101 protein-coding genes (2 of these 101 running past the window's edge) are annotated in these 115,343 nt (G+C 49.9%); 51 read left to right on the forward strand and 50 right to left on the reverse strand.

Features of this window, described 5'->3' with window-relative positions:
- From L1278_RS13460 to hsdR, 8 genes are all read right to left on the reverse strand, one after another.
- On the reverse strand, positions 1–908 hold the 5' portion of the coding sequence (locus L1278_RS13460) for a PD-(D/E)XK nuclease family protein (RefSeq protein WP_253405273.1). Its footprint begins 265 nt before the window's first position; only the first 908 of its 1,173 coding nucleotides appear in the window; the start codon lies at positions 906–908; its stop codon lies beyond the left edge, outside the window.
- Positions 909–950: 42 nt separating this feature from the next.
- Complete coding sequence (locus tag L1278_RS13465; protein ID WP_253405275.1) at positions 951–1,910, reverse strand: hypothetical protein; 960 nt, start codon at positions 1,908–1,910, stop codon at positions 951–953.
- Positions 1,911–1,922: 12 nt separating this feature from the next.
- Positions 1,923–2,867 carry an HNH endonuclease gene (locus L1278_RS13470; protein WP_253405277.1) on the reverse strand — a complete coding sequence of 315 codons (945 nt, stop codon included), beginning with the start codon at positions 2,865–2,867 and terminating at the stop codon, positions 1,923–1,925.
- A 5-nt stretch (positions 2,868–2,872) separates the two neighbouring features.
- Complete coding sequence (locus L1278_RS13475; protein ID WP_253405280.1) at positions 2,873–4,774, reverse strand: AAA family ATPase; 1,902 nt, start codon at positions 4,772–4,774, stop codon at positions 2,873–2,875.
- 36 nt (positions 4,775–4,810) lie between these two features.
- The gene (locus tag L1278_RS13480; protein WP_253405285.1) at positions 4,811–6,529 is read right to left on the reverse strand and encodes a restriction endonuclease subunit S; all 1,719 of its coding nucleotides are present in this window, start codon (positions 6,527–6,529) and stop codon (positions 4,811–4,813) included.
- A gap of 7 nt (positions 6,530–6,536) precedes the next feature.
- Positions 6,537–7,976: a class I SAM-dependent DNA methyltransferase gene (locus L1278_RS13485; RefSeq protein ID WP_253405287.1), complete on the reverse strand. Its 1,440-nt coding sequence runs from the start codon at positions 7,974–7,976 to the stop codon at positions 6,537–6,539.
- A gap of 130 nt (positions 7,977–8,106) precedes the next feature.
- On the reverse strand, positions 8,107–9,243 hold the full coding sequence (locus L1278_RS13490) for a PD-(D/E)XK nuclease family protein (RefSeq protein ID WP_253405289.1): 1,137 nt from the start codon (positions 9,241–9,243) through the stop codon (positions 8,107–8,109).
- A gap of 65 nt (positions 9,244–9,308) precedes the next feature.
- Positions 9,309–11,645 (reverse strand): EcoAI/FtnUII family type I restriction enzme subunit R, encoded by a 2,337-nt coding sequence (hsdR, locus tag L1278_RS13495; RefSeq protein ID WP_253405291.1) that lies wholly within the window; start codon positions 11,643–11,645, stop codon positions 9,309–9,311.
- 312 nt (positions 11,646–11,957) lie between these two features.
- Here hsdR and L1278_RS13500 point away from each other — a divergent pair, with 312 nt between their 5' ends.
- Positions 11,958–12,485, forward strand: a complete 528-nt coding sequence (locus tag L1278_RS13500; protein WP_253405293.1) for a hypothetical protein — start codon at positions 11,958–11,960, stop codon at positions 12,483–12,485.
- 322 nt (positions 12,486–12,807) lie between these two features.
- Here L1278_RS13500 and L1278_RS13505 read toward each other — a convergent pair whose 3' ends face one another.
- The gene (locus L1278_RS13505) at positions 12,808–13,074 is read right to left on the reverse strand and encodes a hypothetical protein (RefSeq protein WP_253405294.1); all 267 of its coding nucleotides are present in this window, start codon (positions 13,072–13,074) and stop codon (positions 12,808–12,810) included.
- Between the two features lie 348 nt (positions 13,075–13,422).
- On the opposite strand from L1278_RS13505, the gene L1278_RS13510 reads away from it, so the two are divergent.
- Complete coding sequence (locus L1278_RS13510; RefSeq protein ID WP_253405295.1) at positions 13,423–13,761, forward strand: hypothetical protein; 339 nt, start codon at positions 13,423–13,425, stop codon at positions 13,759–13,761.
- Positions 13,762–14,542: 781 nt separating this feature from the next.
- Here L1278_RS13510 and L1278_RS13515 read toward each other — a convergent pair.
- The 9 genes from L1278_RS13515 to L1278_RS13555 all read right to left on the reverse strand — a co-directional run bounded on the left by L1278_RS13515 (position 14,543) and on the right by L1278_RS13555 (position 28,184).
- Entirely contained in the window at positions 14,543–15,922 is a 1,380-nt protein-coding gene (locus tag L1278_RS13515) for a DUF3987 domain-containing protein (protein ID WP_253405296.1), read from the reverse strand.
- Positions 15,922–16,230, reverse strand: coding sequence for a helix-turn-helix domain-containing protein (locus tag L1278_RS13520; protein WP_253405297.1), 309 nt, complete (start codon positions 16,228–16,230; stop codon positions 15,922–15,924). Before L1278_RS13520 ends, L1278_RS13515 begins: the two co-directional genes overlap by 1 nt.
- A 288-nt stretch (positions 16,231–16,518) precedes the next feature.
- Positions 16,519–17,817 (reverse strand): site-specific integrase, encoded by a 1,299-nt coding sequence (locus L1278_RS13525; protein ID WP_253405298.1) that lies wholly within the window; start codon positions 17,815–17,817, stop codon positions 16,519–16,521.
- Positions 17,818–18,323: 506 nt separating this feature from the next.
- Positions 18,324–19,721 (reverse strand): SusD/RagB family nutrient-binding outer membrane lipoprotein, encoded by a 1,398-nt coding sequence (locus L1278_RS13530; RefSeq protein ID WP_253405299.1) that lies wholly within the window; start codon positions 19,719–19,721, stop codon positions 18,324–18,326.
- Positions 19,722–19,732: 11 nt separating this feature from the next.
- Positions 19,733–22,957 carry a SusC/RagA family TonB-linked outer membrane protein gene (locus L1278_RS13535; protein WP_253405300.1) on the reverse strand — a complete coding sequence of 1,075 codons (3,225 nt, stop codon included), beginning with the start codon at positions 22,955–22,957 and terminating at the stop codon, positions 19,733–19,735.
- A gap of 178 nt (positions 22,958–23,135) precedes the next feature.
- Positions 23,136–23,327 (reverse strand): CsbD family protein, encoded by a 192-nt coding sequence (locus L1278_RS13540; protein ID WP_253405301.1) that lies wholly within the window; start codon positions 23,325–23,327, stop codon positions 23,136–23,138.
- A 222-nt stretch (positions 23,328–23,549) separates the two neighbouring features.
- Positions 23,550–26,045, reverse strand: a complete 2,496-nt coding sequence (locus L1278_RS13545; protein WP_253405302.1) for a TonB-dependent receptor domain-containing protein — start codon at positions 26,043–26,045, stop codon at positions 23,550–23,552.
- 948 nt (positions 26,046–26,993) lie between these two features.
- On the reverse strand, positions 26,994–27,407 hold the full coding sequence (locus L1278_RS13550) for an OsmC family protein (RefSeq protein ID WP_253405303.1): 414 nt from the start codon (positions 27,405–27,407) through the stop codon (positions 26,994–26,996).
- A 57-nt stretch (positions 27,408–27,464) separates the two neighbouring features.
- Entirely contained in the window at positions 27,465–28,184 is a 720-nt protein-coding gene (locus L1278_RS13555) for a hypothetical protein (protein WP_253405304.1), read from the reverse strand.
- A 170-nt stretch (positions 28,185–28,354) separates the two neighbouring features.
- On the opposite strand from L1278_RS13555, the gene hpf reads away from it, so the two are divergent.
- The 4 genes from hpf (at position 28,355) to L1278_RS13575 (ending at position 30,785) form a co-directional block, all read left to right on the forward strand.
- Complete coding sequence (hpf, locus tag L1278_RS13560) at positions 28,355–28,660, forward strand: ribosome hibernation-promoting factor, HPF/YfiA family (RefSeq protein WP_253405306.1); 306 nt, start codon at positions 28,355–28,357, stop codon at positions 28,658–28,660.
- Positions 28,661–28,765: 105 nt separating this feature from the next.
- Positions 28,766–29,548 carry an SDR family NAD(P)-dependent oxidoreductase gene (locus tag L1278_RS13565; RefSeq protein ID WP_253405312.1) on the forward strand — a complete coding sequence of 261 codons (783 nt, stop codon included), beginning with the start codon at positions 28,766–28,768 and terminating at the stop codon, positions 29,546–29,548.
- A 52-nt stretch (positions 29,549–29,600) separates the two neighbouring features.
- The gene (locus tag L1278_RS13570; RefSeq protein ID WP_253405314.1) at positions 29,601–30,239 is read left to right on the forward strand and encodes a DsbA family protein; all 639 of its coding nucleotides are present in this window, start codon (positions 29,601–29,603) and stop codon (positions 30,237–30,239) included.
- Positions 30,240–30,425: 186 nt separating this feature from the next.
- Positions 30,426–30,785 carry a DUF1801 domain-containing protein gene (locus L1278_RS13575; RefSeq protein ID WP_253405315.1) on the forward strand — a complete coding sequence of 120 codons (360 nt, stop codon included), beginning with the start codon at positions 30,426–30,428 and terminating at the stop codon, positions 30,783–30,785.
- Here L1278_RS13575 and L1278_RS13580 read toward each other — a convergent pair.
- Positions 30,772–31,695 (reverse strand): cation diffusion facilitator family transporter, encoded by a 924-nt coding sequence (locus L1278_RS13580; protein ID WP_253405316.1) that lies wholly within the window; start codon positions 31,693–31,695, stop codon positions 30,772–30,774. The two genes, L1278_RS13575 and L1278_RS13580, sit on opposite strands and share 14 nt — an antisense overlap.
- Before the next feature lie 117 nt (positions 31,696–31,812).
- Between L1278_RS13580 and L1278_RS13585 the strand changes: the two genes are divergently transcribed.
- The 4 genes from L1278_RS13585 (at position 31,813) to L1278_RS13600 (ending at position 36,249) form a co-directional block, all read left to right on the forward strand.
- Positions 31,813–32,493, forward strand: coding sequence for a response regulator transcription factor (locus L1278_RS13585; RefSeq protein ID WP_253405317.1), 681 nt, complete (start codon positions 31,813–31,815; stop codon positions 32,491–32,493).
- Positions 32,490–33,887 carry an ATP-binding protein gene (locus L1278_RS13590; RefSeq protein WP_253405318.1) on the forward strand — a complete coding sequence of 466 codons (1,398 nt, stop codon included), beginning with the start codon at positions 32,490–32,492 and terminating at the stop codon, positions 33,885–33,887. Before L1278_RS13585 ends, L1278_RS13590 begins: the two co-directional genes overlap by 4 nt.
- 149 nt (positions 33,888–34,036) lie before the next feature.
- Positions 34,037–35,608, forward strand: a complete 1,572-nt coding sequence (locus L1278_RS13595; protein ID WP_253405319.1) for a SulP family inorganic anion transporter — start codon at positions 34,037–34,039, stop codon at positions 35,606–35,608.
- Positions 35,609–35,622: 14 nt separating this feature from the next.
- Positions 35,623–36,249: a carbonic anhydrase gene (locus L1278_RS13600; RefSeq protein WP_253405320.1), complete on the forward strand. Its 627-nt coding sequence runs from the start codon at positions 35,623–35,625 to the stop codon at positions 36,247–36,249.
- A 610-nt stretch (positions 36,250–36,859) separates the two neighbouring features.
- Here the strand turns inward: L1278_RS13600 and L1278_RS13605 are convergent.
- Together L1278_RS13605 and L1278_RS13610 are read right to left on the reverse strand one after the other, a co-directional pair.
- The gene (locus tag L1278_RS13605) at positions 36,860–37,483 is read right to left on the reverse strand and encodes a porin family protein (protein ID WP_253405322.1); all 624 of its coding nucleotides are present in this window, start codon (positions 37,481–37,483) and stop codon (positions 36,860–36,862) included.
- A gap of 192 nt (positions 37,484–37,675) precedes the next feature.
- Positions 37,676–38,662, reverse strand: a complete 987-nt coding sequence (locus tag L1278_RS13610; RefSeq protein WP_253405324.1) for an SWFGD domain-containing protein — start codon at positions 38,660–38,662, stop codon at positions 37,676–37,678.
- Positions 38,663–39,094: 432 nt separating this feature from the next.
- Between L1278_RS13610 and L1278_RS13615 the strand changes: the two genes are divergently transcribed.
- Positions 39,095–39,496 (forward strand): hypothetical protein, encoded by a 402-nt coding sequence (locus tag L1278_RS13615; RefSeq protein ID WP_253405325.1) that lies wholly within the window; start codon positions 39,095–39,097, stop codon positions 39,494–39,496.
- A 41-nt stretch (positions 39,497–39,537) separates the two neighbouring features.
- On the opposite strand, the gene L1278_RS13620 is transcribed toward L1278_RS13615, so the two are convergent.
- The gene (locus L1278_RS13620; RefSeq protein WP_253405326.1) at positions 39,538–41,994 is read right to left on the reverse strand and encodes a type IA DNA topoisomerase; all 2,457 of its coding nucleotides are present in this window, start codon (positions 41,992–41,994) and stop codon (positions 39,538–39,540) included.
- Between the two features lie 112 nt (positions 41,995–42,106).
- On the opposite strand from L1278_RS13620, the gene L1278_RS13625 reads away from it, so the two are divergent.
- The gene (locus tag L1278_RS13625; protein ID WP_253405328.1) at positions 42,107–42,328 is read left to right on the forward strand and encodes a DUF2905 domain-containing protein; all 222 of its coding nucleotides are present in this window, start codon (positions 42,107–42,109) and stop codon (positions 42,326–42,328) included.
- Between the two features lie 66 nt (positions 42,329–42,394).
- The gene (locus L1278_RS13630) at positions 42,395–43,159 is read left to right on the forward strand and encodes a YdcF family protein (protein ID WP_253405329.1); all 765 of its coding nucleotides are present in this window, start codon (positions 42,395–42,397) and stop codon (positions 43,157–43,159) included.
- Between the two features lie 367 nt (positions 43,160–43,526).
- On the opposite strand, the gene L1278_RS13635 is transcribed toward L1278_RS13630, so the two are convergent.
- The gene (locus L1278_RS13635) at positions 43,527–44,891 is read right to left on the reverse strand and encodes an NAD-dependent succinate-semialdehyde dehydrogenase (RefSeq protein WP_253405330.1); all 1,365 of its coding nucleotides are present in this window, start codon (positions 44,889–44,891) and stop codon (positions 43,527–43,529) included.
- 250 nt (positions 44,892–45,141) lie between these two features.
- Here L1278_RS13635 and L1278_RS13640 point away from each other — a divergent pair, with 250 nt between their 5' ends.
- Genes L1278_RS13640 through L1278_RS13660 form a run of 5 tightly spaced genes read left to right on the forward strand, consistent with a single transcriptional unit; the run spans position 45,142 to position 48,348 of the window.
- Positions 45,142–45,762, forward strand: coding sequence for a DUF2064 domain-containing protein (locus L1278_RS13640; RefSeq protein WP_253405331.1), 621 nt, complete (start codon positions 45,142–45,144; stop codon positions 45,760–45,762).
- A 59-nt stretch (positions 45,763–45,821) separates the two neighbouring features.
- The gene (locus L1278_RS13645) at positions 45,822–46,157 is read left to right on the forward strand and encodes an arsenosugar biosynthesis-associated peroxidase-like protein (RefSeq protein WP_188500166.1); all 336 of its coding nucleotides are present in this window, start codon (positions 45,822–45,824) and stop codon (positions 46,155–46,157) included.
- 2 nt (positions 46,158–46,159) lie between these two features.
- Positions 46,160–47,224 carry an arsenosugar biosynthesis radical SAM (seleno)protein ArsS gene (gene arsS, locus L1278_RS13650; protein WP_253405332.1) on the forward strand — a complete coding sequence of 355 codons (1,065 nt, stop codon included), beginning with the start codon at positions 46,160–46,162 and terminating at the stop codon, positions 47,222–47,224.
- Between the two features lie 7 nt (positions 47,225–47,231).
- On the forward strand, positions 47,232–47,750 hold the full coding sequence (locus tag L1278_RS13655; protein ID WP_253405333.1) for a rhodanese-like domain-containing protein: 519 nt from the start codon (positions 47,232–47,234) through the stop codon (positions 47,748–47,750).
- Positions 47,743–48,348 carry a TIGR04282 family arsenosugar biosynthesis glycosyltransferase gene (locus L1278_RS13660; protein WP_253405337.1) on the forward strand — a complete coding sequence of 202 codons (606 nt, stop codon included), beginning with the start codon at positions 47,743–47,745 and terminating at the stop codon, positions 48,346–48,348. The genes L1278_RS13655 and L1278_RS13660 overlap by 8 nt, the downstream gene beginning before the upstream one ends.
- A 3-nt stretch (positions 48,349–48,351) precedes the next feature.
- Here the strand turns inward: L1278_RS13660 and L1278_RS13665 are convergent, their stop codons facing one another.
- Complete coding sequence (locus L1278_RS13665; RefSeq protein WP_253405338.1) at positions 48,352–49,518, reverse strand: murein L,D-transpeptidase; 1,167 nt, start codon at positions 49,516–49,518, stop codon at positions 48,352–48,354.
- A gap of 202 nt (positions 49,519–49,720) precedes the next feature.
- Here L1278_RS13665 and L1278_RS13670 point away from each other — a divergent pair, with 202 nt between their 5' ends.
- Positions 49,721–50,404, forward strand: coding sequence for a DUF2461 domain-containing protein (locus L1278_RS13670; RefSeq protein WP_253405340.1), 684 nt, complete (start codon positions 49,721–49,723; stop codon positions 50,402–50,404).
- A gap of 83 nt (positions 50,405–50,487) precedes the next feature.
- Here the strand turns inward: L1278_RS13670 and L1278_RS13675 are convergent, their stop codons facing one another.
- The 5 genes from L1278_RS13675 to L1278_RS13695 all read right to left on the reverse strand — a co-directional run bounded on the left by L1278_RS13675 (position 50,488) and on the right by L1278_RS13695 (position 55,305).
- Positions 50,488–50,904 (reverse strand): hypothetical protein, encoded by a 417-nt coding sequence (locus L1278_RS13675; RefSeq protein ID WP_253405341.1) that lies wholly within the window; start codon positions 50,902–50,904, stop codon positions 50,488–50,490.
- Between the two features lie 118 nt (positions 50,905–51,022).
- A complete protein-coding gene (locus L1278_RS13680; RefSeq protein ID WP_253405342.1) occupies positions 51,023–51,574 on the reverse strand; it encodes a hypothetical protein in 552 nt (183 codons plus the stop codon).
- A gap of 182 nt (positions 51,575–51,756) precedes the next feature.
- Positions 51,757–53,115: a hypothetical protein gene (locus L1278_RS13685; protein ID WP_253405343.1), complete on the reverse strand. Its 1,359-nt coding sequence runs from the start codon at positions 53,113–53,115 to the stop codon at positions 51,757–51,759.
- Positions 53,112–54,593 (reverse strand): cellulose synthase family protein, encoded by a 1,482-nt coding sequence (locus L1278_RS13690; protein WP_253405345.1) that lies wholly within the window; start codon positions 54,591–54,593, stop codon positions 53,112–53,114. Before L1278_RS13690 ends, L1278_RS13685 begins: the two co-directional genes overlap by 4 nt.
- Before the next feature lie 19 nt (positions 54,594–54,612).
- The gene (locus L1278_RS13695; protein ID WP_253405346.1) at positions 54,613–55,305 is read right to left on the reverse strand and encodes a glycosyltransferase family 2 protein; all 693 of its coding nucleotides are present in this window, start codon (positions 55,303–55,305) and stop codon (positions 54,613–54,615) included.
- A gap of 137 nt (positions 55,306–55,442) precedes the next feature.
- Here L1278_RS13695 and L1278_RS13700 point away from each other — a divergent pair, with 137 nt between their 5' ends.
- Positions 55,443–55,931 (forward strand): peroxiredoxin, encoded by a 489-nt coding sequence (locus L1278_RS13700; RefSeq protein ID WP_253405347.1) that lies wholly within the window; start codon positions 55,443–55,445, stop codon positions 55,929–55,931.
- 89 nt (positions 55,932–56,020) lie between these two features.
- Here the strand turns inward: L1278_RS13700 and L1278_RS13705 are convergent, their stop codons facing one another.
- The 4 genes from L1278_RS13705 to L1278_RS13720 all read right to left on the reverse strand — a co-directional run bounded on the left by L1278_RS13705 (position 56,021) and on the right by L1278_RS13720 (position 59,269).
- Positions 56,021–56,605 (reverse strand): hypothetical protein, encoded by a 585-nt coding sequence (locus L1278_RS13705; RefSeq protein WP_253405349.1) that lies wholly within the window; start codon positions 56,603–56,605, stop codon positions 56,021–56,023.
- 133 nt (positions 56,606–56,738) lie between these two features.
- On the reverse strand, positions 56,739–57,320 hold the full coding sequence (locus L1278_RS13710) for a hypothetical protein (protein ID WP_253405351.1): 582 nt from the start codon (positions 57,318–57,320) through the stop codon (positions 56,739–56,741).
- 145 nt (positions 57,321–57,465) lie between these two features.
- Positions 57,466–57,705 (reverse strand): hypothetical protein, encoded by a 240-nt coding sequence (locus L1278_RS13715; protein ID WP_253405353.1) that lies wholly within the window; start codon positions 57,703–57,705, stop codon positions 57,466–57,468.
- Positions 57,706–57,916: 211 nt separating this feature from the next.
- On the reverse strand, positions 57,917–59,269 hold the full coding sequence (locus tag L1278_RS13720; protein WP_253405355.1) for a neutral/alkaline non-lysosomal ceramidase N-terminal domain-containing protein: 1,353 nt from the start codon (positions 59,267–59,269) through the stop codon (positions 57,917–57,919).
- 237 nt (positions 59,270–59,506) lie between these two features.
- Here L1278_RS13720 and L1278_RS13725 point away from each other — a divergent pair, with 237 nt between their 5' ends.
- The 11 genes from L1278_RS13725 (at position 59,507) to L1278_RS13775 (ending at position 70,017) form a co-directional block, all read left to right on the forward strand.
- The gene (locus tag L1278_RS13725; RefSeq protein WP_253405357.1) at positions 59,507–61,759 is read left to right on the forward strand and encodes a Tex family protein; all 2,253 of its coding nucleotides are present in this window, start codon (positions 59,507–59,509) and stop codon (positions 61,757–61,759) included.
- Between the two features lie 163 nt (positions 61,760–61,922).
- Positions 61,923–62,672 carry a YgaP-like transmembrane domain gene (locus L1278_RS13730; RefSeq protein ID WP_253405359.1) on the forward strand — a complete coding sequence of 250 codons (750 nt, stop codon included), beginning with the start codon at positions 61,923–61,925 and terminating at the stop codon, positions 62,670–62,672.
- 147 nt (positions 62,673–62,819) lie between these two features.
- On the forward strand, positions 62,820–63,431 hold the full coding sequence (locus tag L1278_RS13735) for a hypothetical protein (RefSeq protein WP_253405361.1): 612 nt from the start codon (positions 62,820–62,822) through the stop codon (positions 63,429–63,431).
- Positions 63,432–63,563: 132 nt separating this feature from the next.
- Positions 63,564–64,472, forward strand: a complete 909-nt coding sequence (locus L1278_RS13740; protein ID WP_253405363.1) for a membrane-binding protein — start codon at positions 63,564–63,566, stop codon at positions 64,470–64,472.
- A 103-nt stretch (positions 64,473–64,575) separates the two neighbouring features.
- Entirely contained in the window at positions 64,576–65,295 is a 720-nt protein-coding gene (locus L1278_RS13745; protein WP_253405364.1) for a head GIN domain-containing protein, read from the forward strand.
- 14 nt (positions 65,296–65,309) lie between these two features.
- The gene (locus L1278_RS13750; RefSeq protein WP_253405365.1) at positions 65,310–65,903 is read left to right on the forward strand and encodes a hypothetical protein; all 594 of its coding nucleotides are present in this window, start codon (positions 65,310–65,312) and stop codon (positions 65,901–65,903) included.
- 221 nt (positions 65,904–66,124) lie between these two features.
- Positions 66,125–66,334, forward strand: a complete 210-nt coding sequence (locus L1278_RS13755) for a hypothetical protein (protein ID WP_253405366.1) — start codon at positions 66,125–66,127, stop codon at positions 66,332–66,334.
- A 55-nt stretch (positions 66,335–66,389) separates the two neighbouring features.
- Positions 66,390–67,325, forward strand: a complete 936-nt coding sequence (locus L1278_RS13760; protein WP_253405367.1) for a M28 family peptidase — start codon at positions 66,390–66,392, stop codon at positions 67,323–67,325.
- Between the two features lie 203 nt (positions 67,326–67,528).
- On the forward strand, positions 67,529–68,302 hold the full coding sequence (locus L1278_RS13765) for a porin family protein (protein WP_253405368.1): 774 nt from the start codon (positions 67,529–67,531) through the stop codon (positions 68,300–68,302).
- A gap of 121 nt (positions 68,303–68,423) precedes the next feature.
- A complete protein-coding gene (locus tag L1278_RS13770; protein ID WP_253405370.1) occupies positions 68,424–69,443 on the forward strand; it encodes an SDR family oxidoreductase in 1,020 nt (339 codons plus the stop codon).
- 22 nt (positions 69,444–69,465) lie between these two features.
- A complete protein-coding gene (locus tag L1278_RS13775; RefSeq protein ID WP_253405372.1) occupies positions 69,466–70,017 on the forward strand; it encodes an NUDIX domain-containing protein in 552 nt (183 codons plus the stop codon).
- A gap of 72 nt (positions 70,018–70,089) precedes the next feature.
- Here L1278_RS13775 and msrA read toward each other — a convergent pair whose 3' ends face one another.
- From msrA to L1278_RS13790, 3 genes are all read right to left on the reverse strand, one after another.
- Positions 70,090–70,632, reverse strand: a complete 543-nt coding sequence (gene msrA / locus L1278_RS13780; RefSeq protein WP_253405377.1) for a peptide-methionine (S)-S-oxide reductase MsrA — start codon at positions 70,630–70,632, stop codon at positions 70,090–70,092.
- A gap of 97 nt (positions 70,633–70,729) precedes the next feature.
- On the reverse strand, positions 70,730–71,428 hold the full coding sequence (locus L1278_RS13785) for a hypothetical protein (RefSeq protein ID WP_253405378.1): 699 nt from the start codon (positions 71,426–71,428) through the stop codon (positions 70,730–70,732).
- An 85-nt stretch (positions 71,429–71,513) separates the two neighbouring features.
- Entirely contained in the window at positions 71,514–73,403 is a 1,890-nt protein-coding gene (locus L1278_RS13790) for a glycoside hydrolase family 3 protein (RefSeq protein ID WP_253405379.1), read from the reverse strand.
- Positions 73,404–73,650: 247 nt separating this feature from the next.
- Between L1278_RS13790 and L1278_RS13795 the strand changes: the two genes are divergently transcribed.
- The 4 genes from L1278_RS13795 to L1278_RS13810 all read left to right on the forward strand — a co-directional run bounded on the left by L1278_RS13795 (position 73,651) and on the right by L1278_RS13810 (position 76,726).
- Positions 73,651–74,418, forward strand: coding sequence for a rhomboid family intramembrane serine protease (locus L1278_RS13795; RefSeq protein ID WP_253405381.1), 768 nt, complete (start codon positions 73,651–73,653; stop codon positions 74,416–74,418).
- Positions 74,419–74,461: 43 nt separating this feature from the next.
- The gene (locus L1278_RS13800) at positions 74,462–75,184 is read left to right on the forward strand and encodes a TVP38/TMEM64 family protein (RefSeq protein ID WP_253405383.1); all 723 of its coding nucleotides are present in this window, start codon (positions 74,462–74,464) and stop codon (positions 75,182–75,184) included.
- 398 nt (positions 75,185–75,582) lie between these two features.
- Positions 75,583–76,095: a hypothetical protein gene (locus tag L1278_RS13805; RefSeq protein ID WP_253405385.1), complete on the forward strand. Its 513-nt coding sequence runs from the start codon at positions 75,583–75,585 to the stop codon at positions 76,093–76,095.
- Positions 76,096–76,162: 67 nt separating this feature from the next.
- Positions 76,163–76,726 (forward strand): HD domain-containing protein, encoded by a 564-nt coding sequence (locus L1278_RS13810; protein ID WP_253405386.1) that lies wholly within the window; start codon positions 76,163–76,165, stop codon positions 76,724–76,726.
- A gap of 61 nt (positions 76,727–76,787) precedes the next feature.
- Here the strand turns inward: L1278_RS13810 and L1278_RS13815 are convergent, their stop codons facing one another.
- Positions 76,788–76,979 (reverse strand): hypothetical protein, encoded by a 192-nt coding sequence (locus L1278_RS13815; RefSeq protein ID WP_253405388.1) that lies wholly within the window; start codon positions 76,977–76,979, stop codon positions 76,788–76,790.
- Positions 76,980–77,177: 198 nt separating this feature from the next.
- Between L1278_RS13815 and L1278_RS13820 the strand changes: the two genes are divergently transcribed.
- On the forward strand, positions 77,178–78,161 hold the full coding sequence (locus L1278_RS13820) for a sterol desaturase family protein (RefSeq protein ID WP_253405390.1): 984 nt from the start codon (positions 77,178–77,180) through the stop codon (positions 78,159–78,161).
- Positions 78,162–78,215: 54 nt separating this feature from the next.
- Here the strand turns inward: L1278_RS13820 and L1278_RS13825 are convergent, their stop codons facing one another.
- Entirely contained in the window at positions 78,216–78,650 is a 435-nt protein-coding gene (locus L1278_RS13825; protein WP_253405392.1) for a hypothetical protein, read from the reverse strand.
- A gap of 130 nt (positions 78,651–78,780) precedes the next feature.
- Positions 78,781–79,830, reverse strand: coding sequence for a nucleoid-associated protein (locus L1278_RS13830; RefSeq protein ID WP_253405394.1), 1,050 nt, complete (start codon positions 79,828–79,830; stop codon positions 78,781–78,783).
- Positions 79,831–80,117: 287 nt separating this feature from the next.
- Between L1278_RS13830 and L1278_RS13835 the strand changes: the two genes are divergently transcribed.
- Positions 80,118–80,798 carry a porin family protein gene (locus L1278_RS13835; protein ID WP_253405395.1) on the forward strand — a complete coding sequence of 227 codons (681 nt, stop codon included), beginning with the start codon at positions 80,118–80,120 and terminating at the stop codon, positions 80,796–80,798.
- A gap of 243 nt (positions 80,799–81,041) precedes the next feature.
- Here the strand turns inward: L1278_RS13835 and L1278_RS13840 are convergent, their stop codons facing one another.
- Together L1278_RS13840 and L1278_RS13845 are read right to left on the reverse strand one after the other, a co-directional pair.
- The gene (locus L1278_RS13840; protein WP_253405397.1) at positions 81,042–81,758 is read right to left on the reverse strand and encodes a response regulator transcription factor; all 717 of its coding nucleotides are present in this window, start codon (positions 81,756–81,758) and stop codon (positions 81,042–81,044) included.
- Positions 81,759–81,833: 75 nt separating this feature from the next.
- Positions 81,834–84,020, reverse strand: a complete 2,187-nt coding sequence (locus L1278_RS13845; RefSeq protein ID WP_253405399.1) for an ATP-binding protein — start codon at positions 84,018–84,020, stop codon at positions 81,834–81,836.
- A gap of 142 nt (positions 84,021–84,162) precedes the next feature.
- Here L1278_RS13845 and L1278_RS13850 point away from each other — a divergent pair, with 142 nt between their 5' ends.
- The gene (locus L1278_RS13850; RefSeq protein ID WP_253405401.1) at positions 84,163–85,257 is read left to right on the forward strand and encodes a T9SS type A sorting domain-containing protein; all 1,095 of its coding nucleotides are present in this window, start codon (positions 84,163–84,165) and stop codon (positions 85,255–85,257) included.
- A gap of 117 nt (positions 85,258–85,374) precedes the next feature.
- Positions 85,375–86,370 (forward strand): alpha/beta fold hydrolase, encoded by a 996-nt coding sequence (locus L1278_RS13855; protein ID WP_253405405.1) that lies wholly within the window; start codon positions 85,375–85,377, stop codon positions 86,368–86,370.
- A gap of 84 nt (positions 86,371–86,454) precedes the next feature.
- Here L1278_RS13855 and L1278_RS13860 read toward each other — a convergent pair whose 3' ends face one another.
- Positions 86,455–86,760: a hypothetical protein gene (locus L1278_RS13860; RefSeq protein WP_253405407.1), complete on the reverse strand. Its 306-nt coding sequence runs from the start codon at positions 86,758–86,760 to the stop codon at positions 86,455–86,457.
- A 125-nt stretch (positions 86,761–86,885) separates the two neighbouring features.
- Here L1278_RS13860 and L1278_RS13865 point away from each other — a divergent pair, with 125 nt between their 5' ends.
- Positions 86,886–87,257: a hypothetical protein gene (locus tag L1278_RS13865; protein ID WP_253405409.1), complete on the forward strand. Its 372-nt coding sequence runs from the start codon at positions 86,886–86,888 to the stop codon at positions 87,255–87,257.
- A gap of 77 nt (positions 87,258–87,334) precedes the next feature.
- On the opposite strand, the gene L1278_RS13870 is transcribed toward L1278_RS13865, so the two are convergent.
- The gene (locus L1278_RS13870; protein WP_253405410.1) at positions 87,335–88,747 is read right to left on the reverse strand and encodes a DEAD/DEAH box helicase; all 1,413 of its coding nucleotides are present in this window, start codon (positions 88,745–88,747) and stop codon (positions 87,335–87,337) included.
- 299 nt (positions 88,748–89,046) lie between these two features.
- On the opposite strand from L1278_RS13870, the gene L1278_RS13875 reads away from it, so the two are divergent.
- Together L1278_RS13875 and L1278_RS13880 are read left to right on the forward strand one after the other, a co-directional pair.
- Positions 89,047–89,625, forward strand: a complete 579-nt coding sequence (locus L1278_RS13875; RefSeq protein WP_253405411.1) for an AraC family transcriptional regulator — start codon at positions 89,047–89,049, stop codon at positions 89,623–89,625.
- Between the two features lie 11 nt (positions 89,626–89,636).
- Positions 89,637–90,086 (forward strand): DUF305 domain-containing protein, encoded by a 450-nt coding sequence (locus L1278_RS13880; protein WP_253405412.1) that lies wholly within the window; start codon positions 89,637–89,639, stop codon positions 90,084–90,086.
- A gap of 85 nt (positions 90,087–90,171) precedes the next feature.
- Here L1278_RS13880 and L1278_RS13885 read toward each other — a convergent pair whose 3' ends face one another.
- Positions 90,172–90,588 carry a two-component system response regulator gene (locus L1278_RS13885; protein ID WP_253405413.1) on the reverse strand — a complete coding sequence of 139 codons (417 nt, stop codon included), beginning with the start codon at positions 90,586–90,588 and terminating at the stop codon, positions 90,172–90,174.
- 2 nt (positions 90,589–90,590) lie between these two features.
- A complete protein-coding gene (locus L1278_RS13890) occupies positions 90,591–93,938 on the reverse strand; it encodes a PAS domain S-box protein (RefSeq protein ID WP_253405414.1) in 3,348 nt (1,115 codons plus the stop codon).
- Positions 93,939–94,234: 296 nt separating this feature from the next.
- Between L1278_RS13890 and L1278_RS13895 the strand changes: the two genes are divergently transcribed.
- A complete protein-coding gene (locus tag L1278_RS13895; protein WP_253405415.1) occupies positions 94,235–96,469 on the forward strand; it encodes a cation-translocating P-type ATPase in 2,235 nt (744 codons plus the stop codon).
- A 36-nt stretch (positions 96,470–96,505) separates the two neighbouring features.
- Positions 96,506–96,715 (forward strand): heavy-metal-associated domain-containing protein, encoded by a 210-nt coding sequence (locus L1278_RS13900; protein WP_253405418.1) that lies wholly within the window; start codon positions 96,506–96,508, stop codon positions 96,713–96,715.
- A 67-nt stretch (positions 96,716–96,782) separates the two neighbouring features.
- Here L1278_RS13900 and L1278_RS13905 read toward each other — a convergent pair whose 3' ends face one another.
- The 3 genes from L1278_RS13905 to L1278_RS13915 all read right to left on the reverse strand — a co-directional run bounded on the left by L1278_RS13905 (position 96,783) and on the right by L1278_RS13915 (position 104,865).
- On the reverse strand, positions 96,783–97,175 hold the full coding sequence (locus L1278_RS13905; RefSeq protein ID WP_253405426.1) for a transmembrane 220 family protein: 393 nt from the start codon (positions 97,173–97,175) through the stop codon (positions 96,783–96,785).
- Positions 97,176–97,305: 130 nt separating this feature from the next.
- The gene (locus L1278_RS13910; protein WP_253405427.1) at positions 97,306–98,322 is read right to left on the reverse strand and encodes a type IX secretion system membrane protein PorP/SprF; all 1,017 of its coding nucleotides are present in this window, start codon (positions 98,320–98,322) and stop codon (positions 97,306–97,308) included.
- A 6-nt stretch (positions 98,323–98,328) separates the two neighbouring features.
- Entirely contained in the window at positions 98,329–104,865 is a 6,537-nt protein-coding gene (locus L1278_RS13915) for a gliding motility-associated C-terminal domain-containing protein (protein ID WP_253405429.1), read from the reverse strand.
- 985 nt (positions 104,866–105,850) lie between these two features.
- On the opposite strand from L1278_RS13915, the gene L1278_RS13920 reads away from it, so the two are divergent.
- The 7 genes from L1278_RS13920 (at position 105,851) to L1278_RS13950 (ending at position 113,764) form a co-directional block, all read left to right on the forward strand.
- A complete protein-coding gene (locus L1278_RS13920; protein ID WP_253405430.1) occupies positions 105,851–107,245 on the forward strand; it encodes an undecaprenyl-phosphate glucose phosphotransferase in 1,395 nt (464 codons plus the stop codon).
- 7 nt (positions 107,246–107,252) lie between these two features.
- Entirely contained in the window at positions 107,253–108,071 is an 819-nt protein-coding gene (locus tag L1278_RS13925; protein ID WP_253405431.1) for a WecB/TagA/CpsF family glycosyltransferase, read from the forward strand.
- Positions 108,072–108,370: 299 nt separating this feature from the next.
- The gene (rfbF, locus tag L1278_RS13930) at positions 108,371–109,171 is read left to right on the forward strand and encodes a glucose-1-phosphate cytidylyltransferase (RefSeq protein WP_253405432.1); all 801 of its coding nucleotides are present in this window, start codon (positions 108,371–108,373) and stop codon (positions 109,169–109,171) included.
- A gap of 77 nt (positions 109,172–109,248) precedes the next feature.
- Positions 109,249–110,355 carry a CDP-glucose 4,6-dehydratase gene (rfbG, locus tag L1278_RS13935; RefSeq protein WP_253405433.1) on the forward strand — a complete coding sequence of 369 codons (1,107 nt, stop codon included), beginning with the start codon at positions 109,249–109,251 and terminating at the stop codon, positions 110,353–110,355.
- A gap of 61 nt (positions 110,356–110,416) precedes the next feature.
- On the forward strand, positions 110,417–110,968 hold the full coding sequence (gene rfbC, locus L1278_RS13940) for a dTDP-4-dehydrorhamnose 3,5-epimerase (protein WP_253405436.1): 552 nt from the start codon (positions 110,417–110,419) through the stop codon (positions 110,966–110,968).
- A gap of 31 nt (positions 110,969–110,999) precedes the next feature.
- Positions 111,000–112,346: an NAD(P)H-dependent oxidoreductase gene (locus L1278_RS13945; RefSeq protein WP_253405438.1), complete on the forward strand. Its 1,347-nt coding sequence runs from the start codon at positions 111,000–111,002 to the stop codon at positions 112,344–112,346.
- A gap of 203 nt (positions 112,347–112,549) precedes the next feature.
- Entirely contained in the window at positions 112,550–113,764 is a 1,215-nt protein-coding gene (locus tag L1278_RS13950) for a glycosyltransferase family 4 protein (protein ID WP_253405440.1), read from the forward strand.
- A gap of 9 nt (positions 113,765–113,773) precedes the next feature.
- On the opposite strand, the gene L1278_RS13955 is transcribed toward L1278_RS13950, so the two are convergent.
- The gene (locus L1278_RS13955) at positions 113,774–115,015 is read right to left on the reverse strand and encodes a DUF563 domain-containing protein (protein ID WP_253405442.1); all 1,242 of its coding nucleotides are present in this window, start codon (positions 115,013–115,015) and stop codon (positions 113,774–113,776) included.
- Between the two features lie 61 nt (positions 115,016–115,076).
- A protein-coding gene (locus L1278_RS13960) for a hypothetical protein (RefSeq protein WP_253405443.1) crosses the window boundary here: on the reverse strand, positions 115,077–115,343 show its 3' end. It continues 858 nt past the right edge of the window; 267 of the gene's 1,125 nt are visible here — the last part of the coding sequence; its start codon lies beyond the right edge, outside the window — the gene reads right to left on this strand; its stop codon occupies positions 115,077–115,079.

A 115,343-nucleotide genomic window follows, 5' to 3' on the forward strand; every position in this document is an offset into this window, starting at 1 on the left:
TCTGGGTTGCCTGTACTTTTACCAATTTCTTGATACCTATAGCCAAAATGAACTCCGTCACTATCTTCACCCCACATAACCTGAATGCATGAATCCTCCTGAAGAGATATATCAACAGATGAAAACTTACGATTAAACGTCTCGACAAACTTCTTTTTTGCGTCGCTTAGGAGCTCATTCACAGCCTGCTCACATGTGGTGTAGGCATCTACGTAATCCGGATTCTGTGACAGGAGTGCTTTTATTTCTTCCTTCATTTTTTCTGTGGAGGTTTGGTCAGTGAGTGAGCGTAGAAGATTGATGTATTGTACTATGCTCTCGCGTACAGTAGGCAGTAATGCTGCTTCTTTTTTGCACTTCTCCAGCCAATCAAGAATATCATTACTGTAAGAAATAAGCTTATACTTGTCAACAGAGAGCTGACCATCTGTACTTGTTAATGCAGGACTATTGCCGAATAGCGTCAGGTAATAGAGTTGGCCTCTTGGATCAAAGTTGTAGTACCTAAGCAGCTGATTTTTCTGATCTTGAGCATTAATTTTGTTTTCAATAATGATGTGTTTGCCTGTACCATCAGTTATAAGTATATCTATTTTCCCGCCCTTAGTATAATCAGCGTTAATGATACCTGTATACTTTTCCACCTCGGCAAAGGCAGTTCGCGTATCAAAGCCTTGAACTCCCAACTGCTCGACAAATAGACTGAGAAATAAATCTCCTTGTCCATGAGCACCACAAGGATTGAGCAACTCAGCCAAGAAAGCGGAATGTGCTCTTACTTCTGCCGTCTGAAGGCTCAGTATTTTAAAGATGTTAAAGTTTTCACCTGTCAGTTGAGCCAAATCGCTATATCGTTTAGAAATATGGCTGACTTCTGTTAAGAGGCTCTTGAGTTCGTATATATCCACCTTTTATTTTATGTGTTCGGTTCCGGAGATAGGGTAGGGGCTTCAGCTAAACAAGTCCAGCTGCTTTTTTCGAAGCTGGATATCCACTTTATACTTTTTGCCTTGCGGGGTCTCAACAGTGGCCTTATCATCACGAACAGTCAGGACGGTAGATACAGCGTACGAAGAGTTAATTATCTCACCTGTTTCCGTTATTTTTCGGGCGATTTCAAGGACACAGTCAATGCGGGTGCCGCTCCTGAAGGCTATACCTTTGCTCAGAATGTCGGACTTGAATTCACTATCCTTCATATAGAAGTCAATTGTCTCACCCAATGCTGTGTAATACCCTTTCCACTTGTAGGGGCCGGGTTTAAGAACAGGCGAAATAATCTCTATCTCAGCCTGATTATCTAAGACGGAAGGCAACTCGTCTGTATCCAAGATGAACTGGTCAAAGTCCTGCCTCGATACTACTCTGGGTTCGGTGACTTCTTCATTACTCGAATTCAACCTGCTGAAAGAGATTTGTGTAATTTTAGGGTAACTAGCTAGAGCCTTATAAAAGTTTGACTTATGCTTTGCGATTTTATAGCTGTTGTTGCTGATTACTTCTGCAGCCTTAGTGGTGTCAAGGGTTATAGCAGAGCGGCTGGATTCGTTTAATTCCTTTTCTAGCTTCTTGATTTCTAACCTAAGCTTTTGCTTTTGCAAATCTTCGAATTCTGAGTCAGAATTTAGTCTGTGTACAACAAAACCGGTGACCACACCACTTATGATACTGGTTATGATTGGTAGCAGAAACTGATTTTTTGTTATCAGCTCAAATATCTCTCTTAGTCCGCCTTCTTTATAAGGCTCGGTTTCGACTTTTAGCTGTATACCTGCAAGCGTGGCTATCTCTCTAACTATGGCTAATAGTTCTGCTTCACACTTATTCCTTACATAGGCATCCATGGAGTGGGACCCATTATTAAAGAAGTAATGAAGCTCGATTTTATTAATCACTGTTATGTTAGACATAGAATTGCTTGTTTAGTAATCTTCAGTTTTTGTGAGAGATTCTAGCATTTTCTCCTTATCTAGAATGTCATAAACGAGCTTTGAAAAAGGTCTTTTATAAAAGTCCTTCTCATCTTGATAAGTACCGAATGCGAAATAGTAGAGGCGTTCCTTTGATGTTTTAAGATTCTTATATGTATGATTTGCCAAAATTTCTAGGTAATCACCATTTGCCTCATCTTTCTTATCTAGAAGGTCTTTGACAATATATTTATGCCCGTTGTAGACCTTTTCAATTTTAAACAACTCAAGGCTTTTAGCAATCCTAATTTTATCTTTACAATCCTTTATAGGCTTTATAATAATCTCAATATCTTTTTCCCCGGCAGCGTTTACAGTTTCCTTATAGTCGAACTTCACGTGGCTCAGGATACTATCTACATAAGGGTGTAAATGTGTCTTTAGTTTGACATTCTTCTTCCCTTTAAAAGTACTGTTACATATTTTGCAGCTCGGAATTAGGTTGTAAAAAGAAAGAGCGAATAATGGGTATTGAGATTTTGGCAAATAGTGGTCAAAATCTGGCCTAGTTAGTTGTCCTTTTACTTCTTTGTTGTTGATAGTTATTGTATGTTCCCTATTACAGTAAGGACAAACATTCATTCCTAAGTTCTCAGCAAGGTTATATGCGTTATATCCTACCTTTTTCTCTATAAATAAATCATATTTAAAAATCGCTTTAATACCTTTGACAACTCTTTTCTTGTCTCTTCTATCTATTAAAGCTTTAAACTCTTCATGAACTTCTACCAGCCTTGTTGGAGTGCCTGTTAAAACATCTTCAAGGTTGTCGTCTAAATATATTTTAACATCCTTCGTTAAAGAGCTACTTTTAATTCTTTCCTTTAGAGTAGGAGTAAGTTGATGACTATGAATTTGAGCTGCGCTTTTTGTATTTGTTGTTATAATATGAATCATGTGAATTATAGATTTCTTAATCTCTCTTGAATTCGAGCAAGCTCCATTTCCAAAAACTCCTTCTCAGTCTTTCCTTCTTTTTGAGCTAATTGAAGTTCCAGTTGCTTTCTCAATAGTGGTTCATCAATAATAGAGATTACTTTTGATGCATATTCAAGCTCTTCTGCCATCGAATTGTTATCATTCAAAATGGCAATCACCCCATTGATTTTATTTACAGCTAGTTTACCTACTAGTCCGTCATTCAGAAAGAATGAATGTGCCATCAAGGTATGCACATTAGCTCCAAACGATTTTGTAGGACGTTCTGGACCTTCTAGAACAGCTGTAGTTTTATTGCTGTAGTTCTTCTTTAAATATATAATGTGTGAATTGGGTACATCTGACAAACTAATGGGTGAGTGTGTAGCAAAAATCAGCTGGATTTTAGGTTTATATACTTCTGCCCCATCCTTGAAGGAAAGTAGCTCTGGTAACCAAGTAATCAATTCTTTAATGTAGTCTTTTTGCCACTGTAAGTGGAAGCCTAATTCTCCTTCATCTATAAGTATATATATAATGTTGGGCAAAGGCTTTATACCTTTCTTATATCTTTCTTTTCGTCTTACTGAAATTTGATTCTTAGCATAATAAAATCTAGAGTAAAGATTAAATAAAGCTCTTTCACCTGTACTCAACCCAACCCAATCAAAATCAAGCAGCCCATTTGGTCCTCCATAATCAGAAAAATTTACTAATGATAGCAGGTACAACTCGTAAGAATTAATTACTGCTTCAGTTTCTGTAGGCAGCACGGTCCAACTGCAGTAATCATTACTTTCTTCCCTTGGATATCCTCCGAATATACTTTTCTTAGTTTCTTCTATGAAACTACCCGTTGCGCTGAAATCAATTAGGTCTTGATTTCTTAAAAAAGCAATTGTAGCATCCTCTTGATTTAGCTTTTCTAAATCCTCAGGAGAAATACCTACTTCTCCTTGATCTAGCCAATGATTTGTTTTCTCTAGATTATAGTAAATATTGGTTATTAGGTGGTAAAGAAAAAAAGCAAAACATTTTTGTTTTCGTATGTAAAGGTATTCTTCTGAATTGTCGCCATACAAACGCCTGGCATCATCTTCCTCATGTGCTAGATCATTTACTACATTGCTCTTCTCTACCAAAAGGTTATAGTATTTTCTAAATGTATGAGGTACATTTCTCACCCTTGAAAGATCAGTAGCATCATGAGGAAAGTCAGTTCTCACGGTGTTAATTACAACCCTCTTAGGTATATCAATCTTATTTTTGATTTCATTAGTTAAGATATTCTTATTGACTAATTTGATTTGCCTAAGACTGTCTTGAGCTTTGTGATATTCTACAATATGTAGATTCTCTCGAGCAGAGGTTTCATTATGTGAGTCTGCAAAAAGCAGCCAATTAGAAGAGACGTCTATTCCTATCGGGGTTTCATTACGAATAGGGTAAATAGATAAATCTAATGTAGGAGAATAAAAAATTACTTCATTATGTGGAATTACGTGTTCGTGAATATCCAGCATTTGAATTTGGGATTGATATTCTACGGTACTTCGAACATGAAAATTTATATCATTTTTTACTTTGCGCTTATAAATGATGATATAATCAAAATGACTACGTTCATCTGTTATAGCTCTTCTAAAAGCTTCTAAGAAATTAGTTTTACCGCTTCCATTATCACCTACTATTGCCGATAAGTTTATAATATCACTCTGACCTTCTTCGAAGCTGAAAAAGTCTCTTATGTAACTCTTGTTTTCTTCACCAGTAATTACATACTTATCACCTTCTTCTTTGATATTGAAGATGTACTCAGAGCCAAAATTGACTCCTAACTTTTTAATATTCCTGAATTCTCCAATCCAGAAGTAAACTATCTCCATTGGCTATTGCTAAGATTCTAATATTTGTAAGGGATTTTAACTAAACACTTCCTCATTAACTTGCAAAGCCACCTGCACTACTGCCTGCATCAGCGCTTCCGTCTCTTGCTTCGACTGCTGAATCTGGTGTTCTAATTCATCGCATAACTGCATAAGTTGGTCTACTTTGGCAACAATGGCTTCTTGTTCTGCAAGGGGAGGAATGGGTATAGGTAGTGTAATTAATCGAGCGCTTTTTATACCTGTTGCTGTCATTCCAGAAGATTTTTCTTGTAGCTGTCCCTGAAAAGGAGCAGAAAGGAAGGTGTGAAGTAAGTATTTAGAATTTATAACTATAGGTTGTATGGTAATGATTCTTTGAGCTAAAGCAAATGGTGGATCTACTTCTAATAAGCAAGCGCTACCCATAGGTGCTTCCGTAGTGAACAAAATATCACCTTTATTTGGTATACCTCTAGTCATATGTGACTTGTAACTTTCCTCTGATATGAATTCTTCTGGTGTAGGTGAGAAAAAGCCTTTTTTTACATTCTTTGCAGTAATCAGCTTTATGCCAGATTCAATTTTTAGAGGGGTTTTGCCTCTGTAATCTATGAAATTGGTTGCAAAGCCTAACCTACACCAAACCCAACCCTCCGGCAAAGTATAAGGCACTTCATCCTCTGAAATAGGCTCCAGCGGTTTTTCCTTTTTAATCTTTTTCTCCTTTACCAGTTGCGACTTTTCTGCCTGAATGCGTTTAAGAAGATCGGAGGCTGGCTCGGTGGTGGGGTTTTGGGTGCGCCAGGTGGCGGTGAGTCTGCCTTGCACAGCCAACTGAAGGATGGTTTCGCGGAGCTTTTTTACGTTCGCGGCTTCATCAAACATCGTCTGGAAGTGCTGCTTCAGGAAAAGCCAGTTTTGCTCCAGTTCCTCGTCGGTGGCGGCTGTTAATTGCTGTAAGGCGGCGGCTCCCAGGTGCTGCTTCAGCTGTATGCGTTCTGCCGTTTGCTTCTCCAGTTCCTCAATTTTCTGCATTAACTCTTCCACCTGCGCCACAATGGCTTCCTGCTCGGCAAGGGGAGGGAGTGGGAGAAGAGTATTCTTTAAATTACCTTGAGTTATTTGGTTTATAGTTGTAGTTGATACTCCTTCTAAGCTTTCACGATATGTTGGTGACTCAATAAAATACTTAATGTAAGAGTTATACTCACAGCGGAAAATAGCCATAAAAGCACCAAAAGCCATTTCTTCTTTTAAGTCGTTTATGATGGCACATTTTCCTACAAGCTTCTTACTTCCGTTTCTCGCACATATTAACAGATCTCCATTTTTAACAATGGCCTTCTCGTCAACAGCTCTGTCTACACGAACTAAATCATTTAAGCAAATTTTGCCGTTTTGAACATTCGAAGACCGCAATACTGGTATGCCTTTGTCAGAAATATCTTTAGGTGAATAAGTTAAGCCAATGTTAGTATATCCAATATCCCCCATTCTACACCAAACCCAACCCTCTGGCAAAGTATAAGGTATTTCATCCTCTGAAATTGGATCCAGCGGTTTCTCCTTTTTGATTTTCTTCTCCTTCACCAACTGCGCCTTCTCCGCTTCAATGCGCTTCAGCAGTACAGCGGCAGGCTCCACTTCAGGGTTTTGTCTGCGCCAGTTCTCGGTTAGCTTTCCCTGCACGGCCAGCTGTAGGACGAGTTCTTTTAGCCTGGCTGCGTTTTTGGGATGCAGGGTCAGGTTTTCGAATTGCTCCAGTAGTAACATGTGCGGCTTAGCTTAACAGGGATTCTTCCAATGCATTTACAATCTCCTGCTGCAGCGCTTTTACAAGCCTGTTTGTCTCCTGCAGCTTTGTCAAAATCTCTGAAGGTACACCTAAAGTAGATTCAGGTGCATGCGGGTTCTTGATGTCGAGGTTAAAGTTGCGGGCTACAATTTCCTCCACGGGCACGCGCCAGGCATACTCGTTCTCCTCACGGTTATTCCACCAAGCTTTCTCCAGGTCAAACTCCTTTATATTGATCGGCTTGCCCTTGTTATAGCTTTTCGCTCCGGCAGGGTAGGGGTGCTCAAAATACCAAACTTCTTTGGTAGGCTCACCTTTTGTGAAGAACAGCAGATTGGTTTTAATGCTGGTGTAAGGGTTGAACACGCCGTTGGGCAGGCGCACGATGGTGTGCAGGTTACACTTGCTAAGCAGCTCCTCTTTGATGCGCGTTTTCACACCCTCGCCAAAAAGTGTACCATCAGGCAGTACCACAGCTGCGCGGCCGTTATCTTTAAGCAGGCGCATGATGAGTGCCATGAACAAGTCGGCTGTTTCCTTAGTCTTAAACTTGGGCGGAAAATTAGCGTCGGTGCCTTCTTCCTCTGTTCCCCCGAACGGTGGGTTGCTCAGGATAATGTCTACCTGGTCTTTCGGCCCCCAGCTGTCGTAAGAACGCACCAACAGGTTATCGTGTCGAATAACCGGGACATCCATGCCGTGTAGCATCAGGTTGGTGGTAGCCAGCATGTGCGGCAACGGCTTTTTCTCTACCCCCTGAAAGCTCTCCTGTAGCGTCTGTATGTCGCTGGGGTTGCTTAGCTGGGTACGCACGTGCTCAATCGCGCAGGTCAGGAAGCCGCCCGTTCCGCAGGCAGGGTCTAACACGCTTTCGCCGATCTGCGGAGCCGTCATGTCTACCATAAACTGCGTCACCGCACGCGGGGTATAGTACTCGCCCGAGGAGCCAGCGCTTTGTAGCTCCTTGAGCATGTTCTCGTAGATGTCGTTGAACAGGTGGCGGTCCGAAGAGGAGTTAAAGTCGATCTGGTTAATCTTGTTGATCACCTGGCGGATCAGCGTACCGCTCTTCATGTAGTTGTAGGTATCCTCAAACACCTGCTTCACGATCCAGCCCTGCGGGTCGGTTTTCGGTGCCACGTCCAGGTTCTTCAGCGTCTCGAACAGTTCGTTGTTCACGAAGTCGAGCAGCTCATCACCAGTCGTACCTTCCTCGTCGGCAGCCCAGTTGCTCCACTGTAGCTTGGCAGGTATAGGCGATTTATAGTTGTCTATGGTTAGTTCCCACTCTTCCTCCTTGTCGCTGAAAACTTTCAAAAAAAGCATCCACACCATCTGGGAGATACGCTGTGCATCTCCGTCCACTCCCGCATCCTGGCGCATGATGTCTCGGATGGATTTTATTATACCTGAAAGGTTACTCATGTAAGTGTATTTGTAAGCGTAATTTTCTGTAATTGTATTTTCAAGCTACTCTTAAGAACTGCGCACGCTGTAGCGTCTAATTTTTTAGCTGAATATAAAGGCGCAACAACACCTTTATGCTAAATATTTGCTACTGTACTTCCGCAGGGGTTATCATACTTCTTTCTTCTGCGCGCTTTTTGTAATCTTCAATCCTGTTCAGAAGCTCAGATAAACTTTGAGCAACTGTAGAAATTTCTACCTCTATGTTAAACTTGTCAAAGATTAATCTTCCGTTCCGCTCATAATTGTCAAGAGCTTTTGGCAAAAAATCGTTGTCATTACACATGGTGTTATATAAGTAGTCGTCAGATTGGTGATTTCGACCAAAAAGCTGAATCTCCCATCCATTTATGTCAACACAAGTGTCAATAGCAATATGGTATGTATCACTTATTTTAAAGTCATGAACTAAGGCTACTTTCTTCTGTCCTTCTCTTCTTCCATCCCAAATCCATTGCCTATGAACTGAGGGAGCAAATTCATTGCTTGGCAATATGTTGTTTAATTCATTTACTTTTTTGTAAATGGAGTTTGTGTACTCAATAAACTTGTCAGTCAATTCTTGTACAGCTTCGGAGTTATTTCTGAAGAATGTCAATAGTGCTCTATCTTCCATTGTCTTATTTGTTAAGTTCTCTAATGTTCGTATGAAATCTGTTAAATGGTGTACATATACAGAGTTGTTGCTTCTTAAATAACTACCAATGTTCTTCTTAATGTTTTGAAAAAGTTGATCGTAAGTTATATTGATGAAATGATTCTTAAGTATAAGGTTCTGATCTACTGGAGAAGTTAGTTTATTTAATGACAGAACTATACAAACAGGCTTTCGTGTGTTGTAGCAATAAGAGTTTACTGTCTTAGAGTAGTCTGCTAAGTCGTTATGTAAATGGTGAAAAATTTTATTTTCAATCCCAATTGCATAGTTGTTAGTAAGAACTAATATATCTAACCTTTTATCGTTAATTGTTCTCAGTTCTCTTATAACCTCAATTTCTTCAAAGTCGAGGTCAAACCTGAAATCTTCATCAATTAAGTGAATCAAAGAGTTAAGAACTAAATCACCCAAATTATGCTCTTCATTAGGATTAAGGTAAAACTTCAGGATGTTGCTACAAACATTTTCGTAGTGTGGGTAACCTGAAATCTCCATAAGAGTCCGAACTCTTTTGGGTTGAGGAATAGCCTTAAAAGCTATTAATAGTTTTGTGTAATCACTTAGCATATTTTCAGTTAGCGTGGGGGTTAACATTCTTAAGTTATGCAATTCCTAATGCCGACAAACACAGCCTATGCAGACCTGTAAAGCTCCTGTTCAAGCTCATTAATCGCCTTCTCAAAGTCGGCCTTCTTACCAAAGCGCTTTACAATCTCGATTGGGGTTCCAAATTGGTTTAGGGGTTTAACAGTCAGCACAGAGTTGTTCTCCAGAGAACTTATACCTTCATCGGCATATTTCTCAAGCAAAGTCTGTAGCACTTCCCGGGCTCCGGAGCCATACTTCTCAAAGTAGTTGCGCTTCTTTACTTCTTCAGCTCTTTCTTTCCGAGTAAGTGGTGGTCTATCAAAAGCGATGTGAACGATCAGATCAAAGGCATCCATGTCTTTACCTATTTCCTGCTGAAGTTCTTCGAATAGCACACCTTTTTCTGCCAGTTCATTAATAATAGCTTCTTTACGTTCGCTCTCATTCCACTTGATCAGGAAATCATCCATGGAAGTGTACTCGCTTAATATTTTATTGCGGGAATAGTTTTTTAATGACTCTGTGATCAGTTTACCGTCTGCACCATAATACTGCACCCGCTCATTGATCACTGCTACCGCTACATCGTTAACATAATACTTCTTTGGTCCGAAAGGCGGATCTGTGATAGGATCATCGTCGTCTTTATCATCAGGCCCTGCTTTATCATCTGGTTTAACAGGAGGAACAGGCGGTTCGTCTGGCCCTGGCTCATAAATAACAACAGGATCTCCATCAAAATCAGGATCTGCAAACAGATTGGTTACTTGTCTGAAATCCATGATAGAGAAGTATACCTTACCGTCATCTTCACGCAGGCGGGTGCCACGCCCTATGATCTGTTTAAATTCCGTCATAGACTGTATGCCAGCTTCCAGCACGATCAGCTTTACCATCTTGGTATCTACACCCGTTGTTAAAAGCTTCGATGTAGTTGCAATAACAGGCTCTTTCTCAAGAACTGAGGAGAAGTTGTAAAGCTCCTTTTTGCCAATCTCATCATCACCGGTGATGCGCACCACATACTTTGGGTAAGTTTGTAGCATGTCGCTGTTTTCGTTTACCAGTGCCTGTCGCATGCGCTCAGCATGTTCCGTGTCCACACAAAACACAATGGTTTTGGCCATACGATCTGTCAGCTTCAGGTATTCTGATATTTTCCTGGCTGCTGCCTTGGTGCGATCATCTATAACCAGGTTGCGGTCAAAGTCTTTGGTGTTGTATATACGGTCCTCTATTTCATGACCATACTTATCTATTTTTCCTTTCTCGGGTCTGTACCCTTCGTCCACGTTCAGGCTGATGCGCACTACTTTGTAGGGAGCCAAAAAGCCGTCGTCAATACCTTGTTTCAGAGAGTAGGTATAGACCGGTTCTCCAAAGTAGGTAATATTGGAGGTGTCCTTTGTTTCCTTTGGAGTGGCGGTTAGCCCCAGGTGTATGGCAGAGTCAAAATAGGTCAGCACATCCCGCCAAGCCGATTCTTCCTTTGCGCTTCCACGATGGCACTCATCCACTACTACCATATCGAAGAAGTCTGGGGAGAACTGCTTGAAGATGTTTTTGTCTTCCTCATTGCCTGTGAGACCCTGGTATAGCGCAAAATAAATCTGGTAGGATTTATCTACCTGACGGTTCTGAATCTTGGTCATAATATCAGAGCCGAAAGGCCTGAAGTCGCCTGTCTTAGTCTGGTCTACTAGTATATTTCTGTCAGCCAGGTATAGCACACGCTTCACAGTCCTGGCCTTCCATAGTCGCCAGATAATCTGGAAAGCGGTATAGGTTTTCCCTGTACCGGTTGCCATAACTAGGAGCGTTCTCTTCTCACCTCTGGCTACAGCCTCTATCGTTCTGTTGATGGCAATCTGCTGGTAATAGCGAGGGGCAAGATCGGTTTCATCCTTATGGTTTTCCTCCTTTACCACTTCCTGCTGCTGCGGGCTTAGGTTTTTAAAAGTGGCATAGCGTTGCCACAATGCCTCCGGAGTGGGGAATTCCTCAAGCGATAGCTCTTTCTCAACTATACCTTCTTTTACTGACTTGTCATGCTCCAGAAATGCGTCACCGTTAGAACTATAGATGAAGGGAATATCCAGGATGTCGGCATAGTCTTTTGCCTGCTGCATGCCATGGCCGACGGAATGATTATTATCCTTAGCCTCAATAATGGCCACCATGGTAGACTTGTAGAAAAGCACATAGTCTGCTCTCTTGCGCTGGCCGCGTGTGTGCTTATGCCCACGGACAATGATGCGACCATCGGTAAACGCCCACTCTTCGCGAACCTGCTTTTGAATATCCCATCCGGCTGCTGTCAGGGCAGGCGTAATAAACTTTGTGCAGATATCACGCTCTGTCAGGGCTTTCTTGTTAAGCATGTTTTCAGTTGGTGTTTAGACAGGTAAATATAGCTTTTGTGTTATTCTTATCAAAATCTATATTTTATGAATTTTATACAGGTAAAAAGCGCTCAAGCTGTACGGCTAATAGGGAATTTGCTATATTGGTTAAATTAAGTGTTATGATATGCTTACCTGGTTAATGTCGTCAATTGATTAACTGGTAAGCTATCTCTGGTTTAATCTTTTTTCGGTATGGCTCAATGTGTCCAGTGTGGTGACTTTACTAAATTCAACGGTGGCCTGTGTTTCAAGTGCTACAAAAGCAAGGAAGGGAGCGAGGTTGCAGTTTTGGAACAAAAAGAGGCATCGCCTGCTGTAAAAGCAAGCTATCCTACCAAAGAGAACAACTGGGTTTTTAATCTCATAAAGGGAAGAATAGCGGAGACACTAGTCGAGCAACTGTTTCTCTCGCTGGGCTTTCAGGTTTTTAAGTATGGTATGGAAAATACCATTCCTGGTATCATGGAGCTATTGAAAGGGGTAAAGGATGATGTGGCAATGGAAATCCGTAGAATGCCTGACTTGGTGGTTTATAAAGATGGAAAGGCGCATTTTATCGAGGTGAAGTTCAGGGCAAGCGGTACCTTCCAGTTACAAGACATTGACAAAAACAAAGACTATCCTTACCAGAATGCTTTAATCGTGCTTGTCTCCAAGAAGCACATCAAATGTATATCTTATCAGGAATTGTCAGCAGGAAAGGAAATCTCACCTACCTGCCGTAACTATCTGGGAAGCCGCAAGGAGTTTGAAACGGACAAGGAGAAAATTATCGATTACTGCCAGTACGCGGTGAGGTTCTTCGAGAATGTATAAGAGGAATATGCCGTGTTTCAATTACGTTTGAAATTTTAGCAATGCCAAATCGTGAGGGGGAATCCCGACTTGTAGAGCCGCTTAAGGAGGTAGTCGAATGGAAGGGATGTGGTGAACTGGATCATGCGCACCTTCTGCATGGAAAATGATTGGAACGCCTTTGTAGTTCATTTTAGTGCAGATTGTCTATGAAACATGAACCAGTAAGATTCCTATAATCAGGAATAATGATAGTAGCAGCTTAAGCTTTGGGCTAATGAAATTAAGCCCAAAGCACGAGATTTAATTATAAACAGCGTGCTTTGGGGCTATAGCTATACTTTTAGTTGTAACATGAATTGACGATGCTGAATGTTGAGTCCCAGTCAATTTTGTTGTCAGGTTTGTAGCGCTTAATATAGCCTGCTAAATCGTGCAGCATTTTCTTACTCGCCCACGGTTTATCTAAAACCTGCATCATCCACATCGATTCTTGTCCTTGAGCCATCCCTAATTCCTTTTTGGGTATAGGGTAAGGACGATAACTACCCTGCCATTCAAAATTAATAGTTACTGCATGGGCATTTTCTTCAATGTAATAATCTTTCATAACTCTCTTAATTTAAGTATTTAATCTTATAATCTGATAAAGCATTTGAAGTCTGAATGCTTTCAAACTATGCTCTATACATATCATAACACTAAAACATAGTGAAAGGTATCAAGGCATGATTTACGCTAAGCTTCACGGATATTTATTCACTAGTTTACCAGAGTTTACAGCTATTCCTCCTTTTCTGATTATGTTAGTTATGCCTAACATAATATAAGATAGCCTTAAAACTTTTCCCAAAATTTTTGCGAAAGTCAGAAAGCCACTCTCCCCATAGCAAGCCCCCCACCCATTCCAGCGGGTGGAGGTACCCCCCGTTGAATTATAACACTTAATAAAAAAGTAATGGTAACAATCACTGACTTCAAAAAGCGCACGTCTGAGGACGGCAGAGAGTTCAACGTACTGCTTCTACAAGGGGAAATGGAATTGGTTCAGTCCAAAGAGTCCGGCAGGTTCTATGCGACCGCTAAAACGTGTACCATTCCCTGTACATTCAATGACCCGATGTGTCAAGGTCTTATAGGGAAAACGCTTCCGGGTAACATAGAGAAGATAGAATGTGACCCCTATGACTATCACATTCCGGGAACAGATGAGATCATTTCCCTGAGCTATACCTATTACTATGACCCGTTAGAGCGGACAATGGAGCAGGAAGTTTTCGGTAAGGCAGCTGCCTAACTAACTAATCAATTAAAGGGTAGCCGATTGGCTGCCCTTTTTTTATTTAAATAGCCTCCATGTCATATGTCACTAACAAAGCTGCTTCTGAATCCAGAATCCCATAGCTTTTCTGACAGTTGCCTTTTCATGTCAAAATACAAACTCCAGAGAGTACACTGCCCTTTCCAAGTGAGTTGTGTTAAAGCTATAAGAGACATAAAGGTTGGAGAGAGTAAAGCAGTGGATAAGATTCTTAGCTCTGATTCAGGGCTTCTATTATACTTTATTGGGGGTAAGCTATACCCTCATAATTATTTCAGTTATACGCCTCCTACACAGTTTGTAGCGACTGGCATAAAATAGCTGAAATGGGAGTTATGCTGAATTTCTTAGGCATTGTTCTGTGAGATGGTTCCTCCTTAAAATCAAACCACTGAAAGAACGTAGCAGGAGTCAATAGCTGTTGATAAGGAAGAGGGTGGTGGAAACACTGCCTTCTTTTCTCAGCTTGATGATAGGGAATATGACGTATTTTATTGGTTTCTTAAGTAACTCACTGGTATTCATGTTCTTTTTATCAAACTGGACGAAGAGAGGGTATAGGAAGGCTTGCTTCTACAAGGAGAAAGTGAAGTATTAAAGTAGTAAAGTTTGGCCACTTTGAGGGCTATTTAACTTTGCTGGTTATCGCAATAATACAAGACATAAAACTCATAAACCTCATAAAATTAAGAAACCCCACCTGTCTAAGGCGGGGCTCTCAATTTACACTTTATAAGCTTTATGAAGTTTATTAGGCTTATTTATGCGTCTTGTCTTCCAACTTTATATACTCCCCATAAGTCCACTCTTTATCGTCAGGACGTGCTATCAGCTTGTTGGACACCATCTTGTTCAGGTAGGTGTTACATGTTCCCAAGGGTATTCCATGCTGGTCTGCTACGGCTACTGCTTCAGCCCTTTTGAAACGTGTTGGGAGTAGCTCGAACAACTGAAGCATTCCCTTGTCCTGAACTCGCTGCACTACAGGGGGAGCAAATCGAGAATAAAGGAATGTCGCATGTGTTTTAAAGACTTCTGCCAAGGATAGGGCGGTTTCGAAATCTATATCTACACATGTTAAATCTCTTCCCTTTGTTTGTTCTTCAGCTTTCCTGATGGCAGACAAAATCATGGCGATTCTAAAGGTAATAGTCCCTAATCTATAGATTATTGAATCTGCATCTCTGCCATAGATGCCAATAGTTTCCCTCAGCCATACTTTGTACTGATGATCAAACCTCTTTTCTTGTTCTGGTGTAAAGCAGAACTCAGTAGGATGAGCTTGTGCGAACTTTAATGCTGTATATGCTTCATTTTCTAAACCCTTGAAATATTCAGTTTTGTTTAACTTGTGGGATTTGTCAGACATTCCTCTCCATTCAGACTCCTGCGCAAACATGTAAAAGCAAAATCGGCTGAATAACCCATTTTCAGTTGAGGAGATAAGAGGACGTACCTGGTCAGGCGTGCCAGTAGTGCCGATTGACAGGCGAGGTACATTAATCTCGATGTGCTCATTCATGTTTTTACGTGACGCACTCACTGTTTCGTGGTGAAACGTCTGCCTAAATATTGTATCGTGTCCCCCATGCTTGTCTTTGAGTTTATTGGAGATGCTGTCTGCCTCAGTCTCAAAAATCACTCCTTTGCCCCCATTGTCTTCCATCCTTGCTATAAGTGCAGCAGAGGTAACATCCCCAGGTATGAAACCCATCCGAAGGGGAGGGGCAAGAGGGTCTTTCATGGTTTTATCGAGGTCTTTTTTTGACTTTTGTTTCTGTAAATAATACTCTCTTGCTAACGTTTTACTCTCAGCAAGCAATTGTGCATGAGCTAGAGCTCCGTAAGCTTTGGCATGTTTAAAACATGATTTACCTCCTGAGGCAGGTGCAACAATAAAGGCGTTTATATTCGGGTAGAGACGCTCACCCATGTATATCCCTTGCGTGTTATCAAGGAAGCCGCTCCAGACAACGAGCGCCCCAATTAAGAACACATCTTTTTGTCTATCGCTCTCAAAAGCTTCAACTCCTTTTTGAAGCATTTGAGGTAAGTTCTGGTAAATCTTGGAAGGAAAAGCAGGCAGATCAGCTAATTGATCTGTGATATTGGATAGTGGTTTTGCTTGCTGTGCCATTACGCTACCCCCTTTCTTGGTTTGGTCATAGAAGCTACGCTAGCCACTGAAATCTCAGATCTAGTTTTTTGTGGGTTGCTCTGCATCCAAGCATCTAAATCCTCTTTCTTGAAAAAGAGCATCTTGCCATTAGGGCAAGAATGGGGGATTGCCCTGGAACTAGTCAGCTTGTAAAGGAAGCTAGTGCTTATGCCAATGTACTGACTAGCTTCCTTTAAGTTTAATACCGGCTTAAAATAAATGTTTTGACATAATAGTGCCTGCTCAATTGTTTGGAGCTTTTCAAGCACTTCGTGATAATTCTGCATTTTGCTAGAATTAAGAATAAAAAATACACTCTGCTTATTAATTGATACTTATTGAAGGGCGGTAAAATCCGGTCGCATTGGATTGTAGTACCTGTACGTGGCAGCATGTATCGATGCACCAACCACTAAACAGGGCACTATATTCAAACGTTCTGATGTTTTTTAGTAAAGGCTATAGTTGGGAAGGCTATATTTTGATTCGGTATGGTTTAAATACTTTAAAACCAATATTTTATAGCAGCGGCTTTGGCTAGGAAAAAAATAAAAAAAATATATGGTTGCTTAATATTACTCCTCTGGAAAAGCAGTTAATCTACTAACGACCTCATGCCTAGCATGGTCTTCAAAAGAATCCAGATAATGCTGAGTCGTCTTTTCGCTCGTATGCCCCAAGGATTCAGAAATGAATGCTGTGGGTACTCCGGAGCGCTTTAATACAGTTGAGAAGGAATGTCTAGCTGTATAAGTAGTTACGTGCTTCTCAATCCCTACGGCATCGGCGACCCGTTGTATATATGTGTTGATGGTTTTAGTTGCATGTCTGACCTTTGCCAGTTCCTGCTCTGGTGTAAGGCCAGCAGTAAGTATCGGGAAAACATGGGTTTCAGAAGAAAGAGGCTCATTTCCCCATTTATCAATAATTTCCTGCACCTGTGGGGTTAGTGCGGCTACGATTGTTTTAAGCTGCTGGCGAGTGGAGCGTTCAGTTTTGGAACGCACAAAGCTGATAGAGCTCTCCCCAATTTGCTTATACTTAAGTCTAGCTATATCTTTTATATTGATACCGTTGCATAAGTAGGAAAATACCCACAAATCCCTATTGCGCGCTTCACTGTCTGAGGCAGGCTCATAAGAGAAGATTTTCTTAATATCAGCCAATGTGAGCGCTTTCTTGATATTTTCGCCAGAAGGGATTAGGAATTTCCTTTTTCCGAACGGGTACAGGTCAGGATTAACATCCCCTGAAGCAATGGCATCGTTGAAGAGGGCTCTCAAAGTTCTCAGGTACATTCCAATGGTCGTCATTGAACGGCCGCCTTCTTTCATCCATTGCTCATAATCACGTAGGAAATGTGGAGTAATGCTGGTAAACGGGAGAGGGGTATAGCTGCTCATAGCTTCTTTTCTAGCTGAAATTTCCTTTTTAGAAACCCCCTTTCTCGCTGTAAAAGCTTTCCCGTGGTGGAAGCACCAGAGGGATGTACGTGCACTCTCATAGCTGTCAGCAGTGCCAGCCCTACCCTCCCTGCTAAGCCTAACTATGGTTTCGTCATAGGCGGAAAACACTTCATTCCTTGCTGAATTGTTGAACAGGCGCCTTTCAAATTCACTGAAAGAAAAGCTGGGGAGTTTTTCGATGACTAGATTTGCTTTATGCTCTATCGCCTGTAGCTCCAATTTACAGTCTTTGAGATCCTTGCCTGGTTTTGGAGAGAGAGCCTTGTCAAAGACTTCTTGAGTAAAGCTATAGGAAGTAGGATAGTATTTCCTTACGCCTTTATACGTTACCCGAAGCTTAACGGGGTAAGTCCCATCTTTTAAAGGTCGGCGGTTATCTAAAAAAATGGAGGTGGTGACGCCTTTCATACAGAATCATTTTAAACACAATTTGCACATGATTTGCACATGTTCTATGTAAACAAAGGCAAATATAAGATAATTTAGGCAAACGATTAGTGTATAAATAGTTGATTATGAGGTTATCTGAAAATATATGATAGCAAGTGATAAATAGGTGTAATGACTCATAATCAGTAGGTGCCTGGTTCGATTCCAGGTGGGCCCACAGAAAATCAAGCACTTATCTCGCAGAGAGGTAGGTGCTTTTTGTTTATAACCATTCCCTAGGATATATATGTTAGAGTTAGGTTAATATCCGAAAAGCTGCAAAACTTAGTTACTTTTCTCTAACTGCTACGTTTTTCCTCCGCTCTAATTCTCTGATAAAATGGATATCTACCTCAGTAATTAATGCACTGACATGACATCATAGTCTTGATCTCGACTCCGAATAATACCCCATACCCTGGCAAAACAAACGCCGCCTCCTTTCGGAGAGCGGCGTTTGCTAAACACTCAACTAAACAAACTTCTTACTTATCCCACCACACACGGCCATACAGGTTGTCCTGTCCGCCAAACTGGCGCTGAACTGCCTCGTTGTAGCTGGCAGCGTTGTTAAAGGATTCTGTGGCCGGGTAGCTGTTGCGGAGGGGCACCGCTTTACCGTCAGGCTCCACCAGGTTGGCAGGGTAGCCGGTGCGGCGCCATTCAGCCCAGGCTTCGTAGCCGTGCATGAACAGGTGTATCCAGCGCTGCGTCGCGATCTGCTCGATGGCGTTGCCCGGATCATATGCAACACCTTCCTGGCTGAGTAAATCTGAAGCGCCGGCTGTGCTGCCCGTCCACTGCAGCAATGACTGCTCAATGGCTTTGTTGTAATTTATTTCAGCTTCTGCATCGCCACCGGCTATCCAGCCACGCTTGGCGGCCTCTGCTTTGGCAAACAGGGCTTGTGCGTAAGTAACCAGCTGTATGTGTGCGTCCTGCTTCCAGATGGCTGGGCCCATCAGCGAGTAGTTGGTTACGTTTGGCAGACCTTCCATTGTGCCAAAAGGCAAGCCTCTGTATTCACCTGAGGTGCGGGCCGGTGTGCCGTATACCTCCAGTCTTGGGTCATCTACTGGCTTCAGCTCGTTCACAAGCGTTTCGGTCAATGCCCACCACTCCCGGTTCTGGTTCGATACCTGCCCGTACCAGTAACTCTGGTTGTTGGCATCGGCCAGGTGACGGAACACCAGGTTGTCTGCATTGGAAGTTATAATACCTGCCTCCAGGGCTTTGTTGAACTCAGCGGCACCCTTGGTAGGGTCCACTTCGGACAGGCGCAGGGCCATCAGCATACGTATGGTGTTACCAAGGCGCTTCCACTTGTTAATATCGCCGTTGTACACGATGTCGTTGGAGATATTACCGGTCGTGATCTCGCTATTGGCCTGGTCAAGCAAGGTGAACAGGCTGGTGTAGATCGATTCCTGGGTGTCATATTTAGGCGTGAAGTTTTCGGCGCCTTGCAGGGCCTCACTGTAAGGTACATCTCCCCAGCGATCTGTCATGTGCCAGAAATAGTAAGCCTTCAGGATCTTGGCCACTGCCAGCTGGTTATTCACAGGCCCTTCGGTCGCGCTCAGATTAGCAGTCGTCAGCACTGTTTCCAGGTTTATGAGTGGCCCCTGGTAAATCCAGTAAAAGCTGGTACCACCATCCGGGTAGAGGGACGCGCCCGGGTACTGTGTCTCGGACAAATACTGGGCATGAAACTGGGCAGAAGGCGTGGCACTCAGGCTCGACAGCGAAAGCGCCGCATTGGCAATCAGCTGCGTACCCGAGGAAGTGCTCGGCTGATTCGGGTTAGTATTAATGTCCTCGTCAAACTTATCGCAGCTCGCCAGCAAAAAGCACGACAAAAGAACTGCATATATTTTCTTCATTCTCATCTTCCTTATAAAGTAATGTTTAGGTTAATGCCGTAAGAGCGTACTGAGTTGGTCATACCTGACTCGTACCAGCTGATGGACTGGGAGCCGGTTGAAATCTCGGATGGGTCGATGCCTTCCGGAGCTTTCTGCCACAGTTGTGCCACGTTACGGGAGATCAGGGCAACACTCACTGTCTGGAACGGCAGACGGCCCAGCATAGACTTGTCGATAGTATAGCCCAGGCGTAGTTCGCGCAGCTTGATGTAAGAAGCGTCGTAGAGCCACTCTTCGTACACGCGACGTCCCACTATGGTGTTGTAGTATGACTGCGCGCTCACGTAGTTAGAGGCTGGCTGACCGCTCACATCTACACCACCCACTGTCGTGCCCGGAGCGTAGATACCTTCTACTTTCACACCGCCGCCTGCTTCCAGCGGATCGCGTACATTGGCGCCGCGGTCGTTGGTAGCCACTGTGAGTGGGTCTTGCCCGGTACGCACGGCCAGCATTTTAGAACGGCTGAAGAACTGGCCGCCAAACTGGTAGTCGATCATAGCAGAGAGGTCGAACTTCCAGATCTTAAAAATGTTCTGCCAACCACCTGTCGCATCAGGCTGCACTGTACCGAAGTTGTGGGTAGCATCGGTATAGAGCGGCATGCCGTTGGAACCGATCAGCTTCTGGCCGGTAGCAGGGTCACGCTGGTAAGCCTGGCCTATAAGGCTACCATAAGGCTGGCCTTCGTAGGAGTTGAGATAGGAGGTAACAGAGGAGTAAGTGGTCGAGTAATGCGTCAGCACGTCAATTTCCGGGTGAAGCTCAACCACCATGTTACGGTTGCGGCCTGCATTGAAAATACTGTTCCAGGTAAAGTTGCTCGACTGAACCGGCGTACCGGACAAAGCCACTTCTATACCTTTGTTTTCAATCAGACCTGCATTAATTGTTGTGGAGCTATACCCGCTCGTACCGGATACCGGCAGGCGCAGGATCTGGTTTCTGTTTTTCTGCTGATAGAGCGTCAGGTCCAAACCTAAGCGGCCATTAAGGAAGCGCACGTCCAAACCAGCTTCATACGAATGTGCGAATGATGGCTCTACAAACGGGTTATTCAGGTTGTCCGGCACCGACAGCGTGTTCACGCTGGTGGCTCCTGCATAGACAGTGCCCACGGAATAGAACGGAGAGATTTCGTAAGGACCAAGGTCAGAGCCTGCCTGTGCGTAGCTGGCGCGGATTTTACCGAAAGAAAGCGGCGACCAGTCGATCAGCTCACTGAATACCACGCTACCTGATACAGATGGATACCAGTACGAATTGTTGTCTGGTGGCAGGGCAGAGGAGATGTCGTTACGCAATGATGCGTCGATGAAGTACGTGTCTTTATACCCCACAGAAGCCATACCGAACATACTGCGGATTTGCTTGCGACGCAGATACTGGTTCGTGCTCGGACGGTCAATGGAGCCATCGATGTGGTAGAAGCCCGGTGTAGCCAGTCCGCCCACCGATGCCATAGAAAGGTAGGTATAGCGAGTGTCGAAAATGTTGCCACCGGCATTTACGTTAAGCGAGAAGTCGCCGAACTCTTTGTTGTATTGTGCCAGCAACTCGTAGTTAGTATCGCGACCCTGGTACTTACCAGTTGTGAAAGCCGGTACTCTTCTGCCACCAAAAGCCTGGCGGGTTTCAATGTTCTGGGTATAGCTATCGTTGCGCACAAAACCGCTCACTTTCAGCGAAGGCAGGATCTGGTAGGTCAGGCCTACGTCGCCGAACACACGCTCGCGGTTATCGTTGCTGATGTTCTCGTATGCCTCGAAGTAAGGGTTGTTCCAGTACAGTGCATTGAAGTTAGTAACCTCACCAGTGGCTGTGCTCGGTCTGCGCAGGTTCCAGTTCAGGAAAGTACCATCATCGTATTTGTAGTTCTTCATGCGCTTCATGTCCACGTTGCGCTGGAACCACTGCACCATGTAGCGGGCGCCGTACTCCGAGCCCTGTGAAGGACGCTGGGCATTGTTGCGGGCGTAGTTGATGTTGGTAGACACCGTCATCTTTTTAGAAAGGTCCAGGCTGCCGCTCAGGCCCACGTTGTTCCGGTTGAGGAAGGTGTTTGGTTCTACACCTTCTACGCGGGTGTCGTTCACGCTCAGGCGGAAGGTACTGTTCTCGTTACCACCTGTTACAGTCACACCATTGTTCAGGTTATAGCCTGTCTCGTAGTAGTCCTGAATGTTATCAGGATGGGGTACAAAAGGCGTCAATTGGCCATACTCCGGGTCCTGTGGGTAGAAGCTGTATACCTGACGAACGGGTGTGCCGTCCATCTTAGGTCCCCAGCTTTCATCTACAGAGAAGTCCACATATTTGTCGCCGTTTGGCAGGGTACGCCAGGTCTGGCTGGAGCCGCCACCATACATGTTCTGCAGCGGCATAAAGTTCACAGCTTTTTCTACTGAGAAAGCAGAGTTGATCTGTACACCAACTTTTTTCGCGCCTTTCTGGCCTTTCTTGGTCGTGATCATAATCACGCCATACTGACCGCGTATACCATACAGAGCAGAGGCAGCAGGGCCTTTCAGCACGTTGATCGACTCGATGTCTTCCGGGTTGATGTCCTGCGCCAGGTTACCGTAGTCAGCCTGGTCGGCACCGGCAAAGTTGGCGTTGGAAATAGGGGTGCCATCCACCACAATCAGGGGCTGGTCGCCACCATTGAGGGAGTTTACACCCCGGATTTTAATTTTTTGGGTACCGCCCATGCTGGCACCGGAAGAACCTGTTACCTGCACGCCTGCCACTTTACCGGACAACGAGCCCAGCACGTTCTGCTCTTTGGTCAAAGTCAGGTTTTCGCCCTGCACCTGCTGCGTGGCATAGCCCAGGGAGCGCTCGCTACGCTCAATGCCTAGCGCCGTTACAACTACTTCGTCGAGTTGCCGGGCATCGGTTTGTAGACTGACATTGATAGTGCTCTGGTTGCCAACCGCTACCTCCTGGGTAGTATAGCCCAGAAAGCGGAAAACAAGTGTAGCATTGGCTTCGGGCACGCGAAGTTGGTAATTGCCCTGCGCATCGGTGGCGATGCCAATTGTTGTGCCTTTAACGGCAACACTTACCCCAGGCAGGCCATTGCCCGTCGAGGCTTCTGTCACCCTACCGCTTACTGCCCTGTCCTGGGCAAAGGCGCTGGCGGACCAGAGTACCATAAGCGGCAAAATGATGGAAAGTAGTTTTTTCCCCATAATTCAATAATTTGTTTTAAAAATAGTAAGGTTAGATCCGTTGAATATAGGGTATATTTAATTAATATAAAAGTAATATTGTCTTAACATAGTGCGTATTTGTGCAGGTATAAAAAAACACCCCGCATCAGGCCGTAGCCGATGCGGGGTGTTTTTAGCTGTTAAAGGCTTATTTAGCTTATAGCGAGTCGATCCACTTCTTCAGATCACCTTTTGCTTTGCCGGTCCTCTGCTGGAGTTTGCCGAGCCATTCGTCTTGTTGTCCTTCCTGGTAAGTCAGGTCATCTTCGGTCAGGTCAGCGTAAGATTTTTTGATCTTACCTTTCAGTTCATTCCAGTTTCCTCTGGTTCTATATTCTGCTTCGTGCATTTTATTCTTAGCTTAAAATTAAACAAAACTTATACCTTGATATACGGGTGAAACAGGACAGTCGTTCGAAACAGCCACTATACCTGCTGCCTGAGTAGCGTGGTCAGGTATAGAAATGGAGCTATGCTTAGGGCTGAAAGTAGGGGAGAGAATGCTGGCAGAAAACAAAAAACCCTCCTTAGCGGAGGGCCTTTTGCTGGTTAAGAGTTATGGGTTAAAATTTTAGTTCATGCCGTTGCCGTCGCCTTGCTTGGCGTCGTCGTTGCGGATGCTCTTCTTGCGCTTAGGCGCGCGCTGCTGGTCCATCTTGCCGAATCGGTAATCGAAGCTCACACGGAATCCGCGGTTGAAGTTGTTGATGCGGATCTCCTGGCTATAGGCTCTAGGATTGGTCGGCGATTCCTCTACACGCACATCGTTACGCATGCGCATGCTCTCTCTGAAAGGGTTGTCCAGGCCCAGGCTGATTCCGCCCTTTTTGTCGAACAGCTCCTTCTTGATGGCGATGGTATGGTAAGAGAAGGCAGCGAACTCACCCAGCAGCTGGATGCGACGGGAGTTGAAGCCACCGTTAAACTGTGCAGTGATGCCCTTTCCGAAGGTATAAGACGAGTTGGCGTTGATGTTGTACATCCAACCACTGTTGCTGGCGTACTTTCCGTTCAGGTCTACAAAATAGAAATTAGAGCTACCGCCAATCGTCCAGTTGTTGGTCGGTTTGGTGTTTCCGAACAAGCTCACGCCATAGGTTTTGTTTTTGGCGATGTTGTCGAACGAAAGGGTTGTCACATCCACAGGCAGACCGCTCGCATCTGTTTCCCGATCAATTGTCGCTACCGTCTCGATGGCGTTGTCAGTATGGCGCACGTAGCCGGTCACGTTGATCGAAGTGGTCTTGAAGAAGGTACTGTAGCCCAGTTCAAATAAATCAGTTAGTTCTGCATCGAGTCTGGGGTTACCCTGCACACGGGTGTTGGAAGTCTGCTCCTGCACGTACGGGTTCAGGTAGAACAACGACGGACGCTGGATACGCTGTGTGAAGTTGGCACGGAATGTATGCTTCTGCTTCAGGTTGTACGACAAGGCCACGCTAGGTATAAAGTTGTCATAGTCCAGGCTGTAGTCATTGTCACCCTGCAGGTCGGCATGGATGTCTGTGAACTCGTAGCGACCACCCATTTTCACGTTCAGTTTTTTCTTTAGCATGAAGCCGTACGTCATATAAGTAGAGTACACATCCTGCTCGTAAAAGAAAGCATCGATGCGACGGGTTTCGTCCCCTGAGTTGAGGATGTCACGGTAAAGGGCATCGCTTTCCACATCGCGGAAAATGGACTTGGCACCCAGTTCCAGTATGGTCTTGTTGGCAAACGGATGGGTATAATCCGCCTGGAAAGTCAATTCCTTGTTAGCGCCTTCATTCAGGTTGCGCTTCAGCAGATAAGGATCGTTGCCCTCGTTCAGATAGTCCTGGCGGATGTCGTTGTCGGTGTTGGTTACCGAGTAAAGCGACAGGAGTGCAAGTTCCTGTCCCTGCTTGCTGAACGTGCGGGTGTAGTCGAGGTTATAGTCGGTACCGATGCGCTGGTTGCGGTTGCGGATCTCGTTTCGGAAGTCCTGGATCAGGTTGTCGCCTTCTCGGCTGGTCACTTCCTGGTCGTTTTCCATCCGGAAAGTACCGCCGTTGCTTCGGATGCTGCCCGATATGTTGTTCTTCGGCGTGAGGTCGTAGTCAAAGCCTACCAGTGCATTCATGAACTTGCCATTGATGCGGGTTTTGCCAAACTGGTTGCTGGTTGTGTTGCCAGCGAAGATGGTGTTAGTCATGTTGCCATGGTTGTAGAACATGTTGCCACCGAAGGTGCCGTTGATGCCCAGTTTGCCGCGACGAATGTTGAGACTGGCGTTGGCGTTGCTGCCGCGTGTACCGGCCGTGGCTGCCACTGAACCGGTCACGCCTTGCAGACCACCGTCTTTTTTGGTGATGATGTTGATGATACCGGCTGTACCTTCTGCATCATACTTGGCAGATGGGCTGGTGATCACTTCCACCGACTTGATCTGATCGGCAGGGATCTGCTTGAGGGCGTCGGCCACACTACCCGCCATGATAGCCGAAGGCTTGTTGTTGATAAGCACGCGCACGTTCGAGCTGCCACGAAGCTGTACATTACCGTCGTTGTCGAGCGCCAGGGAAGGCACTTTCTGCAGTACATCGGCTGCGTTGCCACCCGAGTTGGTAATATCTTTTTCGGCGTTATACACTGTGCGGTCGATCTTCTCTTCTACTAATGGTTTTTCGCCTGTGATCACCACCTCGCCTAGCTGTTTGGCATCAGAGGCAATGGCCACCGCACCTACGTTTACGCTGGCGTTGTCAGATGATACGGTTACGTCTTCTACCAGCTTTTGCTGATAGCCGAGGAAACTCACCTGCAGTCTGTATTTACCAATACCTACCTTGCTGATCGTGAAGCGACCCTTATCGTCAGCCATTGCCCCGTCGATTGGTTTGCCCGTCGCCAGGCTGATCAGGGCAACCGTAGCGAACTCCACTGGTTTTTTTGTGTCAGCGTCCTGCACGATACCAACGATAGTAGCGTTGCCACGCGGCGCGGCCATACCTGCCGTGGATTGTTGCGGGGCACCCTGCGGTGCCTGCGCGAGAGCCGGTACGGTGCTCAACCCAAGCAGGGCAAGCAGCAGGCTCTTTTTCATAGTTTTTTCTAGTTGGCGTAAATGTGTTCTCTTCATATCTCCGGTCTTCCGTAATAATTGCTTCAGTAAAGGAAAAGCTAGTTTTTGAGTCCTGAAAATAGAATATACCAAGGCACCGCATTTCTATATGAATAGCCTAATATAGCCTATTAGCCTTTCGTCGGGAAATAGGGGAGGTTGGTGGAGGGAAAGGGGGGATGTAGGTATAGCTGCTGCAGATGTATGCATAGAATGTGGCTCTTTTCATAGCTTCTCTTCTACGGCAAGGCCTTAATGGCGCGAGTGTCTGCGCTCGTGTCTGCTATGGTGGGGCCTCAGGCCCAAGTATAGGTATAGTATACCACAAGTTTAGCAAAGGCGTAAATGTGGTTTTGCAGAAGGCCAGTTTGCAACTAGCGTAGTGTCTGTAGCAGGTATAGCATCCTGACTTGTTTTATAGTTTGCCCTGGCCGAGCGGGCCTTACTTGTTTCCTTGATGAAAAGAAAGAGGGCCCCTACCCCCAGTAAGCAAAAAAGTCAAGACCCTCCAAATTTGCTGAACGTTCAGACAGTGGAGTGTCGTAAAGTGCACTTGGCAAAGTGATCTGTTTCATAGCTGCAGGGGCAAGTTAGTCTTGCTATACCTGCCAGGGGGCTAGTTTTGCTACGATGCTATACCTGTAGAAGTGGCAGTAGCAGCAACTCCCCCTTCGAAGGGGGCAGGGGGATGTTAATCGTGCACACGAAACCGCAGCTCCAACACCTATACCTGCAATTGAGTGGCTTCAGGAAATCCCCTCTTGAGAGGGGTGTGTTATAGCAACTGGTTAACCTTCCTTCAACCAAGATCCTTTCAGGATGACAGAGAGGAACTGGTATAGCCAAAGCTCCTTCCCCTGTTTTGGGGGTAGAGGCCCTCGACAAAAGGGGAAGGCTGGGATGGGGTAATTCGTATTGCGCAGCTACTAACTACACAATCTCAAAGGAATGCGTAATCGTTGCTGTCTTATACAGAATAGCCGCTACAGAGCAGTATTTCTCCAACGAAAGCTCAATGGCGCGACGTACCTTGTCCTCGTCCAACTGACCGCCTAGCTTGAAATGGATGTGGATGGTGCTGAAAAGGTTGAACTCCTCGACCTTTTGGCGTTCGGCCTTTATATTGATATCGAAGCTTTCGATCGGCTGGCGCTGCTTTTTGAGGATGCTGATGATGTCGATGGCGCTGCAGCCACCCAGGCCCATTAGCATGAGCTCCATCGGGCGGGCACCCTGGTTGTGGCCACCGATCTCGGGGTTAGCGTCAATGTTAATGGCTACATTGGCAGCGCCTCTGGCTTCAAAATGATAGTCCTGGTCTACGCGGGTGAGGTTGATCTCCATATCGGTTATTTCGTTTTCTGAGGTTCGAAGGTATACATTTATACCTTTTACACCAAGTCAGGCTGCCAGTCGGGTCACGTACTTCACTAGCGAACGCTTGGCGATCGGCAACAGCGCGCTGTCGATAGGGCAGGGCACTTTGGCAACCACAACAAAGGTGGCGGGGTTGGGCAGTTCCTGGTTTTCTCTGACCAGCTGTACCTTCAGGTTTTCATGTGTTTGGGCCAGGCCGCGACGCACAGTGCGGAGTAGTTGCGTGTTGATGCCGCGGTACTTCTCGAAGGTGTTCTCAAAAACGGTAATGCGGTACACGTATACCTGCGTTTCCTTGCCGGGGAAAGCATCCAGAAATAAGTAGCCCTCGTTGAAGTACATCGGCGTAATGCCCACGGGGTTGATCTCAAGGTGACTCTCAATGAAATCGTACAGCTCCTTGCCCTCGCTGACGGCCTCCCTAAAAAGCGGTGCGGCATATTGGATCACCTCCTCGATCTGGGCCATGGTCTCGTCGTCCTCCACGATCTTTTCATACACCAACTCCAGCTTCTCGAAGTCAGCGCGGGTGATTTGCTGCGGAAAGGATTCGTACACCAGTTTCTTGTGCTCCTGCACTTGTTTCAGGTGGCGGTAGTGCATAATCAGGTCCGAAAAAACAGGGTAGAGGCGCTGCTGCCCGAACTCGGCACGGACAGCCTGCAGGTAGGCCAGCAAACGATATTTCTTAAATTCAAAGTCAAGCAATCCTTCTGTCAGCCAGTTGATAGGTAAGTTTTGCATAACGCTAAATATTGGGTGAATATGCTTAAAAACGAGCCGGGCGGCTGCTATGTTGCTTCTGCCAGCGTGTTTGCACAGCTAAACTTTAATGCTTTGCCTCCGTTTAAATTCAGCACTGGGATGCCGCTCAAAAGGCTTCCTGCATTCAGAAAATACACATAAGACAGAACATGAACTATACAGAGAATTTCGAAGGAATAAAGATTGATGTACAGGCTGTAGACATTTCCATTTCGGACGACGTGCAGCAGCATATCCGCAATACCATCACCAAACTAAAGCGCCACGCCAAGAAGATCGACTCTGTGGACGTATACTTTAAACAAGAGGCCAACCACGCCACTGACTCCAAAAAACTGAGCATGCGCGTAGGTATACCTGGCAACGATGCTTTTGCTGAGGATGACGGCGATAACTGGTACGAGCTGCTCAAAAACGTAGAAGAAAAACTCAAGCGTCAGCTCGATAAAAGATAAGCCGACAGGCACCACAAAGCAGACCCGCTGCAGGATCAGGTATAGCACCGCCCGGCAGCGGGTCTGCTGTTGGGTATAAGCAGGCATCAGATCATCAAAGAAAATATGGCCACAGGGGATTACAAAGACAAAGTCGTGCTGGTAACTGGCGGTGCGCAAGGTATAGGCTTAGGTATAGCGCAGGCCTTCGGGCAGGCGGGTGCTTGGGTTGTGCTCACGGATGCAGACGAGGAAGCGGGAGGTGAAGCCTTGCAGCGTTTGCGGGACCAGCAACTGCGGGCTACCTTTATACCTGGCGATGTAAGCGTTGAGCAGGAGGTCGTTGCCCTGATGGAAAAAGTGCAGGACAAACACGGCCGTCTGGATGTATTGGTAAATAACGCAGGTATAGCCGATCCTTTTGCTGGCAAGCTGGATGAATTGCTGATGTCGGATTTCGACCGGATGCTGGCTGTGAACCTGCGCGGACCAATGCTCTGCGCTAAATACGCCCTGCCGCTGTTGCGCAAAGCAAAACATCCTGCCATCCTTAACATCACGAGCACGCGCGCTTTCATGTCAGAGCCCGATACCTTTGCCTATTCAGCCTCCAAAGGCGGACTCGAGGCGCTCACGCATTCCCTGGCCGTTAGCCTGGCGCCGGATCGTATTCGGGTGAATGCCATCGCGCCAGGCTGGATTGAGACCGGGAACTGGCAAAAAGAAAAGGAGCGTTACGAACCGCAGCATACCCGCGAGGATAAGGAACAGCACCCGGTCGGTCGGGTGGGGGAGCCGCAGGACATTGCCGAAGCAGCGCTCTTTCTGTGTTCTGCGAAAGCTGGTTTTATTACGGGGCAACACTTGGTGGTAGACGGCGGTATGACCGTAAAGATGATCTATACCTGAACCTAACAACCTGCATTGGTGTACAACCTCTAAGGAAACGTAGAATTTACCTATGGTCAACAGTCCTTATAACCCGGTTTTGCTGTATGTAACCGACCCGATGTGCGCCTGGTGCTACGGCTTCACGCATGTTATCCGTCGTTTGCGCGCCCTCTGGCACGGTCGGCTGACGGTAGAGGTGGTAGCCGCTGGGCTGAACCCGTATGCCCGGGAGCCTATCTCTCGGGAGCAGAAGGAGCGACTGGCCGTGAGTTGGCACCGGGTGCAGGAGCGCACCAGCCTCCCCTTCAATTATGGCCTTTTCCTGCAGGAAGATTTTGTATACGACACCGAGCCCGCCTGCCGTGCCCTGCATGTGGTGCGCCGACTAAGGCCTGCCCTCACGCTCGAAGTGCTTCGGGCACTGCACTCAGCCTTCTACGCCGATGCCCTTAACATGGCAGACCCGCAGGTGCTGGCCCATGTGGTGCGTCCCTTTGGCATCCAGGAAAACCTGTTCTATACTTTGTTTGAGGCCGACGAGATCATCGACGAAACCGAAAAGGAGTTTGAGTTTGTGGAGATGCTGGGCGTCAAGAATCTGCCGAGCGTGTACATGGAAGGCGGTATGGGGCCTGAATTGCTCACCAGTGGCTTTTGCCAGCTCGATGAACTGGAAGGAAGGCTGCTGCAGCACCTTGAAATGGTATAAGCCTCATGCTCAGGTATAAGTAGTATCAAAAGATGAGCGTGACAACCTGCAAACAGGGAACGACAGGTATAGGAGCGCCACTTTTAACTCAACCACATCATCAGATTTTTTGCTCCAATATTAAAAGATATGTATATTTAGCTGTAAATTAACGGCTCTGGCCACAAAGGCCAATACATACCCTGTATGAGAAGCAAGATATCTACCAACCAGGTCGATGAGTACATCGACAAATTATCACCTGAGAAACAGCTGTTAGCGCAGGCAGTACGCCAGATCATCAGTCAGACGGCTGCCCATCTGGAGGAGTGTGTGCGCTGGGAAAATCCCTGTTATTTCTTTTACGGACCTGTATGCTATTTCGCCTCATCGCGTAGCGGGCTGCACTTCGGTTTCTTCCGCGGAAAAGAGCTTAACGATACAAATAAGCGCTTGGTGAGCCGCAACGGTCAGTTGCCGCACATCAAACTGCGCACGATTGAGGACATAGACGAGGAGTATTTCAGCGACCTGGTACGCCAGGCGGTGCAGCTTAACCAGAACTAGACAGATCGGGCGTGCAGTGCTCCTGGCTGCATTCCTGCCCCGGCATTTCCAACTCTACCGTAACGTGGTCTATCTGCGCGTCCTGCATGGTGTCGCGTATGCGCTGTTTCACTTCATGTGCCTCCTCCAGATTCAGGTTCTCTTCCACAACGGCGTGCATGGTCAGTACATGGCTGATGCCGTCCAGCGTCCACAGGTGCAGGTCGTGCACGGAGCGTATACCAGGGAGTAACTCCAGGCGACGGCGCACTTCCTGTAAACTAATATTGGCGGGGGTGCCCTGCAACAGAATCTGAAGCCCTTTGCGCAGGTTGCGCACCACGTTGTAGAGAATGAATCCGGTGATCAGTACCGAAAGCAAGGGATCTATGATAGGCCAATCGAAGAAATAGAGCAGAATACCACCCACCAGAACGGCCGCCCAGCCCAGTACATCCTCCAGCAGGTGCAGCATCGCCACCCGTTCGTTCAGCGAATCCCCTTTGTTAAGGCGCAGGGCCGCGAATCCGTTTACCAGCACACCCAGGATGGCAAAGCCGATCATACCAGGGGCATGCACAGGCTCCGGATTAAACAGACGCGGGATCGACGCCCATAGCACTATACCTGAGCCAATCAACAGCACGACCGAGTTAATGACCGCGCCAAGCAGTGAAAAACGTTTGTACCCGTAAGAGAAGTGCTGATCGCTGCCCCTGCTTGATAAGTGGGCAAAATACCAGGCCAGACCCAGTGAAAGGGAGTCGCCAAAGTCGTGCAGCGCATCCGAGAGGATGGCCACGCTGTTGATCCAAAGCCCGCCAAACACCTCGATCACGGTGAAGCCCAGGTTGAGGAAGAAAGCCACCCTGATGTTGTCACCTGCGTGGTGATGGCCGTGGCCTCCGTGATGGTGATGATCGTGTGCCATAAACTGCTTTTCTTCTTCTAAAATAGACAGATATTGGCGCAACTGCAAACTAGCAGACGGCTCAGTTCTTGAGAAATCGTATCTTGTGCCGGCAAAAACGTAAATAGTGACAGGACTATGAGAATACTGCTGGTAGAAGACGAACCCAAAGTAGCTTCCTTTATCAAAAAAGGATTGGAAGAGCAGTCGTATGAAGTCGATCAGGCTTATGACGGCAACTTTGGCCTGAAGATGGCCCTGCAAAACGAGTACGACCTGATCATACTGGACATTATACTGCCGCACATGAGCGGGTTGGAGGTATGCCAAGCCGTTCGGAAGAAAAAAACGCAGGTTCCCATCCTGATGCTTACCGCCCTCGGCTCCACCGACGACAAGATCACCGGACTGGACGCCGGGGCCGACGATTACCTCACCAAGCCCTTTGAGTTCAAGGAACTGCTGGCCCGGCTCCGCGCCCTTTCCCGCCGCTCAGGCGACAACGGGGGAGGGGAAAAACTCTCGATCGCAGACCTCGAAATGGACCTGGGCAGCAAGACCGTAACCCGTGGCGGGAAGCCCATTAACCTAACAGCAAGAGAATTTGCCCTGCTGCATTATTTACTGCGCAACAGGGGGCGTGTGGTATCCCGCGTCGATATTACAGAGAGCGTGTGGGAGACCTCCTTCGACACCGGCAGCAATGTGATTGATGTATACATCAATTTCCTGCGCAAAAAAATAGACAAAGGCTTTCCTGGTAAGCTGATCCATACCCTGGTAGGTATGGGCTATGTGCTCAAGGAGGACGACGCATGACCATCCGAAACAAGCTGACCCTGCAGTTTGCAGGTATATTTGCCCTCCTCCTGATCCTGTTCTCGCTGATGATCTATTATTTTACTTCGCTCTACCGGCAGGACGATTTTTACAAACGCATCGAGGGGCGTGCCTACGATACGGCCGCCCATGTGCTGGAGGCAGATGAAGTAAGTGAGAGAGCCCGTCGCAGCAACCAAATTCGCTATTATCAGGTGCTTCCTTTTGAGAAGGTGAGCATTTACCGGCACGACGGCAGCTTGTTTTTTTCGGATGGAGACGGGCAACTGGAGGTGGCGCCTGAGGTGCTCGAACGCGTGAAGCGGGAAGGCAAGGTGCAGTACGAACAGGATGAGCGCCAGGTGGTGGCAACGCTTTACGAAGACAACGAAGGAGAATTTATCGTATTCACTTCTTCTGTGGATGCCTACAGTTTACGCAAACTTCAGCATCTTAAAATTATTTTGATTGTTGGTTTTCTGGGCTCCATGGTTGTGGTACTGCTGGCTGGCTGGGCTTTTGCGCGCGAAGCACTGCGCCCCATTACCAAAGTGGTGGGCGAGGTGGAGAAGATCAGCGCCTCGGACCTGCACCTGCGCCTTAGCAATGCAGGCGGAAAAGATGAACTATCGCACCTCTCCCAAACCTTCAATAAAATGCTGGACCGCCTGGAAAAGGCGTTTGAAATGCAGAGCACCTTTGTGTCTAATGCTTCTCATGAACTACGCACTCCGCTCACTGCCATGATAGGCGAACTGGAAGTGGCCCTGATGAAACCCCGTGAGAAAGAGGAGTACCAACGGGTACTGGCCTCCACCCTGGAAGACGCTCGTCTGCTGGCCGAGCTGTCAAATGGCCTGCTGCAGATTGCCCAGGCCAGCGTGGACACTTCCAAGATCAAGCTCGCGCATTTGCGCTTCGATGAATTGCTGTGGATGGCGCACGAGCAGGCGTTGAAGCGACACCCGGGCGCGCTGTATGATATCGATTTCGACAACCTCCCTGATGACGAAGACCGCCTGATCGTGAAAGGAAACGATGCCCTGCTGCTGATCGCCATTGTGAACGTACTGGAAAATGCGGCCAAGTTCTCGCCTAAGGGGGAGTACAGCACCGTGCGACTTTCAGCGGACCGGCGGGAGGTGGTGTTGCAGGTAACAGACAAGGGCGTGGGCATTGCACCGCAAGACCTGCTGCACGTGTTTGTGCCATTTTTCAGGGCGAATAACGTGCGCAACATCAATGGCCACGGCATTGGTCTGCCGCTGACAGAGAGCATCATAAAACTGCACAAAGGCACTATTTCCATTGACTCCCGTGTGGCAGAGGGAACGATCGTGACATTGCGTTTACCGCAGGCAATCGGACTAATTTCAGCAAAAAACACATTTTAATTTGTTTTTAATCTGGTTTTAATTTTCCCTTAATACCTCGCCCGTACATTTGTGAGCATAAGGTGAGTATCTGACTTATGTTCCTGCTGCCAGCCAAAGGCCGGCGCAGGGATGTGAGTTAGGAAGCCTTCGCTGACAACATTTGCTATATGAAAGAAACCCCCCTAAAGACAAACTACATAGCTAGCCTCGGAAAGGATATTCCGGCTGGCCTCGTCGTTTTCCTTGTTGCCCTTCCGCTTTGCTTAGGTATTTCACTTGCCTCTGGCGCCCCACTTTTTGCCGGTATCGTGACTGGTGTGGTAGGCGGTTTGGTTGTGTCCTGGCTGAGTGGTTCGCACTTGAGCGTGAGTGGCCCGGCAGCTGGCCTAACCGTGATCGTGCTCAATGGCATTGAAACCCTGCAGTCGTATGAAGCCTTTTTGCTGGCGGTTGTGCTGGCAGGTATACTGCAGGTAGCGCTTGGTTTTCTGAAGGCCGGCGTCATCGGTCTTTATTTCCCCTCCTCGGTTATAAAAGGGATGCTGGCCGCCATCGGTCTGATCCTGATTTTGAAGCAGATTCCGCATTTCATGGGTGCAGATGATGATTTCTTTGGTGAAATGAATTTCTTCCAGCCGGACGGGCGCAATACCTTTTCAGGTATAATCCATGCCTTCAGTGCTATCCAGTTGGGTGCGCTGTTGATCGGTGTCCTCTCTATGGCCGTATTGATCTTGTGGGAGCAGCCGTTTATGAAACGCATTAAGTTGTTTAAACTGGTGCCGGGTGCGCTGATCGTGGTGGTGGGTTCTGTAGGTATAAACTATCTGTTCATCAATTATTTTCCTGAGCTGGCCATAGCCGGTACGCACCTGGTGAACCTTCCGGAGATAACAAGTGTGGGAGCGCTACAGAATGAACTCCGCTTCCCGGCCTTCGATCAACTGACTAACCCGTCGCTTTATGTGGTGGCCTTCACCATCGCTATCATTGCCAGTCTGGAGTCCCTGCTAAGCGTGGAGGCCGTGGATAAGCTCGATCCGCACAAGCGCCGCACGCCCAACAACCGCGAACTGAAGGCACAGGGGGTAGGTAACATTATTGCAGGTATGCTGGGCGGTATACCGATGACGGCCGTGATCGTGCGAAGCTCTGCCAATATCACGGCGGGTGGCAAAACGAAGATGTCAGCCTTTATCCATGGGGTGTTCCTGTTGCTGGCCGTGCTTTTCCTGGCGGGTTTCCTGAACCAGGTGCCGCTTTCTGCGCTGGCAGCCGTACTTTTGATGGTGGGTTATAAGCTCACGAAGCCAACGCTATTCAAAGGGCAGCTCAAACTGGGGCACGAGCAGTTTATTCCGTTTGTGGTAACGATCGTGGCCATCCTGTTTACCGACCTGCTGGTGGGTATCCTGATCGGTCTGGCAGTAGGCATCTTCTTTATCCTGAAGGCAAACTACAAGTCACCTTACTTCTTCCACAAGGAAGATCACCGCGAGAAAGAAACGATCCGCATTAAACTAAGTGAGCACGTATCTTTCCTGAACAAAGCCAGCATTGTGCTGACACTCGAGAGATTGCCGAATGACAGCCACGTGATTATTGACGGGGCTAACTCCGAGTACATAGACTACGATGTGCTGGAAGCGATACAGGCTTTTAAGGAAACAGCCCACGAGCGTGGTATATTTGTAGAAGTTTTGAATATAGAAGAAGTAAAAGTGCTGGATATGCACTAGAAATAAATAAAATTATGGAGAAGATATTTGAGAATAATAAAAAGTGGGTAGAGCGAAAGCTCATTGAAGACAAGGACTACTTCAACAAGCTGGCCATGGGGCAGAAGCCACGTTACCTGTACATAGGTTGCTCAGACAGTCGCATTCCGATAAATGAGGTAACCGGCACAGGCCCGGGCGAGATTTTCGTGCACCGCAACATCGCCAACATGGTGGTGCATACCGATATGAACCTGCTTTCGGTGCTACAGTACGCTGTAGAGGTGCTGAAAGTAAAAGATATCATCGTATGCGGACACTACGGCTGCGGTGGGGTAGCGGCGGCGGCCAGCAACAAACAGTTTGGCCTGCTCGATAACTGGCTGCGCAACATTAAGGATGTGATACGCCTGCACGAGCAAGAATTGATGAGCATCGAGGATGAGGAACAGCGCCAGCGCCGCCTGGTGGAGCTGAACATTACAGAGCAGGTGCTGAACTTATTTAAGACCCCGATCATACAGAACGCCATGCAAACAGACAATCCGCCCAAGCTTTATGGCCTGGTATACGATCTGAATGAAGGCCTGCTGAAGGACCTGAATGTAATGGAGCAGCAAAATTGTATGAAGCGATACGAGCACATTTACGGCCTGCTGTAAGATTTCTAAAGATAACAAAGAAACTACTACTACCTATACCTACCGATTCAGCTGGATCGGACAAAACCCTCGCATTTGTGAGGGTTTTGTGTTTTAGGGTGGGATGAGAAGGGAAAGTACAGGTATAGCCAGTTCTTGCTATACCTTATCAAGCGTTGGAAGCAATAAGAAAGCCTGCATCAAACAGGGGAGTCAGTTCATTTCTACTAAAAACTATCCCCTTGAAAGGATTATAGGTATGTAGATTCGGTGCTAGAATGCTTATAGCTGGCAGTATTGGGATATCTTCACAGCTCTGAACACCCCTCTGAGAGCTACGCTCGCAAGTTTAGAGCTCCCGTTCTCACTTGTCCTCAAGGGGAGAATTCGCTAGAATTTAACGGCTCTGGCATGGAGCAGGGGAGTCTGGTCCTGTTTATCTGCTGCCGATCCGCTTGCAAATTGTAAAGAAATCTAGCAGAAGGTAGGGTCAATGCCGGGTGCTGCCAAGATACTTTCAGGATGACGAAATAAATAGGTTAATAAGATGTTGCCCTCAAGAGCATAGTACTTTCCTAAAACAAAAAGCCCTCCGAAAGGGAGGGCTTTAAGGTATATGGTATAGAGAGTGTTAGCGTCCGCCGAGCAGGTAGCTTACCATGAGGCTGAAGCCCGAGTTGCGTCGTTCGCGGTTAACGAATGCACCTTCGTCATCTATCTTTTTCAGGCCCCCAGTATAGCGTACTTCAAGACCAAGGCCATTGGTGGCACGGTAACCCACAGAGCCTACATAGGCAAAGTCGATAGTATAGGGGTTGTCTGAAATGTTATACTTGGTGGTTACGATCTTGTCGCCACTGCTAGAGTGCGCCTCGTGTACGTGGCTAGCGCTGTAGATGAAGGACACCTGCGGACCCAGATCAAAGAACATACCGCTGGCCGAAACGTGGAACAGCACCGGAATGTCGATGTAGTTGAGCTTGAACACCTCGGCTGTCTGCAGGTTGCTACCAGAGTATATCTCGCGGCGGGCACCTTTGGAAGTATACAGGGCTTCCAGTTGCACGCCCATCAGGTTGTTAAGGTGCTTTTGCAGAAATATACCGCCTGTGTACCCAACCCTGTACTTGTAACCGTCGGTGTCGGCGCCGTTAAAGGTTGTATAGGTAGGGCCGCCTTTAAAGCCCAGCTGTTGGGCAAAACCGGTGCCTGACATAAGCGCCACGCAGCAGAGAACCAGTAAGAGTCGTTTCATAGGAATTGCCTGTTTTTAGGGGTTGGTTTAATCGGGGTGAAATTACTGAGAAGCAGCATACAGGTCAATGGAGGAAATATATAAATTGTGCTATTTTTCCCATGCAAAAAGCCCGGTCAATATTGGCCGGGCTTTTCGTATCCTTAAAAGGTTTAAATCAGGTGATCGGCTCAAAAGCCATCAATCTGCTTTTTACCATTCGTAGTCTCTGCGGGAAGATGAACCATAAGAGTACGGAGGTCCACTGTAAGTGTTGCCGTAGCTGGTATGCGTTCTGGAGCGGCTGCTGTAGTCGCTGTCATGCTCTCTGTCACGCATTTCGTCCATTCTTCTTCTGCGTTCTGCTTCTTCGTCACCAAACCACGATCTTACTTCGTCGCCAGCGCGGTCAAAGAAACCTCTCTCGTTGTCTCTGTCTCTATCGCGGTCCCAGTCGCTTGAGCTGCGGCTGCTTCCATAGTTAGAAGAACCATAGCTGCTTCCACTTCCGCTTCCGTAGCCGGAACCATAGTTTGATGATCCTGATCCGTAGTTAGAAGAACCGGAACCATAATGGCTTGATCCGGTGCCATAGTTTGAAGAAAGGCCAGAACCATAGTTAGACGATCCTGATCCGTAGTTGCCCGAAGAGCCGTAGCCTGATCCATAATTAGAAGAACCTGAACCGTAGTTCGAGCTCGAGCCATACCCAGAGCCGCCGTAGTTAGACGAACCGCTGTAGCCACGGTTAGAGCGATAGCTGTCGCTGCTACGGTCGCGCATGTCGTCCATTCTTCTTCTGCGCTCTGCGTCATCGTCGCCGAACCATGATTTTACCTCGTCAGAACCACGATCCCAGGCATCGCGATCGCTGCTGCCGTAGCGGCGGCTAGAGCCCGAGCCGTAATTAGACGAACCGGAGCCGGAGCCATAACCTGAGCCGTAAGAGGAACCCGAACCATAGTTCGAGCCAGTTGAACGGCCGTAAGTGGAAGTGCCGCCATAGCCAGAAGATGAGTAGCTATCACGGCCACTGCCGAAATCGCCACCGCTTCTGCCCGAAGACTCCCTGTTGTAAGAGCCTCTCATACGGTTAGTTGGGTCATACTCTCCTGAATAATAATTTCTGCCTGAGCCTCTGCTCTCAGTCCTGAAGTTGTCATTGAATGGGTTTGAACCCGAATTTTCATAGCTTCTCATAGCTTTAATTAAATTTTTAGATTTTAAAAAAAGAACAAATTAGAGGCATGCCTAAAAAAGGTGCGCCGGTAATTTTTACGGCTGTAGGGCTTATAAGTTATTTAAGAAACTGTTAGGAGCATAGGGACGCCAACACAACAGGTATAACACAGCTTACGAACGGAATGAGCACAATTATAAATTGTAATAAAATATTAATAAAACAGGTTTATGTATATAGAGAGAATTGAATTATATAAAGCAGCTGGTTTTAGAGATGCTAAGCTGGTTTATTTCATATGGCTGAAAATTATGTAATTAGGTGTGTTTATGCTCGGTTTGTATTAGCGCGCTTTAGTTTTAGGGATTGTATATTTTGCATTTTTTTATTTTTATAAATTACACTGATTTAGTAAATTGCGGGCCTTTAGTTTTTTCTCTAGTAGATATATTATGAAATTTACAAAATTGCTGGCCTCAGCGGTGATGGTTGTCTCATTCACAGCCTGCGAAGATGTGTTTGAGGAGGGGAGCCTGCAGCCAGATGGTTCAAAGCCTGCTCTGACGATCCGGAACCCAACGAAAAATCAGGTGCTTGCTAAGTCCTCAGGGCTTCGTGTGAAATTGACAGCCTCTGACAAAGACAAAGTGAAGGAGTTGCATGTACGGGTGCGGGCTGTTAATGGCGATGCGGATTACATCAACTTCACTACCTTGCCTGATAAGAAGATTCTAGAATTCGATACGCTGCTTAGCGCCAACGAGCTTCCACAGGGCAACTATACCTTGACGATCAACGCCACAGACTACCGAACGAATGTTTCGTTTGGTGAAGTGCTCTTCTCGGTAAAGTAAGACCTATACCTACCGGCTATACCTTGTAGCCGACTGGCATGTTAGTTGAGCAGGTATACGACTTGCCAGTTGTCATTGATGGCCAGGGCCGCATCGAAACTGTTGCCGGTCTTGGCCGACGTAAAGCCTTTTATTTTACCGGTTTTACCTTTGGTGAGCAAAGTGCCGATCTGTTTATCGGTGAGTTGCTTGCCGCCCATTTCAAAAGGTACTACAAACTGACAGCCCTCCCGGAAGCGACTGCAGCCATACGCTTTGGATCCTTTGAGCATACTGCCTTGATTGCACCGTGGACAGGTCGCGAAAGGATCCACCTCCGGCGTTTTCACTGCTTTCTCCAGTACCACCTGCTTATTGCCATCCAGCTTCAGGCTGGCATCAAAACTATTGCCCTGTTCGTCTTTAAAACCTTTGATAACGGGCGTCTTTCCTTTGCCGAGTAGGGCTATAATCTGTTTATCGGTCAGGGTTTTGCCCTGCTGCTCAATCGGGATCAGAAAGCGGCAGCCTTCTTTATAGCGGATACAACCATAAGCTTTGGAGCCCTTCAGGATATGGCCTTCGTCGCAGGCGGGGCAGGCGCCAAGTCCTTTGACAGGTATAGCAGCCTCGGCAGAAGCTTTGGTTTTTTTAGTTGTAGCTTTTTCTTTTCCAGCTTTGGCAGATTCTCCTTTGGCTGGGGCAGGTTCCGGTTGGGCCTCCATGGTCACGGTGGCTTTGTCGTATTTCACTTCCTGCACCAGACTTACTACAAAGTCCTGTAATTCCTGCAAAAAAGCCTCCGCCTTAAAAGAACCACCTTCGATCTGACGCAGCTTGCGTTCCCACTGGCCGGTCATCTCCGCCGACTTCAGAGTCTGGTTACGGATTACCCCAATCAGGTCGATGCCCATTTGGGTAGGTATAATCTTCTTTTTGTCTTTGCGGATGTATTGGCGCTTGAACAGCGTTTCGATGATGGCGGCTCGGGTGGAAGGTCGGCCGATGCCGTTTTCTTTTAGTGCTTCCTTGAGCTCCTCATCGTCTATCTGGCGACCGGCTGTTTCCATAGCACGCAACAGGGTCGCTTCGGTGTACTCTTTCGGTGGATTCGTCCATTTCTTATCAAGCAAGGGCGCGTGCGGACCGTGTTCGCCTTTCTCGAAATTGGGCAGGATGCCAGCTGTTTCTTCCTCTTCTTTGTTGTCCTTGCCGGTGCTTTCGATTTTGATGTCTTCAGCACCATAGAGCACACGCCAGCCAGGCTCCAGAATTTGCTTGCCGCGCACCCGGAAGGTATAGCCCGCCGATTCTGCCGAAACTGTGGTGTTGCTCACGATACAGTCGGGATAAAAAGCGGCCAGAAAGCGGCGCGTGATGATGTCGTATACATCCGCCTCACGTCCGTACAGACTGGCTTGGGCACCGGTCGGTATAATGGCGTGGTGATCGGTTACTTTGTTGTTGTTGAATACCTTTTTGCTCTTGCGGATCTTACTCTGCAGCAAAGGCGCCACATCGTTCTGATAATTGGTGAGACCCTGCAGAATGCCCGGAATCTTTGGATAGATGTCATCTGGCAGGAACACGGTGTCCACACGCGGGTAAGAAACCACCTTTTTCTCGTAGAGGCTCTGGATGGTTTTGAGTGTTTCGTCGGCCGACATGCTCAGCTTGTTGTTACACTCGATCTGCAGCGAGGTCAGGTCAAACAGCTTGGGCGGACTCTCAGTACCTTTCTTGGTCTCGATGTCGGTGATGGTGAGTTCAACCTGCTGGATGGCGGCTAGTATCTGCTGGCCTTCTTCCTCTTTGTGAAAACGGCCGTTGGTGCTCGAAAAAGTGGTGTCGCGGTATACGGTTTTGAGCTCCCAGTAAGCCTGCGGCACAAAGTTAGCGATCTCGTGGTGGCGGTTCACGATCATGGCAAGGGTAGGGGTCTGTACCCGTCCGATGGAGAGCGTCTGCCGGCCCTGCGCATACTTGAGTGTGAAAAGCCGCGTGGCGTTCAGTCCAAGAAGCCAGTCGCCGATGGCGCGGCTTTTACCGGCCTGGTAGAGCGAGTCGAATTCGGACCCTTCGCGCAGCCGGGCAAAACCCTGACGGATGGCGTCTTCGGTGAGCGAGGAAATCCAGAGGCGCTTGAAGGGTTTGCGGTAATTGGCCTCGGTGAGTACCCAGCGCTGTATCACTTCCCCCTCTTGTCCGGCGTCACCGCAGTTGATCACTTCTTCGGCGTTGTCAAGGAGCTTTTTGATGATGTTGAACTGCTGCACCACGCCCTTGTCCTGCATCAGCTTGATGCCATACCTTTCCGGCAGCATAGGCAGATCGTAGAGGCTCCAGCGCTTCCATTCTGGGCGGTAGTCGTCGGGCTCACGCAAGGTGCAGAAGTGGCCGAAAGTCCAGGTGACCTGGTAGCCGTTGCCCTCGTAGTAGCCATCCTTTCTGGTTTTGGCACCAATCACGTTGGCTATTTCACGCGCGACACTCGGTTTCTCAGCAATGCAGACTTTCAAGGTATAGGGTGTTTTACGGTGACTCTAACATTCAAATTTACGCTTTTAAGGTATAAATCCCTACACTTGCATTGCCGTAAATACATGCGTTGAACCCTAAGATATTGAAACCATGCAGCCACTCGGGAAATACATTGTGATTATAGGTATAGCCATTGTAGTGATTGGCCTGGTGTTCTGGCTGGCTGGCGACAAACTGGGCTGGTTTGGCAATCTGCCCGGCGATATTCGGGTGGAGCGGGAGAATTTCAAGTTCTTCATGCCCATCACCAGCATGATCCTGGTCAGCATTCTGCTCTCACTGCTGCTCTGGGTGTTCCGCCGGTTCTTTTAAGGTATAGCCTTTCAGAGGTGCAGCAGCTTTTATACCTTTGCGGCTTCTGCTATACCTGAAACCCCTATGTTTTTTGTGCTCTCTAAGCTGCTGCAGTACTTCCTGATGCCCATTATTTGGATTGCACTATTGCTCCTGCTGGCTGTTTTCCTACGATCACCTAAGTGGCGGCGCATCACTTTAATCTCTGCTACCGCGTTGCTGCTGGTTTTTTCCAATCCTTTTCTGGCGAATGTGGCCATGCGTGCCTGGGAATACGAGAGCGTGCCGCTGGAACAGGTGGAAAATTACGATGTAGCCATCATCCTGACAGGTGTGACCCAGGTCATCGGCTTCGCGGAAGACCGGGTACATACCAACAAAGGCGCCGACCGCTTCCTGCATCCGCTCAAACTTTACCGCCTGGGCAAAGTGGACAGATTTCTGATTACAGGAGGTATAGGCACTGTTGCTTTGGACCGCCGACCGGAGGCCGAAATGCTGCAGGAGATTCTGTTACTGGCAGGCGTACCCCAGGAAGATATCCTGATCGAGACTCGCAGCGATAACACCTACCAGAACGCCATCTTTACCGGCGATATGTTGCAGAAGCATCCGGAAATGAAACGCCGCCTGCTCGTGACCTCTGCCTTTCACATGCGCCGTTCCAAAGCCTGTTTCGACAAAGCAGGTATAGCCACCGACATTTTCCCAACCGACTTCTATACCTCCGAAATCCGCTATACTCCCGACGAATTGCTCATACCTAACCCCGACGCCTTCCGGCTCTGGCATCGCCTTATTCACGAAGTAACGGGTTTTGTGGTTTATAAGGTGGTGGGGTATGCGTGAGGGTTAGTGATTGAGTGAATGAGTGATTGAGCGAGTTAGTGATTTTGAAATTGTTTGGTGCACGATTAACCTGTTCCTCCCTTTGTAGAGGATACCTACCCACAAAGAGGAATTCCGTTGTATTATTCGGTTAGGTCGCGACCAAATCTGACATCTTATGAATCAATGAACATTAACTGTCATCTCGAATGCAATGAGAGATCTGAGCTATTTCGGGTCTCCCTCAATATTTCAGATTTCTCCCAAAAGTCGAAATGACAAAAAGACTGTGGTTTGACGGTATTAGCATCTGACTTACTCTCCAGACTGTATTTTCTAAACTCTCAAACCCACTCAATCACTCCATCACCAACTCACTCAATCCCAACTACCCCACCAAGATACTCTTCTGGTTCGTGAACTCGCGGATGCCGATGTAGGAGAGTTCGCGGCCGTAACCTGATTTTTTGATACCACCGAACGGCATTTCGGGAGTGGAGGAGACCATGGCGTTGACGGACATGGCACCGGTTTCTACCTGTCGGGCCACTCGTAAGCCGCGATCTTTGTCGCCGGTGAACACGGTGCCTGCCAGTCCATACCTGTGGTCATTGGCTATCCGGATAGCTTCTGCTTCGTCTTTCACCACGAATACGATCGCTACCGGCCCGAACAGCTCGTCTTCGTAGGCGGGCGATCCGGGTTTAGGGTTTTGGATGATCATCGGCTTGAAGTAGGCGGAGTCCTTGCCTTCACGGCCGCCTTCCAGCACTACCTTAGCGCCTTTCTCCACCGATTCTTGTACCTGCTGCTCCAGTTCCTCGGCCAGGTCTTTGCGGGCCAACGGTCCGTAGTCGCAATCATCGGTGAGCGGGTTGCCAGTCTTAAGGGTCTGCATCTTCTCCTTCATCTTCTCCAGAAAGGCATCGGCTATACCTTCAAGCACAATAAAACGCTTGGCTGCAATGCAGCTCTGTCCTGTGTTTACCATGCGCGACTTGACCGCCACGGAAGAAGCCTCTTCCAGGTCTGCATCCTCCAGAATGATAAAAGGGTCGCTGCCGCCTAACTCTAACACGGTCTTTTTGATCTCACTGCCCGCTTTTTCGGCTACTTTGGAGCCTGCTCCTTCGCTGCCGGTCAGGGTTACAGCCTTTACGATGGGATTCTCGATGATCGCATCTACTGCCTTTGACTCCACCAGCAAGGTATGGAAGACGTCTTTCGGGAAGCCGGCTTTGTGTATAATTTCTTCAATAGCCAGGGCGCACTGCGGCACGTTGGAAGCATGTTTGAGCACGCCCACATTGCCGGCCATCAGGGCAGGGGCCAGAAAACGGAAGACCTGCCAGAACGGAAAATTCCAGGGCATGACGGCGAGCACCACACCCAGCGGTTCATAGGCGATCAGGCTGCGGCTGGCTCCGGATTCGACTTCTTCATCTTTGAGGAAATCAGCGGCATTATCTGCGTAGTAGCGGCAAACCTTGGCGCACTTCTGTACTTCGGCAACGGAGTCCTTGACGGGCTTACCCATTTCCAGCGTAATGATACGCCCATACTTTTCAGCTTCCTGCTCCAGAATCTCAGCGCAGCGATTCATCAGGCGCGCCCTTTCCTCGAAACCGATGTTTTTCCATTGCTGGAAGGCGATGTCGGCCGCTTTCAATTTCTGTTCTACCTGGTCAGCCGTATGGGCCTGAAATGTTTTGATAACTTCGTTCGTCGCGGGGTTTATAGTCTGTATAGCCATTTTTTAAAATCTGGGATGTGTTGTAAATATACGGAAGCCGGGCCATTTGTGCCGCCGCAGGAAACGATCTTATAAATAGATGGTTAAATAAAGTGTCGATAAAGTTCTATTTGCGGTATTTTGCGGATATTGTTACTTCTTTCGCAATTATTCCCTTTTATATAGCCGGTTTCTTATTAAATTGCCTCTCATTAGAGCAACGAAAGGTTTTTAGGCTAATCGGAAAACGCTCTGATTTAACTCTTCCTTCTTGGATACGCCTCAACACGATACCGTCATTTTACTGTTTGCCCAGACTCCTGAGCAACAGGTTCGCTATAAAACGTTCACAGAGGAGCAGGGTCCCGAACTGAACCAGCAGGCGGCCGATCTGCTGTTGCAGCATACCTTGTTTGTGGCCAAAGGGTCCGGTATTCCGCTGGTGGTCATATACCCGGAGCGGCAGGAGGGAAGCAATTTCGGAGAGCGCCTGGCCAATGCCTTTCAGGAAGTGTTTTCCATGGGTTACCAGCGCGTTATCTGTATCGGCGCCGACTGTGTGGACCTGACCTCAAAGGAACTCGTACTGGCACAGGAGGCACTCAGCACCGGCCGCATGGTGGTTGGGCCGGGAACAAAAGGCGGTGCTTACCTGGTAGGCCTGCACATCGACAGCTTCGACCCGGAGGCGCTGGCCATGCTCAACTGGCAAACCGACGAACTGCTGAACGAATTGGTGCTTTACGGCTACCGCATGCAAGCGAGCATGGGCAGCTTGACGGTGCTCGACGAAAAGACCGAAGCAGGAAGCGGAGCCGACCTTTCCCATCAACTAAACATCCTCCCCGTTTACCATCATCTGCACAGGCAACTCAGCGCTATTCTGAGCTAATCAAACAGGAGTACCTGGATTCTTGTTACCTTTAAGGGTAAATAAGACTTTATACTTCTATGGAAAATACGTATTACAATCCGGCAGACCTGAAGAAATTCGGGAACATAAGCGAGCTGCAGCCCGAGATGGGACGCAAGTTTTTCGATTACTACGGTGAGGTTTTCAAAGAAGGCGCCCTGACCGAGCGCGAAAAAGCCCTGATCGCCCTGGCTGTGTCGCATGCCGTGCAGTGCCCTTACTGCATCGATGCCTATACCTCCGACTGCCTCGAAAAAGGTGCCGACGAAAACCAGATGATGGAAGCCGTGCACGTGGCCGCCGCTATTAAAGGTGGTGCTGCGTTGGTACACGGCGTGCAGATGATGAACAAGATCAAGGACCTGACCATGTAACCATGCCTATACCTGTTAAATCGCTGAAGGCGCAGCAGCACCAGTTTGCCAACCCGGCTTTTCAACTGGAGGTGTTGCAGCATGCGGGAACGGAGGAAGGCGATTTCCCACTCTTCGGAGCCAAATTGCAACAGCATCAGCTATACCCTTTGCAACCCACGGGCACTACCATCTTGCAGGTGAACGTGGGCAAGATGTGCAACCAGACCTGCCGCCACTGCCACGTAGACGCCGGTCCGGACCGCAAAGAGATCATGACCCGCGACACGATGCAGCTCTGCCTCGATGCCCTGGCCAAATCCCCGCAACTTACCACTGTTGATCTGACGGGCGGTGCGCCGGAAATGAACCCGGATTTTCGTTGGTTCGTGGAGCAGCTGTCAGCTATGGGTCGGCAAGTGATTGTGCGCTGCAACCTCACGATCATTCTGGCCAATCCGAAGTACCACGACCTGCCGGAGTTTTTCAAGGCACATAGGGTGCAGGTGGTGTCTTCACTTCCTTATTTTTCGGCTTCCCGCACCGATGCCCAGCGTGGCGACGGCGTATTTGAGAAATCCATCAAGGCGCTTCAAATGCTCAAACAGGTAGGCTACGGACAGGAGGGAAGCGGCCTGGAACTCAATCTGGTTTACAATCCATCGGGGGCTTTTTTGCCTGCCAGTCAGAAATCGCTGGAGGCGGAGTTTAAGCGGCGGCTGAAGAGTGGCTACGATATTGTGTTCAACAACCTATTCTGCATCACCAACCTGCCCATCAGTCGCTACCTCGATTATCTGGTAGAAAGCGGCAACTACAGCAGCTACATGGGAAAGCTGGTAACAGCCTTTAACCCAGTTGCGGCAGCTAATGTGATGTGTCGCAACACGATTTCGGTGGGCTGGGACGGCGGCCTGTATGACTGCGACTTTAACCAGATGCTCGAGCTGAAGGTACAGCCCGGCACTCCGCAGCACATACGTGATTTCGACCTGACGCAGCTTGACCAGCGGCAGATCGTGCTGAACCAGCACTGCTACGGTTGCACGGCCGGTGCCGGCTCCAGCTGCGGCGGCTCCACCACCTGATCTGCCTATGCGTTATACCTGGCATCATCGGTTATACCTGGTTTTATCGTTCTGCCTGTTGCTCCCGGCTTGCAACCAGCCTTCTGATGCGACTTATCATCTGATGCTCCGGCAACTATACAGCCATAGCGTCGATACGATTTCGGTAGCGAAAGTGCAGCAGCAGCTACAGCAAGCTGTAGCACCGCTACTGCTCGATACCCGCAGCAAAAGTGAGTACGAGGTAAGTCACCTGCCCGGGGCCAGGCATGTGGGCTATGCAGACTTTGACCTTTCTGACCTGAAAGACGTACCCCCAAATACACCCCTGGTGGTATACTGTGCTGTCGGCTACCGCAGCGAGAAAATAGGGGAGCAGCTACAGGCAGCAGGGTATACCAACGTACGAAATCTGCATGGCGGCTTGTTTGAGTGGGTGAATCACGGGCTGCCTGTATACAACGAGCAAGGCCAAACTACAAAAGTGCATGGCTATACCCGCGCCTGGGGTATATGGCTGCGCGAAGGAGAGAAAGTATATGACTGAGAAAAACCTCTTGATGCTCTTCGTCCGAAATCCGGAGCTAGGCAAGGTGAAAACCCGCCTGGCAGCCAGTGTGGGACCCGAAACGGCGCTCGACATTTACTTGCACCTGCTCCGCCATACCCGCGACATCACCCAGCACCTGCCCATGGACAAACTGGTGTACTATTCTGAAAAAGTAGAGCAGGACGACCTCTGGCCCGTGCAACATTACCACAAAAAGCTTCAGCACCCCGAAGGCGACCTGGGTGAGAAGATGAAAAAGGCTTTTGAAGCGGCTTTTGCAGAGGGCTATACCTCGGTGGTCATCATCGGGAGCGACTGTCCGCAGCTTACTTCCGAAATCATTAACCAGGCCTTTGAGGATCTTAAGACGCATGAAGTGGTGATCGGTCCGGCTTTGGACGGTGGCTACTACCTGCTCGGCATGAAACGCCTATACCGTGATTTTTTTCAGGATAAACGCTGGAGTACCGAGCACGTCTTTCCTGACACGATTGCCGATATAGAACGCCTGCACCTGAGCCATACCTTATTGCCCTACCTTTCGGATGTGGATGAGTTGGAGGACCTGCAGGAAAACTGGCCGGAACTGGGCTAGTACTTACTGTCCCAGCCGCGCTTCCTCCACTTTGTCGTACCCATAGATATCTTCCCGAAACTGGATGACTGAAAACTCATCGGCCCATGCCGTCAAGTACACGATGATCAGGGGCACAGGCTTTTTGAGCCGGATGAATTGCTCGTCCTTGTCAGAGGCCAGCACCTTTTCAATGCGCTTGTCCGATAAGCCGCTCCGCTCTTGCAGCAGGTATAGCGCCAGGTCCTCGGGGTTTTGTAAACGGATGCAGCCATGGCTCAAGGCCCGCCGCTCGAGTGCGAACAGCTGCCTGTCCTTGGTGTCGTGCAGGTACTGACTCACGCGGGTGTCGAAGAGGAACTTTATGTGTCCCAGTTCGTTATGCGGCCCGGTGACCTGCACGATCCGGTAATTGAAATTAGCGGCCGTTACAGTGCGCCAGTCCACGCTCCAGGGGCTTATCTTTTGCCACCCGCCCAGCGGCTTAGGCCGGAAAAGCTCCATGTCCCGTTTGGCCAGGTAGCCGGGGTTTCGTTTGAGGATAGGCAAAATCTCTTTGGAGGCAATAGAGTTTGGGATGTACCAATACGGGTTGAAAACGATGGTATGTAGCCTGGTATGGTTGACGATGGTTGGGACGTTCGGCTTGCCCACAATAGTGCGCATGTTTAGTAAGACACTGTTCCGGTCGATCAGCCGTAAGGTATAGTCCGGTATGTTCACGATGAGGTAGGGCTGTGGCAGGTCGCGGCTGAAAGCTTCCCAGCGGTAAAGGCTATTCTGCAGCTGGTGCAGTCGCTGCAGGGGCGGAATGTTGAGCGCAGCCACGGTGCGTGGCCCCACGATACTGTCGGCTTTGAGCGCATGCCTTGCCTGAAACCGCACGACGGCTGTTGCCAGCTGGCGGGTATAATACGTTGTACTTTCGGTGGTATCGGCACTTGCCAGGTCGCCGGTCAGCAGCAGGTTGGCGCGCAGATACGGGGTATAGCGGCTCGTGTCGCCGGGGCGGAGGAGCAGCTTGCCAGGGAAGGTATACCAGGTGCTGTCTTTTAACCCCTCGTACTGCGCAATGGCCTGGCGGAGTTGCTGTTTCTGATCCTGCACAAACAGCCATACCTCCGTAGAATCGCTGGCTATACCTGGAAATGCGTATAGGAACAGCAGGATCGGAAGGAACAGGCGTGCCATGAGCGTTAGAATTGGGGTGGTATTTGGATGTACGCAGTCAGCTGAAAGAAGACGTATTCCTATCAAGAAAACATCTGTGCCGAGTAATTGGTTTGCTCAGTGCAAAGGTATAAATTGGCTAATCTGGCAAGGACACAAACAAAGCCGTAAGGCAGACAGTATAAAGCCCAACGCACCGCTATAAGCACGACGAGATTAGCCCATGGCAACAACGATAGACAAAAACACGCTGGCCTTTCTGGCCGATCTGACACAGAACAATAACCGCGAGTGGTTTCAGGAAAACAAGAAGCGCTACGATGCTGCCCGCCAAAACTACCTGGATTTTCTGGATGAAATGCTTGATGAGATGGCCCTTTTTGAGCCTGTGGCCATCGGGCAGAAGGGCAAGGACCTGGTGTTTCGCATTTACCGCGACGTGCGCTTCTCCAACGACAAGCGACCTTACAAAGACCACTTCGGGGCCTATGTGGCCGAAGGGGGGCGTAAGTCTATTTTGCCGGGGTACTACCTGCACCTGGCCGCCAATAACAATTCCTTCCTGGCCGGCGGACTGTGGATGCCCCCCGCTGACTATCTCAAAGCCGTGCGACAGGAGATCGACTACAACCTCGATGGCTTGGAGCGTATCATTCAGGCTCCTGACTTCAAAAACCGTTTTGGTGGCATACAGGGCGAGCAGCTCAAAACCACCCCAAAAGGCTACGACAAAGACAACCCCGCCATCGAGTACCTCCGCTTCAAGAGCTGGAACGCCACCATGCCGCTACCTGATAAAGTCGTGCTCAGCAAAGATTTCATGAACACTTTGCTGGAAGGTTTTAAAGCTGTGAAACCGTTTAATGATTTTCTGAGGGAACCGTTAAGAGATATTGGGGAGGAGTAAAAGTTTTGTAAAGGTAATAGCTGAGGCTGAACCGAATTTATTGCTTGAGCCTCTATGGGTTCAGTGTTTTTTATAAGGAGATCTTAACGTTCTGTTTGGTCTAAAAGCAGGTGATAAAGCTTTTTCCTTCTCAAGACAATCGTTTTATGCTTCTGACTTGAACCGTCCTGGAGTTGCATTACAATACCGTTCGGCACGATCCTAAAGGTATTTGTCCTTCTCACCGCAGCTATTTCCTTTACGAGAATCTCTGTGATGCTTACATGCTTACGAAGGAATGTCTTGATAGGAGTGAAAATGAGTTTGGAATCAGTAACGGTGATGATTCCTCCGGGAGCTAAAAACTCACTCTCCTCTACAAAAGCACTATATCTCGACAGCAGAATGCTTTCCTTTTGGTTTCTACCTTCCTTCGCATCCACGCCCGCTGGCTGACAATTGGCTGTATTTATCAGGAACAGGGCAGACGTTAAAATTAAACTCGGGACCTTCGTAGGCATCTTTCAATAGGAGATGAGTATCAAATTGAAATACGAAAGCTTTCATGCTTTGGCTATTGTGAAACGTACTTGGCTTTGCCATGGCGTAGCTATGGTAAAGGTGTGGTTAGCACAGGATTTATTTATTAGCTCGAATATACTTTCTAATATTATCATGAATATTTTTTTCAACCCAACTTGTATATTCTTTCTCTTCTTTCTCTCTGTTAATTTTTTCAGAATAGTAACCACTCTTCTCTATAAACTCATTCCAAGGTGAACCAATGTTAAAGGTGTCTTTTTGAGTTTTTAGGTCATAGAGACCATAAAAATATCCTCCTCTAGAAAAGACTAAAAACTGATTGTCTATAAGTTTAATATTTGGATTTTGATAATGATAACCCGCTTCAGCATAGTTGAATAGTATGGTCCTATTATCCATCCAGTCTTGCTGTTCGTGGTTTATGCCATCCATATTTATTTCTACATATACATCCTTAGGATTAATATCTTTTTCTAATTGGAGTACATAATAGCCTTGATCCCCAATGCCCCAACTATCCATATAGAAAGCGTAATTATATCGGCCTGTTGTTTCTATATGTTCTTTATAATCCAGATAATTAGATGTACATCCTGCGATTGAGAAGCAAGTCAGAATATATATTGTTACGATTATCAGTTTATTCATTTAAATCTTTGCTAACTAATGTATAGCAGGAGTACCTACTCCCACTATCTGTACTATGAATGGCATTACTGTACTCATCCCATCCTCAATCATCTTGCAATGGATTGGACGAAAATCATCCAGTCAATTTAACATTGTTTCTGACTTCATCCAAACGCTTTTACCGGGTTAGGCTCTTGAAATCACTGTGGTTGCGCCACACTTTGCCGGGGCAAGTTGGCGTGCTTCTTCTGCTGTCGGTACAGGTATAGCTCAGCTAAAAGCCACAGTCCGACCAAGGTATACTCCAGCGCTACAAGCCAGAGGTTTTCGGTATAGTCGCTGGTGCGGTAGGCGGAGTAGCTGAAAATAGCCAGGCAGCTCCAGACGGTGGCGTAACGGAAATGGCTCAGAGTGGTGAGGGCAACCAGGGTGGTGATGTACCAGGGGTGTACCGTGGTGGCCAGCAGCAGGTATACGGTAAGTGCTGCCGCCATGTAACCGGCCAGTCTGCGCACGGAGCCCAGTTTCTTCACCGCCGCCATCGACAAAATAACGATCAGTGCTGCCAGCGAGAGCAGCGGCCCGATCACGGCAATCTGGTTATAGCCTGTCAACTGGTAGCCCAGCCAGCGGAGCAGGTAGTAGATACTGGCATTGAACTCAAACCGCTGAAAATACAGGTCAATGCTTTGCCAGATGTTGCGCAGCACCTCCAGCGAAAGCAGCGGCATAAAAAGCAGCAATAAAACAATTGTCATCACTACTCCGAAGCCGATAAAACGCTTCAGGCCAAGCTTGCGCCATACAAAAGGCAGGAACATCAGCGGCAATAGTTTACTGGCAATGGCCAAAGCAAACGGCACCGCTGCAATAAGATACCGCTGAAAGTGTAATTGATAGAGAGTGAGCAGCAGGAAAAAAATCAACAGCGCCTCCATGTGCAGGTTGCCCGTCAACTCAAGTATCACCAACGGGTTGAGGGCGTAAATGTGCACGTAGCGGTCGGGCAGGGCCATGCGGCGCAGGAGGCGCAGTAAAAGCAGGATAGAGCCTGTTTCGGCAATCAGAATAATAAGCCGCATCATGAGCATACTCCCCGTCAGGCTTTCAGGGGAAAGCGCCGCTGCCAGCCAGAACACACCCTGCAGTACCGGCGGGTATAAGGTATAGTAGTTCGGTGAATTAAGCTGCGCAAACAGTTCAGCCGTGAGGCCAGGTATAGCCATTGCCTCTTCGCCCACAAACTGCGAAGGCAGGTATAGGAAGGGGTTTTCACCGGCCAGCAATAGTCTCCCGTCCCACACAAAACGGAAATAATCGTCGGACAGCGCAGGTATAGCAAACAAAAATAATAACCTGAAAAACAGACCGGCCCCGATGCCATGCCATACGTTCAGTTTCTGGTTCGTGACATAGGCATAGATGCCAAAAGCCAGTAAAGTGAGCAGAAGCAATTGTGTGAAGTTCTCGCGTGGCGTCGCATAGCCCAGTGCCAGGTATACCAGGGCCGATATTCCCAGCAAGGTATAAGTTGCTATGTGCTTTCGGGCGAGGCTCATGCGCGGCGGCTGTGGTTGAGCGAGTATACGAAAACGGAGCCAAAACCGAGCATCAGCATTATATGGAACGGCATCAGACCGTAATCCTGCAACTGAAACCCCACCAAAATACCGTACCCGAAATAAACTGTGAGTAACCCTTCCAGCAAAGTTACCGGATGCAGGCTGGTGATGGTGTAGGCGTGCTGGCGCCAGGAGTCGAGGCGGTTTTGCAAATTGTGCTTAGGTGTTCGGATAAAAGGTGTTTTCCGGCCCAGGTAGCCCTCCAGTACCGCTACCGTATTGTGCAGCGACATCCCCATCGAAAGTGACAGGAACAGGAAAAACTCAGGTATAAAGCGCCGGGTGGTGAGCCATGCCGAACCCGTTTGCTGATAACGGGATGTCCAGTAAAAAACCAGCAAAGCCAGCAGACTAACGATCAGCAGGGAGCCCAGTGCAAAAAGTAGTTCGAGTCCCGGCACACTGTGTTTCAGGTACAGCATCGGTATGCTGAGCAGGGCTGTGAGCAACACGCAGACAAAAATACCGCTGTTGAGCAGGTGAAAAATAGCGTGTAGTCGGGTAGAAAAGGGCATGGGTGCTACGAGCACTTTGCCCAGATGTTTGCGGGCAGTTTCGGCAGCGCCTTTAGTCCAGCGGTACTGTTGCGACTTGAGCGCACCCATGGCGGCAGGCAATTCGGCGGGAGCATTCACATCCTGCAGGTAACGGAATCGCCAGCCCCGCAACTGGGCGCGGTAACTCAGGTCCAGGTCTTCGGTCAGCGTATCGGACTGCCAGCCGCCGGCGTCTTCGATGCAGCTTTTTCGCCATACCCCGGCCGTGCCGTTGAAGTTGATAAAGTGTCCGCCGCTGTTACGCCCAACCTGCTCTATCGTAAAGTGTGCATCCAGCCCAAAAGCCTGCAGCCGGGTCAGCAGCGAGTAGTTCTGGTTCAGGTGACCCCAGCGGGTTTGCACCACGCCCACCTGCTCCTGATCAAATGCAGGTATAGTGCGCTTCAGAAAGTCAGGGTTTGGGACGAAATCGGCATCGAAAATAGCAATGAACTCTCCCGTAGCTTGCTGCAAACCATACTGCAGGGCACCCGCTTTGTAGCCACTTCGGTCAGGACGACGCACGTGCTCCAGGCGCAGGCAGGTGCTGGCATACCTATCAATCTTTTGCCGGATCAATTCGCTCGTATCATCAGTGGAGTCATCGAGCAGCTGGATCTGCAGCAGGTGGCGGGGGTAGTCGAGGGCGGCCACGGCATCGATCAGGCGCTCCACCACATAGCGTTCGTTGTAAAGCGGGAGTTGTACCGTTACCGCAGGCCAGGTATAGCTGTCGTCAGGTATAGCCTCCGGAGCAGGCATTGTCTTCCGGCGGGTCCAGAAAAGGTAAGTGAGGTGCAGTTGCACCAGGCTGTAGCAGAAGATAAAGGCCAGACAAAGACCATACACGGCAACAAGAAGAAGCTGAGGGATTGTCATGTGGTGGCGCTGGTTAAGGCTACAGGAGCTTAAATATAGTCAATAAAATTTTATACCCGGCCAGCACGGAGCCCTTGACCGTACCCGACACTTTGGACACGCCGATGCGCTTTCGGTAGTTTACGGGCACTTCCACATACCTGATTTTTTGCTTCGCCGCCCGCGCCTGCATCTCCACCGTCCAGCCATAATTTCGGTCACGCATGCCCAACTGCTGCAGGGTGCTGAACCGGATGGCCCGGAAAGGCCCCAGATCGGTATAACGGACTCCATACAGCCAACGCAATAGAGTAGTAGCCAGCCAGTTGCCGAAAATCTGCTGTGGCATCAGGGCACCTACTTCCCGCTGCCCTAATACCCGCGAACCAATTACCAGATCGGCTTTTCCGTCCAGAATAGGCTGCACCACCTGCGGCAGTTCACCCGGGTAGTCAGAGTAGTCGCCGTCCAGGAAAAGGATGATGTCGGGCTGCTCCTGTCTGGGCTTGGCTGCGACATAGGCTATACCTTTGAGGCAGGCGTTGCCATACCCGGGACGGGGCTCATCGAGCACGGTGGCGCCCGCTGCCCGGGCCACTTCAGAGGTATTGTCCGATGAGTTGTTGTTTACCACGATCACTTCCTGCACCATATTTGCAGGTATGTCCTTGATAACGTGTGCGATAGATTTTTCTTCGTTGTAGGCAGGTATAATAACGCTGATTCGGGGCATGCTGCAAATTTGGGCAAAAAAAATATGCGAAGCTATGAAGGATCAGGTATAGCTTTTGTGGGAATAAGAATATTACCTTTGCGGATTGAACCTTTCGGCAATCGGAAGGCTTTTAGAGATTAGCACTTTTTTTTATTATGGGTAAAGATGTAGTTAAGATTGGAGATAAAGCCCCTGATTTTGAATTGCAGCGATTGGATGGTGGTTTTTTCCGACTTTACGAGTTGTTGAAAAAGAAGAATGTGGTGCTGTACTTCTACCCGAAGGACAGTTCAACCGATTGTACCAAACAAGCCTGTGAGTTCAGGGATCACTATGATACGTTCCAGGACCTGGAGACAGAGGTCGTGTGCATCAGCTATGACAAAGCCGACTCCCACAAACGCTTCGAGCGGATGTACCGTCTGCCTTTTACGCTGTTGAGCGATTGCGATGCCCAGATCCGGAATCTGTACGGGGTGCCGCGCAAGTTCGGTATCATGCCGGGCCGTTCTATCTATGTGATCGACAAGAAAGGGGAAGTGCAGTACGTGTTCAACTCGCTGTCAAAGCCAGCCGAGCACGTGCAGCAAGTACTGGATGTATTGTACGACATCAACCACGATAGCGTAGCCCAGTACGCCTAAGATTTGTAAAACCTTATACCATAGCAAAGGCCCGGTGTTTTTCGCACCGGGCCTTTGCTATGGTATAGCTTTTTTATAGGTATAGCTTCTTATTCGAAGATCAGCTCCAGTTTCTTATCATTGTAAAACTCTACACTCAGGAAGCCGCTCTGCTTGTTAAATAGAATGCGCTTCACGTTCGTCACCTTGCTGGCATCGTTGTTTGTCAATTCGTACACGTCGTTATAGAGCACGTCGTTTACCTCAACAGAGGGGTAGGTAGGCTGGGCAAGATTTAACTTGTACTCACCCCGCTCATCCACGGCCACCGACACTTCCAGGCTGTTTTCGCGCTTCAGGAAATAGGTGGCAAGACCTGGGTTTTTGTATGTACTGGCGCTGTTTCTGGCCACATCTTCCATCACACTGTAAGCCTGTATATCAAAATGGCCGATGCAGTTGTCAGAAATGTTGTAGCCTTCGCCTGGTACCTGCTCGGCTATTAGCGCCGTGTTGGTATACGCGACGGTGTCACCTACCTCGTTCAGAAAGCGGACAGTGTCTCCCCGATCATAAACAAGCCATTCCACATCTTTTTCGTCAAATTGAGTGGTCGTGGTTTCGCAATCTTTGCAAGAGGTAAAAAGCAGGGTTGCCAGAATAAATGCGCCTGCCAGTTTAATACGGTGTTTCATTGAGGTGAAATTTGAATGTAATGGTGAATTGTTCCTTGTATCAGGTATAGCTATACCTACTGGTAAGAGTCGTTTTGGAGGCAAAGCGTTGCAAGCAGGTATAAAAATAAATGTTGTAACTTTTTTCAGAGACTTAGGGCGTGGGAGGAACCCGTGTAAGCGTTCGCTTATTTAAATAAGCAACCTGCAGAAAGCCAAACTCGCGGTTGAACAGGATGCGACTCACCCCAGTCGCGCTACTGTCCGGATTCACGACATCGTATACATCCTGATAAGTGATGCCTCCTACGGCAAGGGAGGCATGATCCGGCGTGTCGGTATTTTGGATAGGGAGCTCTGCTTTGCCGGCTACTACCAAACTTACACGAATAGAATCGGGCATACGCACGGCCAAAACCGTAAGGGCTGGAAAACGTCGGTCGCTATGCTGCATCACGCTGGTGCGGCGGGTATAGTACTGCTCAATGCACACATCGGCCGGACCGAAGCCATCGCCAGGTATAGGATCCGAGTTGATACGTGCGTTCACAAACACACGAACCGTATCGGGTGTTCTACTGTCAACCATCAGAAGAGAATCGCCGGCGTTGTACACGGTCCAGCTGCTATCGCCGTTCTCAAACTGGGCCACTGTAGTTTCGCAGTCGTTGCAGGAACTGAGCCATAAAAAGGCACCGAACAGCGATAGGTATAGGAATAAGCGAATTGACTTCATACGTTCATCAGGCTATACTGCAAATTAACGAACTTAATTTGGTTGGTAGTCTAAAAAACGCAGATTAGCGACTTAAGGTAGGTGTAAAATAAAAACAGCCAGGTATAAACCCGGCTGCTCTGTTTAACTATCATCGTCACATCACTTACTCGCGCACCCTCACCATTACTGGCACTGGCTTCAACTCCGGTCTGAACACCAGCCAGAGGATGACCCCCAGGATCGTTCCGGTCATAAACGTCGGAATAACGACCAGTAAGCCCCTCACACCGCGACTTTCTGCATCGTGGTAAGTCCACACCAGCATAAATACTACCAGTAAAGAATAAATGGCCAAGGTTAGGAAAAAGAGTAAACTAGCTATATCTGGCAAAAACGTTTCCATTATCAAATATTTAAGTAACACAAAATAAGGTACAGATGCCCTACACTTGTTAAACACATATACTAAGTCTTTTGTTTATAACTATTTCAATACAATCATAGGAATATAGGTGATATGGAAATAGAATATTGTATTTATTGGGTTGAGTAGGTATAGAAATAGCAGAGCCAAATAGATTGGGGTTTGCGATTAGCCCAAATGAACCGGTAAGTTACTTAATCTGAGGAAGCTTGTATCGGTGTAAAATCCGGTTCAGGATTTCCGTGAGGTAGCCTCCGCTTTGCGGCCCGTAGAAGTTCATGGACCGGGTTTCATACTTCTTCAATGCATAGTGTTGGTCGGGCGTAATATACCCGATGTAGCCGCCATTGAACCCGGTCAGGACCACAGGCTGACCTTGCCGCTCGAGCTGGGGTAGAAGTTCACCAGAGTAATCAGCCGGAACGCCCAGCAGCAGCACCTCGCCCAACTGCAGACTATTGATATAAGTAGGGTATTTGCCAAACAGCCAGTTAAACAGGAAAGGGGCAAAGCGATAGCTCGTATTCAGACGCCACTGCGGCTTGGGCAGCAGCAATGAATGCCGGGCATAGCCGAGGCGGGCCGTGTGGGTTAGTTCAACCGCCGGGAGCTTCTCCAGTAGGGCGGCTGCCAGTTCATTCCCCACAGCAGCTGTGCTCTCATGCGTATCGCCATGCGGTGCCACCACAGCCTGACTCCCGACAGCACCGGCCGCAAAAGCGGCAAAGTCCACGCTTTTTTCCAGCTCGTCCACCAATTCTCCCGGATAGTCCCGCGAAAGTACCGGATCCATAGACGGGAGGATGGAGGGATGTGCAGCAAAGGTGGTCAGGACAGCCGTTTTACCGGAAGCCTGCACTATTTTAAAGAACCGTATAGTTGTATCTCTGCCTGCCAAAGAACCTGTCAGGCGATTGCGAACCAGGTGAGGGGCATAAGCTGTACCATACCCGATTTGGGAGGGCTGCTTGTTTTGCCGGGCTAGCTGTATACTTTGTACGATACGGGCGGTGGTCTGCTGCACCAGCTGCTTGCTATACCTGCCCGCCATGAGTCTTCCCACCAGTTTCTGCCCCCAGCCCCCGAAACTGCTATGCGTATGAGTCGCGCTCAGGTATACCTGACCAGGACTCAAGTCTAACGCGGCATACTCCTTTTCCAGCGCAGCAGCAACCGTCATGGGGGCAATGAGCATATCGAGTGCGACGAAAATGACTTCTGCTTGGCCGTTGTCAAAAGCGAATGTGCGAACCCACACCGAGTCATGCACGGCGCTATACCTGAGTCCTTTGCGTTTGCCGTAGCCTGCCAACGGACTACCCACAGGAGGCGTGATGTTTACTTTAGCCCAGCCAACCTGCAGCGAATCGGTTTTACTTGTAACTGGAGGCTGCTTTTCGAGCTCTTGCAAGGTATGGCGGTAGTAGTCGGTCTGTGCATACGGCGTGTGGTCGATGCGCTGCACCACACAGCTCTGCATCGTGCAAAGCAGCAGACTGAGCAGCGCCCACAGGCAGAATGAATTATGTTTCCGGAATCTCAAGCCTGCGAAGGTATAAAAATATTTAGCAAACAGTGTGACAGCCAATTAGGGTCTCAGGTCAATTTACAAGCGCCAGATGTTTCGCTTTCTGGCAATATCGGTTAAATTTGACGTTCCTTAGGCGAGCAGGTATACCTCAAGACAGGGAAAATGTGTGGGTGAATCAGGCAGGGCTGCTTTTATACCTTCCGCTATGCGATTTCCCACCTTATTTTAGATTACTCTTTACCCAAATACATGGAATTAAACGTTGACCATTTAATCAAGATTGCCACCGAGCTTTCCATCACCATTAAACAGGTGGAGGCCACGGCAACCTTGCTGGACGAAGGCGCCACCGTGCCTTTCATCTCCCGTTACCGAAAAGAGGCCACCGGCTCCCTCGACGAAGTGCAGGTTGCCGCCGTGCGCGATCGCCTGGAGCAATTGCGTGAACTCGACAAGCGTCGCGAAAGCATCCTCAAGTCGATACGCGATCAGGAAAAGCTGACGCCGGAGCTGGAGGCGCGCATCATGGCCGCTGAGACCATGGCCGTGCTCGAAGATATTTACCTGCCTTACAAACCGAAGCGCCGCACCCGTGCCACCATCGCCCGCGAAAAAGGACTGGAGCCCTTGGCGCAGCGTCTGTTTGAGCAGGAAAATATAGACGTGTCTGCTGAGGCCGCTCAATACATATCCGAAGAAAAAGAGGTGAAGGATGCCGAGGAAGCCTTAGCCGGTGCCCGCGACATCATGGCCGAGTGGATGAACGAAAATGCCGAGGCTCGTGCCACCATGCGCCAGCTTTTCGAGAAGAAAGGCACCTTTAAGAGCCGTGTGATGATGGGCAAGGAGGAAGAAGGCCAGAAGTTCAAAGACTATTTTGAGTGGGAAGAGCCAATCGAAAAGGCCCCTTCGCACCGCATACTGGCCATGCGTCGCGGCGAAACCGAAATGGTACTGCTGCTCAGCGCCCAGCCAGACGAGGAAGAGGCCCTTGAAAGATTGGAGCGCATGTTCGTGAAAGGCAACAATGCTGCTGCGCAACAAGTGAAACTAGCTGCCAAAGATTGCTATAAGCGCATGCTCAAGCTGAGCATGGAAACCGAAGTGCGCCTGACCTCAAAGAAACGTGCCGACGAAGAAGCGATCCGTGTATTTGCCGACAACCTGCGTCAACTGCTCCTTTCTTCACCGCTCGGACAGAAAACCGTGCTGGCGCTTGATCCGGGGTTCAGAACCGGTGTTAAATCGGTGGTGCTCGATAAGCAGGGCAAGCTGCTGCACAACGAAACGATCTACCCGCACACCGGTCAGCACAAGGAAAGTGAAGCGGCACAGGCCGTCAGGTATATGGTGACCCGTTTTGAGGTAGAGGCCATTGCCATCGGCAACGGTACGGCCAGCCGCGAAACGGAGTCCTTTGTGAAGAGCCTGAAACTGCCGGCTTCGGTGCAGGTAGTGATGGTGAACGAAAGCGGTGCTTCTATTTACTCTGCCTCTGACGTAGCTCGTGAAGAATTCCCGGATAAGGACGTGACAGTGCGTGGTGCCGTTTCAATCGGACGTCGCCTAATGGACCCGTTGGCTGAACTCGTGAAGATCGATCCGAAATCTATCGGCGTAGGCCAATACCAGCACGACGTAGACCAGACTGCTCTTAAGCACTCGCTCGACGATGTGGTGATGAGCTGCGTGAACGCCGTAGGTGTGGAAGTGAACACGGCCAGCAAGCAACTCCTAACTTATGTGTCGGGCCTGGGGCCATCGCTGGCGCAGAACATTGTGGAGTACCGCAACCAGAACGGCCCATTCAAAACCAGAACAGAGCTGAAGAAAGTAGCCCGTCTGGGCGATAAAGCCTTTGAGCAGGCAGCAGGTTTCTTAAGAATCCGGGATGCGAAGAACCCACTCGACGCCTCAGCCGTGCATCCGGAAAGCTACCCGATCGTGGAGCAGATGGCTAAAGACCTGGGCGTAACCGTGCAGGACCTGATGCAGAAAGACGAACTGCGCAAGCAGATCAACCTCAAAAACTACGTGACTGATACCGTTGGCTTGCCTACCCTGCAGGATATCATCAGTGAATTGGCCAAGCCGGGCCGTGACCCACGCCAAACCTTTGAAGCCTTTAGCTTTACAGAAGGTATCAACGAAATGAAGGATCTGCGTGAGGGCATGAAACTGCCGGGCCTCGTGACCAATATCACTGCTTTCGGTGCTTTCGTGGACATCGGGGTGCACCAGGACGGCCTGGTTCACGTGAGTCATTTGTCGGACCGCTTCGTAACGAACCCGCATGATGTGGTGAAGGTTGGGCAGAAGGTAGACGTAACGGTGCTGGAAGTGGATGTACCGCGCAAGCGCATCTCCCTGAGCATGAAAGGTGATCCGGCCGCAGCAAGACCAGCTGGAGGTGGTGGCAAAAAAGCGGGTACCAAGCGCGAAGAGGAGCCAATGAATGATTTTGCAGCCAAACTGGCTATGCTGAAAGGCAAGTTTAAGTAAGCTATACCTGACTCAGGCATAAAAAGCCCCGGCAAACAGCCGGGGCTTTTTGCTTGTATGCCCGCCCATAGCTGATAGCTGGGAGATATAAATAGCACGCAGTAACTATAATAGCCCCAACGCACGTATCCATTAAAACGAAATAGAACAAAACCAATAAGCTATGGATACATACAATGCCAATTACTCTAAAATGCTCCAGACGGAGCATATATTTCCGCCGGCCTCCGGGTCGAGCCACATCAACGTAAGCCGTCCCGAGCGGGTGCTTTCCGCTGTGGGAGGCGCTGCCATGGTTTTGGTAGGGCTTCGCCAATCCGGCACTTCCGGTATCCTCACGGCCCTGGCAGGCGGTGCTTTGCTTTTTAGAGGCTTTACCGGATTTTGCCCAGTCAACCAGATGATTGGCCGCGATACGGCAGAGAACGAGGACATATCAGTAGACATCATCAAGACCATTACGGTAGAACGGCCCCGCACGGAGGTATACCAGTTCTGGCGCATGCTCGAGAATCTGCCGAAGTTTATGGAACACCTCGAAAGCGTGCAGTCCAATGGCCCGCAGCGCTCGCGCTGGGTAGCCAAGATTCCGGGAGGTATAGGCACCGTTTCCTGGGATGCGGATATCATCCATGAAAAAGAAAACGAGCTGATTGCCTGGCGTTCGCTGCCAAACTCCGATATTGACAATGCCGGGGAGGTGCGCTTTTCTGATTCTCCGGATGGTCACGGCACCATTGTGCAGGCTGTTATTTCTTACAGTCCGCCAGCGGGTTCTGTCGGAGGCTTAGCTGCCAAAATGCTCAACCCGATGCTCAAGACGATGGTGGAAAAAGACCTGCGCTACTTTAAGCGCTACATGGAAACCGGCGAGGAGAAGCACAAACACCACCAGCCGCTCGGCGCAACATGATCGAGCTGTAAGTATACAGCAACATTAAAGATGAAAAAAAGCAGGTATGGCTCGGGCTATACCTGCTTTTTTTTGTGCTATACCTGAATTACATATTGCGAACTATTGCTTTATTTGCATATCAGAATGTATGATAATGCCCTGAAGATGAATAAAGTATGGAACGTTGCTCTGTCGCTGGCTCTAATGCTGGCTGGTCTGTCCTGTAAGCAGGCACAGGATATCAAGGCGTTTACAGAAGCCAGGTATAGTATGCAAAGCGTAAAGGAGATCAAGCTCAACGGAATTGACGTAGAGGAGCGTATACAGCAACGACGTGGCTTCATGCATGAGGAGGGCGACAGCTTGCTGGCCTCCGTCACCAGCAACTCGCTGGAGCTAAGCGCCACCCTGGCACTGCATGTGGCCCTGCAGAACCAAAGCGAAGAAAAACGAAACCTGACCATCACCCGCCTGAAATGGTTGCTGGAAGTGGAAGGAGAGGATGCGCTGACCGGCACCATCGAGGAGACCATGGTGCTGCACGAGGGACTGAACCGGCTGTCGATCGCCACGCCTGTGGGGCTGGCCACAGACGGCAACATGCCCAATTATACAGGTCTCTCGAGGCTGATCACGCTGCTGGGGCAACGGGTGGACATACGCCAACACCTCACCCTCAAGATCAAGCCCACCGTTAAAACCCCAGTAGGCAATATTGAGTCTCCGGCCTTTATCACGGTTAGTAAACCGAGCAGTTTAGTGGCTTTCTTCCGATAGGGTATAGGTGCCCGCGCTGGGAGAACGAAAAGTACAAATCTGGCAAAGTACTTGCATAGCAAGCTATACCAGCCTCCTCTTATTTTTCGTTTTGGATATGCTGTGTTTATCCATCTACAGAAAGGACATCCTATGAATCGATTGAACATCATTTGCCTGGCCCTGCTGCTGGCCCTGACTCCGCTTTTTGTGGCAAGGGCAGCAGCAGTTCCTGGCCCAGCGCCTTATACGTCAGTCAAAGCCGCACCCCGTGACGTGATCAGTGAGATCATTGACGTGATCGGACTGAAACCGCGCTTTGAGGTACGGTCTGCCAATATCGAAAATGCCGCTGCTGTGATCTACAACGGCAAACGGTATATCCTCTACAACGAGCATTTCCTGGATGCCATCAACAACGCGGTGCATACCGATTGGGCTGGCGTGAGCATACTGGCACACGAGATCGGGCATCACCTGAACGGCCATACCTTGTCCGGTCAGGGCAGCAACCATGCCGATGAACTGGAGGCTGATGAATTTTCGGGCTTTGTACTCCGCAAGATGGGGGCCAGTTTGGAGGAGGCACAGGCTGCCATGCAGGTGCTCTCCGATGAAAGGAGCTCTGCCACGCATCCGGGGCGCAGTTACCGGTTGGCGGCAATCAGCAAAGGGTGGGGCAACGCCGACGCCCAGCTCATGGCCAGCGCGAACGGACAGCAGCAACAATCGATGGCAACCAGGAGCCGGCCGCCACAGCAGGCAAGGGAGCAAATGCAGCAGCCGACCAGAGCTAACACGGTTGCACAGGGACTGGACAGCCGGCTGGTGCTGCGCAAGGTAGTGTTCAACAATGCGCCTGACGAGCAGTTCTTCCTGACCACGCGTCTGCAGCTGGTGCACATGACCGAACGGGGCGCCCGCATCATCGGCAAGCTGGCCCGAACCAATAACCGCGATTATCCTTTCTACTTCGAGAGCGACTACCTGCAGGGCTTGTTTGTGACAGACAGCGGCGTGCTCGTGAACCAGCGTGGGCAAAGGGTAGGGCATCTCAGCTAAAAATTAGTGATGGCATTAAATTATTGAGTGGACAGAACAGACAATTTTATGCAGCTGCAGCAGGTTTATCTAACTTGCAATTCTAATTAAGCTGCATAAAACTATGAAATCTACTAATTTTGGGCGCTGGATGCTCCTGCTTATCCTGCCCGTACTGCTGCTTACCTCCTGCGACGATGAGGATTGTATCCGGGGAAGAGGCGACGTAGAAACCCGGGAGTTTAACCTGGATGCGGTCAGCGGACTGCGCGTGAACGGGGATACCCGCGTTTTTGTTAGACGGGGAGCCACGCAACGGATCGAGGTGCGGGCGCAACCCAACGTGCTGGATGCGATCAATACCAATGTGTCGAACGGCGTATGGGATCTCAGTTTCGACAGGTGTCTGCGCAGCCACAAGACGGTGGAGGTGCAGATGACGGTAACAGAGCTGAACAGTGCCGAATTGATCGGGTCGGGGCGTATAGAGCTGCTGGATGAATTTGAAGCAAATGACTTCCGCGCCGTGCTCGATGGCTCCGGCTACCTCCGCATAAATGCCTTGGCTGATAGGGTAACCAGCAGACTGACCGGTTCGGGCAATATCGACTTGGTGGGAGAGGCCGGCGCACAGGATATCAGCCTGTCCGGCTCAGGCAACGTAAAGTCCTTTGGGATGCGTAGTGAAAGTGCCGGCGTAGCGCTAAGTGGCTCAGGAAATGTGGAAGTAAACGCTGCCAATGAACTGGCTGTTACGATCTCCGGCAGCGGAAATGTGTACTACCAGGGAAACCCAACTATTAACTCAACTATTTCGGGCTCAGGCAAAGTAATCAAGCGCTGAGCAGTATAAAGCAAATGATCAAAAAGACAAATCTCCTATCTTTCGCCCTGCTGCTGGGCATCGCCTTTTTCGCATTTTCTTGCGGCACTAAGAGCGATATTGATGCTTTTAAGGAAGCAAAGTACAGCCTGTCAGGTATAAATGAAGTGAAGCTAAACGGTGTGAATGTGCTGAACAAAAAGCGGCCCGAGGATTTCTCTTTCAGCGAGGCGGCATTGCTGCTTTCGGCCTTTTCGGACAACAATCTATCCGCCTACTCTAGCCTGGGCCTGAACGTAGAACTGGACGAGGGCAGCCAGGATCGTAGCATGACCGTGACCAAGTTAAAATGGCAGTTGCTGCTGGATGGCAAGCAAACGCTGAGCGGTATCGTGGACGAGCCAGTGGAACTTCGACACGGCTTGAACACCATTAACGTACGTACGCCTATCAAACTGGCGGAGGAAAACGGCGGTTCCGGATTAAATAACCTGTTGCGACTCGTTGCGATGCTTTCTGAGAAAGAAGGTGGCAGCCGACCGGATATCTTACTACAGATCAAACCCACTATTCAAACCTCGGTAGGGCCGATAGAGTTGCCTGCCTTTATTGATGTCAAGAAAATGTAAAAAACTAGAATACAATTAGTTGCTATACCTGAACGGGCCGGTCTGCAGATCGGCCCGTTCAGTTTTCTGGGCTTTAAATAGCATCTGGAGGCATCTGGGAAGGGTTCTGTAATTTGTTTTAAAATAATTGTAACATTTATATTTGATGAACGTAAGTGGCACGCTCCTTGTTTAAATCACATCTGACAACCATTTGTAAGACCACTAAAACAGGAACGAACATGGAATTCGACGTAATCGAAGCAAAAGACCTACAGGCACTCGTAAGCAGAGTACAGGACTACGTAAAAACAGGATGGGTGCTGAAAGGCGAGGTTTTTGAGAAAGACGGCAGCTATACCCAGGAAGTAGAGCGCCGTGTGGCGGAGCAGCAGAAAAAAGCTTCAACTCGCCAGAAAAGCTGGGTAGCCTGGCCTATTCTGAACAACTAATCTTTTATAAGGGCGTGCTGGCGATTTTATAGTAAATTCGCCCAAAATATAACCTATGAAACGCCACCTCACCTTTGTATTCTTACTCATCTGTACGCTGCAGCTGTCTGCACTCGCTCAGAAAAGGGTGCTCGATCCGCAGGTGCTGCTGCGCGACGTGCAGATACTGTCCGCCGACTCAATGGCGGGCCGGCTGAGCGGCACGGAGGGCAACCGGATGGCGCAAGAGTACATCGAAAAGCGTTTCAGCGAGATCGGGTTGCAGACCTATAACAACAGCTACCGCCATACCTTCCGTCTGGAAAGTAGAGGCCTTGTAGTGGAAGAAGCCGTCAACCTGACCGGCTTTATACCTGGCAAAACCGACAAAGCCCTCGTCCTGACGGCGCACTACGACCACGTGGGCGAGCGCAAAGGCGAGATCTACAACGGAGCTGACGACAATGCCTCCGGTGTGGGTGCGCTGTTGGCTGCTGCCGCCTATTTTAAGAAAAACAAACCTTACTATACCTTGGTCTTTGCCGCGCTTGATGGCGAAGAATTGGGTCTGCAGGGTGCCAATGCCTTTCTGGAAAATTCACCGATCGCCTTGGACCTGATCCAACTGAATGTGAACATGGATATGCTCAGCCTGAACGACAAGGGCGAGCTATACGCTAGTGGGTCTTATCATTATCCGGCCCTGTTGCCGCTGCTGCAGCAGGTCAAGCCAAGGCCGCAGGCCAGGGTGTTAACAGGCCATGACCGGCCTGAGCAGGGTAAGAATGACTGGACTCGACAGTCCGATCATTATCAATTCCACAAGCGCCAGATTCCGTTCATCTACTTCGGCGTGGAAGACCATCCGCACTACCACAAACCGACGGATGTGTACGAAAATATTAACCCCACTTTTTACCCGGATGCGGCCGCACTCGTCATCGATTTTGTTCAGCTGCTGAACAAGAAACGCCCGTCCCTTCGTGCAACTGGTTCAACCACTGGGTCTTAATAACAAAGAGTAACATCTATCAAACCAGCCTTGCGACACAACAAGGTATAGCCATGATTATATTATCATAGCTATATTATAATGTATTCATAAATTTTAATGATCCTTTCTTTTAGCCTTGCGTAGATAGGGGAAGCAGGCCCACTACAGCCAATACCTGGTCTGCGAACCACACAAACCTTAAAGAGAAACCTGTCTGAAGCATGAACAGGAGCAGCTACTTCCTTCTATCACTATTTTTGATCGCCCTTACAATTTGCACTACCGCCCAGGCGCAGGATAATGTCATTCGCCGCATGGGGGTGAGTAAGATCCCCGAGCGCGGGCTGGTTATACAAGCCGGCGCTGGTCTGGCCGCTGTGAAAAGCGACATATGCGGCAGCTTTGATTGCAATGACATCGGCCCCGCTTTCAGCATCGGTGCCCTGTTCAAGTATAACTCCTTCTGGTCCCTCAGCGGCGAGGTGGAGTATATTAAGTTAGGCGCGTCAGAGAAAACCTTTCAGGATAACATCACTTTTGAGTCGAGAGTAATTGAGGTTTCCGGGATGCTGGTGTACAACCTGTTGGACAGCTACGCTGGGTCAAACAACTACCGCTCTTTGCGTAAGCGCTTTGCCGTACCATTTATTAAAGGCGGGGCTGGCTTTGTGTATTATACCCCCAGTTCGTACCCCACCAACCGGACGCCCAATTCTGACATCACCTACGACCGCCTGCGCTCATACCCAGCCATTGCCGGTGTAATTCCGTTTGGCGGCGGTATACGCTTCCGTTTTTCTGATCAGTTCAGCGTTGCGCCTGAGGTTGTGTACCACATCACTACCACAGACTACCTTGACAACGTTACCCGCGTGGAGAACACCAAAGACCACTACGGCGTGGTGTCGGTAAAGCTGCTCTATACACCGATGCCTAAAAACGAGGTATTTACCAGCAAGCGACAAGGTATAAAGCCTTTCAAGAAGAAAAAGTAAGCCGCGCTATACCTCCCTGTTTCGGGTACACGAACCTACATCACCCGCCTTACCGTAGACAAAAAGCCGGATCAGCTGTCAGTATGCTGCATCCGGCTATACCTGTTATACCTACAATTCTATGAAAACAGAACAGAAAAGAAACCTGTGGTGGCTGGCAGTTGGAGCAGGTGCTTTGCTTGCAGCCCGTGCCATTACCCGCAAGTTGAATGCCTACAGCTTCCGGAACAAGACGGTACTGATAACTGGCGGCGCCCGCGGACTGGGCTTTGTCATGGCGCGTCAACTGGCTAAAGAAGGAGCCCGGCTGGTGCTGTGCTCCCGCGACGAAATACAGCTGGAAGACGCCCGCATGGAACTGGCAGGCAACGGAGCCGATGTGATAGTGCTACCCTGCGACGTTACCCAACAAGTGCAGGTAGAGCAGATGATCGAGCAGGTGCAGCAGGAGTTCGGGCAGATCGACGTGCTGATCAACAATGCGGGCATCATCACGGCGGGTCCGTTGGAGGAGATGACCGTAAAAGATTTTGAGGAGGCCATGCAGACGCATTTCTGGGGTCCCCTCTATACCACGCTGGCCGTGTTGCCTTCCATGAAGGCCCGCGGCGGCGGACGCATTCTGAACATTGCCTCCATTGGCGGAAAACTGGGCGTACCGCACCTGGTGCCTTACAGTGCCAGCAAATTTGCTCTGGTCGGTTTATCCGAAGGTTTGCGAGCCGAATTGAAACAGTACAATATAACCGTTACCTGCGCCTCACCGGGCCTGATGCAGACCGGCAGTCCGCGGCACGCCAACGTCAAGGGGCAGCACGAAGAAGAGTATACGCTGTTTAAAATTGTCGACTCGAGCCGGCTCACTTCTATCAGCGCTGAGGATTCGGCCAAATCGATACTGGATGCCTGCCGACACGGAGATGCCGAAGTAGTCACGTCTATACCTGCCAAGATTGGCGCTTTCATTCATGGGCTCTCACCAGAAACCACGACCGATTTGTTTGCTGTGCTCAACCGCATGTTGCCCGGACCTACTGGCGAGCAACGAGCCAAAAAAGGCTACGAGAGTGAAACGCCGCTTTCCATGTCCAGCCTGACGGAGCGCACGCAGAAAGCAGCCTTCCGCAACAACGAACTGTAACCCGAACTTTAACCTATACCTGATGGCAGGCTATACCCTGGCTTTGCCTATATTCGCCCTTATGGAAATCAAAAAGAGAGAAACGGCCTACGATGGCTACTTCAAGATCTATAAACTGACGGTAGCGCAGAACGGCCATACCTTTACGCGGGAGCAATTTGACCGCGGCACGGCAGTAGCTGCCATGGTATACGACACCGAAAAGCAGCGCTACATCCTGACCCGGCAGTTTCGGGTAGGTTCTGAATCGGAGCTGGTGGAAGTCGTGGCAGGTATGGTGGACGAGGGCGAGAGCCCGGAAACCAGCATTGCCCGCGAAATAGAAGAGGAGATCGGCTATAGCGTAGACAATCTGCAGCACCTGCATACCTTTTACTCTTCGCCGGGCGGCACAACTGAAAAAGTGCTGTTGTACTACGCAGAAGTATCGCACCAGCATGCCGAGGGCGGTGGCAAAGACGATGAACACGAGCACATTGAACTGGTGAGCTATACCCGGGAAGAACTTCTCAAGGAAAGCTTTGCCGATGCCAAGACCATCATTGCCCAGCAATGGGTACAGTTTCAGGGGTAATTCCTACTGTAGTGGAATAAAAAAGCGTCAGCCATCCTTTAGGGTAGCTGACGCTTTTTATTTTGTATCGACTTATTTGGCCGCTCCGGGTTTCAGTTTGTCTGCAAATACTTTTCTGAACTTATCAACTTTAGGCCGGATCACAAAGCTGCAATAAGGCTCGTGGCCGTGAGTGTTGAAGTAATTCTGATGATAGTCTTCGGCCGGGTAGAACTCTTGCAGCGGCTCTACTGTCGTCACGATCGGAGCATCAAAGGCACCGGACGCATCAAGTTCTTTCAGGTATTTTTCGGCTTTTTCGCGCTGCTCATCATTGTGGTAGAGCACGATGGAGCGGTACTGCGGCCCGATGTCGTTGCCCTGTCTGTTCAGCGTGGTCGGGTCGTGGGTTTCCCAAAAAACTTCCAAGAGCTCATCGTAGCTAATAGCATCCGGGTCGTAGGTGATTTGCAGCACTTCGGCGTGGCCGGTGGTGCCGGAGGTGACTTGCTTATAGGTTGGGTTCTCCATGTGCCCGCCCGCATAGCCTGATTCTACTTTTTGTACGCCGGCCAAATCCTGAAACACTGCTTCGGTACACCAGAAGCATCCTCCTCCAAATGTCGCTTTTTCCATTTTTTTCGCTTTAATGTAGGTATAGGCCGTCAACCAAAAGCCTGTGGCTATACCTGTGCAAAGGTATAGGGACTAAACCAAAAAGTCCTCCAATTGTTTAATTACGCATATTGCGCATTGTACTCTGGGCGTCGGCGGCTCCTTCTAAAGTTAGGTACTCAGCTTGTAAAGCTCTGATTTTTAGCTTATCAGTGTTCGAGATCTGGTTCTCTACCTGACCACGTCGCTGATTCAGTTGCCCGTAAACATTATCTACGTAGTCCCAGTCATGTTGCGTCCAGTTGCGGCGCTTGGCCCGAATCACACCCATAAAGGTCAGGTACGCCTCTCGCATGTCCTGTGGTGCAATGTTTTCAATTTCTTTGAATTCGCGGAGCAACTGCTCTTCCCACTGTTCCAGCTCGGCACGGTCGAGTGGCGTGTTCAGGCGTCTTTCCTGTCGGTTCTCCCAGCGTTCGTAGCGTTCCTTCAGTCGGGCGTATTCCGCTTTTGATTCGGCGGAGAGGCTGTCCAGGTTCTGCTCAATTTCAGCAGATCGCACCCGGAAATCTTCTTTGATCCCCGGCATTTCACGCTGTATAGCCGTGTCGCCTCGTTCCACTTTCTCGTTCATCCAGCCCCGCAATGACTCTAGCCGCTCGCCTACGGTGCGGCCCGTTTGCTCCACTCGGGCAGTGTCGGCGGGTACATCCACGGTTATTTCTTCAGTCTCCTGTGCGGTGCGGTTGCCTTCGCAGCTCCAGAGGAGCAGGGCTGTCAGGAAGCCAAGCAGGTATGTTGTTCTAATGTTGAGCATTTATTTTTCAAAGTTTTAGGGTTGCTGTTTTTAGGCGATGCCCATACTTGCCATCATACGCAAAGCAATCTTACAAGATACTTATTTAAGGGCTCACGGCCAGTAATGGTTTGTCTTTGCTGATGCCATGGCCGTACTGGTAGTGCTCGTTTACAGTAACGGGCAGCTTGCCGCGGGCAGGTATTTTGCCGAACAAGAGTTTGGCCGCCGCCACCTGCGCATGCATGTGTGCCTGATAAGCCAGTATCAGCACACGGCTCTTGTGGATGTCCGGGAACTGATTCAAGGTATAAGGGTTGTCAAAGAGCGTCATAATGGACCTGTCCGAGCGCGCCAGGTCAGTCACCAGCCCTACTGCCTCTTTGGAGTAGCCCAGCCGGTTGCTTGGCGTGACAGCTGGCCCGTAAAGTCCCACCAGCACCAGGTCATACCCTTTGAGCTTCTGCTTCATTTGCTTTACTTCTTTGGCATTGGCCTTCCGGGATAGCGCAAAATTGGCCTCGATGCGGGCATACTTGTTTATTTCGCGCTGGAATATGCTGGGGCGTACCACGCCAAAAGATAGTGTGGCGATGCGCCTTCGCTTTTTTTGGCGGATGGGTAGAAAATTCTTTTTGTTATTAAGAAGAGTCATGGCTGCTTCGGCCAGCGCATGGTTGGTGCTGTCGGCTATACCTGGGTTCAGGTCTTCGTACAGGTTCTCCAGCTCAATGGGCTTATACCTGTCCAGCCCCACCCAGGCCTTGGCGGCCAGCATCTTTTTACAGCGGCGGTCAATTTCTTCCTGCGTGATATACCCCAGGGCAATCGCCTGCTCGATGGCCTGAATGGCTTTGGGGACACTGTTGAGGCGCTCCAGCACATCGTTACCCGCGATCAGGGCGCGTGCCTCCGCCTCTCCGGGAGGGAAGTACTTGGTTACGCCCTTCATGACCATGGCATCCGTGAAGACCAGGCCCTTGAATTCCAGCTTTTTCTTGAGGAGGTTGGTCACGATGGGCTTGGATAGGGTGGAGGGCAGGTTCATGGTCGTGTCGAGTTCGGGCATGTGCATGTGTGCCACCATGATGCCCCCGATGCCATGCTTGATCAGCTCGCGGAAAGGATATAGCTCCAGCGAGTCGAGCCGGTCGCGGTCATGCGGAATGATGGGCAGGTCGTAGTGAGAGTCTACATCCGTGTCGCCGTGGCCGGGGAAGTGCTTGGCTACTGCAATGATGCCGTTTTCCTGCATGCCGCGCATGTAGGCCAGGCTTTTGGCGGTCACATCCAGCTTGTCTTCCCCAAAAGCGCGGTAACCGATAATGGGGTTCTGCGGATTGTTGTTGATGTCGGCTACCGGGGCGAAGTTGACGTGCATGCCCAGTCGCTTGAACTCCTCGGCCACCTCGGCCCCCATGCGATAAATCAGGCCGTTGTCTTCGATGGCGCCCATCATCATCTGAAATGGATACTGCACGGTGCTGTCCAATCGCATACCCACACCGGTTTCAGCATCCATCGAGATGAGGAGGGGCACTTTGGAGGCGGCCTGTAGTCGGTTGTTCAGGACAGCCTGCCTCACGGGGCCTCCCTGAAAGTAGATGATACCGCCCACTTTATACCTTTTGACCAGGTTCATCACATCAGCCTCGTATTTTGGGCCTTTGTTGGAAAATGCCTCTATGATGATCAGCTGTGCAATGCGCTCTTTGGGGCTCAGTGTCCGGAAGACAGAATCTACCCAGGGCGAGGGGTTTTCGATCGCTTCTATCAGAGAGCCTGGTCTTGTGTAGGCGACTTCTTCCGGGAAGAACTCACGCTGCCCCTCTTCATCACGGGCGTAGGCAGCCCCGCTTGTGTCGGTGCTCTCGCAGGAGCTCAGCAGCAGGCAGCACAGGAGACCAAGGTATAGTGCTGGCAGACGGATGGCAATCGGGTGAAAAGGGTTGGCTTGCATGCTACGCGTGATGAAATCACCTTTATTGTTTATCAATATTGAATTTGGTTTGTGGCTATAGGCCTTATACGCTTCAGGATATCGCCGAAATGGAACTGTTACGGTATAGAACGTGAAAAGTACGGATAACGCATACGAATTTTGGCTGACAGCCCGTATCTTGCTGCAGTGCAGGTAGGATGAGTGCATGCCCTGGCGGCACCCCTGTACGTATAGCCTGACCACACCACAAGGAGAAATGTATACCTTCTCCAGACCTTTATCTATGACGCAAGCAACTCCTATGCAGCGCCCCCAAGACTTGAAAGCCGAACACGAGCGCTTTGCCTACAGTTTTCTGCCGGGTACGCTGTTTGTAGGGCTCATCTGGTTGGTGGCGCTGCTCTCATACCTTAATGAAGTGAATCTGGCCTGGCTCGGCATCCATCCACGCGACTTTCTGGGCCTGGTTGGCGTGTTCCTGGGGCCGCTTATACACTCGGGGCTCATCCACCTGCTATCCAATTCATTTCCGCTGGTGCTGCTTTCTGGCTTTATCCTGTTTCTGCATCGCCCGGTTGCGCTACGGGTCTTTGTGCTGGTTTACGTGTTAAGCGGACTGTGTACCTGGTTCATCGGCCGGGACGCCTACCACGTGGGGGCAAGCGGCGTGGTGTATGGCCTGGCCGGCTACCTGCTGTTCAACGGGATGATGCGACGCGACAGGGCCGGTTTGGCTATTTCTCTGGCTATTTTGTTTCTGTACAGCGGTTTGTTTTATGGCTTGTTCCCTTCTGAGGAACGCATCTCATGGGAGGGCCACCTGGGCGGACTGCTGGCAGGCCTTGTAGCTGCCGTCCTTTACGGTGAGCATGTCGACAAGAAGCAGCCTGTTATACCTGCAGCGCCGCCGCTCAGTCAGCGAGAGCTGTCGGCGCAGCAAAGCCATCAGAGCAGCACGCTCGCTGGGCCGCCACATACCTGGCGCTATACCCTGGCGAGCGACGAACCAACCAAAAAATATGAGCAGAAAGCCCGGCTTAACACCAAAACAGGTATGCTGGAAACCTAACCCAAAGAGTTTAACCTGCGTCTAAACACATAAACAAGCACTTATGTCGCAAAACACAGCAACAACACAGGAAGACGTAAAACAAAGCAAATGGCCTTTGGTTGTAACGGCAGGCATTATCACGCTACTAATCCTCTCCTATTTCATCTTCCCTGGTTTTCAGGCAGCTATCAAAGAAGGCTGGGACGTGCTGACGAGCGGGGACGAGGGACGCATTTCGAATTGGGTGGAGCAGTTTGGTTTTTGGGGGCCGATCTTTATTATTCTCGCCATGGTCGCGCAGATGTTCCTGGTGGTGGTGAATGTGGTGGCCTTAATGCTGGTGGCCATCATCGCTTACGGCCCTTTCTGGGGTTCATTGATCGCAATTACTGCTGTGCTGGTGGCTTCTACAATTGGTTATTTTATTGGCCGGGGGCTTGGTGAGGCCGGCGTGAGCAAGATTATCGGTCGCAAAGCCGAAGAGAAGGTCCACGGCTTCGTGGAGGACTATGGGATTTGGGCTGTGATAGTCGCCCGCATTTCTCCCTTCTTGTCAAACGATGCGGTCAGCTTTGTGGCCGGCATCACTAAAATGAGCTATTTCAAATTTATTGGAGCTACTCTAGCAGGTATAGCACCGCTCACTGTGTTGCTGGCTTGGCTCGGTGAAAATAATGACCGCCTCATGAACGGATTGATTTGGGTAGGAGGGGTGAGTTTGGTGCTCTTTATCGCTTATGTGGTTTATGACAGATACCAAAAGAAACGGAATCACCAAAACTAGACAATTGCAGTTAAAACGGGGTCAATAAACTAGCTTTGTAAATTACAATTCCAAGGATACTGGGTAGCTAAAGAGGCATGATTTATAAGACACATTAATGCAATATTTTTAATTAATTCTATGAATTTTTAGTGATAATTTTAATTTTAACGCAAACATTATATCACCACTCAGAACTTTAAATTTCGAATCTGTTGCCTGTATATAGGGCTTTTTATGATTTAAATTAACAGACTTTAACTGTCCTAAACGCATACGTGTCATAAAACTTAATTTCTAAACCCGCCGTTTAAGCGGTTTATTATTATAGAAATGATGTTTCACGAAATGGACTGAATATGTTTAGGGTCAAAATACTCGCAGTAGTGATTTCCATTTTTGTAACTTTTTCTGATGAAATGGCCATCTTGGAACCAGAAGATTCAAACCCTGAGAGCGAGGTAAAGGAGCAAGAACTGATATCACCCCGACTTATAGAAAAAGTACAAGAATACCCCGATTATCCTGAGTACCCGGAAACTTTTACCGTAACGGCCACCGTCTATTACCCCGAGAAAGGCCAGACCGACGGAAACCCACTCATCACAGCCGACGGCTCCCGCATTAACCCCAAAAACCCTAAAAAACACCGCTGGATTGCCCTCTCACGCGACATGCTGACACGCTGGGGCGGTGATATACATTATGGCGATACTGTTTGGGTGCGCGGTGTCTCAGACGAATTGGACGGGCAGTACATTGTCCGGGATACCATGAACCGCCGCTTCCGCAACCGTATCGATATTCTGGTAGGCCGCAAAGACAACATTTACGGCAGGTGGGAAAACGTCAAAATTGCCAAAGCCGAATTTCCTGATGATAAAGAAATTGACTTCCAGCCAAGTTACTACGGTTTTGCGATGAAGGATTAAACTTGTCTGATGTGCAGGTATAGACTGAATTTACTACATTCGGTTCGTTAAAGCCCGTACTACATCTATGACAAGACAAGAAGCCCGCACCATACTGGAGCAAATGACCACCAGCGAAAGCCTGCTGCGCCATGCTCGTACCGTGGAATTGGTAATGGAAGCCTACGCCAACAAACTGGGAGAGAGCACCGAAGAGTGGGCCATTACCGGCCTGCTGCACGACGCCGACTACCAGGCCTACCCAGATAAGCACCCGAATATGATCGTGGACCTGCTGCGCGGGAAAGGAGAGGATCGCATCGCCCACGCCATCTCAGCGCACTATACCCACTGGGGCGTCGCTTACGAAACCACCCTCGACAAAGCCTTGATTGCCTGCGACGAGATAACCGGCTTTATCGTAGCCTGCGCGCAGGTGCGGCCGCAGCGGTTGGAAGGGCTGGAGGCAAAGTCAGTGATAAAGAAGCTGAAGACCAGCGGATTTGCCGCCTCCGTGGATCGGGAAGAAGTACGTAAGGGCGCTGAGCTCTTCGGTGTAGATCTCAAAGAGCACATCGAATTCATCATCAGCGTGCTGCAAAAGCATCAGGCTGAGTTACAACTTGAGCCCACTGAGCAAAACAAAGCTTAAACTTTACTAGAGATATACTCTAAGCCGTGCCGATGCAATTGCTGCGCCGGCTCGGCTTTTTTTACGCCAGATAGTACTGCAATGCCTCCAGGCCTTTGGCATTATCTTCTGCCTCTACCACCTCGTCTATCACAAACTGAATCTCCTGTTCGCTCCAGTTCTCCTTCTCGGCAGCTTTCACAAACAAGTCGATGGCGGCATAGCGTCCGATGCCGGCAGGTATATTCATTCTTACTTTCTTACGGATGTTCATGTAGCTTAACCTTTTGACAAGATTACGCAGTGTTTTCCATAAAATCAATGCTGGAGGAGGTTCTTTGGGTGCCTGTTAAGAACAGAATAGCCAGATCGTTTGGACAGATAAATAGGATAATGTTGATATTATTTTGCTTAACCCTTTGAGTGAGACGTCGTTACTAAAGGCTATACCTCTGCCCTAACTTGCTAGCTTATGGAGAAGGAAGTCTTTACAATGGAGCAAATCGCTGAACTGGATAACCTGACCATCCTGCACCTAGCAGCGCCTATCATTGTGGTTTCCGTCTTGTTAGAGTGGTACGTGGGCGTCAGGAAGAAGCGGGATTATTATGAAAAGAGGGACTTTATGGCTGCCCTTTGGATTGGAGCGGGCAGCGCCATCGTGGGAGCGAGCATCAAGATCGTGCTTTTCACCACCTCGATCATGATATACAACGCGGTGCCCTGGGCGATACCCAGGTCGTGGTGGGGTTTTCTGGTCGGGTTTATAGCAGTTGACTTTTTCAGGTACTGGGCCCATCGTATATCGCACGAGCAGCGACTCTGGTGGGCAACGCATGTGACGCACCACTCGTCGGAGAAAATGAATTTCGCAATTTCCCTGCGCACCGGTTGGACCTCCCCCCTCAAGTTCCTGTTTTTCCTGCCGGTGCCTTTTCTGGGCTTTGATCCCTTCACATTCTTTGTGTGTCACCAGTTGGCGGTGCTTTACCAGTTTTGGGTACACACCGAACTGATCCGAAAGTTACCCGCGCCGGTCGAATACATTTTCGTAACGCCCTCACATCACCGCGTACACCACGGCTCTAACCCCCAATACATCGACAAGAACTATGGTTCTACTTTCATCATCTGGGACAGGATGTTCGGCACTTTTCAGCAGGAAGAAGAAAGGCCAACCTACGGCCTCACAACGCCGGTTTCTTCCTACAACCCTTTCTACCTGGTTTTTCACGAATGGGTGGATATCTATAAAGACCTGCAGCATGCCCGGTCACTTAGGGAAGGATGGGACATCCTGTTCAAGCCACCGGGAGCCGTCGTGACAGCCTACCAGCGGGAGCAGGAAGTAAGGGATGTACCAGAAGCACCTGCCCTGCAATTGGCCAAGTCTATACCTGACGATATGGAGTTGGAAGAGCAGATGAGCCAGCCAGAAAGCCGGCAGGTAGGATGAAAAAAAAGCATGGCGGTAGCCATGCTTTTCTGATTATGTTCTTTCTCGAATAGTTTAGTAGTTGTTGTCGTACTGCTGCCCCTGGCCCTGGTTAGGGTTGCTTCTGGCCTCACGCGGCACACCCATCTTCTCTTCGCGACGCGACTGGTACTGGGCAAACTGCCGCTCGGTGAGGATGTCTTTGATCTGCGATAGCCTTGTCTGGCTAATCATGTCCATTTGCTGAGTCAGTTTGGGCGGATTATCGCGGTACTTTTTGCGGGCTGTCTCCGCGAACTTCATGCTGCTGCGGTTGACGTCTTTGAGCTCGGTAGCCTGCTTCGGACTGAGGCGCAGGTTCTTCACCATACCGGCCGTTATCTCATCGGCGCGCTGTTCCAATGTGGTAGGGGCGCTTTGCGTAGTGGCAGCCTTTTGAGCGGGCGCCTGTGCAAACACAGCGGTGGCGGCAAAGGCAAAAAGTAAGGTGGCAAGAACTGATTTTTTCATATCTCTTTTAAAGCTGATCATAGGTGCTTTCTTCTCTATCAAATACTGTTCCGGTATTTTAAGTGCACGCTTCTTTGCAACAAGGACCGTTCAGGTATAGTTTCTATACCTGTCTGCCTGGCAAATAACGCTACGACTCGGAGTGGAAGTATACCTTGTAGAAATGCATGCCGCGCTCCTGGTCGAAGCCGCGCTCCACGTATTGCTCACTCTGCTCCGGATTATACCCACTGAACTTGATCTCGATCTGGGTGTCGAGTTTGATGAAATTGCGGAACTTGCGCTTCATGTTCTTCACCGTGTTTTTGTTTATGGCAAAGTCGGTGAAGCCCTCGATGTCGCGCTCCTCGGCAAAGGCCTGGGTATAGTTCTTAAAGCGCTCCGCCGTCTCCGGCTGGTCTATTACGCTGCTCGTGAACTCCTCCAGGTCAAAGGTTTCGCTTTTGGAAAAATAGTCCACGGAGCGGCTGATGAAGTCCACCTGGGCTTTTTTGCTGTCGGTCTGGGCAAACACCTCCTCCGAAAAATCCTTACAGAGGTTAAGTGCCGTTTTGGTGTTGAAGTTGGTGTCCTTGAGCTCTGTCACGTGCAGGAAGTCCTCTTTCCAGAACACGGCGTCAGTGCTGTTGGCGTCCACGATCTTTACCCGGAAACCGTCTTCGGCCTCGGTGTTGAAGATCAGGCAGCCTTTGTCTACGCTTTTGATGTTCACCCCGAAATGATAGTTCATGCTCAGGTCATCGTCGTCTTCCTGAAAGGTCAGGAAGGTGTCCTTGTTCTCCGACTTGAAAATACCGATCGCGTCCACGATGTCGTCCTCCATCAGGCAGCCCGACAAATGCACTACGTACAGCTCCCCACTCTTCACTTTGGGATGGTCCGACTGCTCGTAGAGGTGGTTGAGCACATGAACCGAGTACTCCAGGAACTTCTGCGGCTCCGTGAACATCAGGGCCGAGTAGGCGAACATCTCGTTCAAAGCCAGGTCGGAGGTATGGTGGAAGCGGAAAAACTCCTCCTGCTTAAAGGGAGCCAGAAAGTAGTTGGTCAGCAAATCCGTGAGCTGTTCGTCGCGCAGGTCGACCAGTTCCTTCGAAACGATCACGCCTTCTTCCTTCGCCTTGTTGCCTACCCGGTGCACGGCCAGTCTGTTGAGCCGCACCTGTCTTTTATCATTCATCTGTCTATACCTTATACCTGGCCTGACTGTGGGCCAGGGGGCTGCAAAGGTAAGGTGCAAAAAGGCCTATAGCAAAATGGATAGCACGATTTAGCTTGACCCGTTTTAGGCTGTTTTTTTGATCATAAAAAATAATTTTAAATCTTAATTATCTGATTTTAAATTATTTATACCTATTTGTGAACTATTTTCAACTTACCCTATCGCAATTTGGCACGGTTCTTTCATTCCATTCATCAAGCAGCGCAGCTTAGAGTTTTTGTTTTCAAAATTTAAGGATAGGTGAGATGAAAAAGGTATTTCTACTACTGGCCGTCGTTCTGGGAATGGCGGTAACTCAGGCAAATGCGCAGCAAAAAAGTCCCGTGCGCATCGGTATTAAAGCGGGTGTGAACATGGCCGAATGGCAGGGACAAACTATTAACAGTGCTCAGGATCTGATGGATATGACCAATGGCTCCCTGAACCGCCAAATGCGCGAAGGATTCCATGTGGGTGGTGTGGTGTCTATACCTGTCGCGCCAGGTTTTGAGATCGAACCAGGCCTTCTGTACTCTCAGAAAGGGATGCGACTGGTGGGCAAGATTCCGATGGAGCAGTTTGATTTCCTGAACGCCGGTGTTACCGTGACCAACAAGGCGGAATATATTGATATGCCGATTCTGGCAAAGATTTTCATTGGCGAAGGCTTCCACATTTTTGCAGGTCCACAGTTCTCATACCTGCTCTCAAACAAGGTGCAGTTACAGGCAGGCGCGTTGGGCTTCAACGCTCTGAACCAGGAGTGGGACGTGAATAACGGCTTCCGTGAGCTGGACGTGGCGGCAACCGGAGGTATAGGCTACCGCTTTGCCAGTGGCTTTAACCTAAGCGCCGGCTACGACTACGGCCTGACCACTGTGGATGCCAACCGCAACTTCGACACCTTCAACCGGGTGATCAAGGCCTCAGTAGGATTTACTTTCTAAGAAAAGAGATTGAACTGTTTGTAATAGTGTTTTGGTGAGATGTGCAGGCCGTTTCCATTGGAAGCGGCCTGCATTTTTTTAGCGGTCTCAAAAAAATCCCTGCAGCGTATACCTGCGGGGTTTTTTGAATTTACGAAGAAGCTTAGTACTTCAGAAAGCTACCAGTTATTGCTACGAGAGAATTATGAAGTGTAAAATGATCTTATGGTTAAGCCGGAAGTAAGTTTTGCACAAGGCAGAACATTAGAGCATCACCCCGTTGTGAGCACACAGTCTATAGCCCTGCCCATGTATGTTGATGATCTCCACAGCGGGATCGTGGCGGAGGTATTTGCGGAGTTTAGCGATGTATACATCCATGCTGCGGCCGGTAAAGTAACTGTCTTCGTGCCAGATACGCACCAGTGCCTCTTCGCGCGGTACTACATCATTCAGGTGCAGGCAGAGCAGGTGCAGCAGCTCAGACTCTTTCGGTGATAGCTTTTGAATGTCGCCATTGTAGTGCAGCAGGCGCAACTTGTACTGGAAGCGATACTGACCAATGCTATGTTCTGTCACCTCCTGCTTCTCCGTATTCGGGTTTCCCCCTTTGCGGTGCATGATTGCCTTTATCTTATAAAGCAGCACTTCTGAGTCAAAAGGTTTGGTGATGTAGTCGTCGGCACCGATCTTGAATCCTTCAAGCATATCTTCCCGCATCGCCTTGGCCGTTAGGAAAATCAGAGGCATGTCAGGCTGCATTTTTTTGATTTCGCGGGCCAGCGTGAAGCCGTCTTTGCCTGGCATCATCACATCGAGGATGCACAGGTCAAAGTTCCCCTTCCGAAAAGCGGTGATGGCCTGACAGCCGTCGGGGGAGAGCACCACCTCATAGTCATGCAACTCCAGGTAGTCTTTCAGCACAATCCCAAAATTAGGGTCATCTTCGGCAAGCAGTATGCTCAGTCCTTTGTCGCTCATGTGGTGGCGGATTTAGGTATAGACTTTTGTGTAAAGATGCCGGACCGGGCACGTTGGTTGCATAGCAGGGCGCTTTCAGGCAGTGGCCGGTAAAAAAACCTCAAAACGACTGCCTTTGCCCAGCTCGCTTTGCAGTTTTATAGTGCCGTTATGAGCTTTTACAATGGCTTTGACGTAGCTGAGGCCCAGTCCGAAGCCCTTCACATTGTGCAGGTTGCCCGTTGGTACCCGATAGAATTTGTCAAATACCCGCAGCTGCGTGTCGCGTGTCATGCCCATACCTTTGTCCTCCACAGCCAGCAGGATGCCGCCGGCCGTGTTGTAGGTTCGTATACAGATGTCTGGGCGATCCGGTGAGTATTTGTTGGCATTGTCCAGCAGGTTGCAGACGACGTTGTAAAAGTGCACTTCGTCCACCTCCATGTCAGGAGCAGTGGCATGGAGTTCGGTTGTGACGGTGCCCTGGCGCTCCGCTACCTGCAGGTGGATGCTCTCAATGGCTTTTAGCACCAGGGCATGCAGGTCCGTCCGGGCCAGATTCATCTCGTAATCCTCCTTTTCTAGTCGGGCGATCTGCAGCACGTTCTCCACCTGTGCGTTCATGCGCTTGTTTTCCTGCCGGATGATGCCGGTATAGTACTGCACCTTTTCAGGTCGGGCGTATACCTTGGGGTTGGAGATAGCGTCCGTGGCAAGCGAGATAGTGGCGATCGGTGTTTTGAACTCGTGCGTCATGTTGTTAATGAAGTCATTCTTCATATCGGAGAGCTTCTTCTGCCTGAAAATGATGTGAATAGTGGTGCCAAACGTGGCTACCATGATCAAGGTAAAGAGCGCTGAGAAGGCCAGCATCATCCAAAGCGACCTGATGGCATAGGCTTGGCTGTCAGGAAAGTAAACAGCCAGGTAATCCGACTTGTCAAAAATGTCGTTTGGGAACAGGCTGGCTTTGTAAGTGGCAAAGTTGCGTGTGCTGTTGGTTGGCAGGTGAGCTGCCGTAATGGTGTCTTGCTGATCGGAAAGCACCCAGTAACCGAAATCCAGGCAAATGCCCTTGTCCTGTAGTTCGCTCTGCAGCAAAGGCTTAATTTCCTCCAGGTTCAGTCGCTGCTCTAGTGGCTTATCGTTGGCAACATACTCCACCACCATCTTCTCCACCACTTCATTCAGGCGCTCTTTACGAGCCTCCACGCGAACCGGGTCAGGTTGAGTAGGTGCTACTGCCGGTTGGGCTGCTACAAGCTGCGCTTTAGCGGCTTGTTCGGGTTTAGAAGTAGTACCGGCAATTTTGGTAGAAGGAGTCTGGTGCAACGTCTCCGTTGCGCGGACATAGAAACGGGCAGCATGCTTTAGTTCTTCTATCCGCTTCTCCTGCGGCCTGTCTATACTCCTGAAAATAACACGGCTACCCGAGTGATTTCGTAGCTCGTGAATGCTCTCCCGCTGTCTCTTGCCGTTTTTAAAGATAAAGATGCTATCCATTTGCACATTTATAGCAGAGATCGCGGCAGGATCGATCATGTGGTTCAGGTAGCCATAGCGGCGCAGGCTGTCCAGGTGCAGGGCAATGTACTGGAGGGTATCCACCGAAATGCGGAATTTGCGGCCGTTCAATTGCTGGGTATGGTTGATGGTATTTTCTGCCAGCTTTCGGAGCCGTTCACCATCCATTCTGCTCAAACGCATAGCATGGGCTTCCATAGTATCGGTGTGTGCTTTCAATTGCCTGAGCATGGCCGCATGTTCGGCCGGGAGGTTATACAGCCGCATGGTAGGAGAAAGCAACTGCTGCATCAGCGAGTCAGCAGGGAAGAAGTGCCTTGGCGTCATACCCCGGTTGTCCATCGTATAGCTACCCTGCCAGGTTAGATTGGCGCTACTGCCAGCCTCTTTTTTAGCAGGGCTCTTCGTAATCGCTATACCTGTATTGGCTGGTGTTGGCGGCGCGGGAGGCTCTGGTTTTGACTCTGGCTTCACGCTTATGGTTTGTGCTTGTGCAACGCGTTGCGGTGCCGGCTGCTCCAACTCTTCCACCTCAACAGGTGCTGTTTGCAGGGTAGCCATACCGTTCGCTACGGCTGACACGGCTTCCTGCGTCTCCAGTTTTTCCACGACGCGGGCCAGTGCTTCGTGCACGCTGCGGTCGAACTGCTCCTGCTTCACTTGTATGGCATCCGATATCCAATACAACTGAAGGCCGACCATACCAAGTAATGATATGCTCATCAGCACGATAACACCTATGATAGTCAGCTTGCTCACATAACAAATTTACGTATTTCGCCTGGCTTGTCCATTACTTTAACTTTTCCTTAACAGACTTTAACCTGGCTTTAACGCTTCGGCCTTCAGTGGTAGCGTACATTTGTAGAAACGATCTACTAACCCTCTATACCTTATCACTATGAATCTCTTCCTCAACCTGCAGACCTTATTCAGCCTGGCCCTTGCCTTACTGATGGGGCTCCTGCCACTGTACGGTGCACTGGCGCAGGAATCTGGCCAGCAAAAGCACAAAACACACATCAAAATGGTCCGCACCGTGAACGGCAAAACAGAGGTCATCGACACCACTTTCACAGCCGAGACCAAAGAGGCCTTGATGAAAGCCATGAGAGCCGCCCGGCTGGATAGTGCGCATCTGCGCCTGCTGGACGGCAAAGTAAGGGCCTATTCCTTGGGCAGAGAGGGAAACACAGCGCTCAGGGCAAGGATGAAGACCCTGGAGGCAGACAGTGCCATGCAGCGTGCGCTGAAAGAGGTGCGCGTGCTCTCCTTATCGGTTGACAGCCTGAGCAAAGATGTCATGAAGCGCTTCAAAATAGTACAGGGCGACTCGCTGCTGTTTGGTGATGGGCCGCGGGTACTCGTGCGCACCCTCATTGACTCATCCATCGTGCATATCGGCGATGTTGGAGAGGCCATCACCATCAACCCGAAAGAAATAGAGCGCATCGTCGTACGATCGATGCCTAGCCACGAACGCATCGACTCGCTGATGAGGTTGCACGAGCAGATGAACATAAAAGTAATCGTGAAAGACGGCAAGAAGAAGGTATACCGCATACACGAAGACGGAAGAGAGGAAGAAGTGCCACATACCGATTTCAGGATCGATGATGGAAAAATGGGTCGTAGAATCTTCATTTCACGCATGGTTAAAGTGGAGGACGTGACCAAGGCTGACAAAGAACAACTCAAAGCAACCGGGGCTCCCGTGGAAATGAAGTCACGCGAAGAACTGAAAGTGGAGGAGATCAATTTCTCGCCGAACCCGAACAACGGGCGCTTTAAACTGAAGTTTTCGCTCAAAAATAAGGGCACTACCGTGGTTAGGGTGATGGATGACAAAGGCCAGGAGGTGTTTGTGGACACAGTAGAGAAGCTAACCGGCACATATGAGCGGGAGATCGACCTGACGCCTTTCGGCCGGGGGCTCTACTTCCTGCAGGTAGCGCAGGGCGACCGTTACCATACCAAAAAGGTGTTGGTGCAATAGTGTAGTTTAGCAATTTGGTTCAGTAAAAAAGCCCGGTGCCTGCAGCGCCGGGCTTTTTGTATGATAACTCTTACAGCCTGCACCAAGTAAAATGAGCAGTACCTATACCTGAGCCTGATGAAAAAACCGCTACACACACTGATACTCCTTTTGCTTGTACACCTACCGCTTGCGGCGCAGTCGCAACAAACTTACAACGCCACGTTGAGCGACTACGCCTACCGTTACCCGGTGAGCTACCTGGAGGTGGAGCAGGAGGGGCAGAAGTATAAGATGGCCTACATGGATGTGTCACCGCCCGCCAGTTTCAAAAATCCGCAGACAGTCGTGCTCCTGCACGGGAAAAACTTTTTGGGAGCCTATTGGCAGCAGACAATTAATTTCCTGGCAGGACAGGGCTATCGGGTTGTCGTGCCAGATCAGCTTGGCTTCGGCAAATCGGACAAGGCAGAAGTGCATTACAGCTTCCATCAACTGGCACAGCACACGCGAAAACTGCTGGACCACCTCAAGATAAACCAGGCTGTAGTGGTCGGGCACTCCATGGGCGGTATGCTGGCTACACGCTTTGCCCTCATGTATCCGGAAACAACCGTGAAGCTGGTACTCGAAAACCCAATCGGGCTGGAGGACTACCGACGCATGGTGCCTTACAAGCACCTAGACGAGTTGTACCAGGAAGAGCTGAAACGCACGGAGGCGGGCATTCGGGATTACCACAAGACCTACTATACCTCTTGGAAGCCAGCCTATGACGAATGGGTGCGTATACCTGCCGCACAGCTGCGCAGTCCGGACTATCCGCAAGTGGCGCGCGTGTCGGCACATACCTATGCCATGATCTATGAGCAGCCGGTGGTGTATGAGTTCAGTGACCTGAAGATGCCTGCTCTATTGGTCATCGGGTTGGAGGACCGCACGGTTGTGGGCAAGGCCTACATCAAAAGTGAGGAGGAACGCAAAAAGTACGGGCAGTATCCGTTGCTGGGTCAGCAGACGGCTGGTGCTATACTTAACGCAAAATTACTGGAGCTAGCCGGAGTAGGGCATATCCCGCACATCGAAGCGCCGGATCAGTTTCATAAAGCGCTGCTGGAGTTCCTGAAGCAATAGGCTATACCTGCTACAAGCCGATCACAAATGCCGGGGCGACACCTGCACTTTCCTAAAGCAGTGGGCTATACCTGTAGGCTGGGCTTAATGATGGTGGTGGTGATCGTGGTCGTCGGGTTTGCTGTTGAAATTAGCGATGGTGCCTGCCCCAAAGAAAACAAACCAGCAAAGGTATAGCGCGTTAAAATTCTCGACAGTCTTCCCAATGAACAGCAGGATGATGTTGGCCAGAATGGTCATCACCAGACCCGTCATGGCCACAAACTGGTAGGAATTCATCTCCCGCGGGTCGTATATTTTCGATAGTTTCATAAGCTTTTTCGCTGCCGGTTCTCTCTGGAACGCAATCGGGTTGCCATACGTGCCATCGGCTGCTTTTATTTCGCTCAAAGATAATCGAAAGAATCGGGAGAAATATAAAAATGCTTGGTTGATAAATTATGTTAAACAATGAAGGCTATACCTAACTGAACTTCCGGTCAATCGTATACACAGCTAAACAAACGAATTGAATTATGGCAACCAGAGACGAAGATATACAGAACACGCCCAACAGGCCGAAGAATATAAACGAAGAGCACCGCAAAGGCCAGACCTTGGACAACAAACCCGATCCAAGCGCCAAGCGCAATGTTGGGTATGGGGGAGCACTGGAGCGCGATGACCAGAAGGACAGCCTGGAAAACCTGCACATCCAGGGGAACGAAACGACCGGCTACGGCGCGAACAACCCTAAAAGCACAGAGGAATTTGCACAGGGACCCGGCTTTGAATACGAGGGCAGCGATACTGCCATGGACGACGACGTAAACGGCATTCGCAGTCGTGATCAGCCTTTTGGTGCAGACGACACAGAACCGAATGACAGCGACCAAAGCCGGATTTAAGGTATAGCCTCTGACGGAAAGCAAAAAGCCCTGCCACTTTACGAAGTGGCAGGGCTTTTTTTAGGTACAGCTACATACTAAGCTCCACGCTTCACAGATGGTCTGCTTTGGCCGGTTCCCTTTTTGTCGCGCCAGTTTCTATTATTTCCGCCCGCCGAGCGGCCAGAAGTGCCAGCACTCGCTGTAGCACGGTTACCGCCTTCGTTTCCACCTGAACGGCCGTTGCCGTTACGGTTCCCGGATGGTCTGTTGCCGCTCGCAGCACGGTTGCCATTGCTGGAGGCACCGCTATTGCGAGGCTCTCTGCCAGCTGGGCCTTTTGGCTTTTTGGCATTCTCCAGGTTCACTGACAGGTGCTCTGGCAAAGCGAACGGATGGTTAGCATCCACCTTGATCTGCTTTTTGATTAGCTTCTGGATATCGTGCAGATAATAGCGTTCTTCCTCATCGCAAAACGACAGGGCTATACCTGCGTTGCCGGCACGACCCGTACGACCGATGCGGTGCACGTACGTTTCAGGCTCATTTGGCAGTTCATAGTTTATCACGTGCGACAGCTCCTCCACATCTATACCGCGGGCGGCGATGTCGGTGGCCACCAGCACGCGGGTGCTACCATCCTTGAAATTGCTCAAAGCACGCTGACGTGCATTCTGAGACTTGTTACCATGGATGGCTTCCGCCTGTATGTTCGCCTTGTTCAGGTCTTTTGCCACGCGGTCGGCGCCATGCTTGGTTCTGGTGAACACCAGCACGCGTTCTATATCCTGATCAGAAAGCAGGTGACGGAGCAGGTCGCGTTTGTCGTTTTTCTCCACAAAGTATACCGCCTGTCCTACTTTCTCAGCCGTAGACGACACGGGGGTCACCTCCACCTTCACCGGATTGATCAGGATGGTATCGGCGAGCGCCTGAATAACAGGAGGCATCGTAGCGGAGAAGAAGAGCGACTGGCGCTGCTTAGGCAGCATCGGGATGATGCGCTTGATATCATGGATAAAGCCCATGTCCAGCATACGGTCCGCTTCATCCAGCACGAAGAACTCTACGTGCTTCAGGGAGATAAAACCTTGTCCGATCAGGTCCAGCAGTCGTCCTGGCGTAGCGATCAGCACGTCTACACCGCGCTTTATAGTCTGTACCTGCGCATGCTGCGACACGCCACCGAATATAACGGTATGGCGCACGCCTGTGTTTTTGCCGTAAGAGGCAAAGCTTTCGTTGATCTGTATAGCCAGCTCCCGTGTAGGAGTCAGGATAAGCGTTTTGATGGTGTTGGATGCTCTGTTCTTCTGGTTGTGCAGCATTTGCAGCACAGGTATGGCGAAAGCAGCTGTCTTGCCTGTGCCCGTCTGAGCGCAGCCAAGCACGTCCCTGCCAGCCAAAAGATGTGGAATAGCCTGTTCCTGTATTGGCGTAGGCTGCGTATAGCCCTCCGCCTGAAGCGCCTTCAGGATAGGATCTATTAAATTTAATTCGCTAAATGTCATGTATGATTGATTATTGCAAGCTACAAAGGTAAGTCTATTATTCGGGCTTGCTCTTATTTATTTATACCCCCTCTGCACTGCCTCGCAGCAGGTATAGAAAAGGTTGAATAAAGGTACAACAGGAAGTGTATCGTAATAATTCAAAGCAGGTACCGCGGGGTGTGATGTTCAGTAAAAAGGCGCGGGAGCGTTTGGGTGAAATGTTTTGTTAGATTTGCATAAGTATAGGCAGGTATGCGCTCCGGATAAAATTATGTTCTGGTGCGCTGCCGCCCTGTACAGACCTCAATATAGCTATAATGACACAACCACATACACTACACATCCGCAACATGGTGTGCCCCCGCTGCCTGAAAGTAGTGACGCAGGAACTTGACAGGCTTGATTTGCAGCCATTGGCCATCCAACTGGGCGAAGTGAAGCTCGAGCAGGAGCCTACCACCGAACAACTGCAAAAACTGCGGGAATCTTTGCACGAGAATGGATTCGAATTGATAGAAGATAAGAAGGCAGAGCTCGTCGAGAAGATCAAGATCACCATCATCGAACTGATCCGCTCGGGAGAGGTGGAGCACCTGATTATCAACCTGTCGGATTACCTGGCGCAGGCACTCGGCCGCGACTACCATTACCTGAGCACGCTCTTTTCGGCGGAGGAGGGGCTCACGATAGCGCGCTACGTGGTGCTGCAGAAAGTGGAGCGGGTCAAGGAGCTGCTGGCCTACAACGAATTGAGCCTGAGCCAGATCAGTTTTCAGTTAGGGTACAGCAGCGTGGCGCACCTGTCGGCACAGTTCAAGCAGGTAACCGGGATGTCGCCATCCGAGTATAAGAAAGCAGCGGCCCCATCGCGGAAGCCGCTCGATAACGTTAACTGAAAAAGGTGCTTATGGAGAAGGGGAACTATGGAAAGTTTATGCTGATGTTAGGCCTTTCCTTTGTGGTGATGTATGCCGTCATGTTCAGCAACATAGCCGAAATAAGCCACTTTGACTTAAACCTTAACCGCCTGTACATGACCATCCTGATGGTAGCGCCCATGGCTTTGATCATGCTGCTGGTAATGCGGCCGATGTACAGGGATAAAAAGCTCAACACCATTATCACCGTCATGAGTATTATCGCAATCGTCGGCTCGTTCATTACGCTGCGCAACCAGTCCTTTGTCGGCGACAAAGCTTTCATCAACTCCATGATCCCACACCACTCATCGGCCATACTGGTAAGCGAAGAAGCCAGAATCCATGATCCGGAGCTGAAGAAACTGGCAGAGGAGATCATCCGGTCGCAGAAAGAAGAGATAGCGGAGATGGAGAAGATACGCCAACGAATAGACTAGGTAATCAAGGCCTCTAAAAACCAGGAGCGCATGCTACGTCGGTACGGACGGGGCATGCGCTCCTGGTTTCTTGGGGAAGGAAAGATTATTCTACCCGCACCAAAAACTCTTCTCTGATGAATTCGAGAATCTCGGGAGAAAGCGGCTTTGAGAAGAACTCTTTTACCTCTTTGTGGCTGCGGGCGCACTGAATGTCTTTGCGGTCCACGGCCGAGGATAGCATAAACAGGCTGCACTTCTGGGTAGCATGTTCCGGTAGCTTGCGGTACTCCTCAATAAAATTCCAGCCGTCCATCCCGGGCATGTTAATATCCAGGAAGATCAGATCGGGGAATTTATCTCCCGAGGGCTCAACCGAAGACTTCAGAAAGTCAAGTGCCTCCTCAGCTCCTTGAAAGCTGAAAACGTCTTCGGCAAAGTTCTCATTCCGGATGATGCTTTCGCAAACGAAATTATTCACTTCATCATCATCGATTAAAACGACTCTTTTCAATGTATTCATTACTACAGGGTGTGTCTAAAATAAATATTAAAAGTAGTGCCCACGTTTACCTGGCTTTCTACTTCCACTTTGCCGCCAAGCAGCTCTGTCTGGGTTTTGACAAGGTGTAACCCCAAACCCCGGCCTCCTCCATGGGAATGGAATCGCTTGTATAAACCAAAGATTTTTTCTTTTTCCTTACTCAGGTCGATCCCAAGTCCATTATCCGAGACGCTCAGACAAATATAGTTAGGAATAGTGAAAGTTTTAAGCCGCAGATGCAAATTTCTCTCAGGCGATCGGTATTTCAAAGCATTTATTATTAGATTATGCATAATACTGTGCACATAGCTACGAACACCTATCACAGTGGGTGCTTCTTCAAAATCCCGTTCCAGCCTGGTACGCTCCCCTAGTAATTCTGTGGGCAGGCTGTCATATATTTCATTGAACGTATCTTCAAACCGGATCTTTTCCTGCACATTGTTTAACTCGCTCCGGATCGTGAGAAGGTCGTTCAGGTCGCGGATTGTCGTGTCGAGGAGTTTTGCAGACTTGAACAGGTTCTCGATCACCCGCGGGTTCATGGGCGAGTCGGGCTTGTGCTTATTGTAAATGGTGGTGAGGCCCAGTATGTTGGCAATAGGGGCCCTGAGGTTGTGCGACACAATGTAGGCGAACTGCTGCAGGCTCTGGTTCTGCTTCAGCAACTGATCGGTCAGCTCGTCGCGTTTTTGCTGTGCCTCTTTGTAAGACGTCATGTCCGAGGCAGCACCATCAATGCGGTGAACGAGCCCGTTTTCATCTTTTCTGGGCGAGACGCGGAACATCAACCATCTGCACTCCCCATCCTTTGTTATGATGCGCATTTCGTAGTGCTGTCGCTCCCCTCTTTTCAGGGCTGGCAGAATATGTTGTTCAAGGTATTCCTGGTCTTCCGGGTGAATGATCTTGTACCAGAACTTAGTCTTGCCTGTAAACTCTTCTTCGGTGTAGCCAGTCAGTTCGCGGCACTGCGAACTCACGTAGAGCATCTTAAGTGTCGAGTCGGCGGAGAAGATCATTTCCGGAATGTTGTCCAAAGTGGATTGCAGCAGGTTCTTCGTCTTCAATGCCTCCTGCTCAGTTCGTTTGCGGTCTGTGATATCCTGAACGGAACCATGGAACCGTACCAGCCTGCCTTGCGCATCATATTCCGGCTCGCCTATCTCATAGACCGTGCGCTTCTGACCATCAGGCCGCACAATGGTGTGCTCTACCGATAGGATCTGTTGGTTTTTGGAAGCCGCTTCGATCGCCCCCAACAGGTGCGCATGTTCTTCTTCCGGCACAAAATGCATGATATTGGTTCGCGATGGAATAAAGGACATTCTGCTGACACCGTAAATGTCATACACGCTGTCAGACCAGATAATCTGATCGTGCTCCATGTCAAGCTCCCAGTTGCCAAGCTGCGCCAGTTTCTGTGCCCGGGCCAGTTGCTCTTCGTTGCGCTTGATGGTTTCCAGGGCCCGTTTGCGCTCCGAGATATTGAGCAAGCTCAGGGCGACTGCCAGCACGCGGTTGTCTGACCCAAATACGGGACGAAGCGACACTTCATGCCAGTATTTGCCGTGTCCGTCTTCACACAGGATCGTTTCGCCATTCATGGCCCGTCTATGTTGCTCCCGAAATTTCGCTTCTTTTTCTTTGCTTACCAGATCCAGAAAGTTCATACCTGCTTTTAGCTCTGTTATCAACGTGTTGCGTACGTCCTTCCTCGCCACAGCATTGCACATCATCAGGCGCATCGACTTGTCTAGCAGGTATATGGCCTGGGGGGAGCTGTCAAGCAGGGCTTTCAAGTTTGCCTCGCTGGCCATAAGTTTGTCCTGTGCTATAATTTGCTCTGTGATATCGATGAGGGTGCCGTTCCAGATCACATGACCTGCCTCTTTACAGGTAGGGAGCCCGTGGGTCTGTACCCACTTCCACCTGCCTTCCTGCGGCTGTCTGATCCGGAAGCTTACTACCAGCGGAGACAGATTTTGGTAAGAGTCGCTGATTGCCTGTAGCACCTGCGCTACATCGTCAGGCTCAATGTGTCGGTATAGCGCAGCGGTACTATTATAAACCTCTTCAGGGCTTATGTGGAACAGATCCCGGATACCATCGCTGACGAAGGTGAAGGCGTAGTGGGACAGGCTCCTCATCTCCAGCTGAAATACGGCGCCCGGTATACTGGAGCTAATCTCGCGCAGCTGTTTTTCGCTAGTCTGCAGCTTGTCAATCATTTCCAGGCGCTCATCCACGTTCATGGCCACCACCAGGCGTGGCATACTCTCCCCGATGCGGGGCAGGGCATGCGAGATCACTTCTACCTCGAACGTACTGCCGTCGCTGCGTTTGTGGCGCACTCTGCTCTGTTGCGACTGTAGCTTGTCTACCTGGTCCAGCTGCTGTTTCAGAAGCGGCACGTCATCCTCCGGCCTGATATCAAATATGTTAAGTGCCAGGAAGCTTTCTCTGCTGTAGCCGTATTCGCGTAGGGCAGCCTCATTTACGTCCAAAAACTGCATGGTGAGCCGGTCATACACCCACATGGGCATCGGGTTCAGGTCAAAGAGCATCTTGTACTGTTTCTGACTGTCGAGCAGGGCTTTCTGCAGATCCTGCCGTTTCTGCATTTCCGCATTGAGCAATTTGTTGTCTTGCCGGAGCCGCTGTATGACGTTGCGGAGCAGGAGCGGGGCCGCTACGCTGATCAATACGATGAGTGCTAGAACAAGCTTGTGGCTGTCTATGAACGAAGAAATAGACCGGGATGCCCGCTCGCCACTTTGGCGCGTGGCCTGACGTATGCTCTCGCTTAGCTCTTTGAGGTGGTTCTGGTGCTGCTGATACTCCGGGGTGATCACCAGTCGGTTATAGGCCAGCGCCTCTGCTATGTTCCCACTGCGGCTAAGCTGCAAAAGGTGCGCGATCAGGGTGTCATGCGCCGCAGTATCATTTTTAAAACGGCCGAGTATGCGTTTGCGCCCGTCATTTACGATCATGGCCATTAACTTGCTGGTGATGGTGGCACTCTGCGCCTGGGTAGACCGGATTTCCTGTTCGTACTCGGCTTTTTCGGCTTTGCTGTCGGTGGTGAGGTGTAAGAGCACTGCTTTGTGTACGGCATCATCATTAGTCTGCAGGTTATCGATCAGTTCGAGTTCCTGCAGTGCCAGCACAACATAAGCGTCGTGACTAAGCTGCACCTGGCGGGCCTGCCAGAAGGTATAGGAGGTAAGGACAAGTAGGGTGGCCAATAGGCCCGCGAACGCAAACAGCACAAGATAAGTCGTGCGCGATGCTGCATGCAGATGCGTGGGCGGGTTTGTTTTCAGCATAGGTAAGGTAAAATGTACTGAATGACGCAGTACAAATATTTGGGTAGCGAATTTTGCACTGATTTTCATCAGTGTTTATCCTCGAACATAAACAATTGTTATATTAAAAACAAAATTTATGGGCCCAATAAGTTTCATGCAGTTGATTTACAGGTCCAATTTATACTTCCCAAAAGGGATGGCTACTGATCAGATCGCCCAAAATATGTAAACCTTTCCGGGGAAACTGTAACACTTGGGGCATGGAACAGGCGTACCTTTGTCTAGTTAATTGGAAGATAAACCAGCAACGCAACATGGAAACGATAGAAAAAACAGCCTATAAAAAAGATACATTCCCGGTAGAGGGGATGACCTGCGCCTCCTGTGCTTCCAGCATCGAAAGCATGCTCCGCACAGTGGATGGCGTGCAGGAGGCCAACGTGAACTTCGCAGGCAAAACGGTGCAGGTAGCCTATGCCCCGACCCAGGTAAAGCCTGATCAGCTACGCGACACTCTGCACGAGATTGGATTCGAATTGCTGATAGGTGAGCATACAGAGGAGGAGTTGGAAGAGCGGCAGGAGCAGGCACTGGCTGTGCTCAAGACCAAAACCATCGCGGCGGCGGTACTGGCCTTCCCGGTATTTGTGCTGGGCATGTTCTTTCACAATACCTTTAGCTGGGGCAACTGGGCCATGCTGGCCTTTACCACCCCGATCCTGTTCTGGGCAGGCCGTCACTTTTTTGTGAACGCCTGGGGGCAGGCCAAGTACCTGCGCGCTAACATGGATACCCTGGTAGCCCTGAGCACAGGTATAGCCTTCGCTTTCAGCTTGTTCAATACCGTATACCCAGCTTTCTTTCAGAGCCGTGGTCTGGAGCCGTACGTGTATTACGAAGCCGTCGCCGTAATCATTGCCTTTATCTTGCTGGGTAAATACCTGGAGGAAGGCGCCAAAAGCCGGAGCTCGGAAGCCATCAAAAAGCTGATGGGGCTCCAGCCCAAAACGGTGCGCGTGCTGCGCGACGGCGTGGAAGCTGAGATCCGCATAGAAGAGGTTCGGATAGGGGATGCTGTGCTGCTGTTGCCCGGCGATCGGGTACCGGTGGACGGTGAAGTGCTTTCAGGCGGTTCTTATGTAGACGAGAGCATGCTGAGTGGGGAGCCGCTTCCGGTGCAGAAACAGGTAGGTGATATGCTCTTTGCCGGTACGATTAACCAAAAAGGCAGTTTGCAGCTTGTTGCCCGCAAAACCGGTGGGGAAACTATGCTTGCCCATATCATCAAAATGGTGCAGGAGGCGCAGGGCAGCAAGGCCCCTGTGCAGAAGTTGGTGGACAAGATCGCAGGTATCTTTGTGCCCGTTGTGCTGCTGATCGCGGTCCTGACCTTTGTGGCGTGGATCGTGTTGGGTGGTGAAGCGTATTTGTCTCAGGCGCTCGTGTCGATGATCTCGGTACTGGTGATCGCCTGTCCCTGTGCGTTGGGTCTGGCGACGCCTACCGCCATTATGGTGGGTGTGGGCAAAGGTGCTGAAAACGGCATCCTGATCAAAGACGCGCGAAGCCTGGAGGATGCCTACAAAGCAAACGTTATCCTGCTAGACAAGACGGGCACCATCACACTGGGTAAACCCTCTGTTACCGATGTGGTGTGGGCCGAGGGCGTAGAAGGCCAGGAGCATCTGGAGCAGCTTTTCTATTCGATCGAGGCGAAGTCAGAGCACCCGATTGCGCAGGCCATCTATACCTATTACAAAGAGCAAGGTATAGCCACCCTGGAGCCGGATTACTTTAACAGCGTCACGGGTATGGGAGTGGAAGCGGCCTTTGGAGGAGAGAAATTCTTTGCCGGAAACAAGAAGCTGCTGCGCCAGGAAGGTATCAGCATTGAAAGCCAGCTGGAAGATGCCGCCCGACAGCTGCAGGAAAATGCCAAAACGGCCGTATACTTTGCCAACGGGCAAAAAGCGTTGGGTGTGTTCGCGGTGAGCGACCCGATTAAGCCTGCCGCCGCTGAAGGTATAGCCCGCCTGCACGAAGCAGGTCTGGAGGTATACATGCTCACCGGAGACAATGCACAAACTGCAGCTGCCGTATCCCGACAGGTAGGTATAACTCATTACGAAGCCGAATTACTGCCAGGTGACAAGGCCGATTTTGTGAAAAAGCTGCAAGAGCAGGGCAAAGTTGTGGCCATGGTGGGAGATGGTATAAACGATGCGCAGGCCTTAGCTACTGCTGACGTCAGCATTGCAATGGGCCATGGTACTGATGTGGCGATGGATGTAGCCGGCATCACGCTGATGCGCTCTGACCTGATGCAGGTAGCGGCGGCCATCAATCTTTCACGGGCAACGGTGCGTACGATTCGCCAGAACCTGTTCTGGGCCTTTATCTACAACGTGATCTGTATACCTGTAGCTGCCGGTTTACTGTTCCCGGTCACTGGCTTCTTGCTCAACCCGATGGTGGCGGGCGCAGCCATGGCCCTCAGTTCAGTTTCAGTGGTAAGCAACAGTCTGCGTCTGCGCGGAAAGAAATTATAAAAGTTATTTTTAATCAGTTTATAAATTATGTTAAATATGAAGACCTATAAATTTAAGACGACCATTAATTGCGGGAGCTGTATAAAAGCTGTTACACCTCATCTGAACAAGCTGGAAGGGGTGCAGGGTTGGAAAGTGGATACTGACAATCCGGACAAAATTCTGGAAGTAAACACCGATAGCCTGGATGCGCAAACGATTAAGAGCACAGTAGAAAAAGCCGGTTTCAAGGCAGAACAGGTATAAGTAGAGGAAAAGAAGTGGCCTATAGAGTAAGGGCGCTTATATATAAAAGAATGGGCAGGCTGAGCAATCAGTTTGCCCATTTTCCTTGCCGGTATATTGGTTTCCTGGGATGGAGCCGGGCTCTGCTTCTGCTAAGCAAGGCAAAAGTCAGCATTGTGATACTGTTGATGGCCAGACCCAGAAACTCACGCGCTTCCTCAATATTTTTGATATCGCCCCCGCAGATTGTTATCCCTTCCCATTTAGCAGGCCAGAAGAACACAGCCCCTACCGCATAAGCAGCAAAAGCTATGAAGAGTATAGTCTGGTTTATCCTGTTGAAAGCCACCAGGAAACTGAAAATGGCCGCCACCAGATAAATGGCTATCCAAACTACAGCGTCTAGGTCATTGTATTGCATAGCAGCGAAAACAATGAAAACAATACCCATAAAAGTCGAGAGGATCTGTTTGATAGCCATAGTTGATAGGGATGATTACATAACTATACTGTAATAATATGTAAAAGTTTTGTGTTTTACTAGTGCTTATAAAAGTAAACGAGCAGCCATTGGCTGCTCGTTAAAATCTCTTAAACCTGTACTGATTAGCTTACCAGGCCCATTGTGGACAGATAATCTTGGCGGTGTTGCGCAGTTTTAAGCCCAGCACTACTTCATGGCTGCCCGAGTTGGTGCTGCCCAATGGCGAAACGCTGGCATCGTAAGAATAGCTCAGGTCCATCAGGTAACTGATGTTAACCCCAGCCATCACGGCTACGGACTCGTTGTGACGGTAGGAGGCTGCCGCCCAGATGCGGTCGCTGTACATGGCCTTGAGTGTAGCATCCACCGACACCGGGCTTGGCTGTGCCATTTTCACCATCACTGAAGGTATAAGTGCCAGGTCAGGCGACACGTCCAGCCTGTAACCGCCGGTCAGGAAGTAGTGCTTCTGCAGTCGGCCGCTGTTGTCAGTAGCATTTCCAGTTGTCAGGTGTTCGCGCTTGCTGGGCACAAGCTGCGCACCGGCTATACCTACATAATAATTATAAGAGTACAGCCAAAGGCCCAAGTTCAGATCAAACTTCATCTCGTTGATGCGCCCGTCGTTGATGGCTTTGTCATTCGGATTGATGACGCGCACGGCCGAGGGATCCAGGTTGTACTGGATCAGGCCCGGGGCCACACCGGCAGCCACACGCAAAGTGCGGGAAAGCGGCTGGTGGTAAGCGTAGCTCACGTTAAAACTACTGCGCTTGAGTGGACCCGTGGCCGTCGTCATGGCCATGGCGCCCAGACCGTGGTGCGGCCTGATGCGACGGTAAGAAGTTGGCTTTTTGGTGGTGGCTTCCTTGGCGGGCGAGCTGTTACGCTGCGCCGCTGTTATGGGAGTCGGCTCTTTCATCAGTGGTGCATGAATCGTGGCATAGTAAGACACGGGAGCTCCTTCTAATCCGGACCACTGCTGCCGGGTGCCGATTTTCACGTCGGCGTAATCCTCTATACCTGCAATGGCTGGATTGAGCAGATAGTTATTGAGCGTATACTGGGAGTACTGCGGCTTTTGCTGCGCCATGGCCTGGGTAGCCAGCAGAAGCACAAATCCTAAAGCTAAAAGTTTGTTCATAGACGATTATTTAACAATTGTCACACTTCCTGAAAGCGGTTTTTCCTGGTTGCCAAGCTGAATGAGGTAATAGTAAGTGGCGATCGGCAGCTCTTTGCCGTTCTGGCGTCCGTCCCATGGCAGTTTGTAGCCCTCTGAGCTGAACACGGTATTGCCCCACTGGTTGAACACCTGCACCTTACAGTTCGGGTATTGCTCAATGTTGAGGATTTCCCACACATCGTTCACGCCGTCCTGGTTGGGCGTATAGGTGTTCGGCACGTACACCAGCTGCTGTACCGTAATCGTCACCTCGTCCGTAGACACACAGCCTGCTTCGTTGGTCACGGTCACGGTATAGGTCGTGGTTTTCTCCGGTTTGGCGTATGGGTTGGCAATGTTCGGGTTGCTTAGGCCCTCAGCCGGCGACCAGGTATAGGTTGCGCCGCCCGTTGCTTCCAACTGCACGGTTCTGCCCAGCATCAGGGTCTGGTCTATACCTGCATGGGCGCTCGGATCAGGCACTGTCACCGTTACCGGACGGCGCTCACTGGCACACGAAGCAGCCACTTCCTGTACATAATAGGTAGTAGTGCTGGTAAGTACTGGCGTTGTAAAGTTAGCTCCCACTTGGATTGGGTTGCCGCCTTTTGCTTCGCTGTACCATTCCAATCTGCCGCCCTTGCCTGAAGCGGTCAGCGTGGTTTTGGTACTGTGGCAGATGGTCTGGCTACTCGCAACCGGCATGTCTGGCAGTGGCGTCACGGTTACTTTTATGGCCTCGCTCACCAAGCGCTCGCACGACTCCGAAGTCACGATTCTTCTGAACCAGGTGGTCTGGGTAAGCGCACTTGACTGGAAGTCCTTGCCATTGTTGCCACCGGCAGCCGTTGTAAAACCATTGTCCGGACCGCTGGTGCTGCTTTCCCAGCTATAGGTATAGTTGCCGCTGCCTCCGGTTGGCAGAGTACCAATTAACACAGATGGTGCCGTGCTAAAGCAAACAGTCTGGCTCGTGCTGATGCGGTTGTTGGCCATCGGCGGTCGCACGTTGATGAACACGGCCGCGCTGGTGTCTGGCTTAGGTCCGGAAAGCACCACACGGCGGAACCAGGTAGACTGCGTGAGCGCCGCCGGGCTGTAATCCTTACCGGTGCTCTGGCCCGTAGCCGTCATAAAGCCAGTTTTAGCGCCTTTCGTGCTGGCCAGCCACAGGTATAGGAACTCCCCATCGCCACCGACCGGCACCGAGCCATTGAGCGCGGCTGGTTTGTTACCCGCACAAATCACCTGATCACTGTAGATGTTGTTGTTCGTCACGCCTTTGTGCACTTCAATTAGTACCGGATCGGATGTGGTTTCACAACCTCCTGAGAACACACGGCGACGGAACCAGGTTGACTCGTGCAGCGCTTCCGGGGTATAATGACGTCCGTTATTTATACCTGCTGCCGGCTGATAGCCACCCTGCTGGCTGTAGCTGCTTTCCCACAGATAGGTATAGGTGCCCGCTCCAGCGCCACCGCTCGGGTTGGTCCCCGAAAGCGGAGCCGGTGTCTGGCCACGGAAAATGCTTTGGTTCAGACCGATGGTGTTATTGCTGATGACAGGCGATACCGTAATAGTCACCACATTCGACACATGCTGGCACGGACCGGACTCCACCACGCGTCGGAAAGAGGTTGTTGTGGTCAGGATGCCCACCGTCAGGTCGACAGATGCGCTGTTGTTTACTTTGCGGAACACACCGTCGTTGCCTGCTGCTTCCCAGTAATAGGTATAGCTGCCGGTGCCTCCTGTCGGCTGTGAGCCCGTGAGTTTGGCCGGAGCAGTGCCCGTACAGATCACCTGATCTGCAGAGATCGTGTTGTTCACAATTACTGCATTCACCAGAATCCGCACTTCTGCTGAAGTATTGAAACACTCACCAGCCACTACCTTGCGACGGAACCAGGTAGTTTCTGATAACTGGCTCGGCTGATAGTTCATGCCGGTGTTGTTACCTGCGGCTGGAGCAAATTCAGTACCCTCGGTGCGGCTTTCCCACAGGTATACCGGCTGCTCATTGCCGCCAGTTGGTCGGGTAGCTTTCAACTCATCTGGCGTATCGCCCGCACATACCGCATGCGATTGTGTGGTGATGGTGTTATTAGCAATTATCGGCTGCACCACGATCTCCAGAACCGGGCTAACGGATTGCTGGCAAGGAGCAGAGTACACCACTCTTCTGTACCACATGCGCTCGGTCAGTGGGGCAGGGGCCTGGTAGTCCGGCTGGTTGTTGGTGCCTGCTGCGGCGGTAAAGTGCTGACCATCGCGGCTGCTTTCCCACAGATAGGTATAGCTGCCATTGCCACCGGCTGGCGCGGCGCCTTTTATTTGTGGCAGCACATCACCTGCGCAGATGGTGCTCTTCTCAACTGCAATCGTGTTGTTGCTGATGGCTGGCAATACGTCTACTTTTACAGCAACACTGGTATGCGCCTCACACGGACCAGACAGTACCACTCTTCTGAACCAGGTTGTTTTCTCCAGCGCCTCTGGCTGGTAAGAGGCTGCATGGGCACTCGTTACTGGGCTGAAGCCGGCTTCAGGTCCTTGCTCACTTCGTTCCCAGCGATAGGTATAACTGCCGTTGCCGCCTGTCGGAGTAGTGCCTGTCAGCACCTCTGGACGCTGGCCGGCGCAAATTGGGGCACTCGGGGCTGTCAGACTGTTGCTGTCGATGCGCTTGTTGACCGTAACCGTTACAGGGCGGCGCTCGCTGCTGCCGCAGCCATTCACGTTCACTGCCTCTACAAAGAAAGTTGTGGTCTGGTGCAGTACCTCTGTCTCAAAGCTGTAGCCTTCATATAGGTGGTCCTGCGCAGTAGCGTTGGTATACCAGCGGAAGGTGTTAGTAGTTTGGCTGTTCACGGTCAGGGTGGCTGAGCTGCCTTCGCATACTGTAACAGGAGCTACTTCCGGTGCTGCTGGCAAGCCTACAACCGTTACCTCGATCACCCCTGAGTTGCTGATACACTCGCCCGATACTACTTCACGCATGTACCAGGTAGTTTGAGTAAGGGTAGCAGGGCTGGTATAGTTCTGATCAGTAAATTGACCAGGAGCCGGATTGAAAGTTGCGTTCGGTCCGGTGGTACTGTATAGCCAGCGATAGGTATAGCTGCCGTTTCCGCCGGTGGGCTGAGCACCTGTGAGCGTAGCGGCAGCAGTGCCTTCACAAATAACCGGCTGTCCGGCTATCTGGATGGTATTACTTGTAATAGCAGGCTGCACCAGTATCTGGACTTCGGTGCTGACGTTCTCGCCGCAAGGTCCGCCCGACACCACACGACGATACCGCATGGTTTTGTCGTTGATCTGCGGGGTATAATTCAGGCCTGTGTTGGTGCCAAGTGCTGGTTCAAAACTGCCGTTCTCGGTGCGCATCTCCCAGCGGTAAGTCTTCTGGTCAGTGCCACCCTGCGGCATGCTGCCGATGATAACAGATGGCGTGCTGCCACTGCAGATCGTGTTCTGCTGCACCGATACAAAGTTCATCGTGATCGACTTCACTACCGTCACTTTCACGGCTTCGCTGATGTGTTCCTGGCAAGTGCCGGAAGTCACTTTGCGGCGGAACCAGGTAGTTTCGTTCAACACTCCCGGGTTGTAGTGCTGCTCCCGGTTATTGCCGTTTGCTGCTCTAAAGCTGCCGCTGGTGCCTGTTGTGCTGTACTCCCAGGTATAGGTATAGCTGCCCGTGCCGCCAGTTGGTTCGCTGCCAACCAGGGCAGGTGCCTCGGCACCTTCGCAAATAGGAGCAATGGCGGTGATTGTATTTTGATCGATGACAGGTGTAACTGTGACAGCAATAGGAGCAGAGGTATGGGAGCAACCTGCTGACATTACCGTTCTTCGGAACCAGGTGGTGCGGTTAAGCGTGCCCGGCTGAAAAGTAGCGCCCGTAGCGCCGGCTAATACTTCAAATCCCTCGTCAGCGCCTGTCACGCTGGCTTCCCAGGTATAGGTATAGTTGCCGTTGCCGCCGATAGGAGAGGAACCAGTTAGCTGAGCAGGTGACTGGCCTGCGCAGATCACTGCTACTTCAGTGAGAATGTTGCGGTCGAGGGCAGGTAAAATCGTGACAGTTGCGGCTACCACAGCGCTGTAGCATTCGTTCGTCACACCACGCACATAAAAAGTGCTGATACCTTCCGGCAAGTTATTAGCAGTGAAGCTTCTGCCTGTCTCCAAAGCTTGAGTAGCTGCTGCATCAGCAAACCATTCGTAGGTGCCGGCATTGCCTTCTGCCACCAACGTAGCACTGCTGCCTGCACCGCAGAGGGTAACAGGGGCTACCACAGGAGCTGGAGTGGCCGGGTATACCTCTACTTTGAGTGGCGTGCGTACACTTGCGCAGCCGCCCTCTACTGTGGTCTGGGCGTAAAATATTGTAGTCTGATCAAGTGCAGAAGTCTGAAAACTGCTGCCTTCGTGCAGCAACTGACCGCCGGTTGGCTGGTCGTACCACTGCACGCTGCCTTCAGCCTGCAGCACCTGTAGTAATGCGGTGCTGCCCGGACAAAGTGTCGCCACCGGCTGCACGGTTGGGGCAACTGGTAAGTCATTCACAGTGATCGTGATAGACTCGGAAACTTCACACACACCAGCACGATAGGTATAGGTTAAGGTATAGGTGCCAACAGCAGCCGGGTTAAACTGTCCATCAGCTGATATATACTCAGAGCCGCTCCAGGTGCCGCCTTTTTGCGAGGCCTGCAACTGCATGATGCCGCTGTTCAGACAGACTACTTCTTTTGGAGCGCTCAGCTCGAGCTCAGGTATAGCATCGATGGTGATTTGCTGTGTGGCTTCTTCTGAGTCACCGCACTCGTTGGTGGCTGTTACTTTCACGCTATAGGTGCCTGGCTCAACAAAACGAATCACCGGATAAGCAGAACCTGCATGGCTTCCTTCTTCAAACGTTACACCATTACCCCCGCTCACTACCCAGCGGTAAGAGCTGATCGTGCCCGACTGAGCGTCATACACCGGTCTGTGGGCAGGGTTAGCCTCTGAAAAAGCAATGGTTTGTGGTCCACAGTAGGTCTGCGCTGCTGGAAGCGTGGCAATCGGTTTATGGATGACAGTAATCTCAGTTTCTTGCTCGCTCACGGCAGAACAGAAGCTGCTGGCCAGCAGGGAAACGGTATAGGAGCCTGATTTGTCGAAACTAAACACCGGGTTTTCGGAGTTGGCATTCGTGCCCTCGGCAAAGCTCCAGCCTTCCGTAGCCGAAACTGTCCAGGTGTACTTCAGGTCTGCGCCAGTGGAGTTGTTTTGGGCTCTATAAATAGCAGGAGCGCACACGCCGTCGTCCGGGGTTAGGTCGAAAGCTGCTTTCGGAACGTCGTTCACCACGATCATCTGTTCCTTCACGGTTGGCAAACAGGTGGAGTTTGGGTCAAGCGGGTAGGCGGTGAGGCGGACCAGGTACTCGCCCAGTTCGTTGAAAACCACATTCGGAGAAAGTGTTGTGCCATTACCGGAAGAGAATCTCCAGCCAGTTTCCGGGAAGATCTCCCATTGTACACGGTAGCGGTCAGTTCTGGCAGAGGCATCGTAGCCGTTTTTGGTCTTGTCCTGGAAGCGAACCGGCTCGTTCAAACACACATTGCCGATGGCAAAATCAGCTATTGGGCCTTTCGAGATACGAATGCCGGTAAACGTGGCAATCGATACGTTACACTGGTTGGTAGCGGTGCCTTTCAGGGTAAAACCGTTAGGCTTGTCTTTGGATGACTCGAGGAACTCGTGGCGCAAGACACGGTCGGCAGGCAGTTCGTTGTGCTTGAAAACATAGGCTGGCGTGCCGTCGTCGAACTGGAAGGTATAGACGGTGTGCGGTGAGTTGCCTTCCACACCCGTGATCCGGAAGCCATAGGATACCGGGGCACAGTCGATGTTGTTGCCATCGCTGGTGATGCCCAGGCCGGGGTTGCTGCCGATAAACAGTTTTTCCGTGAAGGTGCCTTCGCAGCCGCCGGCGTCGGTGGCGGTTACGGTGATGGTGTACAGGCCGGCGGCCGTGTAAGTATGGCTGGTTCGCTCAAAATCAGTACCGAAGGTATTGCTTTTGCCGTCGCCCCAGCTAATGGTATAGCCCGTGTTAGTGGCTGCCGTTTTGGAGGCATTCTCGACTTCCAGCTTAAAGGAATTAGCGCTACCGGTATAGCTGCAATAGGTAAAGTCATACAGCGGGTCTTTGATAGTGGCATCGGGTCTTTCTCTGATCTGGACAGGTGCCGAGGTTGCGGTACAGCCATCCTCAGAGGTGGTAGTCACCGTATAAGTGTCTGCTGTTGTGACGGTAATGCTTCGGGTGGTTGCGCCGTTCGACCAATTGTAACTAGCTGCCTGTGTGGCAGTAAGGGTTGTTTTGCCCTCAGCGCACAGCGAAGGGGAGCCCGAAATAGTTATAATAGGAGTGCAACTTTGCGCTAAGGTTTTTGCACCAAAACAAAGCACAGAAAGCAGGGTGAGCACGACAAACGCGAGGCTCTTTTGTACCAGTTGCATAGAGGGTTCTGTATAAGTTTGCTATAGATGAATGCTTTTATATGAAAATGGCTATGGCCGGAAAATTCAATTCAGTTTCAGGGGATATCTTTAGAGAAAAGGAGCACTACTGGCTCTTTCTTATGTCGCTCAGATAGTTATCAGGGTATCATAAAAATGAATTTCGAAACCTGAAAACTTTTATCACCTTTTGCCGAACATTTTCATGGTCTGCCCGTATTGTGCAAAATGTTTTTTAAAGTTACTTGGTTCAAATAATTGTAAATTTTTTATGAACTGGTCTTTTAGACCTTTTATGTGATTCATCCCTCTACCAACTGTTTCTGTTCTGGTAGCCTGCCAGCACCCACTTTCCAGCAAATTCCTGCCTTCTAACACGTCCTGCAGAAAGATAATCAGATTGCGTTTTGGATTATTTTGATATGTTATTAAAGTATGTCTAGGGGTGTCCAAGTAATGTATTCGCGTGTATCCTCCAATAATAGAAATCCGCTTTCGGGTACCAGGTTTTAAAAAATCGCTTTTGAGATCTTAGGGTGGATGCAAATATTTTTTTACAGGATAAACAGGCTTCTGTATGTAACCTTTTAAGAAATGATAGGCTGCACAAGGGTATATTATAAGAATAATTATATACCAAAGTTATATGTTATTATTTTAACTTATAACTATTTAAAAATATAAATATGTTAATATTATCGCTTTAAATTTTATTCCTGATTTAGCGATAAATTAATAAACCTTAATATAAATGCAGTCGTATTTCAGTCTAAATTCTGATAGTTCACTCAAAGCCAAAATTGATCTGGCAGAGAAAGACCTAAAACAGAAATAAGACTTAAAATATAAAGGTGAATACAGACATTAAGATTGTCATTGCTCCCGGAGCAACGAGGGGATTGACAAAGTGATTGAAGGCGAGAGGCGTTAGAAGGTCAATTTAGGGAAAAAGGGAATTATGATTCAATAAGTACAATTACAGGTTATGCACAAATACAGACACTATAATAGTTTTAATAGAATAATCTTATTAATACTAGACATTACGCTGATAGCTTTCGCATTTAAGCTTTCAAACCTTTTCAGATACGGCGATCTGGAACTCACCCATCAATACAGTATCTTCTTTGTGCTTTTTGCGCTTGTGTGGTGGATCGTATCAGGGTTCAAGAACTTTGTTTTCAGAGTCGACGGTTTCCTGCCAGTGGGCAGAAAGACGGGCAACCTGTTGAATGCCTTTGCGATACACGCCGTGATCCTGGCCAGCTGTATCGTAATCTTCAACCTGGAGCATCTGTCTCGTCTGTTGCTGCTGTATACCTACCTGTTTACAGCACTGCTGATCGGTGTTAGCCGCGTGGTTCTTTTCCTGGCCCAGCGCTACTTCTCCAAATCAGATATGGCCTACAGCCGCTATGTGATCGTAGGGATGGGACCGGCCGCCATTAACCTGCACCAGACCTTCAGCAACGACGAAGCACCGGGCCGCAAGTTTATGGGCTTCTTTTCAGATAAAGCCGATGAATTGAGCAAGCACAGCAGCATGGTAAAAGGCAATGTGTCTGACCTGCAGGAGTTTTGCCTTCAAAATAACATCGACGAGGTATACTATACCTTGCCTGTAAACGACAAAGAGCACATCGACGAGCTGACAGAGTTTGCTGACGAGAACTTCATCTACTTCCGTATTGTGCCTGATTTCAGCGCCATTGTGCAGCGTGAAGTGAATATGTACTTCTACCAGAACATCCCAATGATCAGTGTGCGCAAAGAGCCACTGGAGCAAGTGACCAACCGTGTTGCGAAGCGCGTATTTGACATTGCCTTCTCTTCTGCCGTTATCCTGCTGCTGTTCCCGATCGTGATGCCAATCATTGCACTGGCTATCAAGATTAGCTCGCCGGGTCCGATCTTCTTCAAACAGCTGCGTCCTGGTAAAAAGAACCGCCTGTTTGTGTGCTACAAGTTCAGAACCATGCGTGTGAATAACAACACGGAGTTGCAGGCGACAAAAGGAGACCCGCGCATTACTAGAATAGGAGCATTCCTGCGTAAGTCTAACCTGGACGAACTGCCGCAATTCTTCAACGTACTGCTCGGCGATATGTCCGTAGTGGGACCGCGTCCAAACCTGGTGTCGCAGCTGGACCACTACTCAAAAGTGATCAATAAGTACAAAATGCGTCACTTCGTAACACCGGGTATCACAGGGTATGCGCAAGTGAGCGGCTACCGCGGCGAAACCAAAGAAGTGCACCTGATGGAGAAGCGTGTGGAGTACGATGTAAAATACATGGAGAACTGGAGCTTCATGATGGACATGAAAATCATTTTCCTGACCGTGTGGAACATGGTGAAAGGCGAGAAAAATGCATACTAACGATATAATGGAACCAAGCACCCTACGCAGAACGGCAGCACCCCTGCAGCAGAAGCGTCGCTTACTGAATTCCTACATTACTACTGGCCGCTTCGATGAATTTGTGGAGCAGGTCTTCTGGATGACCGAAAACAGAGACTCTTCTTATGTGTGCTTTGCCAATGTGCATATGCTGGTAGAGGCTTCTCAGGATCCGGGATTCAATAAAATTTTAAACGAGGCAGATGTGGCCTCGCCGGACGGAGGGCCTTTGTCGAAACTGATGAAGCTGAAGTACGGCCACCAGCAGGACCGCGTGCCGGGTATGGACCTGATGCCGCGCCTGATTGAAGAGGCTGCTGCTAGAGGCAAGTCGGTTTTCTTCTACGGCTCTACAAACGATGTGCTGGAGGCTGTAGTCGCCACAGCCAAGGCGAAGCACCCTAACATCAAAATAGCGGGCCATTACTCGCCGCCTTTCCGCCAACTGACTGAGGCTGAGGACCAGTCGATCGTGGATATGATCAACGACACAGGAGCTGACCTGGTGTTTGTTGCCTTGGGTTGCCCGAAGCAGGAGCGCTGGATGGCTGAGCACAAAGGTCGCGTGAAAGCGTGTATGCTGGGCGTAGGCCAGGCCTACATGACGTACGCTGGTCTGGAGAAGCGATTGCCGAAGTGGGCGCGTGACCTGTCGCTGGAGTGGACGTACCGGCTGTACCAGGAGCCAAAGCGGCTCTGGAAGCGCTACCTCGTCACCAACAGCACCTTCGTATACCTGACCCTGAAAGATGCACTCTTTCCAAAAGATAAACATAGCAAAGCCACCACCGTTACGGTAAGCTAGCCAACAAAAAATGCGCTGTGCAGGTATAGAAGCCCGCAGCGCATTTTTTTCATTCGATCTTCCCGATTTTCAAAATGGCGCTTTTTGGAGGATACTCGGCAAAGGTCCAACCTATCCGCCAAATGCAGGTATAAGAACGGGAGGATACCGGCTGAGGCGTGTTATAACATGTGAGGTCCTGACTATCAGGTAGCTAATTTGCCGCCTTCAGAAAAATAACATTATCAAAATCAAAATATAGCAATTGTCGTATAGATGACAGATTTAAATATAAATTCAACCCAAACCCTTAGAAATTAATGAAAGCTGTAATACTGGCAGGCGGATACGGAACCCGCATCAGTGAGGAGAGTGGCATCAGGCCGAAGCCCATGGTGGAGATCGGCGGAAAACCCATCCTCTGGCATATCATGAAAATATACTCGGCCCACGGCATCAACGACTTTGTGATCTGCTGCGGCTACAAAGGTCACATGATCAAAGAGTATTTCGCCAACTACTTCCTCTATAACTCCGACGTGACCTTCGATATGAACAACAACAGCATGGAGGTGCACCAGAACAAAACAGAATCGTGGAAAGTGACGCTCGTGGACACGGGTGAAGGCACTTTGACGGGCGGCCGTCTGAAGCGCGTACGCGACTACATTGGCGATGAAACCTTCTGCCTGACCTATGGCGACGGCGTGAGCGACGTCGACATCAGCGCCTCTATTGCCTTCCACCGGCAGCAGGGCACCAAGGCTACCTTGACCGCTGTGCAGCAGCCGGGTCGTTTCGGCGTTTTCACGCTTTCCGGTGAAGACACGCATGTGCGCCACTTCCAGGAAAAGCCGGAAGGCGGCGAGCAGCCCTGGATCAACGGCGGCTTCTTTGTGCTGGAACCATCCGTGATTGATTATATCGACGGTGACCACACCACCTGGGAGCGCGAGCCGATGGAGCGACTGGCGCGCGAAGGCGAGATGTCGGCTTTCAAGCACACCGGCTTCTGGCAACCAATGGACACCCTGCGAGACAAAAACTACCTGGAGGAATTAATTCAGGCTGGCAATGCGCCATGGTATAATGTAATCAAAAACCAACCCGTAAATGCCTAAACGGCCGTAGGTATACGTAATGTTTGCGCCTGCGTATAACATATCCTATACCTGACCTTTTAGCGAAACATAAGCTGATGAAGAGAGAATTTCTGCAGCAAACCTATCAAAATAAAAAAGTATTTCTGACGGGCCATACTGGCTTCAAGGGCTCCTGGATGTTGCAAATGCTGCATTCCCTGGGCGCTGAGGTGATGGGCTACGCGCTTGCACCTGAAACCGACGAAGACCTGTACCACCTGATGGACGGCGACAGCCTGTGCGACTCCGTGATTGCCGATATCCGTGACAAAGAAGCCGTGGAACAAGCAGTCTTACGCTTTCAACCGGACTTTATCTTCCACTTGGCCGCGCAGCCGCTGGTGCGTCTTTCCTACGAGTTTCCGTCGGAGACTTTTGCCGTGAACGCCATCGGTACGGCCCATGTGCTGGATGCCGTGCGTTTACTCGAGAAGCCCTGCACGGTAGTATTGATCACGACGGATAAGGTATACGAGAACAAGGAATGGGTATACCCTTACCGCGAAAGCGATCAACTGGGTGGCTACGATCCATATAGCGCCAGCAAGGCCTGTGCAGAGCTGGTGATCTCGTCCTACACCCGCTCGTTCTTCCACCCGGAGGCCTACGACAATCATCAGAAAGCGATTGCCAGCACGCGTGCCGGTAACGTGATCGGTGGTGGCGATTGGGCCAAGGATCGTATTATACCGGATATTGTGCGGGCGCTGCGGGTAGGAGAGCCGGTGACGGTGCGCAACCCGAATGCGGTGCGTCCGTGGCAGCACGTATTGGAGCCGCTGGGCGGTTACCTCTTGCTTGGTGCTAAAATGGCGGAAGATCCGAAAGCCTTTGGGGGTGCCTGGAACTTCGGTCCACAGGCCGGCGACAACAGTCCGGTGGAGGATTTGGTGCAAAAAGCCTTACAGGTATGGGGCTCAGGCAGCTACGACAAGCCGGAGCTCAAGAACCAGCCACACGAAGCCGGTCTGCTCAAACTTGACATTAGCAAAGCGCTGGTAGAGTTGGGCTGGACGCCGAAGTACAACTCAGCGCAGGCCATTGAGCGCACCATCGGCTGGTATAAGACTTACCACGAAGGTATAACCGACATCAAAGAATTTACGCTGGGCCAGATTGCCGAATACCTGGGAGAAGAACAACCCGTATACCTGCCATCCTAATCTAAACGACAGACACCTGCAAGGCAGCCCTTTGCAGGTGTTCTCAAATACATCAACACACATGATCTTTACAGAAACCAAGCTAAAAGGCGCCTACATCATCGACATCAAAAAGCTGGAGGACGAGCGTGGCTTCTTCGGCCGTGCCTATTGCCAGCAGGAGTTTGAGGAGCATGAGCTGAACACCAACCTGGTGCAGGCGAATGTAAGTTATAATTACAAAAAGGGTACCCTTCGCGGCATGCACATGCAACTGGCCCCGCACGCCGAAACCAAACTGGTGCGCTGTACCCGAGGTGCTATTTACGATGTGATTGTAGACCTGCGTCCGGACTCTGAAACGTATAAGCAATGGATAGGCGTAGAACTGACTGCTGACAATTACCGCATGCTTTATGTGCCGGAAGGATTCGCGCACGGCTACCTCACGCTGGAGGACAACTCCGATGTAATGTACCAGGTAACGGCCTTTTATGCGGCGGGAGCAGAGCGTGGCCATCGCTGGAACGACCCGGCTTTCAATATTGAGTGGCCGATGGAGCCACAGATCATCTCGGAGAAAGACCAGAACCATCCTTTGCTAGAGACCATACCTGAAGAGTCCGCTCTTTAAGGTATAGCAACAATTAATTGGAAAGAAACTTATGATCATTATAGATACCGCATTAGCCAAACGAGAAGCCGAAGGTAGGCCTGTCCGAGTGGGGATGGTAGGAGCCGGCTTTATGGCCAAGGGTGTGGCGTTGCAAATAAAAAACCATGTGCCAGGTATGGAATTGGTGGCGATTTCAAACCGAACCATTGACCGTGCCCGTGAAACGTACAACGAGGCGGGTATAGCCGACGTGCAGGAAGTTGATTCTGTGGAGGCCCTGCAGGAAAACATCCGAAAGGGCAGGTATAGCATTACTAACGACCCGATGATTTTGTGTCGCGCCGAAGGTATAGACGCTATTCTTGAAGTAACCGGTGCTGTGGAATTCGGGGCGCAGGTGGCACTGGAGGCCATCCGTAACGGCAAGCACACCATCATGATGGATGCAGAAGTAGACGGTACGGTTGGTCCGATTTTGAAGGTATACGCTGACAAGGCGGGCGTCGTGTTCACGAATGTGGACGGCGACCAGCCCGGTGTGATCATGAACCTGTACCGCTACGTGAAATCCATCGGCATGAAGCCCGTGCTTTGCGGCAACATCAAAGGTCTGCATGACCCTTACAGAAACCCGACTACGCAGGAGGGTTTTGCCAAGCGCTGGGGACAGAACCCTGCCATGGTCACTTCCTTTGCAGATGGTACCAAGATTTCCTTTGAGCAGGCCATTGTGGCGAACGGAACAGGTATGCGCGTGGCCAAGCGCGGCATGCTGGGGCCATATGCACCCCAAGGAGCCAATATCCGGGAGTCGGTGAATCTGTTCCCACTGGAAGAACTCACCAATGGACCCGGCATTGTGGACTACGTGGTAGGTATAGCCGAGCCGGCCGGCGGCGTGTTTGTCCTTGCTACGCAGGACAATCCGCGGCAGCAGCATTACCTCAACTATTACAAAATGGGCGAGGGTCCACTGTACTGTTTCTATACCCCGTACCACCTCTGCCACCTCGAAGTACCGCTCACCATCGCCAGAGCCGTGCTCTTCCAGGACGCTGCTCTCACACCGCTTGATCGACCTTATGTGGAAGTAGTGACCGCCGCTAAAAAAGATTTAAAAGCTGGTGAGACCATCGATGGCATCGGCCACTACATGACCTACGGTTTGTGCGAAAACGCCGATGTGACAGAACGCGAGAACCTGCTACCAATGGGTATAGCCGAAAGCTGTGTGCTCAAACGCGACATTCCGAAGGACCAGGTGCTCACTTATGATGATGTGATTCTACCGGAAGGCCGAACCATCGACAAGCTACGGGAAGAGCAGCGCCTGTATTTCGCTTCTGCTTTTGCGGAGAACAAAGCACAATCACCCAACACAACTGCGATCGCCTAAACCCTCAGGTTTATAAAATACGGCATCATGCAAAATCCCGCCCGGGCCATACCTGACCCAGTCGGGATTTTGCATGATGGATATGCTTCTGCCAACAGGCGATCAGGTATACACGTATCTCGTAGGTATAGGGCTATACCTTGGAGCGGACGCGATTTTAATTCTTTACAGTAACAGAATCATTGATTTAACTCACCCTTTACATGCGCATTCTTCAAGTTCACAACCATTATAAAATTTCCGCTGGCGAAGACACCGTTTTCTATGCAGAGGCGGCTTTACTTGAAAATCATGGGCATACGGTGGCTAAATTCACGCTCTCTAACGAAGATGTAAACTCGGTCACTGAAAAGCTTGGTGCTGCGCTCGGTGTGGTATACAATACCAAAAGCGCCCGCATGCTGAAGGATAAAATCAATGAATTTCAGCCGGACATCATCCACGTGCACAACTTTTTCCCCCTGATTTCGCCTGCTGTGTTTGATGTCGCTCATAAATTGGGTGTGCCTGTTGTAATGACCCTGCACAACTACCGGCTGATCTGCCCAAGCGCCTACCTGCACTATAACGGCCGCACCCACATGGAGAACGTGCACAAGGCTTTTCCGCTACAAGCCATACTGGACAAAGCCTACAGAAACTCCATGTTTCAAACGGCATCCGTCGTGCTGGCCACAGGTGTGCACAAACTACTGGGTACCTGGCAGCACAAAGTGGATCGATTCATCACGCTCACACAAGGGGGCAGCGATCTGTTTTTCAATTCCTCTCTCAAACCCACACGAGAGCAGCTGGTTGTGAAACCGAACTTCACGGCTGACCTTGGTCTGAGTGTAGCAGAAAGAGGGGACCACTTTCTTTTTGTCGGAAGGCTGTCTCCGGAGAAAGGGATCGGCACACTCCTGAAGGCAACGGAACTGTATCCTTTTAAGCTTAAAATAATAGGGGATGGCTCCATGCGCGAAGAAGTGGAACGGCATGCCGCAAACTATCCGAATGTAGAATATTTAGGCTACCAGAAACTGAACAGGGTGGAGCAGGAGCTGAAAACTGCCAAAGCGCTTATATTTCCTTCGGAATGGATGGAGACATTCGGCATGACCATCATCGAGGCTTTCTCGACTGGCACACCGGCCATAGCCGCCAAAATAGGCGGAGCGGAACAGCTGGTCGAAGATGGTATAAACGGTCTGCACTATACCCCCGGGCAGCCCGCTGAGTTGGCCGAAAAAGTGCGTATGCTGCTGCACGATCAGGACTTGGCGCAGCGTTTAGGTATAGCCGCCCGGCAGCGCTATGAAACGCAATACACCCCGGAGGCGAATTACCGCATGCTCGTCTCCATATATGAGGATGTGATCAGGTCTAAAAAGAAAAAAGCCCCTGCAACCGAAGTCGCAGAGGCAAATCTTTCCTAGAAACAGGTTCTAAACCGTTTCCACACTACTTTTCTTTCCCGAACTCTTTCGCATTTTCTCAAGGATCTCCACTACCTGATTGGTGTCTACTAGCAAGTGCTGGCGCTGGCCTTCGTCGGCATTGTGCACCGGCTTGTCACCTTTGCAGATGATGTAATCGTAGTCCAGGTCTATTTTAGTGGCGATATCATAGAAAGGCTCTATCACAAACCCTTCGTGGAAGATCTCAATGATCTTGGAGCCCGGCTTGCAGAAGAACATACTGATCAGGCCGGCACCTGTAGCCGATACCACCACTTTGGCCTGTGAAAACATCCGGATCTTCTCGAGAATGCTATACTTACTCGAAACGATCGACTTAAAATTATAGGGTTCCAAGGCCTCCAGCAGTTCCTTTTCATTCAGTACATTGCGCATAGCCGAGTCGCTGCGGCTGATGTACAGGTAAGGTACCCGCTCAGATGCAGGTAAGATTTCATGCTGTACCAAAGGCAGGAAGGAGTCGCGGATGTACTTGCCCAGCCAACGCGGCACCAGGGTATGGTTTCCGCGCGGCGCGGTGGAGGCGATGATACGATCAGCGGTGAGGTGATGGTATTCTATCGATGTGATGATCTTCTCGGCAGGTATACCCAGCAGTTCCAGCGTCTCGGTTTGATAACTGTAGCGTGTGCTGGGCACCAAAAACCAGTCTACTTCGTTGTAAAGGCCGCTTTCGCGGAGCAGGTGCAGGCGCGGCAGCACATCCATAAACCAGTGGCCGATGTTGTTGAGTCCTGCGCCACCGGTCAGCATGCTGAACACTGTGCCCTGAAAGCGGGTAGGCGCCTGGAAATAACTCTGGGTAAAGATATTATTCTTAGCGGCACTTACCACTTTGCCATCCACCAGACTAAGCGATACATTTTCTATGATGCGGTTCTGCTGCGATACGATCGCCACGCTGCTCTCATTGTCTGTGTAGATGCGTCCGTTGGGCACCTCTGCCACAACGTAGTCGGTGGTGACGCTGCGCATCGGCTTCCAGTAGTCGGAGCAGGCCTTGTAGAGGTCCTCTGATATCTCGAGCGGGGTGGTCAGGTTAGGGTAGATGCTATGCACCTTCACCTCGGATGTGGGGCAGTCAGTCTGACCACCTTTGTTAATCTGGCAAACGCCAATAGGTCTGAATCGGGTGTTATGGGGGATGATACGTCCAAGAATCTTTTTCAGACGTTTGGTAGATTTATCGTAAAATACCTTTGGTTTCATATATATAAGGTGAGTAATAGTTGCTATACGTTTGTAATTCAAATTTGGCTGTGTTGTACCATTAATCCAGCTGTTTCACCAGGTGCCGGGTGTTGAGCTCAGTGCTGTCATCTGCCTGCTGCAAATGTTGCGCCAGCAGGCTAGCGGCAGCCGCCACCGCTATGTTGTTCCAGTGCCCGTCGTCGGCAGGATACAGCTTCTTCTTTTCGTTTTGATACAGGTGTTCGAACGTGCCTTGCGTGTCCACCACTGTTACGTTTCTGCTTTGGAGCTCAGCCACAAGCCGGGGCAGAAAGTCCGGTTTACGCGCCGATGGTAGTAGTTGATG

Source organism: Pontibacter sp. HSC-36F09 (genome assembly GCF_024171605.1).
GTDB lineage: Bacteria > Bacteroidota > Bacteroidia > Cytophagales > Hymenobacteraceae > Pontibacter.

Bases quoted from the DNA above. Each gene is read 5' to 3' on its own strand.
- L1278_RS13465 (WP_253405275.1), bottom strand. From the start codon at position 1,910: ATGTCTAACATAACAGTGATTAATAAAATCGAGCTTCATTACTTCTTT.
- L1278_RS13470 (WP_253405277.1), bottom strand. From the start codon at position 2,867: ATGATTCATATTATAACAACAAATACAAAAAGCGCAGCTCAAATTCAT.
- L1278_RS13475 (WP_253405280.1), bottom strand. From the start codon at position 4,774: ATGGAGATAGTTTACTTCTGGATTGGAGAATTCAGGAATATTAAAAAG.
- L1278_RS13480 (WP_253405285.1), bottom strand. From the start codon at position 6,529: ATGTTACTACTGGAGCAATTCGAAAACCTGACCCTGCATCCCAAAAAC.
- L1278_RS13485 (WP_253405287.1), bottom strand. From the start codon at position 7,976: ATGAGTAACCTTTCAGGTATAATAAAATCCATCCGAGACATCATGCGC.
- L1278_RS13490 (WP_253405289.1), bottom strand. From the start codon at position 9,243: ATGCTAAGTGATTACACAAAACTATTAATAGCTTTTAAGGCTATTCCT.
- hsdR (WP_253405291.1), bottom strand. From the start codon at position 11,645: ATGCTTAACAAGAAAGCCCTGACAGAGCGTGATATCTGCACAAAGTTT.
- L1278_RS13505 (WP_253405294.1), bottom strand. From the start codon at position 13,074: ATGAAAGATTATTACATTGAAGAAAATGCCCATGCAGTAACTATTAAT.
- L1278_RS13510 (WP_253405295.1), top strand. From the start codon at position 13,423: ATGGTAACAATCACTGACTTCAAAAAGCGCACGTCTGAGGACGGCAGA.
- L1278_RS13515 (WP_253405296.1), bottom strand. From the start codon at position 15,922: ATGGCACAGCAAGCAAAACCACTATCCAATATCACAGATCAATTAGCT.
- L1278_RS13520 (WP_253405297.1), bottom strand. From the start codon at position 16,230: ATGCAGAATTATCACGAAGTGCTTGAAAAGCTCCAAACAATTGAGCAG.
- L1278_RS13525 (WP_253405298.1), bottom strand. From the start codon at position 17,817: ATGAAAGGCGTCACCACCTCCATTTTTTTAGATAACCGCCGACCTTTA.
- L1278_RS13530 (WP_253405299.1), bottom strand. From the start codon at position 19,721: ATGAAGAAAATATATGCAGTTCTTTTGTCGTGCTTTTTGCTGGCGAGC.
- L1278_RS13535 (WP_253405300.1), bottom strand. From the start codon at position 22,957: ATGGGGAAAAAACTACTTTCCATCATTTTGCCGCTTATGGTACTCTGG.
- L1278_RS13540 (WP_253405301.1), bottom strand. From the start codon at position 23,327: ATGCACGAAGCAGAATATAGAACCAGAGGAAACTGGAATGAACTGAAA.
- L1278_RS13545 (WP_253405302.1), bottom strand. From the start codon at position 26,045: ATGAAAAAGAGCCTGCTGCTTGCCCTGCTTGGGTTGAGCACCGTACCG.
- L1278_RS13550 (WP_253405303.1), bottom strand. From the start codon at position 27,407: ATGGAGATCAACCTCACCCGCGTAGACCAGGACTATCATTTTGAAGCC.
- L1278_RS13555 (WP_253405304.1), bottom strand. From the start codon at position 28,184: ATGCAAAACTTACCTATCAACTGGCTGACAGAAGGATTGCTTGACTTT.
- hpf (WP_253405306.1), top strand. From the start codon at position 28,355: ATGAACTATACAGAGAATTTCGAAGGAATAAAGATTGATGTACAGGCT.
- L1278_RS13565 (WP_253405312.1), top strand. From the start codon at position 28,766: ATGGCCACAGGGGATTACAAAGACAAAGTCGTGCTGGTAACTGGCGGT.
- L1278_RS13570 (WP_253405314.1), top strand. From the start codon at position 29,601: ATGGTCAACAGTCCTTATAACCCGGTTTTGCTGTATGTAACCGACCCG.
- L1278_RS13575 (WP_253405315.1), top strand. From the start codon at position 30,426: ATGAGAAGCAAGATATCTACCAACCAGGTCGATGAGTACATCGACAAA.
- L1278_RS13580 (WP_253405316.1), bottom strand. From the start codon at position 31,695: ATGGCACACGATCATCACCATCACGGAGGCCACGGCCATCACCACGCA.
- L1278_RS13585 (WP_253405317.1), top strand. From the start codon at position 31,813: ATGAGAATACTGCTGGTAGAAGACGAACCCAAAGTAGCTTCCTTTATC.
- L1278_RS13590 (WP_253405318.1), top strand. From the start codon at position 32,490: ATGACCATCCGAAACAAGCTGACCCTGCAGTTTGCAGGTATATTTGCC.
- L1278_RS13595 (WP_253405319.1), top strand. From the start codon at position 34,037: ATGAAAGAAACCCCCCTAAAGACAAACTACATAGCTAGCCTCGGAAAG.
- L1278_RS13600 (WP_253405320.1), top strand. From the start codon at position 35,623: ATGGAGAAGATATTTGAGAATAATAAAAAGTGGGTAGAGCGAAAGCTC.
- L1278_RS13605 (WP_253405322.1), bottom strand. From the start codon at position 37,483: ATGAAACGACTCTTACTGGTTCTCTGCTGCGTGGCGCTTATGTCAGGC.
- L1278_RS13610 (WP_253405324.1), bottom strand. From the start codon at position 38,662: ATGAGAAGCTATGAAAATTCGGGTTCAAACCCATTCAATGACAACTTC.
- L1278_RS13615 (WP_253405325.1), top strand. From the start codon at position 39,095: ATGAAATTTACAAAATTGCTGGCCTCAGCGGTGATGGTTGTCTCATTC.
- L1278_RS13625 (WP_253405328.1), top strand. From the start codon at position 42,107: ATGCAGCCACTCGGGAAATACATTGTGATTATAGGTATAGCCATTGTA.
- L1278_RS13630 (WP_253405329.1), top strand. From the start codon at position 42,395: ATGTTTTTTGTGCTCTCTAAGCTGCTGCAGTACTTCCTGATGCCCATT.
- L1278_RS13635 (WP_253405330.1), bottom strand. From the start codon at position 44,891: ATGGCTATACAGACTATAAACCCCGCGACGAACGAAGTTATCAAAACA.
- L1278_RS13645 (WP_188500166.1), top strand. From the start codon at position 45,822: ATGGAAAATACGTATTACAATCCGGCAGACCTGAAGAAATTCGGGAAC.
- arsS (WP_253405332.1), top strand. From the start codon at position 46,160: ATGCCTATACCTGTTAAATCGCTGAAGGCGCAGCAGCACCAGTTTGCC.
- L1278_RS13655 (WP_253405333.1), top strand. From the start codon at position 47,232: ATGCGTTATACCTGGCATCATCGGTTATACCTGGTTTTATCGTTCTGC.
- L1278_RS13660 (WP_253405337.1), top strand. From the start codon at position 47,743: ATGACTGAGAAAAACCTCTTGATGCTCTTCGTCCGAAATCCGGAGCTA.
- L1278_RS13665 (WP_253405338.1), bottom strand. From the start codon at position 49,518: ATGGCACGCCTGTTCCTTCCGATCCTGCTGTTCCTATACGCATTTCCA.
- L1278_RS13670 (WP_253405340.1), top strand. From the start codon at position 49,721: ATGGCAACAACGATAGACAAAAACACGCTGGCCTTTCTGGCCGATCTG.
- L1278_RS13675 (WP_253405341.1), bottom strand. From the start codon at position 50,904: ATGCCTACGAAGGTCCCGAGTTTAATTTTAACGTCTGCCCTGTTCCTG.
- L1278_RS13680 (WP_253405342.1), bottom strand. From the start codon at position 51,574: ATGAATAAACTGATAATCGTAACAATATATATTCTGACTTGCTTCTCA.
- L1278_RS13685 (WP_253405343.1), bottom strand. From the start codon at position 53,115: ATGAGCCTCGCCCGAAAGCACATAGCAACTTATACCTTGCTGGGAATA.
- L1278_RS13690 (WP_253405345.1), bottom strand. From the start codon at position 54,593: ATGACAATCCCTCAGCTTCTTCTTGTTGCCGTGTATGGTCTTTGTCTG.
- L1278_RS13695 (WP_253405346.1), bottom strand. From the start codon at position 55,305: ATGCCCCGAATCAGCGTTATTATACCTGCCTACAACGAAGAAAAATCT.
- L1278_RS13700 (WP_253405347.1), top strand. From the start codon at position 55,443: ATGGGTAAAGATGTAGTTAAGATTGGAGATAAAGCCCCTGATTTTGAA.
- L1278_RS13705 (WP_253405349.1), bottom strand. From the start codon at position 56,605: ATGAAACACCGTATTAAACTGGCAGGCGCATTTATTCTGGCAACCCTG.
- L1278_RS13710 (WP_253405351.1), bottom strand. From the start codon at position 57,320: ATGAAGTCAATTCGCTTATTCCTATACCTATCGCTGTTCGGTGCCTTT.
- L1278_RS13715 (WP_253405353.1), bottom strand. From the start codon at position 57,705: ATGGAAACGTTTTTGCCAGATATAGCTAGTTTACTCTTTTTCCTAACC.
- L1278_RS13725 (WP_253405357.1), top strand. From the start codon at position 59,507: ATGGAATTAAACGTTGACCATTTAATCAAGATTGCCACCGAGCTTTCC.
- L1278_RS13730 (WP_253405359.1), top strand. From the start codon at position 61,923: ATGGATACATACAATGCCAATTACTCTAAAATGCTCCAGACGGAGCAT.
- L1278_RS13735 (WP_253405361.1), top strand. From the start codon at position 62,820: ATGAATAAAGTATGGAACGTTGCTCTGTCGCTGGCTCTAATGCTGGCT.
- L1278_RS13740 (WP_253405363.1), top strand. From the start codon at position 63,564: ATGAATCGATTGAACATCATTTGCCTGGCCCTGCTGCTGGCCCTGACT.
- L1278_RS13745 (WP_253405364.1), top strand. From the start codon at position 64,576: ATGAAATCTACTAATTTTGGGCGCTGGATGCTCCTGCTTATCCTGCCC.
- L1278_RS13750 (WP_253405365.1), top strand. From the start codon at position 65,310: ATGATCAAAAAGACAAATCTCCTATCTTTCGCCCTGCTGCTGGGCATC.
- L1278_RS13755 (WP_253405366.1), top strand. From the start codon at position 66,125: ATGGAATTCGACGTAATCGAAGCAAAAGACCTACAGGCACTCGTAAGC.
- L1278_RS13760 (WP_253405367.1), top strand. From the start codon at position 66,390: ATGAAACGCCACCTCACCTTTGTATTCTTACTCATCTGTACGCTGCAG.
- L1278_RS13765 (WP_253405368.1), top strand. From the start codon at position 67,529: ATGAACAGGAGCAGCTACTTCCTTCTATCACTATTTTTGATCGCCCTT.
- L1278_RS13770 (WP_253405370.1), top strand. From the start codon at position 68,424: ATGAAAACAGAACAGAAAAGAAACCTGTGGTGGCTGGCAGTTGGAGCA.
- L1278_RS13775 (WP_253405372.1), top strand. From the start codon at position 69,466: ATGGCAGGCTATACCCTGGCTTTGCCTATATTCGCCCTTATGGAAATC.
- msrA (WP_253405377.1), bottom strand. From the start codon at position 70,632: ATGGAAAAAGCGACATTTGGAGGAGGATGCTTCTGGTGTACCGAAGCA.
- L1278_RS13785 (WP_253405378.1), bottom strand. From the start codon at position 71,428: ATGCTCAACATTAGAACAACATACCTGCTTGGCTTCCTGACAGCCCTG.
- L1278_RS13795 (WP_253405381.1), top strand. From the start codon at position 73,651: ATGCAGCGCCCCCAAGACTTGAAAGCCGAACACGAGCGCTTTGCCTAC.
- L1278_RS13800 (WP_253405383.1), top strand. From the start codon at position 74,462: ATGTCGCAAAACACAGCAACAACACAGGAAGACGTAAAACAAAGCAAA.
- L1278_RS13805 (WP_253405385.1), top strand. From the start codon at position 75,583: ATGGCCATCTTGGAACCAGAAGATTCAAACCCTGAGAGCGAGGTAAAG.
- L1278_RS13810 (WP_253405386.1), top strand. From the start codon at position 76,163: ATGACAAGACAAGAAGCCCGCACCATACTGGAGCAAATGACCACCAGC.
- L1278_RS13815 (WP_253405388.1), bottom strand. From the start codon at position 76,979: ATGAACATCCGTAAGAAAGTAAGAATGAATATACCTGCCGGCATCGGA.
- L1278_RS13820 (WP_253405390.1), top strand. From the start codon at position 77,178: ATGGAGAAGGAAGTCTTTACAATGGAGCAAATCGCTGAACTGGATAAC.
- L1278_RS13825 (WP_253405392.1), bottom strand. From the start codon at position 78,650: ATGAAAAAATCAGTTCTTGCCACCTTACTTTTTGCCTTTGCCGCCACC.
- L1278_RS13830 (WP_253405394.1), bottom strand. From the start codon at position 79,830: ATGAATGATAAAAGACAGGTGCGGCTCAACAGACTGGCCGTGCACCGG.
- L1278_RS13835 (WP_253405395.1), top strand. From the start codon at position 80,118: ATGAAAAAGGTATTTCTACTACTGGCCGTCGTTCTGGGAATGGCGGTA.
- L1278_RS13840 (WP_253405397.1), bottom strand. From the start codon at position 81,758: ATGAGCGACAAAGGACTGAGCATACTGCTTGCCGAAGATGACCCTAAT.
- L1278_RS13850 (WP_253405401.1), top strand. From the start codon at position 84,163: ATGAATCTCTTCCTCAACCTGCAGACCTTATTCAGCCTGGCCCTTGCC.
- L1278_RS13855 (WP_253405405.1), top strand. From the start codon at position 85,375: ATGAAAAAACCGCTACACACACTGATACTCCTTTTGCTTGTACACCTA.
- L1278_RS13865 (WP_253405409.1), top strand. From the start codon at position 86,886: ATGGCAACCAGAGACGAAGATATACAGAACACGCCCAACAGGCCGAAG.
- L1278_RS13870 (WP_253405410.1), bottom strand. From the start codon at position 88,747: ATGACATTTAGCGAATTAAATTTAATAGATCCTATCCTGAAGGCGCTT.
- L1278_RS13875 (WP_253405411.1), top strand. From the start codon at position 89,047: ATGACACAACCACATACACTACACATCCGCAACATGGTGTGCCCCCGC.
- L1278_RS13880 (WP_253405412.1), top strand. From the start codon at position 89,637: ATGGAGAAGGGGAACTATGGAAAGTTTATGCTGATGTTAGGCCTTTCC.
- L1278_RS13885 (WP_253405413.1), bottom strand. From the start codon at position 90,588: ATGAATACATTGAAAAGAGTCGTTTTAATCGATGATGATGAAGTGAAT.
- L1278_RS13890 (WP_253405414.1), bottom strand. From the start codon at position 93,938: ATGCTGAAAACAAACCCGCCCACGCATCTGCATGCAGCATCGCGCACG.
- L1278_RS13895 (WP_253405415.1), top strand. From the start codon at position 94,235: ATGGAAACGATAGAAAAAACAGCCTATAAAAAAGATACATTCCCGGTA.
- L1278_RS13900 (WP_253405418.1), top strand. From the start codon at position 96,506: ATGAAGACCTATAAATTTAAGACGACCATTAATTGCGGGAGCTGTATA.
- L1278_RS13905 (WP_253405426.1), bottom strand. From the start codon at position 97,175: ATGGCTATCAAACAGATCCTCTCGACTTTTATGGGTATTGTTTTCATT.
- L1278_RS13910 (WP_253405427.1), bottom strand. From the start codon at position 98,322: ATGAACAAACTTTTAGCTTTAGGATTTGTGCTTCTGCTGGCTACCCAG.
- L1278_RS13915 (WP_253405429.1), bottom strand. From the start codon at position 104,865: ATGCAACTGGTACAAAAGAGCCTCGCGTTTGTCGTGCTCACCCTGCTT.
- L1278_RS13920 (WP_253405430.1), top strand. From the start codon at position 105,851: ATGCACAAATACAGACACTATAATAGTTTTAATAGAATAATCTTATTA.
- L1278_RS13925 (WP_253405431.1), top strand. From the start codon at position 107,253: ATGGAACCAAGCACCCTACGCAGAACGGCAGCACCCCTGCAGCAGAAG.
- rfbF (WP_253405432.1), top strand. From the start codon at position 108,371: ATGAAAGCTGTAATACTGGCAGGCGGATACGGAACCCGCATCAGTGAG.
- rfbG (WP_253405433.1), top strand. From the start codon at position 109,249: ATGAAGAGAGAATTTCTGCAGCAAACCTATCAAAATAAAAAAGTATTT.
- rfbC (WP_253405436.1), top strand. From the start codon at position 110,417: ATGATCTTTACAGAAACCAAGCTAAAAGGCGCCTACATCATCGACATC.
- L1278_RS13945 (WP_253405438.1), top strand. From the start codon at position 111,000: ATGATCATTATAGATACCGCATTAGCCAAACGAGAAGCCGAAGGTAGG.
- L1278_RS13950 (WP_253405440.1), top strand. From the start codon at position 112,550: ATGCGCATTCTTCAAGTTCACAACCATTATAAAATTTCCGCTGGCGAA.
- L1278_RS13955 (WP_253405442.1), bottom strand. From the start codon at position 115,015: ATGAAACCAAAGGTATTTTACGATAAATCTACCAAACGTCTGAAAAAG.